This is a genomic window from Roseateles sp. P4_D2 (assembly GCF_056401875.1).
Genome location: NZ_JBFUIM010000001.1, coordinates 1 through 115,343, shown reverse-complemented (window position 1 = coordinate 115,343; position 115,343 = coordinate 1). Strand labels below are relative to the sequence as shown.

The following is a 115,343-nucleotide window of genomic DNA, read 5'->3' as shown; positions in this document are numbered from 1 at the left end:
CGGTCGAGGCGGTGGCGGCGTTCCCAACGGGTGCTGCTGGCAGTTCGCGCGGCGTGGGAAGGGTGTTCGTACTCATGTCGGTCTTTCTCAGTTCAGCAATGCGGCAAGGCGCGACAGATCCAGCGCGGCGACGGCGTCGCGCATCGGGGTCGCATAGGCGGGGTTGTTGGGGTGGGTGCTGGCGCAGACGGTCAGCAGCTGGATGCGCGTGCGGTGGCGGGCGTCCCAGGGGAAGCCCGGGTCCAGCTTGACGAGGCGCTTCAGCGGCCGTCCGGCGTCGGCAGGCCCGGGCAGGCGATGGCGGCCGCTGCCCAGGCGGTAGGGCTCGCCGAGCTGGCCGGCGTCCATTGCGGAACGGGTGGTGCGCAGGCTCTCCAGCTCGTCGACCAGGCCCTGGCGGCCACGTGCCAGTTGCGCGTGATAGCTCGCCTCGCCAGCCTTGCGCTGGCGGGCCGCCATCAGCAAGGCGTCGGCGGCCTTGGCGTTCTGCGGCCGGATCTGCTCGGCCTGGCGCTCGGCGGCGGCAAGGTCAAAGGGCTGCAGCGCGCGCTCGTTGCGGTGGTCCCAGTCCTCGATCTTGCGTTGCTGCTCGCGCTCGAAGTAGCCAAGCATCTCGCCCACCGTGACGGGCACCCAGGGCAGGCGACGCTCGGGGCCGATGACGGCGCAGCCACGAAACACCGGCCAGCCCTGCATGGCCTCGCCGCGCTCGCCTTCGAGGTAGGCGCTGAGCTGCTCGTCATGGGCCCAGCGGTTCAGTGTCGTCAGCGGCGAGTTGATGAAGAGACTGAAGCCGGCGCGCGGGCCGATGCGCTGGGCGGCCTCGGCGTGGATGCCGCAGCCTTGCTCGCCCACCCAGGTCTTGGGGCCGAAGCCCTGGGCATGGATGACGGCCTCGCGCGGGCGGCGGCTGGGCTCGTCGGAGTCCATCACCTGGCGGGTCAGGCGCAGCTTCACTTCGGGCAGGGCCAGCAGGCCGGGGTTGGGCCGGGCCTGCGCCTCGAAGTGATCCATCACCGCATGCAGTGGCTTGAACGACGCATGGCTGATGGGCAGGCCGTCGCTGCTGATCGGCTCGGCAGCGTTGACGGCCCAGCAGCCGGCCTGGGCGTTGCCAGCGGCGAGCACCACCCCTGCGAGCAGCGCGGCGGCGACCTGGGCGCTCAGCGAGGGGTTGGGACGTGTTTTCATGGATAGCTCTCCTGATTCGGCGGTTTCGGGCAAGGCTGCGCCGCGCCGCTGCCTGGTGGGCTTCGGCCGGTTGATGCCTTGGGGGATGCGTGTCTCGCGCCGGGTCTGTCCGGCATGGGCTGTACTGTGGTCGGCGAGCGCTTTTCGCACTGCTAGTTCTCCACTAAGGGTTTGTTAAGTCTTTGCTAACGGCGACGCGATGGCCTGCTTGCCTATCATTCCGACCTCGACCCAACCACCGCGCCGCACCTTGCCGCAACTCCCCCCCGACTGGGCCGCTCATCTCGAAAGCGGCGTCTCCCACCGCCTCGGCGGCAGCCATGCCGACGGCCAGCCCGAGATCTGCCGCGGCCTGGCCGCTCAAGCGCTGGCCGACGGCCGCGTCGAGGTGCTGCTGGCGGCCGACATCGCCGACCGGCTGCTGGCCGCCGTGCAGGCGAGCGGGCGCATCGCCTACGTCGCGGCGCAGCCGGGCAGCCATCGCACGCTGCACGTGAAAGGGCTGGACGCCGAGGTCTTCACGCCCACGGCCGGCCATGCACCGCTGTTCGAGCGCTGCCGTGAACGATTCATCGCCCAGGTCGAGCCCTACGGCTTCAGCCGCGAAGCCATCATGGCGATCTGGTACGACCTGGGCGTGCAGCGCCTGGCCGGCATCCGCTTCACGCCCTGCGGCGCCTGGGACCAGACGCCCGGCCCAGGTGCCGGCAACCCCGTGGAACTGCTGCGCTGATGGCCCGCCTTCCCGGCATCTGGATCGATCACCTGCAGCAGGGCGTCACGCTGCGCGTGGGCTCGAGCACGCCCGAGGGGCAGCCCGAGCTGGCCTTCGCACACGGCGCCTGGGCCCTGGCCGACGGTCGCATCGAACTGCTCGCACGCAGCGAGGCGGGCGCCGAGCTGCTCGACGCGATCCGCGCCACCGGCCGCGTCGCGGTCTCCGCCGGCCTGCCCAGCACCTGCCGCGTGCTGCATGTGAAGGGTGTGGATGCCGAGGTGCTGCCCGCCTATGCCGAGCAGGGCCAGAAGTTCGCGCGTTGCTTCGAGGCCTGGCTGCGGCAGATCGAACTCTTCGGCGCCGACCGCCGACAGGTCAACGCCGTGCTCGGCGACCTCACCCTGGCCGACCTCAGCTGCGTGCGCTTCACGCCGCTGGCCGCCTGGGACCAGACCCCCGGCCCCGGCGCCGGCCAAGCCATCGACCTGTTGCCATGACCGACACCCCCACTCCTCAAACGGAACGTCGTGCGCTCAAGCTGCGCGACGTGCGCCGCCTGCTCGAAGGCGTCATCCCGCCGGCGATGTGCTCGGTGGGCGCCGACGGCATGCCGCACGTCAACTACCTGTCGCACGCCGAGTACATCGACGATGAGCATGTCGCGCTGACCTACCAGTTCCTCAACCGCGCCCGCGTCAACATCCTGGCTACCGGCCGCGTCGCGCTCAGCGTCGAGGACCCGATCACCGGCGTGTCGGTGCTGCTGCAGCTGCGCTACGAGCGCACCGACACCGAAGGCCCGGTGTTTGAGCGCCTGCGCGCCAAGCTCGCCGGCATCGCCGCGCAGACGGGCATGGAGAAGGTCTTTCACCTGCGCGGCGCCGACGTCTACCGCGTCGAATCGCTGCGCAAGCTCGACCCGGTGCACCCGCTGCCGGCGATGGCGCCGCGTTGCGATCTCGCCACCGGTGTGCGGCGCCTGAGCGAGCAACTCGCCGAGGCGCCCGATCTGCGCAGCCTGCTGCAGGCCTTCACCACCGGCCTGCAGCGCGACCTGTGCATCGGCCACGCCATCATCTGGCTGCTGGACGAGCAGCGCCAGGGCCTCTATACGCTGGCCAGCATCGGCTACGAACAGGCCGGCAGCGGCGCCGAGCTGCCGCTGGCGGAAGCCGGCCTCGCCGGCGTCGCGCTGCGCGAGAACGTGCCCATCCGCATTGGCCACATGAGCCAGATGTACAGCTACGGCATGTCCTGGCGAGCCAAGGCCGAGCAGCTTGGCCTGCAGGCCGCCATGGCCGACACCATCCCCATGCCCGGCCTGGCCAGCCCGCGCAGCCAGCTCGCTGTGCCGCTGCGCGCCCGTGGCCGCACGGTCGGCGCGCTGCTGGTTGAAAGCGAGCACGACCAGTTCTTCAGCTATGACGACGAGGACGCACTGACGGCCGTTGGCGCTCAGCTGGCGCAAGGCCTGGCAGCTTTGCGCACGACGGAGCTCGTGGAAGAGCCCGTGGCGGCGGCCCCCGCGGCCGAACAGGCGGCCGGCGGCACGCCGCTGCGCTTGCGCCACTACCCGCGTGACCACAGCGTCTTCATCAATGACGAGTACCTCATCAAGGGCGTGGCCGGCGCCATCATCGCCAAGCTCGTGCGCGACCAGATCGACAGCGGCCGCGAGGCCTTCAGCACGCGCGAGCTGCGCCTGGCCGGCGGCGACCTGCGCCTGCCCGAGGTGCAGGACAACCTCGGCGTGCGCCTCCTGCTGCTGGAGCGCCGCCTGGCCGAGCGCGACTTCGGCCTGCACATCGAACGCGCCGGCCGCGGCCAGTACCGCCTCATTGCCGACGGCCCGCTGAGCCTGACGACCGAGGGCTGAGTTGCGCGTCTGTCGCGCCATGCGCTACCGTCGAGACACGAGCACTGGCCGGCCTGGCCGCACCTCAGCCCTGACACTGGAGACCCTCGTCGTCACGGCCGCAGTGCCGTAGCGTTGACAGGCCCTAAGACACCATCAACGAAGTGATGCCGGTCTGGCCTGGGTGGTAGAGCCGCAGGCGCACGAAGTAGCGACGACCGGCAAAGAGCTTGTAGACAATGCTGGCATTGCGGTCTTCGCCGCTGTCGTCGTCGGCCGCCAAATTGCGCGGCGTGCCGTTCACGTCCTCGAACAGGCCGAGCAGCGTGTCCGATGCGCCCTTGGTGGCGATGGTGTACCTGCGCGACTCGGTGGGCTTGAACAGATAGTCCACCTGTTGCCCGGCCGCAAGGGGCACGGCCACGGCCTTGAAGGCTTCCAGCGTCGGCGTCTGGGCCGCCTGCGCCGGGTACCACTTCAACAACCAGGCCTTGTCGGCCTTGGACAGCTTGCCGGGCGGCACCAGGCCGTCGACGTCATATTGCTCGGGCTCGTCGATCAGGCCAGGCTCGAACTCGTACTCCATGATGGAGTCGGGGTCCCAACTCGAGCCCTGCACCTGGCTGGGCTCGAGCTTCTCCAGGATGTTGTGGAAGGTCGTCTCGCGCGTCCAGCTGTTGGGCGGCTTGCCCAGCGAGGTGTAGACGGCCTCCTCATGCCACTTGATGCCGGCAAAGGGGTTCTGGTGCTCGTGCTCCATGCCCAGCACATGGCCGAGTTCGTGCAATGCGGTGCCGCGGCCATACTCCGTGGTCAGGTCCCAGCCATAGACGGTGGTCGGTTCGGTCGTCGGCACATGCAGCACGTCGCGCCCGACGGCCGACGCCGAGCTGCCATCCGGCTCGGAGTAGCCGATGCGCACCTCGGCCTCGCTCATCTGCGTGACCTCCTGGAACACCAGGCCGATGCCGACGGCTTTCCATTCGGCGAAGGCGGCGCGCACCGCATCGGCTTGCTTCTTGGCCACGGCGTAGTGGCCGCTCTTGAAGAAGCAATAGTGCAGCACCGTGCCGTTGAGCCACTTGCCTCGGGTATTCAATATGGCACGTGCGCGGCGGGGATCGTTGGCGATGACGGCCGGCAGGCTGGGCTTGATGCGCGGCGGCGTGTTGCACAGCGGCCTGGGTGCCGGGCGCGCGGCCAGTTTTGACTTGTTTGTTTTCGGCTTGCTTGCCATGGATGCCTCCATCGAGCGTCACTGCCCATTGCAGCCCGCTCAGCATGAACCCGGCGCCGCCCGGGACCAATAGCTGACTTGAGGATGACCCCTAAGTCGTCAGGACTCGTCCGCCGCGATGCACTCGATCTCGACACGCGCGCCCAAGGCCAGACCGTTGCAGCCCAGTGCACTGCGCGCCGGCAGCGGCGTGCTGCCGAAGAACTCGCGGTAGACCTCGTTGAAGGCCGGCCAGTCGGCCATGTCGGCCAGCATCACCGTGCAGCGCACCAGGTGCTGCAAGTCCAGCCCCTGGCCGCGCAGCACGGTGCGGATGTTCTCCAGCGTCTGGCGCGCCTCGGCCCGCAGGCCGCCGTCGACGAGCTTGAGCTGGCCGGGCACGTTGCCGAGCTGGCCCGAGAGGTAAAGCATGTGGCCAAAGCGCACGCCTTCGGGAAAGGGCACGGTGGCGGGCACGACCTGCCCGCTGTTGAAACGTTCGATCTTGCTCATCGGGGACTCATTCCCATCGCTTGTTCGAGAGCGGCGGGGTCAAAGACCTGGCCGCCCTTGATGGTGCGCCAGACGCGGCGGATGTCACTCATGTCCTTGAGCGGGTCGCCGTCGACCAGCATCATGTCGGCCAGCTTGCCCGGCGTGATGCTGCCGCGGTCCTTCTCGACACCGAGCACGCGCGCCGGCACCAGCGTGGCGATGCGCAGCACCTCGGCATTGGCAATGCCGGCCTGGGCGTACAGCTCCAGCTCGCGGTGCAGGCTGTAGCCGGAGAAGCCGTCGCTGCCCGGCATGATGGTCACGCCACCGTCGTGCAGGCGCTTGAGCATGCGCAGCAGGCCCGGCAGCGCCTGGGCGTAGGCGGCCTCCTTGCCGGCCGGCACGGCGACGGCGCCAGACAACTGACGGCGCTTCACGACCGTGGGAAAGCGCTGCACCACCGGCCGCAGCGCCGGCGCGGCGCGCGCGGGTTCGCCGGAGAACAGGCCCTCCAGTACGACCATGGTCGGGTCCAGGACGGTCTGGTGCTGGCGCAGGAAGGCGACGAAATCCGTGAAGCGGCCGTCATTGAAGTCGAACTGCGCGAGGCGGTCGGCCAGCACCGTGTAGCGGTCCCGCGTGCGCGTGTCCTTCACATCGGGGAAGAAGTTCAGCAGGATGAAGTTCAGGTGCTGGATCTCGTCGGCCCCGGCCTCGACGAAGGCGCGCGCGAAGGTGAAGGCCGGCACGTGGCCGCTGACACGCAGGCCACGCTCGTGGGCGCGGTCAGCCACCGTCGCCACCAGCGCCGGGCTGAAGGACGAATAGATCTTGACCTGGGCATAGCCGTGGTCGGCGTACCAGTCGACCGCAGCCCGCGCCTTCTCGGGCGTGTCGACCTTCACGTCGGTCGGGCCTGCCAGCGGACCGATGCCTTCGATGATGCCGGCCAGGGTCACGCGCGGGCCCAGCTCCGTGCCAGCGTCGAAGCGCTTCACGCGGGCCAGCATCGGCAGGTTGTCGTTGGCCATGTCGCGGGCGCTGGTCACGCCGGCAATCAGGTCAAAGACGCCGTCGACATTGCTGAAGTGCTGGTGCACATCCCACAGCCCGGGCATCAGGAAGCGGCCATTCGCGGTGATGACCTCGGCACCAGGCGGTGTCTCGAGGTCGGTATCGGGCTCGACCCGCACGATGCGCTCGCCGCGCACGAGGACGCTCATGCCAGGGCGCACGCCGCCCGTGACGGGATCGAACAGGCGTGCACCGCGGATCAGCAGCGCGCCCGGCGGCTTGTGCGTGCGCGCCCGCGCCAGCGCCGCATGCCAGGCCTGGTCGGCGGCCTGCTGGGCGCGTTGCAGTTCCGCCAGCGCCGGCAGCAGCGGGGCCTCCAGCACCTCGAACCAGTCATCGATGACGCCGGCCGTATCGCCCTTGTCGTCCAGCCAGACAGGCACCGGCGTGAACTCGATGCCGCCGATGCGATAGAGCGTCAGCTTGCGCCCCACCACGTCGACGTCGGCACCGCCTTCCAGCCAGGCCTCGCCGGCGGGCAGCAGCTTCAGCCGACGCCCCGGCGCCTTCAGCAGCGCGCGGGTCAGCACGCCCATGAATTCGGGTGGTGGATTGGCCGGCAGGTAGAAACCGGCCGAGCGCGTTTCACTGGTTTCGATGCGGTTCTTCCAGCGCGCCAGGCCGGCCGCATCGCGCTCGAAATGCTCGCTGAACTCGACCTTCCAGTAGTCGTTGCCGCTGGCCTCGTAGCGTATCGGCAGGCCATTGGCGTCGAGCCGCCAACGCGCCTGGATGACATCGCCACGGCCGCGGTCGTTGAAGCGGTAGTCAGCCGCGGTGACGCCGGGCTCAGGCTGGGTCAGCGTCTGCGTGCCGGCCGGGTTGCCGTGGATCTGGACCTGGTCGTCACGTGCGCTGACCGACGCGGCGATGAAGACAAGCGCGACGGCGAACCACTTCATTGCCAGGCCTCGCCCATCAGGCGGCGGAAGTTGCCGCCCAGGATCTTGTCGATGCGGCTCGCCGGGTGTCCACGTGCGGCCAGCAACTGGGCCAGCTCGATGAACTGCATCGGCCCGCACAGGTCGGGCAGGAAGAGGCTGACATCGGGCGTCTCGCCCGGCGCGCCGATGCCCATGCTGCGCCGCAGCTCCGTCTCGGCGGCGAGCATGGCGCGGTAGGCGTCCAGGTCGTCGATGGCCGTGGTGCCGCCGTCGGTACCGAGGCCCACATGGTCCTCGCCGCAGACGTCGATGGCGTGCTCCAGATGATTGATGAGATCCGATGCCATGGGCTGGCCGGCCAGGCGCAGATAGGGCATGAAGTACAGGCCGACGACGCCGCCCTTGTCGGCCAGCAGGCGCAGCTCGGCATCGCTCTTGTTGCGCGGGTGGTCGGCCACGGCGCGGCAGCCGCTGTGGGTGATGGCCAGCGGCCGGCGCGCGACACGCAGCGCGTCCAGGCAGGTCTGCTCGCTGCTGTGGCTGAGGTCCACCAGCACACTCTCGGCCTGCAGGCGCTCGACGACCTCGGCGCCAAAGCCGCTCAGGCCGGTGTCGTCGGGCACCGTCGCACCGCAGCCAACGGCGTTGCGGCCGTTGTAGGTCAGCTGGATGACGCGCACGCCGAGGTTGGCGAACAGCGCGATGCGCTCGGCCTTGTCGCCCAGCATCTCGGTGTTCTGGAAGCCGTAGATGACGCCGATCTGGCCGCCCGCGCGTGCCGCGTCGATGTCTGCCGCCGTATGTACCTTGCGCAGCACCGCAGGCCTGGCGCGGATGAAGGCGTCCCAACCGGCGATGTCGGCCACCGTCGCCTCGAAGGGTTCGGCGCTGCCGGCCACGTGGCCCAGCGTGATGTTGACGGCCGTGAGGCCGGCCGCGCGAGCGTCACCCAGCGAGCGCTCGTCGACGCTCTGGCCGGTGCTGGTGTAGGCCATGGCGCTGCGGTCACCGGCGCTGGGCTGGATGCGGATGTTCGGGTTGTCGAGGACACCCAGGGCGTTGATGACGAGATTCATGGAGAGAACTTCTTGATATGGAGCAGAGGCAACAACAACAGGCAGCTCAGGCCGACGAGGGCGTCCAGGCCGAGCGTCGCGGCATAACCCCAATGCTGGACGGCATAGCCCTGCCAGACGACGCTGTAGGTGATGGAGAGATTGGTCAGCGCCATGTAGGCGGCGAACTGCGTGGCCGCCACGGCCGGCTGGGTGATGCCCATGAAGAGGGCCACCCGCGCGCCGTAGATGAAGCCGAACAGCAGGTGGTAGATGACGACGGTGGCGAAGAAGGTCGTCACCAGCGCAGCGGGTGCGGCCTGGCCCGGCCCCCAGCCGTGGCGCTGCAGCTCGGCCATCAGGTACAGGCCGGGCAGGCTCAGCAGCGCCACGTAGACCGCCATCGCGCGGCGCAGGTTCACTCGGTCAGACAACCAGCCCCCGGCAATGCAGGTCACCGCAGTGGCAGCCTGCGAGACCGTCGCCAGCCAGCCAATGCGCTCGTTGGACAGGCCCAGGTCCACAGCCAGGTTGGCCTGCAGCCCACGCGACAGAGCCATGGCCGCGATGGGCAGCAGGCCGAACAGCAGGCCGGCAAAGGCCAGGCGCGAACCCAGCAGGGCCTGCAGCGCCTCGCGCAGGAAGGTGTGGACCTCGCGGCCCGCCGCGGCCAACGAGCCGCGCGCGGCGGACGCCGGCACCTCCTCGCGCATCGGCCACACCACCAGCGTCATCACCGCCAGGATCGCCAGGGCCAGCAGGACGATGCTGGTGTCGAAACCGATGCGCCCGATCAGCAACAAGGCCCCGCCGCCGCCGATCAGCACGCCCAGCGACTGCCCGCCGAACATCATGCCGCTGGCGAAAGCGCGCTCATGCTCGGGCAGCGTCGTCACGGCCAGCGCATCGACGGCCACGTCCTGCACGGCGCCAAACAGGTTGTGCACGACCAGCACTGCCGTGAAGAGGCCGAGCTGGGTGGTCAGGTCCAGCCCGGTCAGGGCCAGCAGCGTCAGCACCATCATCAGCTGCGCGCCAAGGATCCAGCCTCGGCGCGGGCCCAGGCGCCTGGACGCGATCAGGTCGACGAAGGGGCCATAGGCCCATTTGAAGGCCCAGGGCAGCAACACGAAGCCGATGAAGGCGCCGATCTCGCCCGCACTGGCGCCCTGGCGGCGCAGCTGGGTCGCAACGGTGGTCGACGCGAAACCGATGGGCAGGCCCTCGGTCAGGTACATCAGGAAGAACGCCGCGATACGCCCCCGTCGGGACGCCAGCAGATTCGGCAGTTGCATCGCCTGTCATCCTCTTCGCGTGAACGCCGAACGATTTTAGAATATTGTTCTAATGAGCAAGCCCCGTGGTTCCACCAGCCGCCTGAACCAGGTTTTCAAGCTGGCTTCGCCCGGCGAGCGCGGCGCCAGCCGGCGCGCGGTGCTCGCGCACGCCCTGCCCTGTTTCAACGCCCGCGGCATCGAGGCCGCCACCATCGAGGACCTGCGCCAGCGCAGCGGCCAGAGCGTGGGCACGATCTACCACCACTTCGGCAACAAGGAAGGCGTGGCGGCGGCCCTGTTCTTCGCCGGCTTCGATGATCAGAGCCGCGCCATCGCCACACGCACCGAGGCCGTCGCCGATGCACATGCAGTGGTAGTTGAGCTGGTGACCGCCTACGTGGACTGGGTGACCGCCCTGCCCGAGCTGGCGGCCTTTCTCTTCATGGCCCGCGAGACCGTGGCCCAGGGGCCGCATGGCGATGCCCTGCGCGAGCGGCTGGAGGCGCGCTATGCCCCCATCGATGCCCGCCTGGCCGAGAGTGTGCGCGCCGGCCTCCTCGCCGAGCTGCCGGCCGAGCTGATCCCGGCCCTGGTGCTGGGCGGTGCGGAGTCCTACTGCCGCGGCTGGCTGGCCGGGCGGCGCGAGGCCAAGCCGGCGGCCTATGCGGGGCTGCTGGCCGAGGCGGCCTGGCGGGGCATCGCGGCCTAGGAGCCCGCCGCCGCTGGCGCGTCTTCCGCCACGGGCAGGCCCTGCTTGCGGACCTCGTCGTCGATGTGGCGACGCTGTTTGCGCGCCGCCTCGAGGTCGCGCCTGGCGGCGTCCTCGTTGCCCAGGCGGCGTTGCGCCAGCGCGCGGCCGTAGAGGGCCATGGGCAGGGGCTTGATCTCGATGGCCGCATCGAAGGCCTTGAGGGCGCGCGACGCGTCGTCCAGACGCAGATAGGCCCAGCCCAGGCTGTCGCGGGCCGACACGGCGCCGCCGTCCAGGCTCACGGACTCCTTGCAATCGTCCAGGGCCAGCTTCAGGTCCAGTGCCAGGCGCACGCGCAACCAGCAGCGGTTGTTCAACACGCGGGCCATGCCGCTGTCCGAGCGATGGCTGGGCATCCACAGCTCCCACTGGCGCAGGGCCGCGGGCACCAGCTCCAGCCTGGCGTAGACGTCAGCCATGCCAGCACGCAGATGCGAGGACGGCGGCAGTGCCGCGTCCAGAGCCTGCAAGTCGGCCAGCGCGCCGTCGCGTTCGCCCTTGGACACCCGCAGTGCGGCGCGCAGGGCCAGAGCCTCGTCCAGCGCAGGGTGCAGCCGCAGGGCTTCGTCGAGGTCGGCCTGGGCCTTGGCGAACTGGCGCATGGAGAGATGCACCCGCGCCCGCGCCAGGAAGTGAGCCTCGGCAAGGGGCTCGAGTTCGCAGGCGCGGTTCAGGTCCTCCAGCGCGCGCTCATACTCACCGCGGGCCGCCGAAGCCTCGCCGCGCCGCGCCAGGGCGGCCGCGTCGTCGGGCGAGATGTCATCAGGCCGCGCCGCATAGCGCGGGTCGTACTGTCCGGGCGTGGTGCGAGCAAACACCGCACCGCCGTTCCAGGTCGCGTAGAGCTTGCGCTGCAGCTGCGACACATAGATGCGGTGCGACAGGAAATAGTCCAGGCCCAGCAGCATGTCCTGGTCGGCACCGCTGGCCTCATCGATGACGAACTGGCTGTTGTGGATCTTCTCGCCGCCGAACTCGAAGGTCTCGATCGGCCCGGTCCACGCCTTTGCCTTGCCCGAGCCGGCGCCGCCGACTCGGCCGATTTCCGTGAGGTCGGACTCCTTCACGCCGGCACGCTTGGCCGTGCGCAGCTTCAGCGAGGTGCGCGGCGCGCCGGTGTCCAGCAGCGCCCTCACCTCCCGGTCGTTGACCCGGGCGGTCACCTGGATGGACGTGTCATGGCCGCGCGAGCCCCCCTCCAGCGGCAGCACGATGATGGGTGCCTCGCCGGCCCAGTAGGCAAAGTTGGTCTTGTCGCAATCGCCCTTGGGGAACATCAGCCTCACGACGCCGTGGGCCAGGTCATATTCAGCATCGGCCATGGACAGGAAATTGCGCCCCAGGACGCCCTGGATGCCCGAACCCAGCTCGTTGCCGCCGACGATGAACTCGACGTTGTTGAGTGTGGTGCCCTGGAAAATCACCTTCTCCACGCGCGTCGCCCGCGCTTCGACGGAGCCGGTATAGCCCCAGATGCGCAGGCCGGCGGGCAGGCTCCTCAGCCGCAGATTGAGCTGGGCCGCCACCGACGGCGTCAGGAAGCTGAAGAAGGCGCCGCTGTCGATCAGCATGGGCACCTCGGTGCCGTTCAGGTTCAGCGTGCCGACCGGGCGATGGTTGACGATGCGGACCGGGATCTCCAGCTGGCTGAGCTTGCAGTCACCCCAGGCCGGCGCGGCGCTCAAGGCCGCGGCCAGCAGCGCCCATGCGGCGCGCACTTGGTTCATCTTCATCTGCTCTCCCTGGCTTCATGATCTGGCACGCCTTAGAGCGCGCGGCGCGCACTCTAAGGCAGGCCGGGCGACCTCAGCGCCAGCCGGGGTAAACCATGTGGCCCGGAATGAACTGGGTAAGCTATCTTTATTGAACCGCTGTTTCATTTTTATCCGTGAACACTTTTTCCTCGCCCGCCTCCCGGCCGGTGTCCATCGCCGCCCTGGGCGAATGCATGCTCGAACTGCAGGGCCAGGCCTTCTGCCAGCTGCGCCAGAACTTTGGCGGCGACACGCTGAATACCGCCGTCTACCTGGCCCGTTGCGGCGGGGCGAACCTGCGCGTGCACTACGCAACCGCCCTGGGGGATGACTCCCTGAGCGCCGGCCTGCTCGAGCGCTGGGCCGCCGAAGGCGTGCAGACCGGTCTCGTGCAGCGCCTGCCCGGCCGGCTGCCGGGCCTGTACCTGATCGAGCTGGACGAGGCCGGTGAGCGACGCTTCCACTATTGGCGCGGCCAGGCCGCAGCCCGCGCCTATTTCGATACCGCGACGACGGCGCTGGAGGAGCAGGCCGACGGGCTGGACGCCCTCTACCTGTCGGGCATCAGCCTGGCCATCCTGCCGCAGGCCGGACGCGAGCGTGCACTGGCGCTGATGGCGCGCATGCGTGCCGCGGGCAAGCTGGTCGCCTTCGACAACAACTTCCGCCCGCGGCTGTGGGATTCGCTGGCCGATGCGCGCTACTGGTACCAACGCGCCTTCGCGGCCGCCAGCGTCGCCCTCATCACCGCCGACGACCACCAGGCCCTGCACGGCCTGGCCGACCTGGACACCGCCGTGGCCGCAGCCCAGGCGCTGCCCGTGGCCGAGATCGCGATCAAGCGCGGCGCACTGTCGACCCGCGTCGGCCTCAACCATGTCTGGCAGGACGTGGCCACCGAAGCGGTGCCGCGCGTCGTCGACACCACCGCGGCCGGCGACTCCTTCGCGGCCGGCTACCTGAGCCAGCGCCTGCGCGGTGCCACGCCGGCAGCAGGCGCGGCATTCGGCAACCGAGTGGCGGCCCGTGTCATCCAGCATCCGGGCGCGCTGATCCCGCGCGAGGCGATGCAAGACCTGATGGGATAAAGAAGCGATATGCGAATTCTTTGGACGCTGGCCCTGGCGGCCGGGCTCTGCCATGCGCAGACCAACACGGCACCTCTGCATCCGGCCACCTATGTGCACGCCGGCTGGGCGCAGACCACCGGCGGCCAGGGCGGCAAGATCATTCGCGTGACGACACTCGCCGGCGAAGGCCCGGGCAGCCTGAAGGCGGCCCTGGATACGCCCGGGCCGCGCATCGTCGTCTTCGAGGTGGGCGGCGTCATCGACCTGGCGGGCAAGAGCTGGAAGCTGCGCGAAGGAAAGATCACCATCGCCGGCCAGACGGCGCCCGACCCCGGCATCACGCTGGTCAAGGGCGAACTGGAAGTGTTTGCCAAGGACGTCATCCTGCAGCACATCAGCATCCGCCCCGGCGCCTTCGGGCGGGCCAAGCGCAGCGGCAACGACCATGACGGCTTCTCCACCGGTGACGGCGCCGAGCGCGTCATCGTCGACCATTGCAGCTTCTCCTGGGCAACGGACGAAAACCTCTCCGTCGGCGGCCATCGCTTCGAGGGCGCCACCCCCGACGACTGGCGCGCCCACACCTCGCATGCCATCACCTACAGCCACAACCTCATCTACGAGGGGCTGAACGAGGCCGTGCACATCAAGGGCGAGCACAGCAAGGGCTCGCTGATCCACGACAACGCCACGCAGATCCTGCTGCTGGGCAACGTCTATGCGTCCAACCGCGAGCGCAACGCGCTGTTCAAGGGCGGCGTGTGGGGCGCCATGGTCAACAACCTGATCTACAACCCCGGCTGGCGGGCGGTGCACTACAACCTGATCGCCCACGAATGGGTGGGCCGGCCTTACCAGGTCGGCAAGATCACGCTGGCCGGCAACGTCTACCGCGCCGGCCCTGGCACGGCGCTCAACCTGCCCTTCTTCACACTGGGCGGCGTCGGCGACGTGCAGCTCTACGAACAGGACAACCTCGCCGTCGACCGCCAGGGCCAACCCCTGCCGATGACGGGCCGCTACACGACCAGCGCCGAGATCATTCCCGTGCGCCAGCCCTATCTGCCTGCCGGCCTGAACTGGCTGCCGCCGCGCGAGCTGGAGAAGCTGCTGCCGCTGTACGTCGGCTCGCGGCCCTGGGCGCGCGATCCGCTGGACTTCAAGCAGCTGTCCGACATCGCCGAGGACCGCGGCCAGCTCATCGACGACGAGACCCAGAACAACCCCGAGGGCCTGCCCAAGCGCAAGCCGACGCAGCGCACCTTTGTCGAGGCCGACTGGAATCTCGCCGACATGGCGCCGAAGGCGGGCTGGCAATCGCTGTTCACGCAGGTCTCGAAGTGAGCCTGGACCGCCGCGGCTTGCTGGCACTGCTGGCGGTCCCACCGGCCTGGGGCGCCGCCGACTGCTCCGACGCGCCCGGCCAGCCCTACCTGCCGCCTTGCCAGCCCTGGCCCAAGGGCATTGAGGGCCAGCGCAAGGCCGACCTGGGTGATGGTCGTTTCCTGAACCCTGTGCTGGCCGGCGACAGGCCCGACCCGACGGTGCTGAAGGACGGCAGCGACTACTACCTGACCCACTCCAGCTTCGAGGCCGTGCCGGGCCTCTTGATCTGGCATTCACGCGACCTGGTCAACTGGCGGCCGGTGGCCAACGCGCTGCACGAGGCGGTGGGCAGCGTCTGGGCGCCGGACCTGTGCAAGCACGGCGATCGCTACTACCTCTATCTGCCCGTCAAGGCCTCGCCCAACGACATCCTCGTCAGCTGGGCCGATCGCATCGAGGGGCCGTGGTCCCAGCCTGTGCCGCTCGGGCTGAGCAAGCACATCGACCCGACGCATGTCGTCGGCGAAGACGGCCGACGCTGGCTCTTTCTCAGTAGTGGCGACCGCGTGCGCCTCAGTGAGGACGGGCTCAAGCTCGCCGGCTCCATCGAGCATGTCTACGACCCCTGGCGCTATCCCGAAGACTGGGACGTCGAGAGCTTCTCACCCGAGGGGCCCAAGATGCTGCGCCATGGCGGCTGGTGGCACATGCTGCTGGCGGTGGGCGGCACGGCCGGGCCACCGACCGGGCACATGGTCATCGCCGCGCGCAGCCGCACGCTCGAAGGCCCCTGGGAGCAGGCGCCGCACAACCCGCTGATGCGCACCCGCTCATCGCGAGAGCGCTGGTGGTCGCGCGGCCATGGCAGCCTGGTCCAAGGCCCCGCGGGCGATTGGTGGATGCTGTATCACGGCTACGAGAACAGCTTCCACACGCTGGGCCGACAGATGCTGCTGGCACCGGCGCGCTTCAGTGCCGATGGCTGGTTCCATGTCGATGCCGACGACGGCGCGCCGCTGCCCAAACCCAAGGGCGGCGACGCCGTACCGCATGGCCTGGCGCTGTCGGACGATTTCTCCGGCACGGCGCTGAAAACCCACTGGCAATTCCTCAGCGGCAGCAGCCAGGCGCAGCGCGCCCGCGTTGCGGAGGGCAAGCTGCGCCTCACCGCCACCGGCAAAGGCCCGGCCGACAGCCCACCGCTGGGCTTCATCCAGGGCGACCCGGCGTTCGAGCTGGAGTTCGATCTCGACTTCGACGAAGGCGTGCAAGCCGGCCTCGTCATGTTCTACAGCCCGCGCCTGTACGCCGGCATCGGCGCCAATGCGAAGAGCTTGCAGTTGCACCGCTACGGGCAGGACATCCGGGCCGTGCCCAAGCCCGCTGGCATCTCGCGCCGCATGCAGTTGAGGTTGCGCTGCGTGCGCCATGTGCTGACGCTTTACTCGCGTGCCGACGCCGGCCAGCCCTGGGCCAAGTTCCCGGTGCAGATGGACGTCAGCGGCTACCACCACAACACAGCGGGCGGCTTCGCCAGCCTGCGCCCGGCGATCTACGCGGCGGGTCAAGGCGAAGCACGCTTCTCGAACTTGCGCTATCGCGCTCTCGACTAAGGAGACCTCATGAAGATCCAAACCACGCTGATCGCTGCGGCGCTGCTCAGCCCCGCAGCCTGGGCCCTGGAGCTGAAGTCCGCCGACGTGCACAACAGCGACGACTACCCCACCGTCGTCGCCGTCAAGCACCTGGGCCAGTTGCTCGCCAAGAGCAGCGGCGGCGCGCTGACGGTCAAGGTCTTCAACAAGGGCGCGCTCGGCAGCGAGAAGGAGACCATCGACCAGGTCAAGCTCGGCGCATTGGCGATGACACGAGTCAACCTCGCGCCGCTGACRGCCATGTGCCCCAAGACGCTGGTGCCTTCCCTGCCCTTCCTGTTCCGCGACACGGCCCACATGCGCCATGCCTTCGACGGCCCGGCCGGCGAGGAGATCCTCAAGGCCTGCGAGCACTCGGGGCTGGTGGGCCTGGCGCTGTACGACTCCGGCGCCCGCTCGGTCTATGCCCGCAAGCCCATCAAGGCACTGGCCGACATGAAGGGCCTGAAGATCCGCGTGCAGCAGACCGACCTGTGGGTGGCCGCCATGACGGCGCTGAGCGCCAACCCCTCGCCCATGCCCATCGGCGAGGTCTACACGGGGCTCAAGACCGGCCTTATCGATGCGGCCGAGAACAACGTGCCGAGCTACGAGGGCTTCCGCCACTTCGAGGCGGCCAAGTTCTACAGCCGCACCGAGCATTCGATGACGCCCGAGGGGCTGTTCATCAGCAAGCGCATCTGGGACAAGCTGACACCCGACCAGCAGAAGCAGCTGCGCGAGGCCGCCAAGGCCTCGGTCGCCGTCGAGCGCGAACGCTGGGACGCGCAGGAAGCCAAGGCCCTGGCCGCCGTGAAGGCCGCCGGCGCGCAGATCGTCGAGCCGGACCGCGAAGCCTTCCGCCAGGCCGTCCAGCCAGTCATCGCCAAGTTCGTCAACACGCCGGAACTCCAAGCCCTCGTCAAAGCGATTCAAGACACCAAATGAACGCCTACACCAAGCTCTGCGCGGCGCTGTCGCGCTGGTCACTGCGCGCGGCCGTGCTGGGGCTCGTCGTCCTCGTCGTCTGCGTGCAATGGCAGGTCGTGGGCCGCTATCTGCTGAACGACTCGCCCACCTGGACCGAGCCCTTTGCGCTGCTGCTGGTGCTCTACATCACGGCCCTGGCGGTGGCGGTGGGCGTGCGCGATGCCGGCCACCTGGGCATGGAGTCCATCGTGGTGCTGCTGCCCAAGGGCGCGCAGCGCGTGGCCGAGGCGCTCATCCACCTCTGCGTGATCGTCTTCGCCGTGCTGATGGCCGTCGCGGGTTGGGAGTGGCTGACGCTGAAATGGGCCGAGCCCAAGCCCATGCTCGGCGTCTCCGAGGGGCTGGACTATCTGCCGCTGGTCATCTCGGGCGTGCTCATCGTGCTGTTCTGCATCGAGCACCTGATCGCGCTTTGGCGCGGTCACAGCGTCGAAGAAGCCGGGGTCTGACATGGAGGGCATGGAACTTTGGATCATGTGCGGCAGCTTCGTGCTGCTGCTGCTCCTGGGCGTGCCGGTGGCCTTTGCCATCGGGCTGTCGTCCGTGGCGACGGCGCTCGCGGCCGACCTGCCCATGGCCATCGTCTTTCAGAAGATGGTGGGCGGCATGCAGGTTTTCTCTTTCCTCGCCATCCCGTTCTTCATCTTTGCCGGCGAGCTGATGTTGCACGGCGGCATCGCCGAGCGCATCGTCAACTTCGCCAACCGGCTGGTGGGCCATGTACGTGGCGGCCTGGGCATGAGCAATGTGCTGGGCTGCACGCTGTTCGGCGGCGTGGCCGGCTCGCCGCTGGCCGACGTGTCGGCGATGGGCTCGGTGATGATCCCGCTGATGAAGCGCGAGGGCTATGACGCCGACTACGCGGTCAACGTGACCACGCACGCCGCCCTGGTCGGTGCGCTGATGCCCACCTCGCACAACCTCATCATCTATGTGCTGGCCACGGCCGGCATTGCGGCGGTCAGCGTCTTCAACCTCATCCTCGCCTGCCTGATCCCGGCGGTGCTGCTGACGCTGTCCAACCTGGCCGCGGCCTATGGCGTCGCGGTGAAGCGCGGCTACCCGACGCACGGCGCCTTTCCCGGCTGGGGAGCCGTGTTCTCGGCCTTTGTCGCGGCACTGCCGGGCCTGCTGGTCATCGTCATCATCCTCGGCGGCATCCTCAGCGGCGTGTTCACGGCCACCGAGTCGGCCGCCACGGCCGTCTGCTGGGCGCTGATCGTCACTGGGTTGGCCTACAAATCCTTGAGCCGCCGCGGCTTCCTGGAGGCTTGCGCCAAGGCCTGCAAGACGACGGGCGTCGTGCTGCTCCTGATCGGCATCTCGGCCGCCTTCGGCTACTTCATGGCGTTGTATGAGGTGCCGCAGAAGACCGGTGAATGGCTGGAGCAACTCAGCGGCAACCGACCATGGGCGATCTTCCTGTGGGTGAACGTGCTGCTCTTCGTGCTCGGCACCTTCCTGGACATGGCGGCCACCATCCTGATCTGCACACCCATCTTCCTGCCCATCTGCATGAAGGCCGGCATGGACCCGACGCAGTTCGGCGTCGTCATGCTGCTGAACTGCGCGCTGGGCTTGAACACGCCGCCGGTGGGCAGCACACAGTTCGTCGGCTGCGCGATCGGTGGCGTCAGCGTCGGCCAGGTCATGCGCTCGATCGCACCCTTTTACGGCGCGCTGCTGGCCACACTGCTGGCCGTCACCTACATCCCCGCGCTGTCGATGGCGCTGCCAGGATGGGTCGGCTAATAGCCTGGGTAGCGCGCCAGCACGCGGTTCCATTCGGGCTGCTGGCGCGCCCGCTGCAGGCCCAGGTTGAGGCGCTGCATCAGGTCCGGCCGCCGCTCCAGCGTGCGCCGGCTGACGTAGACATGGACCGGGCTCACGGCCAACTCCAGCACCACCTCCACCGCCTCGCCGGGCTCACGCGCGGCGCGGTAGAGCAGCGTGGCGGGGTCGTCGATGACGTAGTCCACGCGCCGCCCGCGCAGGGCCGACAGCGTCAGGTCATTGGCATGCAGCGGCACCAGCTGGCCCGCCAGCTCCGGGTCCTCCAGCTCGCGGCGCACGGCCAGCGGAAAGGACACGCCGCGGATCATGCCGATCTTGACCGCGCGGCCCTTCAGGTCGGCCAGCCGGCGCGGCCGATTCGCTGCACCCGCCAAGCCCATCAGCGCCACGCGTTCGTTGCGATAGGCCAGCGTGAAGTCGCCAAACGCCAGCCGCTCCGGGGTGTGCGTGGCCGAAGACATCAGATCCAGTTCGCCCTGGGCGATGTCCGGGACCTGCCGCGCCCAGGGCCGGCGCGACCATTGCAGATGCTCGCCGCAAGCCTGGGCCATCAACTCCAGCAGTTCCACGTCCAGGCCCTGCGGGTTGCCGGAAGCGCCCTTGCTCTGGAAGGGCGGGTAGTCACTCCAGCCGATCCGCAGCGGCGCCCTGTCGTCGGCCCACGCCATCGCATCAGGCAGGGTCAGGAGCAGCAGACAGGCATCGCGGCGGCGCAGGTGCATCGCCCGACTCTCTCACAGCGCCGCCTGCTTGGCAGCCCCTGGCGACCATGAACCTTGCACGTCGCCAACTGTTTGCTGCACTGGCCACGTGGCCGGTGTTCGCCCGTGCAGAAGCCCTCGACGAGACGCTGGCGGGCCTGCAGCGCCGCTGGCGCCCGCGCCTGGCCTGGCGCCCCGGCCCCGGCTGGCGCGACGAAGCCCTGGCCAACGCCCGTCGGCTGATCCTGCAGCCGGGTGACAACGGAAACGACTTCGCGACTGAAGTGCTCGGCGAGCAAGACCGCGGCAGCCACACGGCCCAGGCGCTGACGCTGCGCGGCGCACTCGGCGACCGCGTACCGGCGCTCTATCTGCGCCCCAAGGGCGCCGGCCCACATCCCGCCGTCGTCGTCATGCACGACCACGGTGCGCGTTTCGACATCGGCAAGGAAAAGCTGATCCGACCGCTCCAGCCCAACCCGTCGGCCGAAGCCTGGGTACGGCGCTATTACGGCGCCAGCTTCGTCGGCGACACATTGGTTGAAGCCGGCTTTGCCGTGCTGGCCATTGACGCATTGGGCTGGGGCGACCGCAGCCGCCCCGGCCTGGCGCGCGACGACCAGCAGGCGCTGGCCAGCCACCTGATGCAGCTCGGCCACAGCTGGGCCGGCCTCATCGCCAGCGACGACCTGCGCTCGCACCGCTGGCTGCGCGAGCGGCCCGAAGTGGATGGCAAACGCGTCGCGGTGCTGGGCTTCTCGATGGGGGCGTTGCGCGCCTGGCAGCTGGCGGCCGTCTGCGATGAAGTCTCGGCCTGCGTCGCCGCGCACTGGATGTGTACGCGCGAAGGGCTGCTACGGCCGGGCGAGCACACCCTGGTGGGGCAGTCCGCCTTCAGCATGGCCCATGCGGGACTGGCGGCGGAGCTGGATCATCCGGATGTGGCAGCGCTGATTGCGCCGAGGCCGTTGATGCTGTTCGGATCGCCGGACGACAAGCTGTTTCCGTGGGATGCGGTGCAGCAGGCTTGGCGACGGTTGGGTCAGGCTTGGGGACGAGGGGCCGGCTTGCAGACGCGCGCCACGCCCGGTGGGCACCTGTTCGACGTCGAGCAGCAGCGGGCGGCGGCGACATGGCTTGCAAGTCAGCGCCATTGACGGACAGCACGGCCCGGGCGCGGCCCGACAAGACGAGTTTTCACCTCGGCAACATCCGGCCGACCCTGACTTTGTTGGCATAGTCCTTCCACCACAGCTGCGAGCATTGAATGCGTGCATCCCACAACCCCCTAATCCCGATCGCCGATCAACCCGGCGGCCTGTGGGTTCAGCGCGCCATCGGTGCCGTGACCCTGTTCCTGGGCCTCACGCTCGCGGTGCTCCTTGCCTTCAGCACATTCACGCTGGTGGCGCGCGGCGGCGCGACGCTGACCCCGGCCTTGATCTTCTGCGCGGTCATCGGAACCCTGTCGGCCTTCTTTGTCTCGGTGGGCGTTCGCATGAGCTTCAATCGGCCCAATCGACACGGCTCGCTGTTGACGCCCGGGCTGTGGTTTGTCATCGCGGCCCTGTTCTTCGCCTGCGCCGTGTTCGTGGTGGGCACGCTCGTGGCAACCCGGCAGTTCGCCAAGCTCGAAGTGGCCGGCTACGCCCTCGCCTTGGCCGTGCTCGCTGTCATGGCCGGTCGGCGCGCCATGAAGAAGCGCGACAGCGCGTCGTGAGAATTCTGGCGGTTTGCGGCAGCCTGCGCACCGCCTCCATCAACGCCGCGCTGCTGCGCACGGCCCAGCGCCTGGCGCCGCCAGATATGGAGGTCAGCGTGTGCACATTGGTGGGCGAGCTTCCGCTCTTCAACCCGGACCTGGAGGCGAACCTGCCGCCCAGCGTCGCCCAGCTGCGTGCCCAGGTCGCCGCGGCGGATGCGCTGCTGATCGCCAGCCCGGAGTACGCCCACGGCGTCACCGGCGCCATCAAGAACCTGCTGGACTGGCTGGTCAGCTTCGAGCCCTTTGTGGGCAAGCCGGTCGCCGTGCTCAATGCGTCGCCACGGGCGCATCACGCCGACGCGGCGCTGAAGGAGGCACTGAGGACGATGTCGGCCGTCATCGTCGAGGCGGCGTCAATCAGCATTTCCTTGCTCGGATCGGGCATCGACGAGGCAGCCATGGCCGAGACACCCTGGGTCGCCGAGGCCATCCACGCTTCGCTGGTGGCGCTGCAAAGCGCGCCGCACCCATCAGTGGCGCCGGCGGCCGATCTTTGAAAGCGGATCCACACAAGCGCGATGGCGAATCAGGCGCTGCGGCGCCACACTCCAGCTCAAACCTGTCCTCGGACCTGCCATGAACGAACTGCTCGCCGCCTACCGCTACACGACCAACAACTACGCCCAGATCGAGGCCAGCAAGGTCTGCGGTTGCTGCAACTGCGTCGGGATCTTCAAGCCCGATGACATCGTCGGCTGGACCGGCCTGACGGTGCAGAACATCGACGATCCCAAGGCCATCAGCGAACAGACAGCCATGTGCCCGCATTGCGGCTCCGAAGCCGTGCTGGGTGATGGCTGCGGCTTTCCGATCAATGCGCAATTCCTGGCGCGGATGAACGAAGCATGGTTCCAGCGGACGATGATCCACCGGCCGGCGCAGAAGAAGTGATGGAAAGTGTCCAGCTGACCGGCCGCTGCCTCTGTGGTGGCGTCCGTTACGAATCCACCGGCCCTGTCCTGTTCTCGGTCGTCTGCCACTGCCGCGACTGCCAGCGTGCCTCCGGCAGTGGCGGCGTGCCGGTGCTGGGTGTCCCCAAGCCGTCCTTCTCGTACACCGGCGTCGTGAAGCAGTCGCGCATCACCGGCGGCAGCGGCTTGGCCGCGGTGCGCAACTTCTGCTCGGACTGCGGCAGCCTGCTTTTCGGCACGCCAGAGTCGGCACCCGAGATGGTCACCATCTATGTCGGCAGCCTCGACGATCCCGCCCTGTTCTCGCCCACGGCCGTGCTGTTCGCCGGTCAGCGCCCGCCATGGGCCAAACTGGCGACTCCGCTTACCGAGCACGAGACCCTGCCGGAGCACTGAAGCGCATGGACATGCTGGCCGTCTTCACGACCGTGGCCAATCAAGACCAGGCCGACACACTGGCCCGTGCGGCCATCGAGCAGCGCCTCGCTGCCTGTGTGCAGACGGAAGCCGTCCGCAGCACCTACCGCTGGCATGACGAGGTCACCTGTGAGCCCGAGGTCCGACTGATGTTCAAGACCAGCCGCGCACGCTATCCGGCACTTGAGGCGCTGCTACTTGAGCAGCACCCTTACGAGCTGCCAGCGCTCTTTGCGCTGCCTGTGGTCGGCGCGACGCCCGAGTACCTGGCCTGGCTGCGCGACTCGCTGTCAGCCTGAATTCGCACGAGGCGCATACTCGCTGCCATGGCCATCCCGCATGCCACGCCCGGTCAAGCCATCGACATCCGCCCCGCCGCTGGCGACCCAGATGGGGCGCGGACGGTGGCGCTGTTCAAGTCGCTCGACCTGGAAGTCATGCGTCTCGTGCTGCCCGCCGGCAAGGCGCTGCCGCCGCACAAGGTGGCGCACGAGATCACCATCCAGTGCATCTCTGGCGCATTGGCCGTGACGACCGACGCCGGCCGCCATCAGTTGCAGGCAGGCCAGTTGCTCTACCTGGACCGAGAGGCCGTGCACGACGTGCTGGCGCTCGAGGACGCCATGGCTCTCGTGACCGTCGTGCTGCCCTGACTCACCTCTCGAGCGTGCGCGCCGTGGCCAGCTCCGGCCTGAGTTTCAACAACCCCTCCATCACCTGCTCCGAGAACAGCGCCGCGCCCTTGGGTCCCAGGTGGGTGCGATCAAAACGCGGTGGCACCTCTGCCAGCGTGTCGGCGGCCGGCTGGCCCATGGCGGCGACTGCAGCGTGGCTGATGGCGTTCAGATCGAGTACCGGCACGCCCTGCTCCGTCGCGACCTTGATGACGGCCTCTGCCCAGGGGCGCAAGTCGTTGCCAAGCTCTCCGTCCTTGAAGGTGCGGCGCGTCAGCGGCGTGACGAGCATCACCTCGGCGCCGGCCGCCTTCACGTCCTTCACATAGCCCGCCATATTGGGTTCGAACTCGGTGGCAAGGTCGGTCGAGCGGCCGGGCTTGCCGGGCTGGTCGTTGTGGCCGAACTGGATCAGCACCAGGGTCTTTTGCTTGCTGGGGCCGCCCTCGTTCAGCAGGGCCAGCACCGTGGACCACAGGCCCTCGGCACGGAAGCTCATGCTGGAGCGGCCGCCGCGCGCGAGGTTGACGCAGGCGACCTGCTGGAAACGCGCACACAGCGCATTGCCGTAGCCGCTGCGCGGTGCCATCGTCGAGTCGCCGACGAGGATGAGGCGGGGGCCGGTGGCGACATTGGCGGTGGTCTCGCCGCGCGGCGCGGAAGCCGGCGATGAAGCCGGCGTCTGCGCGGCAGCGCTGCCAGCCAGCAGCAGGGCGAGGAACAGGGGAGACAGCTTCATGGTTTTGCGAGGGCTGGCCAACCAGCCTTGGGGCTCATGTCGTCGAGGTTCCAGTCCTCGGGCTTGAAGGCGTGGCGCGTTGGCGCGTGGCGCGGGTAGCCGAGGGCGTTCTCGACTTCGGAGTCGATCAGCTTGCCTTTGCCTTGCGCCATGTCCGCCAGCAGCCGCGCATCCAGCGGGTCGCGCGCCCATGGGCGTGCACCCACGAGGGCGGGCAGCTCATGCGCCAGTGCGGTGGCAGCGCGAAGCGGCGGCAGGCCAGGCGGTAGATAGGCTTGGCTGGCCACGATCAGCTTGGCCGTCGTCGTCGCATTGCGGCCGAGCAGCGGCGCCGGCGTGCCCTGCGCGTCGTGGGCGAGGTTGTCGGCCATGTAGAGCTCAAGGTCGCCCTGGCCGAGCAGCATGAAGAAGGGCGTGCCCGCCACCGTGCTGGGGCCGTAGCGCATGGCGTTGCCCACCAGAGTCAGCTTGCCGGTCTGCCAGGGCTGGCCCTCCCACTCGTTGGCCAGCAGGTTGTAGTGCACCGCCCGATCACCGGGGTTGAAGATGTAGTTGTTGACCATCGCCCCCTGCGCCCCGCCCTTGAAGAGGGCATTGCGCTGGCGGTTGGACACGTAGACGTTGCCGTAGATCAGCACGCCGCTGGTGTTGTCGTGGATCAAGCTGCCCTTGCTGTGCTCGCCCTTCTCGTGCACCGAATTGCCCAGCCCCTCGTAGATGAGGTTGTGCGTGTAGGTGATGCGGTGGGACGTGGCCTTACGCCAGTCCTCCACCGTCCTGCCCTCGAAGCGCGGGCCGCTCGCGGACAGGTTCTCGTCGGTGGCCCAGGAGAAGCTGCAATGGTCGACGATGACGTCGTGTGCGCCGCCCAACGCCGAGATGCCGTCCTGGTCGCCGCCGCCTCTCTTGGGCCGACCGAACTCGCCGGGCCGAAAGCTCAGGTGCTGGATGACGACGTCGTGGGTCGAGATCGTCGTCTCGGCCTTGATGACGGTGACGCCAGGGTCGGGCGCCGTCTGGCCGGCCAGCGTCAGGAAGGGCTGCGTGATCTTGAGCGGCTGGCCGCCCATGTCGATGACGCCGCCGACCTCGAAGACGACGATGCGCGGGCCGCTGGCCTCGATCGCCTCCTTCAGGCTGCCGGGGCCCGCAGGCGCGAGCGTCGTGACTTTGATGACGCGGCCACCGCGGCCGCCCTGGGTCTCGGTCCAGCCGCGGGTGACGATGCCCGCCGAGGCCGGGGCCTGCGCAACGGCCGAAGGCAGCCAAGCCATGAGACCCAGGCCGCCAGCACCGGCCAGCAGGCCGCGACGGCCCGGAGAATGAAGATGCCTCATGCTCAGAAGCTGTAGTCGGCGGTGACCTTGTACGCCCGGCCCAGCACGTCGGCCATGCTGGTGATGTAGCCAACGTAGAGGCTGTTGGCCGTGATCGGCGGCGTCGCGTTGGTGATGTTGTTGACCGCCAGGCTGAGCTTGAGCCCCTTGAAGCCCGAGTAGGCCAGGCTGGCGCCGTACTGGCTGTAGGGGCTGACGCGGTTCACCGTCGAGCCGGCGCGCGGCGTGATGTCGGTCAGCGCGGTGTTGTAGCGCACCGAGACCAGGCCCGACCACGGGCCGTTGCGCAGGCCCACCGAGGCGGTGTGCTTCCAGCGCGGGTTGATCTGGGGCATGCCGGCCAGGCCCGAGTTGACGCCGGCGCCACCGTAGCGCGCGTCGTTGGTGATGATGCCGACATTGCTCAGCACCTCGCCGTTCTTCTCGGCGCTGAAGCGGTAGCTCTCGTAGTAGGTGCCGTCCAGCATGAAGCTGGCCTGGCCGATGGGCGTGGCGACGCGGTACATCATGGACAGGTCCAGCCCGCGGATGCTGGTGTCGCCGCGGTTGGCCTGGCTGGCGATGATGTAGTCGATGGTGCCGTCGGCCTTGCGGATGATGTTGGTCGCGTACTTGGCCGGCTGCTGCTGCACCTCGGCGATGGCCACGGCGCCCAGCATGTCGGTCAGCCTGATGCCCCAGTAGTCCGCCGTCATCAGCAGGCCCTTGGTCGGCTCCAGCGCCAAGCCCAGCGTCCAGCCCTTGGACTTCTCCGGCTTGAGGAAGCTGTTGTCCGGGGACTTGGTCCAGTAGCTCATGGTCTGGTTGCAGACCTGGTCGCGCGTGAAGCCGTTGACCGGGTTGCCGGTGTTGGTGATGGTGGGCGTCGCGCTCGGGCACAGCACCGGGTCGTCCATCATCTGCGTGCGAACCTCGGGCGTCGGGTTCTGGATGTCCATGATGGACGGTGCCCGGAAGCCCGTGTTGGCCGAGGCGCGCAGCACCAGCTCGTCCAGTGCCTGGTAGCGGGCCGACAGCTTGGGGTTGACCGTCGTCGTCTTCAGGTCGCTGTAGGTGTCGGAGCGCACCGCGGCGTTGAAGCTCAGCCGCCTGGTGACGGGAGCGTCCACTTCGATGACCGCCGACTTGATGTTGCGGCCGAGGTCGCGTGCCACACCCGTGGGCGTCTCGCCGACGAGGTCGTGCTTGCTGACGTTGCCGAAGGCATCGATCGCATAGCTGCCGTTGGCGTTCTTGGCCACGTAGTCCAGCGGTGCAGCCTCGACCTTGGCCGAATCGCGGCGCACTTCGCCGGTCACGGCCAGCATCAGCGGGCCACCGGCCAGGTCCATCAGCGAGCGCGTCAGCGTCACGTCCACGCTGCGGTTGTAGGCGCGGTTGACGCGGTAGCTGTAGTCGCTCGCCTCGATGCTGCGCAAGTATTCGAGGCCGGCTTCGTCCTGCAGGCCGAAGGGATTCAGGATGCCCTTGGTGAAGCCCTCCTGCGCCTTGGAGTAGAGGATGTAGCCGGCGCCGGCGCGGGTGTCGCGCAGCGACCGGCCGTAGTTCAGGCCCACGCGGTAGTCAAAGCCAGCCACCGTGCCCTCGGCGCTGAGCACCAGGCGATCGTTGGTCTGCTCGTCGTTGCGGTAGGCCGAGCCGAGCTCTGCCGGGCCCCAGACGAAGTAGATCGTCCGGTTGTTCATGTTCAGGTCGGTGACCGTGCCGGGCGTCTTGCTGGCGTCGATGAACATCGCCGGCGAGTTGGCACCGGTGTTGCTGCCCACCACCTTGACGGCCGACGTGATGCCCTTGCCAGGGTAGAAGCGGCTGGTGGCCGGCATGCTGTAGGTGGTGGCCGGGGCCGTGCCGGCGGGCACCTGCATGCCGCGGTACTTCTGCACATTGAACCTGGAGTGCAGGCCTTCCAGCGCCAGCGAGTGGTCGTTGTTGATCTTCCAGCTCAGCTTGCCGAAGACGTTGGTGATCTCGCTGCCATCGGTGACAGCGTCGTAGTAGTTGGGGTTGCGGTAGCAACCGGCGTTCGAGTAAGTGGCCGGCGTGGCGACGCTGCCGGCGCCGAGAGTCGGCAGCGAGTACGGCGCCGCGCAGCCGTTCGCAAAGGCAGGGTTGTAGTTGGAATTGGCGCCGGTGGCGAAGCCGAAGTTGGCGATCGGGCTGGGGTTCTTGTTGTCGGGCAGCAAGCCCAGGCCCATGGCCGATAGCACCGAGTAGTCATACAGCTCGGGCCGGTCGATCTTGAACAGCGCCGACTTGCGCTGATGGTCCAGCGACAGATAGGCGTTCCAGCCATCGGCGTTGAGGTCGCCCGCGCCGACGATGGCGCCGATGGCCTTGGTCTCGCCGCCGCCGGAGTGCTCGGGCTGGTTCCACTCGGCCTTCACCCGCGCACCCTTGAAGCTGTTGAAGGTGTAGAAGTTCTGCACGCCGCCGATGGCGTCGGAGCCGTAGATGGACGAGGCACCGTCACGCAGCGTCTCGGCGCGGTCCAGGGCCATGCGCGGGATGACGTTGACGGAGACGTACTGGTCCTGCAGCGGCTCGTTGGCCATGCGCCGGCCGTTCAGCAGGGTCAGCGTGCGCATCGGCCCCAGGCCGCGCAGATTGAGCATCGGGCCTGCGGCACCGCTGTTGGTGCCCAGGGACAGCGACTGCGGCATCTCCAGCACCAGGTCCTTGAGCTCGGTGTGGCCGCGGGCCTCGAGCTCCTCGGACTTGATCACCGAGACCGGCAGCGCCGTCTCGCCGGCCAGGCGCTTGATGGAGGAGCCGGTGATCTGTATGCGCTCCAGCGTCGCGGGGGCATCGGCGGCCTGCGCATGGGCCGTGGCCATCAGGCTCAACACGGCGCTGGCGCACAGGGTCAGGCGGGCGTGCGGGTTCTTCATGTTCATCGTGTCTCCGTGGTGCTTCTTTTCTGGAAGAGTCAAGGTGCCGGCACCCAGCCGCCGGGCGCGCCGGTGGCGATGGTCGAGTTCTGGAAGATCTCGGCGCGGGTCGTCAGGCCCGTGGCCGAGCCGAGCGGCTTGGCCAGCACGACATTGGTCGGCACATTGGCGACCTTGACCGAGGCCACGCCGAGCCGCGCGCTGACGTCCAGCGGCGCGCCGTTGAGGTCCATGCTGCCGAACTCGCGCCAGCCCACCGTGTCGGTGGTGCCGCCGTCGGCCGTGCCTGCCCAGGACGGTGGGTTGCTGCCGCAATTGCCCGTGCCCACGCCCGTCTTGCTGGTGCCTGTACCCACACACCAGCCGGCGGGCAGGATGTGCGAGCCCATCTTGGTGTTCACGAAGGCGATGTGATCGATATAGGTCGTCGCCGCCGTGCCGCCGCTGCGGGCGAGGTAGGCCTGGCTCACTGCAGGCTCGGCCGTCAGCCGGCTGTTCAGGAATACAAAGCCCTTGTCGCCGGCGGTGGCGCGCGACTGCAGGATGAAGCCGGCTGAGCCGCTGGACGTGTCGGCCACCGAGCGGATCTCGCAGTCCTCGAACAGGCTGGCCATCACGCTGCCCCAGATGAAGTCGACGTTGCCGGCGACCAGGGACTGGTAGATCCAGTTGTAGCCCTTGAGCTGCAGCGTGTCCTGCTGGCTCAGGAAGTTCATCTGCTTGGCCACGAAGCGCGCGGCCGCAGCCGTCGTGCTGGTGTTGAAGTAGATGGCCTCGGCCTGGTTGTCCCAGCTCGTGCTGCGCACATGCGGGTTCTGCAGGGTGAAGTTCTGCAGCGTCAGCAGGTCTGACGTCTCGACGAGCAGGGCCGCACGGCCGCCGCCGAGCACGCGGTGGCCCAGGGTCTTGCCAGAGGTGCTGAGTGCGGTGCCAGCGGTTGCGGAACTCGCGCCACTGCCCGAGTTCAGCGACTCGAAGTTGACGTCGCCCACCACCACACCATCACGGCTCTCGCCGACGATGCTGAGGTTGGACACCTTGCGCAGGATGTTGAGTTCGGGGTAGCTGCCGTTGGCCAGGTGGATGGTCTTGGGCGTGGCAACGGTGTTGCAGCCATTGGCGGCCGGGCTGTTGGTCGAGCAGTTCTTCATGACCCAGTTCAGCGCGCCCTGCAGCGTGCGGAAGTCGGCCGTCGTGCCGCCGTCGTCGACGTTGAGGCTGGTGAAGCTGGCCGGCGCAGCGCGCGTCGTGAACTTCCAGTTGTCGGCCTTGGCTATCCCGGCGAAGGCAGCGCCCTTGATGGTGCCGGACAGCACCGAGGCGTCCATCGTCACGTAGTAGGTCGTGGCGAAATCCAGCTTGTTGCTGTGCAGCTTGACCGAGGCCTTGGCTCCGCTGACGCTGACGGGCCGGTACCAGACATAGCGCGCGAACGTGGCGCCATCAGGCATGGCGCCCAGGCCCAGCGCGTCGATCTCCAGGTTGTTGCGGGCCAGCACCGTCTGCGTGTCGCTGGCCGAGGGCGCGCTGCTCAGGTCGATGCTATCCACCAGCACGTCGTCGCTCGTGCGGTAGACATTGACCTTGCCCGCCGTGCCGATGGCGGGCGGCGCATCGAAGGACAGGGACAGGCGGGTGTCGGTGTGGACGTTGGTCTCGTTCGCGGCAGGCGCCTTCGTGCCGCCCACCTCGCTGACGTTGCCGCTGCCGCTGATCTGCGTCGAGATCTTCCAGGCGCCCGCCAGGGCCAGGTTGTTGGCCTTGACCAGGACCGCGGGCCGCGGCTTGTAGGCATAGCCGGGCACGAAGGCAGCGCCGGCCTGGACGCTGCAGGCGCCTAAAGCGGCACCGTTGATGGTGGAGCCGCTGTCCTGGAACACGCCCGTGTGGTCGGAGCTGGCGTAGACGACGACGCTGTCACAGCCGGTCGCGCCGTCGATGGCGAACACATTGCCGTGCGACAGGATGTTGCTCGCCTTGCCCACGCCGACGCTGTAGCTGTGCGGATAGGGATTGGCCGTCTTGCTGCCGACAAAGTAGTTGTTGAAGACGTGGACCTGGCCGAAGCGCACGCGTGGCACGCGCTGCACCACGCCGTTGAAGACGTTGTTGGCGATGGTGACGCGCAGCTTGCCGGCGTCGCTGGTCAGGCTGTCGGAGCCGCCGATCAGCATGCTCTTGTCATGCGCCGTGACGAGGTTGTAGGAGACCGTGATCAGGTCGGCGCCCTTGGTGATGTCGATGGCGCCGTCGTGGCACTGCTTGGTCTTGCCGTTCTCGACGGGCAAGGTGTCGTCGGTGACGGGCGCGTCGGTGATGGTGTTGCGGTCGATCCAGACCTGCGTGGCCGTGACGATGCCAATGGCGTCGTAGGCGGAGTTCCAGTTGCCCAGCGCGCCGTCGGTGGGGTCCCAGATCGGGCCGACGTCACAGGGCGCCACCAGGTGCAGGTTGCGCACGATGACCTGGCTGACGCTGGTGATGTCTATCCAGGCATTGACGAAGCCGGCGCCCGGGCCCTCACCGATCAGCGTGGTGTTGCTGGTCAGGCGCACGCGCGCCCTCACCTTCTGGTCGGCGGTGCTGGCGAAGGGCGTGCCCTCGGTCATGTCGATGGTGCCGGCCACTTTGATGATCTTGGCCGCGTTGCCGCCATTGGCCAGCGCGTTCAGCAGTTCGGCGCGGTTGTGCACGGTGTAGATGTGCTCGGGGGTGGCGGCGCTGCCGCCGACGGTGCCGGCCCCCCAGCCATCGCTGGGTGCGGTCTGTTGCGCGGCATCAACGGCATGGGCCGGCAGGCTCAGGGCCAGCAGCGCGGCAATGCCCAGGTGCTTGAGGGCTTTCATGCGACGACCCTCCTGCGCAGGGCCACGACACCGAGGCCTGCGGCCAGCAGCGCCAGGCTGCCAGGCTCCGGCACGGCGCTGACGGCGATCTGTGTCGTGAAGCTGCCGAACTCGCTCGTGAAGTTGACGTTGTTCAGCGTCAGGCTGACGGTGTGCGGGTCAACCAGCTGCAGGCTGACGTTGCCGCCGGCAACACCCGTCATGTCCAGCGGCGTGAAGCCGGTGATGGGCGCGCTCAAGCCCGCGAAGCTGAAGGTGAAGCTGTAGCTGCCGGTCAGGCCGGTGGCGCCGGTGTTGTTCCAGACCTGTACATGGCCGTCGCTGAAGAAGTCAATACCCACCGCCGCGTCGCCAGTCAGGAACTCGAGGTCGGTGGCAGCCAGCGCCGTGATGTTGCTGCCCGCCTCCTCGGTGAAGCCGTGGTCCAGGCCCAGCACCATCGTGCTGGCGCCACTGACCTGGCCGGTGATGAGGGTGCCGGCGGGCAGGCTGTTGGCGGCCTGGGCGACGGTGGCGATCAGCCATGCAGCGGCTGCGACCACCAGGGTCCTGTGGGTCTTCATGATTTGTCTCCGTGTGGTCGGGCTCGCCGCGGGGCGATCGACACGTCTTCGGGATCAGGAGACCTGCAGGGTCCCGCAAGCGAAAAAGGGCACAGACGTAGGTCTGCGCCCTTTGCTTTCTCTAGGCCATGTCCGCCTTAGAACTTGTAGCGGCCACCGACGATGAACTCGCGGCCGGTGTAGTTGTTGACGACGACGTTGTTCATCGCGCGGGAGATGAACTGGTCGTTGGGCTGGTTGGTCAGGTTGGTCGCTTCAAACGTCAGCTGCAGCTGCTTGTTGAACTGATAGCCCATCGACAGGTCGACGTTGAAGGTCTTGTTCTTGCCTGCCACGTCCTGGTTGTTGCCGGCCGGGATGGTGGTCAGGAAGGCCGAGCGGGCCGAGGTCGACACGCGGCCGCTGAAGGTGCCGTCGTCGTAGTAGACGGACAGGTTCCAGGAGCGCGGCGACAGGTTGACCAGGTCTTCCGAGACGGTGGCCGCCCCGACCGAGGCGGAGAGCACATAGTCCATCTTGGACTTGACCTGCGTGTAGTTGGCCAGCACGCCGAAGTTCTTGCCCCAGCCCGGCAGGAAAGTGAAGGGCTGCTGCACGTTGATCTCGAAGCCGGTGAGCTTGCCGCCCGGGCTGTTGACCGGCGCGCTGACCAGGAAGAGTTCGTCGCCGGTGAAGTTGCTCGGCAGCAGCGACATCGGCAGGCCGGTGTCCTTGTACGCCACGTTGCGACCCACCGTCAGCACATAGCTCTTGATGTCCTTCTGGAACACACCCAGGCCGATGAAACCGTTCTTGGAGTGGTACCACTCGCCGCTGAGGTCGAAGGTCGTGGCGCGGAAGGGCTCCAGCGCCGGATTGCCGCCGGTGTAGCTCAGCGTGCCTGTCGTGCTCAGCGTGCCGCCCGGGTTCAGGTTCTGCAGCGGCGGGCGCGACATGACCTTGGCGGCCGCGGCGCGCAGGATCAGGTCCTTGGTCAAGTTGACCGCGATGTTGGCTGAGGGCAGCCAGTCCGTGTAATCGCGGGTGGCGGTGACGGGGCTGCCGCCGCCCGTGGCCAGGTAGCCGCTGGCGACGATGGCCGTCTTGACGTAGCGCGTGCCGAGATTGCCGCGCACGGCCATGCCGCCCAGGCGGGTCTCGAAATCGGCCATGAACCAGGTGCCGGTGTCGGTCTCCGAGATGGCCCGGTTGCCGCCACGGGCGCTGCCGTTGGTGATGGAGGTCAGCGTGTAGTCGCCCGGGCCGCCGGCGGGGCCGGTCTTCAGGCAGTTGCAGTAAATGTCATAGGCCTGGGCGATGGCGTCCAGGTTGGGGATGACCCAGGAGGTGATCGAGCCATTGGGCAGGTTCTGGCCCTTGCCAAAGCCCGTCAGCGTCGTCACGAGGCTGGCCGGGATCACGTTGGCCGGCAGCGTGTTCATCGTCTCGACGGTGCGGCGGATGTCGTAGCTGGTGAACTTGAACTGCTTGTAGCTGGCGCCGCCCTTGAGCGTCAGCACGTCGGGAATGACTTCCCAGGCCACGTCCGCGGTCAGCACGTCCTGGCGGTTGGTCACGCCGTTGGGGCGGATGCGGATTTCGCTGGGCGTGAAGTTGGCGATGCTGGTCGAGCCGACGGGCACGCCGTAGATCTTCAGGCCACCGTTGGCGTCGCTGGGGTTGAGGTTGCCGTAGCCGAGCAGCGGCGCGCGGTCGTCGCCGCGGGCGTCGAACACATAGCCGTTCACGTTGGGCGCATCCAACGTCGTCGTGGTCTGGATGGGGTTACGGAAGCGGGACGTGGCACGACCGCCGCGCAGAGTCAGCTTGAGGGTGTCGGTGATGTCCTGCTCGACGGTCAGCGAGGGCTGCGTGAACTCGGTGCTGAGCTTGTCGAAGCGCGACTCGGCGCGCACGTCGACGCCGTTGAACTTGCCGTAGAGCATCTGGCCGCTGGGCGCGTACTGCGCCTCGACGACGCTGGTCTGCTGCTTGCCGCCGGCCGACAGCGCGCGGCTGAAGGAGATGGCCTCCAGGAAGTCTTCCTGGCGGGTTGCCTCCAACTTGCTGTACAGCATGTCGAAGGTGATCAACATGCTTTCGGCCGGGCGCAGCTGGATGGCGCCGGTCATGCCCAGACGCTCCTGGTCGTGCGTGAGGCGGCCGTAGCGCGGCAGGCGCGGGTGGAAACTGGTCGCCTTGCTGGCCTCGTTGTAGGCGGCCAGGTTTTCCGGCGTGTTGGGCAGGCGGGCCACGCCCTGGGCGGCGGGGCCGCAGGTGGTGGCGGTGGAGCCGGTCGGCAGGTTGGCCGTCACGCCCTGGGGCGGGCACCAGCCGCTGAAGGCGTTGCCGCTGGACGGGCCGTTGTCCCAGCGCACGGTGCTGAAACCCTCTTCATAGACCTTGCGCTTGGAATAGGCGCCCGACAGCAGCACGCCGATCTTCTTGTCGGCAAAGGTGTTGGAAATCAGGAAGGAGGCCTTGGGCGTGGCCTTGCCGGACAGATCGTTGTAGGTGCCCTTGACGGACACGGCGGCCGCGAACTTGTTCAGGTCGAAGGGGCGAGCCGTCTGCAGGTCGATGGTGGCGCCAAGTGACCCTTCATCGACGTCGGCCGAACTGCTCTTGCGCACGGTCAGCGAGTTGAAGAGGTCGGCGGCGAAGACGTTGAAGTCGAAAGCGCGGGTGCGGTTGGCGCCGCCGGAGCTGTCGGTGCCGCCGGTGGTGGCCAGGGCCTCGATGCCGTTGATGCGGGTGCGGGCGAAGTCGCCGCCCAGGCCGCGCACGGTGATGTTGCGGCCTTCGCCGGCGTCACGGTCGATGACGACGCCCGGGATGCGCTGCAGCGATTCGGCCAGGTTGGTGTCCGGGAACTTGCCCATGTCCTCGGCCTTGATGACATCGACGATGCCCTTGTCCTGGCGCTTGGCGTTCAGCGCGCTCTCCAGCGAGGCGCGGATGCCGGTGACGGTGACCGTCTCCAGTTGCGCAGAGGCGGCCGGCGCGGTCTGGGCCCAGACGGGCGCGGCGATGAAAGTGACGGCCAGGGCCACCGGGCGCAAGGCCAGGCGCTGGGACGGACGACGGAAAGGGCGAACGGCGGGCATGTGGTGTCTCCTGGTGCAGGCCGCCTGGGCGCTGTGTCGCGCGGGCGGCTCTCGGGTTATGCAAGGCTTGGGGAACCCGGGCGCGCGCAGGGCACCCGTTGATTTCTAAGGCCGGCGACGCTGCAGTGCGAGCGCCGGTTCTTTCGTCGTGACTACAAGTCGTTGTCGCGGCGAGGGCAAAACTTGTCGATCAGCGCGGGCCCGTCATGGGTAAACAGGGGCTCATTGCTGGGGTCTTCGAGGTTCGTTGTGGACGATGATAGGTGGAAGATGCGAAAATCGGAACATCGGTTCACTAATTAGAAACCATGATTCCGCAACACTTGCGCGCTGCCTAAAGTCGTGGCATCGGAAAAAGTGGAACTGCGTTTCAACAAGCTGAACCACCTTGGCCACGACCCTCGCGCTGAACGGACGCAACAAAACATGGTGCTCAACAACTTCAACCTGGCCGGCAAGACGGCCATCGTCACCGGCTGCAATACCGGCCTGGGCCAGGGCATGGCGCTGGCGCTCGCCCAAGCCGGCGCCGACATCGTCGGCGTCAACGTCTCCGACCCGGATGAGACCAAGGCAGGCGTGGAAAAGCTCGGGCGCCGCTTCCTGGACATGCGTGCCAACCTGTCCGACGTGAGCGCCATTTCCGACCTGGTCGCCCAGGCCAGGACCTTCACGGGCGCGGTGCACATCCTGGTCAACAACGCCGGCATCATTCGCCGCGAAGACGCCATCAAGTTCTCGGAGGCCGACTGGGACGACGTGATGGACTTGAACCTGAAGTCGGTGTTCTTCCTGTCGCAGGCGGTGGCCAAGGTCTACCTGGCCCAGGGCAGCGGTGGCAAGATCATCAACATCGCCTCGATGCTGAGCTTCCAGGGCGGCGTGCGTGTGCCCTCGTACACGGCCAGCAAGAGTGGCGTCATGGGCATCACGCGGCTGATGGCCAACGAGTGGGCCTCGCACGGCATCAATGTGAACGCCATCGCGCCGGGCTACATGGCCACCAACAACACCGCCGCGCTGCGCGCCGACGAGCAGCGCAACAGCGCCATCCTCGACCGCATCCCGGCCGGCCGCTGGGGCAAGCCGGAGGATCTGGCCGGCCCGGTCGTGTTCCTGGCTTCGCAGGCTTCGGACTATGTCAACGGCTACACCATTGCCGTGGACGGCGGCTGGCTGGCGAGATAAAACGCCCCTCGCCCAGCCTCGCATCGCTGCACGCGAGCGAGTCTGGTCTGGGACCGCGCTGCGTCTAGCGCCGCAGCGCTTCGGCAGGCACAACAAGTCCACTGGACTTGCCGTGTCCGGCCTCAGCCCCCGAGGGGACGGCGATGCTTGCCGGCTCGACCGGCAAGCACATCGCCAGAGGGGCCGGCTCGGGAGCGGCCCAGCGCTCGGCCCAGAAAGGATCACGCCATGAAATCCACCGAACGCAAGTTTGAATTCCTCACCCGCGAGGACCCGGACACCGGTGCGCGCGTCACGCGGCTGACGCCGCCGGACGTGACCTGCCATCGCAACTACTTCTATCAGAAGTGCTTCACGAACGACGGCCGCCAGCTGATCTTCGGCGGCGAGTTCGGCCCCAACCCGAGTCCGAACTGGAACTACCACCTGCTGGATCTCGACACCCAGCGCTGCGTCCAGCTCACCGACGGCATGGGCGAGAACACCTTCGGCGGCTTCCTGAGCCCCGATGACAAGCACCTCTACTTCGTGCGTGACAAGCGCCAGTTCATCCGCCTGGAGCTCGCCACGTTGGAAGAGGAGGTCCTGTACGTCGTGCCCGACGCCTGGGTGGGCTATGGCACCTGGGTCAGCAACAGCGCCTGCACAAAGATCGTCGGCATCGAGATATCAGCTGACGACTGGTTCCCGTTGAACACCTGGCAGAAATTCAACGAGATGTTCCACAAGCGGCCGCTGTGCCGGCTGTTCAGCGTCGACCTGGCGACCGGTAAACGCACCGTCATCCTTGAGCAGCGCGGCTGGCTGGGCCACCCGCAATACCGCCCGTTCGATGACAACACCGTCGCCTACTGCCACGAAGGCCCGCACGACCTCATCGACGCGCGCATGTGGTTCATCGACGAGAACGGCACGAACCGCCGCTGCGGCAAGGAACATCTCGACGGCGAGAGCTGCACGCACGAGTTCTGGGTGCCGGACGGCAGCGCCATGATCTACGTCAGCTACAACGAGAAGTCGCCCGAGCGCTGGATCTACAGCCTCGACCCCGTCACTCTCGAGAACAAGCTGCTGACGGCCATGCCGCAGTGCTCGCACCTGATGAGCAACTACGACGGCACGCTGATCGTCGGCGACGGCGTGGGCAAGGTCAGCCATGACAGCACGGCCAGCAATGCGATGCTGGTGGGCGACCCGTATCTGCACCTGTTCGACCTGAAAGCCGGCACGACCCGCCCCATCGCGCGGCACGACAGCGGCTGGGACGTCTACAAGGACGACCGCCAGGTCACGCATCCGCACCCGAGCTTCACGCCGGACAACAAGCAGGTGCTGTTCAGCTGCGACAAGGAGCGCGCCAGCGGCGTCGAGCCGGCCCTCTACCTGGCCGACCTGTGAAGCTCGCGCTGGCCTTGGCCGCATCGCTTGCCGTAACGGCAGCTCAGGGGCAAGCACGCCCTCAGCTGCCGGCCGAGCAGGCCGCCGCGCACACCGCGGCGGCCTACCTCGGCGATTGGAAGCCGGGGCCGCTGGCCGACCTCACCGCGACGGCGCCTGACTTCGTCGTCAAGCCGGGTGAATCGGTGCAAGCCGCCATCGACAAGGTGCCCGCCGAGGGCGGCAAGCGCTGGGTCATCCACATCCAGCCCGGCACCTACCGCGGTCCCGTCTGCATCAAGGACAAGGCGCCGCTGGCCCTCGTCGGCTCGGCGCTTGAGGCCAGCGCCGTCGTACTCGTCGACAGCCGCTTCTCCGGTAAGCCCAAGGGCGAGAACGAGCCCGCCCACCCCTGCTGGCCTGAACTCGGCAAGGCCACCGTCGGCACCAGCGGCAGCACCAGCATGCTGGTGCAGAGCAACGACGTTCAGCTCATCTCGCTGACCATTGCCAACGACGCGATGGACGGCGTGCGCCGCGGCGAGGCCTACCCGCCGGGCGTGGGCGAAAGCGGCGGTGCGCAGGCCGTGGCGCTGACGCTGATGGGCGACCGCATCCAGCTCGAAGCCGTGCGCCTGCTGGGCCACCAGGACACGCTCTACGCCAAGCGCCGCACGCCTGACGCGCCAGCCCGCCAGCTGATCCGCCACAGCTTGATCGCCGGCGACGTGGACTTCATCTTCGGCAACGCCGTGCTCGTCATCGAACACAGCACCATCCTCAGCCGCGCCAACCGCCGCACGCCTGGGCACGGCGGCATCGTCCTGGCGCCCAGCACGGCGCCCGACGTGGCCCAGGGGTTTCTGATCACGCACAGCCGCTTGGTCGGCGAGCCCGGCATCGCGCCCGGCGCCACATCCATCGGCCGTGCCTGGGATGCGGGTGTCAAGGCTGGCACCTGGGTGGCCGGCACCAGCCCCAATGGCGCGGCCGTCGTGCGCGACAGCGAGATCGGCACCCACATCGGCCCTTGGTCGGCCAGCACCTCGCGCCGACCCTTCGACGCCGCCGGCAACCGTCTTTTCGAGTTCAAAAATCAATGAGCTTCCAACGTCGCCACCTGCTGGCTCTTGCCGGTCTCTCTGCCCTGGGCGGTTGCGCCACCGCGCCCCATGCACCCGTTGAAGCGCCTCTGGGTTGGGCGGGCACCGGCGGCACGACCGGCGGGGCCAGGGCCATTCCCGAGCATGTCTTCGACGTTCACGATCGCGCCGGCCTGGATGCCGCGCTTCGCCTGGGCGACAAGCCCAAGATCATCCGCATCCACAAGCTCATCGACCTCTGCCCCGGCGGCGTCGAAGCCTTCCGCGATCCCGAGTTCAACTTCGACGCCTTCGACCGCGCGTTCGACCCCGCCACCTGGGGCCGCGACGACCCCAGGGGGCCGCTGGAAGATGCCCGCAAGCGCTCCGAGAAGCGCCAGGCCGACGTCTCCATCGTGCGCCTGCCGTCCAACACGACGCTGCTGGGCGCCGCACCTGGCGCCGGCTTCCAGCACGGCATGGTGCTGCTGGACAAGGTCAGCAACATCATCATCCGCGACCTGCGCTTCTCCGACGCGTACGACCACTTCCCCGCCTGGGAGCCGCGCGACAACGTGCACGGCGAGTGGAACTCGGAGTACGACGCGCTGTCGCTGCGCGGCGCTGAGCGCGTGTGGGTGGACCACTGCCTGTTCGACGACGGCAACCACCCCGACAAGCTCGAGCCCATCCGCCTCGGCCAGCGTGTGCAGCATCACGACGGCTTGCTGGACATCACCAACGGCAGCGACCTCGTCACCGTGTCCTGGTGCCGCTTCCAGGCCCATGACAAGACCATGCTGATCGGCAACAGCGACGGCCGCATCACGGATGACGGCCTGCTGCGCGTCACACTGCATCACAACCACTTCCACGCCTGCAAGGAGCGCACGCCGCGGGTTCGCTTTGGCCGCGTGCATGTCGTCGCCAACCTCTTCAGCGCCGAGCGCGCCGAGGACTTTGGCTACTCCCTGGGCGTGGGCATCCGCTCGCGCCTGTACAGCGAGCACAACCGCTGGGAGTTGCCGCCCGAGATCAAGGCCGACCGATTGATCCGCCGCCTCAAGGGCAGCGCCTTCACCGACCGTGAAAGCCGGCTCAACGGCCAACCGGTGGACATCCTGGCCGCTTGGGCAGCCACGCACCCCGGCGAAACCTTGTCCGCCGACGTCGGCTGGCGCCCCGACGAGTCCTACGACGCGGCGGCCTTGCGCCCGGCCCGTCCCGATCAATTGGTTGAGCAAATCCGCGCAGGCGTCGGGCCGCGCCGCGCCTGAGTCAGAATCCGGCTACTGAAACACGCACCCGAAAGAATCGAAACGATGGACGACGACATTGCTGATTCCAAGCAGCCGGAGTCGGTTGCCGCGGTACTCAAGGTGTTCGCGATCCTGAACGCCCTGGGTGAGCGCAGTGACATCGGTATCACCGACCTGTCGGTGCGCCTGGCCATGCCCAAGGCCACGGTCTACCGTTTCCTGCAGACGATGAAGGGCCTGGGCTATGTGCGCCAGGAGGCCGACAGCGAGCGCTACGGCCTGGCCATGCGCATGTTCGAGATCGGCGCCAAGGCCCTGCCCTCGCCCGAACTCGTGGACCTGTCCAAGCACCACATGCAGATGCTGGCCGACGCCACTGGCGAGACCGTCCACCTGGGCAGCCTCATCGACAGCGAGATCATCTACATCCACAAGGTCGATTCGCGCCACATGCTGGGCATGTACTCGCGCATCGGCCGCCGCGCGCCGCTGCACTGCACGGCCATCGGCAAGGTGCTGATGGCCTGGGAACACCCCGAGCGCCGCGACCGCATCCTCGACGGTGCCGAGTTCAAGCGCTTTCGCGACAAGACCATCACGGAACGCCCGGCCTTCCTGGCCGAGCTGGAGCAGGTCAAGAAGCAGGGGTTCGGCGAAGACCGCGAAGAGTTCGACGATCACATCCGCTGCCTGGGCGTGCCCATCTTCGACCGCCTCGGCCAGCCCATCGCCGGCATGAGCGTGTCCTTCCCGACCTTCCGCTTCGATGTCGAAAAGGCGCCCGAGGTCGTCAGGATGCTGCAGACGGCCAGCAAGGACATCTCCGAAAAGCTGGGTTGCACCAGCTACCCGATCACGATCGCACCGTGAGTCGACCGCTCTAAAGCGTTGTCGCGCCTGGGACGCAGGGGCCTCCCCCGGGGTGCTTCAATGGCGGCTGTCGTGTGAACCAGCAGCCCCATGAGCCCCATCAACCGCCAGATCGTCCTCGCCTCCCGCCCCAAGGGCGAGGTCACGCCCGCCAACTTCCGCCTCGTCGAAGCGCCGCTCACCGCGCTGACCGAGGGCCAGGTGCGCGTGCGCAACCACTTCCTCAGCCTCGATCCCTACATGCGCGGGCGCATGAACGAGAGCAAGAGCTATGCGGCCTCGCAGCCGCTCGATGAAGTCATGATCGGCGGCACCGTCGGCGAAGTGGTCGAGTCGAAAAACGCCAATTTCGCCGTCGGCGACAAGGTCGTCGGCATGGGCGGTTGGCAGGAATTCCAGACCGTCGACGCCACCCAGCGCGGCGTGCTGAACAAGGTCGACACCGCCCACATCCCCCTGTCCGCCTACCTGGGCTCGGTCGGCATGCCCGGCGTGACGGCCTGGTATGGCCTGACGAAGATCATCAACGTGAAGGCCGGTGAAACCGTCGTCGTCAGCGCCGCCAGCGGTGCGGTCGGCAGTGTGGTCGGCCAGCTCGCCAAGGCGCGCGGCGCCCGCGCGGTGGGCCTCGCCGGCGGCGCCGACAAGTGCCGCTATGTCGTCGAGGAACTGGGCTTTGATGCCTGCATCGACTACAAGCAGCACCCCGACGTGCGCTCGCTGTCTGCCGCGCTGAAGGCCGAGTGCCCGAACGGCATCGACGGCTATTTCGAGAATGTTGGCGGCATGATCCTGGACGCCGTCCTGCTGCGCGCCAACGCCTTCAGCCGCATCGCGATGTGCGGCATGATTTCCGGCTACGACGGCCAGCCCATCCCGATGGCGGCGCCCCAGCTCATCCTCGTCAACCGCATGAAAGTCGAAGGCTTCATCGTGTCCGAGCACATGGAAGTCTGGCCCGAGGCGCTGAAGGAACTGGGCACGATGGTCGCCACGGGCAAGCTCAAGTTCCGCGAGTCGATTGCCGAAGGCATCGCCAGCGCGCCCGAGGCTTTCATCGGCCTGCTCAAGGGCAAGAACTTCGGCAAGCAGCTCGTCAAGTTGATCTGATGCGCTGGACCTGCCTGCGCTTTGACGAACTGAGCGTGCAGCAGCTCTACAGTGTGCTGGCCCTGCGCTCCGAGGTCTTTGTCGTCGAGCAGAACTGCGTGTTCCTTGACATCGACGGCCTCGACGCCAAGACCTGGCATCTGCTTGGTCACGGCGATGACGGCCAGCTCAAGGCCTATGCGCGGCTGATCCCACCGGGACTGAAGGCGCCCGACGCCCTCATCGGCCGCGTCGTCACATCGCCCGCGGCACGCAGTGGTGGCGTGGGCCGCGCGCTGATGGCCGAAGCCGTCGCGCAGTGCGAGCAGCTGTGGCCCGGCCAGTCGATCACGCTGCATGCGCAGGCGCACCTGGAGCGCTTCTACGCAAGCTTCGGCTTCTCGCCCGTTGGCGAGCAATACATGGAAGACGGCATCGCTCACCAAGAGATGCAGAAACGTAGCCCCCAATCGGCGCAAGCGCCTCAGCCCCCCGAGGGGGTTAAGAAGCCTCGGGGCGGCCCTTCGCCTTCTCAGGAGACCTGAACATGACCAAGAAAACCGCAGTCATCACCGGCGCCGGTTCCGGCTTCGGCCTGGAAACCGCCCGCCTCGCCGCCCGGCGCGGCATGAACCTCGTCCTCGTCGACGTGCAGGCCGATGCGCTGGACAAGGCCCAAGCTGAATTCAGCGAGTTCAAGGACGTCGAAGTGCTGGCCCGGGTCGTCGACGTGGCCAAGGCCGATCAGATGGAAGCACTGGCTGCGGCCGTGCAGGAACGCTTCGGCGCACCCCACTTCGTCTTCAACAACGCCGGCGTCGGCTCGGGCGGCCTGATCTGGGAGAACTCCCTGGCCGACTGGGAATGGGTCATGGGTGTCAACGTGATGGGCGTCGTGCATGGCGTGCGCCTGTTCACGCCCATGATGCTGGCTGCGGCCAAGGCCGACCCGGGCTACTCGGGCCACATCGTCAACACCGCCTCCATGGCTGGGATGCTGAACCCGCCGAACATGGGTGTCTACAACGTGTCCAAGCACGCCGTCGTGTCGCTGTCCGAGACGCTGTACCAGGACCTGTCCCTGGTGACCGACCAGGTCCATGCCTCGGTGCTCTGCCCCTTCTTCGTGCCCACCGGCATCAGCCAGAGCCACCGCAACCGCCCCGGCGAGTTCGCGGCGAGCAAGCCGACCAAGAGCCAGATGATTTCCCAGGCCCAGAGCGACAAGGCTGTGTCCTCGGGCAAGCTGACCGCGGCCGATGTGGCGGCCATGGTGTTCGACGCCATCGACCACAACAAGTTCTACATCTTCAGCCACCCGCAGGCCCTGGCCGGCGTACAGACGCGGCTGGAGGACGTCATGCTGCTGCGCAACCCGACCGATCCCTTCCTGGACCGGCCCGAGATCGGCGCCGGCCTGCGCGCCAAGCTGCGCGCCGATTGAGCCCGCTCAGCGGGGCCTGACCGTCGCGTCGGCCTCGCGGGCCCCCTTGCGCAGCGACTGCAGCTGCACTGAGCCCTGCCGGCCCCAGCCGGCAGGGCTCAGTGCATGGGGAACGAGAAGTTCAGGCCACCTGCGACCGGTTCAGCCCAGGGTTGACGGCAGGTCCCAAAGCATCTGTAAATGGGATACTTGCTTCACGGAACGACAGGCCACAAAAAATGAAACTGTCTTCCAGTTAAATGAGAGACAGCAAGTCATGAGCAAAACGATCTCGATGAGGCACACGCTGAGCTACGGCGGCGCCAACCTGCTGGGCAGCGGTGCCCTGGCCATTGCGGCCGCATGGCTGCTCTATTTCTACACGACCTTCTGCGGTCTGACGGTCGTCGAGGCGGCCACGATCTTCTCCCTGGCCAGCATCCTGGACGCCATCAGCAACCCCGTGATGGGGTATATCAGCGACAACTTCTACAACACGCGATTGGGCCGAAAGTTCGGGCGCCGGCGTTTTTTCATCTTGACGGGCATACCCCTGGTGCTGCTCTATCCACTGATGTGGATCGAGGGTTTCGGGTTCTGGTACTACCTGAGCATGTATGCCCTCTTCGAGCTGGTCTATACCTCCATCATGGTGCCGTATGAAACCCTGGCGACCGAGATGACCACGGATTTTTCGGCTCGCTCCAAACTCACCGGCGCCAAGGCCATGTTCGGCAAGGCGGCCAACTTCCTGGCCGCCTTCATCCCGGCCCAGCTCTTCCTGGTCTACAGCAAGGAATCGGCCACGCCCTTCCTGCTGACCGGCATCATCTACGCCCTTATCATGTGCGGCGCCATGACCGCCCTCTACCTCTCCTCTTGGGAGCGGCCCGTGCATGAAGTGGCGCAGGAGCGTGCCGGCAGCCTGGGCCAAGCACTCAAGAAACTCGGCATGGACATGCTGTCCACCTTCCATCTCAAGATCTTTCGCAAGCACCTCGGCATGTATCTGCTGGGGTTTGGGGCGGAATGGCTGTTTGCTTCGATATTTACTTACTTCATCGTCTTCTGCATGGGGCAGGACAAGTCGGTTGTCGGCTATCTGAACAGCTTCAGCTCGGTGATGCAGCTGATATCCACCATGCTATTCATCGGCCTGTGCATCAAATTCGGTTTCGCGCGCCCCTACCGTATTGCCCTGCTCATCGTTTGCGGCAGCGTGCTGGCCTATACCGCGCTGTTCTACCTGGGTTGGAGCAAGCAGACCACGGCCATCGCCCTCTTCGCCGTCACGGCCGTGTTCGGCCTGGGCACCGGCGGGGTCTACTACATCCCCTGGACGGTCTACACCTTCCTGGCCGATGTCGACGAGGTGCTGACCGGGCGGCGGCGTGAAGGCATCTATGCCGGCGCCATGACCTTCGCGGGCAAGATCACGCGCTCGGCTGTCGTCTTTGTCATGGGCTGGATCCTCGGCCAGTTCGGCTTCCTTTCCGGCCAGGCCACACAGCCGGAGAGCGCGATCAACGCCATCGTCGGCATCTTCACGCTGGGCGTCATCGGCCTGGCGCTGGGCGGCATCTACTACACCACCCAGATGAAGCTCGACCGCAAGAACCACGCCGTCCTGCTGGAAGAAATCGCCCGCATCAAGGCCGGTGGCCGCATCGCCGACGCCCCTGCGCAGGCCCGCGCCGTGGCCGAGGAACTGACCGGATGGAAGTACGAGCAGTGCTGGGGCAACAACGCCCTGGCGCCGGCCGGGGCGAAACCGCCGGTACGGGCCTGAGAGGCGGAAAGCACAGCCCAAACACAGCGCCGCGAGTACGGGTTCCTAGAATCCGGCATGCATCCCAAAGATCTCACGGCCGATATCGCCATCATCGGCGGCGGCCCTGCCGGGCTGATGGCGGCCGAAGTGCTGGCCGCCGCCGGCCTGGCGGTCACCGTCTTCGACGCCAAGCCCAGCGTGGGCCGCAAATTCCTGCTCGCCGGCAAGGGCGGGCTCAACCTGACCCATTCCGAGCCTTTCGAGCCCTTCGTCGGCCGCTTCGGTGAGCGCGCCGCGCAGATCGAGCCGCTGTTGCGCGCCTTTGACGGCGACGCGCTGCGCGATTGGGCCTCGGGACTGGGCGTCGAGACCTTCGTCGGCACCTCGGGCCGCGTGTTTCCGAAAGACCTGAAGGCTGCGCCGCTGCTGCGCGCCTGGCTGCACCGCCTGCGCGCGGCCGGCGTGAAGTTCGCGATGCGGCACCGCTGGACGGGCTGGGCTGACGATGGCGCGCTGCGCTTGGACACGCCCGACGGTGAACGCCTGGTGACACCACGCGCCACGCTGCTCGCGCTGGGTGGCGCCTCCTGGCCCCAACTCGGCTCGGACGGCGCCTGGGTCGAGCGGCTCGCTGCGCGGGGCGTGGACATCGCGCCGCTGCATCCCGCCAATTGCGGCTTCGACGTGGGGCCCACCGCGGCCCACGCCGACGGCCCCGGCTGGAGCGAACGCTTTGCCACCGAGTTCGCCGGCCAACCGATCAAGCCGGTCGCACTCGAGACCGAAGGCTTCGCGAATCGCGCCGGCGAGTTCGTCTTCACGGCCACAGGCATCGAGGGCTCGTTGGTGTATGCAGCGAGCAGCAGCTTGCGCGAGCAGATCGCGCGTGACGGTGTCGCCACGCTGCACCTGGACCTGCTGCCCCAGCTGGCGCCCGAGCGCGTGCTCGCCGAGGTCAGGCACCCGCGCGGCAGCCGGTCCCTGTCCTCGCACCTGAAGAGCCGCCTGCACCTGAACCCACTCAAGCTCGGCCTGCTGCACGAGTTGCTGACGCGCGAGCAAATGCTGGACGCCACTACGCTGGCTGCCGCGCTGAAGCATCTGCCGCTGACGCTGCACGCGCCCCGCCCCGTGGCCGAAGCCATCAGCACGGCCGGCGGCGTGCGCTTTGAGGCGCTGACCGGTGGCCTGATGCTGACCGCCCTGCCCGGCGTTTTCGTCGCCGGCGAGATGCTGGATTGGGAGGCGCCCACCGGCGGCTATCTGCTGACGGCCAGCATGGCAAGCGGGCGCGCGGCAGCCGCCGGGCTTGCGGCTTGGCTGACGTCCTGACAGTCACAGCTGGTTGCAATCCGACCGGCAGGCATCCCTAGCCCTTGGGTGCCACGGGGACGGAGTGAGCCGAAGCGACTCCTAGACTCCGCCGTCCCTGCTAACGCCACATCTCATGACGTCCCTGCGCCTCGCCAACCTGGCCCTGAGCCTGACTGCCGCGTTCGCCCACCTCCCGGCATCGGCCGACGCGACCTTGCCGCCCATTTCCCTGGGCATGCCCAATGCGTCCAACCTGTACGGGCTGGAACTGAACCAGTGGTTTGTCGCCACCAACGAGGCCACGGCCGGCACGATCATCGACGGCACGCTCAGCCAGGACGGCGCCTGGTTGAACTTTCCGTCCGCTGCCCAGCTGAGCCGCAGCGCGACTGACTCGCAAGCCGTCAATGACAAGCTGGCCTCGGCCTTCGCCCGCGTCGGACCGACCAGCCTCGGTGCGTCGGCCTCCGCGCTGGCGCCGTTGAATCCGACCGCCATCAGCAGCGTTGCAGTCGGCCATTCCTTCGTGGGCTACTGGGCCATGCTGGACCAGGACACGACCGTTCAGTTTGACCTGAAGCTCGATGGTCACCTGGCGACGACGGGTGACCGCGCCCTGGGCGCCGACCGCTCGGGCGCTGCCGTCACCGCCTTCGTCGTCGGCTCGCAAGCCAACTTCACGGCCGAAAGCCAGTACGCCTTGTTCAAGGCCGCGGGGCTCGATGCCTTCGAAGTCGGGGGCGATCCCCTGCTGCAGCAACTCATTGCCGCCCACCCCAGCACGCAGACCCATCTCGACGTGTTCGGTGTGCAAAGCGACACCATGAGCCGCTCGCTGGACGTCGACACCACCCTCCACGTGAGCGCCAATGGCACGCGGATCGACTGCCAGACTCCCATCTCGCCCGCCTGCGGCCGCTACTTCTACATGGTGGGCGCCTTCCTGTTCACGGGTGCGCAGAACGGCGGCGCCGCCGATTTCTCGCACACGCTCGACGTCACGAGCATCCGCATCGGCAACGACGCGCCACAGCCCTTCAACGCAGTCTCAGCCGTGCCCGAGCCGGCATCGGCTGCGATGCTTGTGGCCGGCCTCATCGGCCTGGGTCTTGCCACGCGCCGCCGCCTGCGCTGCTGACACTCAGGGCCCGCCGGTCCGCGGCAGCGGGCGGCGCCCTGCGCGACGGAAAACCTGGAGAAGTCGCGCGACGGGTTTCAGGTATCCCGTTGCAGGAAACCCGTGTGGGAAAATCGCAGGCTTTTCGCCCGATTTCCAGAGCCCGTTTTGGACAACAAGCTGATCGTTTCCCAGATTGCCGCCGAGCTGAAGGTGAGGCCCGCCCAGGTGCAGGCCGCCGTCGAGCTGCTGGACGGCGGGGCCACCGTGCCCTTCATCGCCCGCTACCGCAAGGAGGCCACCGACGGCCTCGACGACATCCAGCTGCGTGAGCTCGACGCGCGCCTGGCGTACTTGCGTGAACTGGCCGAGCGCCGCGAGGCCGTGCTCAAGTCCATCGCCGAGCAGGGCAAGCTGACGCCGGAGCTCGAAGCCGCCATCCGCATGGCACCGACCAAGCAGGAGCTGGAAGACCTCTACCTGCCTTACAAGGTCAAGCGTCGCACCAAGGGCCTGATCGCCCGTGAGGCGGGGCTGGAGCCGTTGGCGGACAAGCTCTTCGCAGACCCATCACTGACGCCGCTCGATGAAGCCGCGAGCTTCATCAACGCCGAGGCCGGTTTTGCCGATGCCCACGCGGTGCTGGATGGCGTGCGCGATCTGCTTGCCGAGCGCTGGGCCGAGGATGCCGTGCTGGTGGGCAAGCTGCGCGAGTGGCTGTGGGACGTCGGGCTCTTCCAGTCCAGGCTGATGGACGGCAAGAGCCCGGACACACCGGACAACGCCAAGTTCCGCGACTACTTCGACTACGCCGAAACCATCAAGACGGTGCCGTCGCACCGCGCGCTCGCCGTCTTTCGCGGGCGCACGCTAGAACTGTTGGATGCCAAGCTGGTGCTGGACGAAGAAGTCGTCGCCGGCCAGCCCACCCTCGCTGAAGGCCGCATCGCGAGCCACCTCGGCTGGCGCCATGCCAACCGCCCCGGTGACACGCTGATCCGCAAGACCGTGGGCTGGACCTGGAAGGTCAAGCTGTCGCTGAGCCTGGAGCGCGACCTGTTCGCCCGACTGCGCGAGGCGGCGGAAGCGACCGCCATCAAGGTCTTCGCCGAGAACCTGCGCGACCTGCTGCTGGCCGCACCCGCCGGCAAGCGCGTCGTCATGGGGCTGGACCCGGGCATCCGCACCGGCGTGAAGGTGGCGGTCGTCTCCGACACCGGCCGCGTGCTGGACACCTCCACCGTCTACCCGCATGAGCCCCGCCGCGACTGGGATGGCAGCCTGCACACGCTGGCCAAGCTTTGCGCCACGCACGGCGTCAACCTGATCGCCATCGGCAATGGCACGGCCAGCCGCGAGACCGACAAGCTGGCCGGCGAGCTGATCAAGAAGCTACAGGCGCTGGACGCCTCGGTGCAGATCGAGCGCGTCGTCGTCAGCGAGGCGGGCGCTTCGGTCTACTCGGCGTCGGAGTTCGCTTCCAAGGAGCTGCCCGACCTGGACGTGAGCCTGCGCGGCGCCGTATCCATCGCGCGCCGCCTGCAGGACCCGCTGGCCGAACTGGTCAAGATCGACCCCAAGAGCATCGGCGTCGGTCAGTACCAGCACGACGTGAACCAGAGCGAGATGGCGCGCACGCTGGATGCCGTCGTCGAGGACTGCGTGAACAAGGTCGGTGTGGACCTGAACACCGCCTCGCAGGCCCTGCTGGCCCGCGTGTCGGGCCTGTCGGCGTCGGTCGCCAGCAGCATCGTGCGCTGGCGCGACGCGAATGGCGCCTTCAAAAGCCGCCAGCAATTGCTGGACGTCAGCGGCCTCGGCCCCAAGACCTTCGAGCAGGCGGCAGGCTTTTTGCGCATCCGTGGCGGCGACAACCCATTGGACTTCAGCGGCGTCCACCCCGAGACCTATCCGCTGGTCGAGAAGGCGCTCAGCATCCTGAAGCGCCCGGCCGCTGACGTCGTCGGCCGCAGCGAGGTGCTGCGTACGCTCAAGCCCGAACTGCTGGCCGACGAGAAGTTCGGCCTCATCACCGTCAAGGACGTGCTGGCCGAGCTGGAAAAGCCCGGCCGCGACCCGCGCCCAGACTTCAAGGTGGCGCGCTTCAATGACGGCGTCGAAGACGTTAAGGATCTGCAGCCCGGCATGCTGCTCGAAGGTACGGTCAGCAACGTCGCGCAGTTCGGCGCCTTCGTCGACCTGGGCGTGCACCAGGACGGCCTGATCCATGTCAGCCAGCTGTCCAACAAGTTCGTCAGCGACGCGCGCGAGGTGGTCAAGACCGGCGACATCGTCAAGGTCAAGGTGCTGGAAGTGGACCTGGCGCGCCAACGCATTTCCCTGACGATGAAGCTGGACGCCCAGGCACCGCGAGGCCCGAAGCCGGACAACAACTTCCGCCCCGCGGCGCGCAACGAACGTGGCCCGCGCCAGTCTCAGGACTCCCAGGCCCCTGCCGGCGGTGCGATGGCCGCGGCCTTTGCCAAGCTCAAGCGCTGACCTTCGTCATTGCCACAGCGAGCTGCCATGATCGCGGCCCGCACCGCGGGGCGTCGATTGGTGCCCCTGAACCCGCAACTGGTCGCAGCACCGCCGCGCCATGACAGCGCTGCCGCTATGGTGCGCGCCGCGCGCTGAATCGCATCTCTCGGAGTCCGTCTTGAAAACCCCCGCCCTCGCCTTGCTGCTTCTGCTCAGCCCAGCCCTGGTCCTGGCCCAGCAGGAGGTCGACCGCGCCTCGAACAACTCACCCACGCCCAGCAACAACCAGCTCGAGCGCGTCTCGGTGACGCGCCAGCAGACCGACACCGACCTGCGCCGCCGCGAGCCCGTGGCCAAGCAGCTCTATGGCCGCGACGAGCTGGACAAATACGGCGACACCCAGCTCAGCGATGTGCTCAAGCGCCTGCCGGGCATCAACGTCTCCGGCGGCCAGCTGCGCATGCGCGGCCTGGGCGGCGCCTACACGCAGATCCTCGTCAACGGCGAGCCGGCGCCCCCGGGCTTCAGCCTGGACAACCTGAACCCCGCCCAGGTCGAGCGGCTGGAGGTCAGCAAGGCCCCGACGGCCGACCAGAGCGCCCAGGCCATTGCCGGCACGCTCAACATCATCCTGAAGGACGCCCCGCGCGTCGTGCAGAAGGACCTGCGGCTGGGAATGGCCTATGCGTCGGAAAAGCCCGTCATCAACGCCGGCTTCACCTATGGCGACCGCGTCATCGGCGGCCTGGGTTTCGTGCTGCCGATCAATGTCCAACAGTGGAATTTCGTCAACGAGAACGAGGGCGACCGCGTGCGTGACCGCGGCCTCACCGGCCTGCGCAACAGCGGGCGCGACCGCTCGTTCGGCCAGGGCTTCAACATGGCGCCGCGCCTGAACTGGAAGCTCGGCGACGACGAGACGCTGAGCGTGCAGGGCTTCTTCATCCAGAACCGCTTCCGCAGCGAAGGCGCCAACACCACCGAGGTGCTGTTCGCAGACCCGGCCACGCCGAGCAAGAGCGTGCTGCCGCCCAGCCTGCTCGACACCACCCGCAACCGTGGCACCTTCTCGGCCCAGCGGGTCAATCTGCAATACAACAACCGCTTCGGCGAGGATCGCCGCATCGAGTTGCGCGCCGGTGCGGGCAGTGGCGGCGCGGACTTCAACTCCGGCTTCTTCGGCCGCAACAAGGACGGCACGCCGGCGATCGACCGCCTCACTACCGGCGAAAACCGCAATCGCAACACGACGCTGTCGGGCAAATACAGCCAGTACGCTGGCGATGCCCACACCGTGACCACCGGCGCCGAACTGGAACGTCGCACGCGTGACGAAAGCCGTCGCACCCAGCAGTTCGACTACCGCAAGGCCAACCCCAAATGGGAGGACCTGCTGACCGGCGTCGAAGGCCAGCCCTTCGACGCGACGATCACGCGCTCGGCCCTGTATGTGCAGGACGAGTGGGAGATCAACCCGCAATGGTCGGCCTATGCCGGCGTTCGCCACGAGCAGATCAAGATGGCCAGCGAAGGCGCAAGCAGCCAGTTCGCCAGCACCAGCAAGGTCACCACGCCATTGCTGCACCTGAACTTCAAGCCCGACCCCAAGGGCCGCGACCTGGTGCGCGCCAGCCTCACGCGCAGCTACAAGGCTGCCGACGTCCAGCAGCTCATCGCCCGGCCGACCGTCAACACCGATTACGAGGTGCGCGGTCCCAATGCCCACATCAACACCGAGCTTGGTCCCGACCGCATCGGCAACCCGCAGCTCAAGCCTGAACTGGCCACGGGGCTGGACGTGGCCTACGAGAAGTACCTTCCGGCCGGGGGGCTGATCTCCGTTGGCGTTTTCCATCGCCGCATCACCAACCTGATCCGCACCGACCGCCCGCGGTTGATGACCGTCGACTATGCCGACACGCAGCGCTACGTCATCACCCAGATCAATCTCAGCAAGGCCACGACCCAGGGCTTGGAGCTGGAGGTCAAGGGCCGTGCCGGCGAACTCTTCCCCAGCCTCTTCGAGCCCAGCACCAACCTCAATCTGCGTGCGTCGCTGAACCTGTACCGGTCCACGGTCGCCGACATCCCCGGCCCCGACAACCGTCTGGAAGGCCAGCAGCCATGGCAATTCAACTTCGGTGCGGACTATCGGTTCAAGACTCTGCCCATCAACATGGGATTCAGCGCACAGATCGCACCGGAGTTCGACGTACGCCAGAGCGTGCTGCAGAGCCAGACTTCGCTGGCCTCGCGCTCGCTGGACGCCTTCGCGGCGATGCAGGTCAGCAAGCAGGACAGCGTGCGCGTCAGCGTCAACGGCCTGTTCCAGCCCCAGCAGGGCACGCGGGTCGTCATCATCGGCACGCCCGACTACAACCTGAACCGTCGCGATCCGGTGCCATGGTGGGCAGTGAACTGGGAACACAAGTTCTGATCCGGGCTATCTTCAGCGCATGAGCTCGGGCGCCCTGCAGGTCTTTGCCGGCCCGGCCGCGAAAGCGCGGCTGGCCGAGCGCGGGCTGCGCGCCGAGGATATTGGCTTGATTCCCGCTGCCGCCGGCGGTCCCAAGGGGCTGATCCTCAACGGGTTGGACCGTTTCGTCTTCGGTGAATGGCTGCCGCAAAGCCAGCATCCGGTGCATCTCGTCGGCGCCAGCATCGGTGCCTGGCGCATGGCCACGGCTGCGCTGGCGCACCGCGACGTGCCGGATGCGTTCAACACCATGGCCGAGGCCTATGTGACACAGGAGTACGACGTGTTGCCCGGCGAGAAGCGCCCGCGGCCCGAGGGTGTCAGCAAGCGCTTCGGCGAGATCCTGGGCGATATCTTCGAGGGCCGCGAGGCCGAAGTGCTGGCCCACCCGCGGCTGCGCCTGCACGTGGTCACGTCGCGAGGCCGCGCTGGCTTGCTGGCGCGAGAAGGCAAGCTGCGCACGCCTCTGGGCTACCTCGGCGCGTTCGCGGCGAACGCCATGTCACGCCCGCTGCTGGGCCGCTTCCTGGAGCGCGTCGTCTTCTCCGACCCGCGCGACCGCCTGCCGCTGAAGCTCAACGACTTCACGAGCCGCGAGGTGCATCTGTCGCGCGCCAACCTGCGCGGCGCGCTGCTGGCAAGCTGCTCCATCCCCTTCTGGCTGCAGGCCCAGCACGACCTGCCCGGCGCCCCGCGCGGCGCCTACTGGGACGGCGGCATCACCGACTACCACCTGCACCTGGACTACCGCGCACTGCAGTCGTCCACCGCGCCGCTGGTGCTTTACCCGCATTTCCAGCGCCAGGTGGTGCCCGGCTGGCTGGACAAGGCGTTGAAACACCGCCACCGCTCGACGGACTTCCTCGACAACGTCGTGCTGCTGTGCCCGTCGCCCGATTTCATCGCCAGGCTGCCCGGCGCCAAGCTGCCCGACCGCAATGACTTCATGGCGCTGGACGCCGCCGAGCGCCGCCGCCGCTGGCGCGTCGCCGTGACGGAAAGCCAGCGCCTGGCCGATGAATTCGCTGCGTTGGCCCAGCGCGACTCCATTTCCGCCCTACCGCTTTAGAATCTCGCCTTCCTCCCCTCACAAGAGCGAGAAAGGCACCCTGGTTATGACACCGCGAACTACGTTCCCGTTTACCGGTAGTTAGTCGGCCGCGGCTCGTCACGTCTTCTCGCCTTCGGGCACAAACAAAGCGCGGCAAGTGGCCGCGCTTTTTTGTTTGTCGCCTCTTCGGAGCACCCATGATTTCGATTCAACTCCCCGACGGCTCGCGCCGTGAATACCCCGCCGCGCTGTCGGTCGGCGACGTCGCCGCCAGCATCGGTGCCGGCCTGGCCAAGGCCGCCCTCGGCGGCAAGGTCGACGGCAAGGTCGTCGACCTCAGCCACGTCATCGACCACGACGTGCAGCTCGCCATCGTCACCGAGAAGGATGCCGATGGCCTGGAGCTGATCCGCCACTCGACGGCCCACCTGCTGGCCTACGCGGTCAAGTCGCTCTACCCCGACGCCCAGGTCACCATCGGCCCGGTCATCGAGAACGGCTTCTATTACGACTTTGCCTACAAGCGCCCGTTCACGCCCGACGATCTGGCCGCCATCGAGGCCAAGATGACCGAGCTGGCCAAGAAGGACGAGAAGGTCTCGCGCCGCGTGCTGCCGCGCGACGAGGCGGTGGCGCACTTCAAGGCCATGGGCGAGGCCTACAAGGCTGAGATCATCGAAAGCATCCCGGCCGACCAGGATGTGTCGCTGTATGCCGAAGGTGCCTTCGAAGACCTGTGCCGCGGCCCCCACGTGCCCAGCACGGGCAAGCTCAAGCACTTCAAGCTGATGAAGGTGGCCGGCGCCTACTGGCGTGGCGATCATCGCAACGAGATGCTGCAACGCATCTACGGCACGGCCTGGGCGACCAAGGACGACCTCCAGAAGTACCTGGTGATGCTGGAGGAAGCCGAGAAGCGCGACCACCGCCGCCTCGGCAGGGAGCTGGACCTCTTCCACATCGACGAGCACGCCCCCGGCGTCGTCTTCTGGCATCCCAAGGGCTGGACGGTCTGGCTGGAGGTGGAGCAGTACATGCGCCGCGTCTACCGCGACAACGGCTACCAGGAGGTCAAGGGCCCGCAGCTGCTCGACAAGACGCTGTGGGAGGCCACGGGCCACTGGGACAAGTACCGCGAAAACATGTTCACGACGGAGTCGGAGAAGCGCGATTACGCGCTCAAGCCGATGAACTGCCCGGGCCACATCCTGATCTTCAAGCACGGCGTCAAGAGCTACCGCGACCTGCCGCTGCGCTTCGGCGAGTTCGGCCAGTGCCATCGCAACGAGCCCACCGGCGGCCTGCACGGCATCATGCGCGTGCGCGGCTTCACGCAGGACGATGGCCACATCTTCTGCACGGAAGACCAGATCCTGGCCGAGTGCGTGGCCTACACGGCCCTGCTGCAGAAGGTCTACACGGACTTCGGCTTCACGGACATCATCTACAAAGTCGCGACGCGCCCTGACGCCCGCATCGGCTCCGACGAGGTCTGGGACAAGGCCGAGCACGCGCTGATGGAATCGCTGCGTGCCTCGGGCGTGGACTTCATCATCTCCCCCGGAGACGGCGCCTTCTACGGCCCCAAGATCGAGTACACGCTCAAGGACGCCCTCGGCCGCCAATGGCAGTGCGGCACGATGCAGGTCGATTTCTCGATGCCGGGGCGCCTGGGCGCCGAGTTCGTCGACGAGGACGGCCAGCACAAGACACCCGTCATGCTGCACCGCGCAATCGTCGGCAGCCTGGAGCGTTTCATCGGCATCCTGATCGAGCAGCATGCCGGCGCGCTGCCCGTCTGGCTGGCGCCAACGCAGGTGGTGGTGGCCAATATCACCGACGCGCAGGCCGATTACGTGTCTGAAATTGTGAAATCGCTGCAAAAACAAGGGCTTAGGGCCTCAGCAGATTTGCGCAACGAGAAGATCACCTATAAAATCCGCCAGCATTCCATGCAAAAGCTGCCGTACATCCTCGTCGTAGGCGACAAGGAAAAGGCGAATGGCAGCGTTGCGGTACGCGCCCGTGGCAACCAGGACCTCGGCGTGATGCCCCTGCAGGACTTCCTCTCTCGGATCTCCGCAGACATCACCACCAAGGTCTGAAGCCTTTCGGGCGCGATTTGTTTTGTTTGGGCCTCTCGCCTGGGGGCCCGTTGAAAGGTCTACACCATCGCTACGTTTGCTGACCGTCGTGCGATTCCGGAGCGCAAGCACCGGTTGAACCGCGAAATCATGGCTCCCGAAGTCCGTCTGAACGGCCCCGAGAACGAACCCATCGGCGTCGTCAGCATCCAGGAAGCCCTGCGTATGGCGGGCGACATGGATGTGGATCTGGTCGAGATCTCTGCCACCGCCAATCCGCCGGTCTGCCGGCTGATGGACTACGGCAAGTTCAAGTACCAGGAGCAAAAGCGCGCTGCCGAAGCCAAGTCCAAGCAGAAGATCATCGAGATCAAGGAAGTCAAGTTCCGCCCGGGCACGGACGAAGGCGACTACCAGATCAAGATGCGCAATCTGCGCCGCTTCATTGCCGAAGACGGCGACAAGGGCAAGGTCACGCTGCGCTACCGGGGCCGTGAAATCACCCACCAGGACATCGGTATGCGCCTGCTGGAGCGGATTCGCGACGAACTGGCCGACGTGGCGATCGTCGAGAACATGCCGAAGCTCGAAGGTCGGCAGATGATCATGGTCCTGGCGCCCAAAAAGCGCTAAAGACCGAAGAGTTCAACCCGCCGGTTTGGTCGCCGACGGGTTCATTAGTCTCCTGAGGCCAACAAGTGCGCCGGGCTCACCGGCGCCGCCCCAGGGACGCACTTAGAAGGAGCATCAACATGCCCAAAATGAAGACCAAGAGCAGCGCGAAAAAGCGTTTTCGCGTTCGTCCGGGTGGCACCGTCAAGCGCGGTCAGGCGTTCAAGCGCCACATCCTGACCAAGAAGACCACGAAGAACAAGCGTCAGCTCCGCGGCGCCGTCACCGTGCACGAAACCAACATGGGTCACATCGCTCAGATGCTGCCCTTTGCTGGCCTGTAATTCATCACTGACTCAAGGAGAAACACATGCCTCGCGTCAAACGTGGTGTAACCGCTCGTGCCCGTCACAAGAAGGTCTTGGCTCTGGCCAAGGGCTTCCGGGGTCGTCGTAAGAACGTCTTCCGCATCGCCAAGCAGGCGGTGATGAAGGCGGGCCAATACGCCTACCGTGACCGTCGTACCAAGAAGCGCGTCTTCCGCCAGCTCTGGATTGCCCGTATCAACGCTGCATCGCGTGGTCTGGGTCTGTCCTACAGCAAGTTCGTGGCGGGTCTGAAGAAGGCCCAGATCGAGATCGACCGCAAGGTCCTCGCCGATCTGGCCGTGAACGACCCGGCTGGTTTTGCCAGCATCTTCGCCAAGGTGAAGGCCGCGCTCGCCTGATTGCGATTCGCCCTGGCTCGCGTCGGGGCACGCAAACTTTCAGGGCCGGCCCACCAGGGTCGGCCCTTTTTCATTCCGAATTCCGAATGTCTGATCTCGACGCTCTTCTTGAAGCGGCACGCAGCGACTTTGCCGCCGCGCCAACGCCCGCTGAACTCGAAAACGCCAAGGCGCGCTTCCTCGGCAAGTCCGGCCGTGTGACCGAACTGATGAAGGGCTTGGGCGCCCTCAGCATCGAGGAAAAGAAGACTCGCGGCGCCGAGATCAACCAGCTCAAGGTCGGCATCGAAACCGCCCTGACTGCACGCCGCGACGCGCTCGCCGCCGCAGAGCTCGAGAAGCAACTCAAGGCCGAGGCCCTCGACGTGACGCTTCCCGGCCGCAGCCGCGGCACCGGCGGCCTGCACCCGATCACGCGCGCGATGGAGCGCATCGAGGCCATCTTCGCCTCCATGGGCTTCGACGTCGCGGACGGCCCCGAGATCGAGACCGACTGGTACAGCTTCTCGGCGCTGAACAACCCCGAGAACCACCCGGCCCGCTCCATGCAGGACACGTTCTACGTCGACATGAAGGACGAGAACGGTGCCTGGCTGAACCTGCGTCCGCACACCAGCCCGATGCAGATCCGCTACGCGCAGGCCCACGCCAAGCGCTACGCGGGCCAGGACACCATGCCCGAAATCCGCGTCATCGCGCCGGGCCGCACCTACCGCGTCGACAGCGACGCCACCCACTCGCCCATGTTCCACCAGGTCGAAGGCCTGTGGGTGGGCGAGAACATTTCGTTCAAGGACCTGAAGGCGGTCTACCTCAACTTCATCACCGCCTTCTTCGAGACCGACCAGCTGCAGCTGCGCTTTCGCCCCAGCTACTTCCCCTTCACCGAGCCCAGCGCCGAGATCGACATCATGTTCGAGAGCGGCCCGCTGAAGGGCCGCTGGCTGGAGGTGTCGGGCTCCGGCCAGGTGCACCCGCAAGTGATCCGCAACATGGGCCTGGACCCCGAGCGCTACATCGGCTTCGCGTTCGGCTCGGGCATCGACCGCCTGGCCATGCTGCGCTATGGCGTCAACGACCTGCGCGCCTTCTTCGACGGCGACCTTCGCTTCCTCGCACAGTTCAAGTAATCAGCACGTTATGCAATTCCCCGAGTCCTGGCTGCGCGAGTTCTGCAATCCGCCGCTGTCCACTGAAAAACTGGCCGAACTGCTGACCATGTCCGGCATGGAGGTTGAAGAGCTGCGCCCCGTGGCGCCGCCTTTCCACGGCATCGTCGTCGCCGAAATCCTCGAAGCCGAGCAGCATCCCAATGCCGACAAGCTGCGTGTCTGCAAGGTCAACGCTGGTGGCGCGGAGCCACTGCAGATTGTCTGCGGTGCACCCAACGCCCGCGTCGGCATCAAGGTGCCGCTGGCCACCGTCGGCGCCGAGCTGCCCACCGATGACGCAGCCAAGCCCTTCAAGATCGGTGTCGGCAAGCTGCGCGGCGTCGAGAGCTTCGGCATGCTGTGTTCGGCCCGCGAGCTCAAGCTCAGCGAAGACCACGGCGGCCTGCTGGAACTGCCCGCCGATGCCGTCATTGGCGAAGACATCCGCAAACACCTGAATCTCGACGACACCCTCTTCACGCTGAAGCTCACGCCCAACCTGGGCCATGGGCTGAGCGTCTTCGGTGTGGCCCGTGAGGTGGCTGCGCTGACCGGCGTGCCGCTGCTCAAGGCCGAGTTTCCGCCGGTGAAGCCCGGCATCGACGACAAGCTGCCCATCCGTATCGAGGCGCCCGACCTGTGCGGCCGCTTCTCCGGCCGCATCGTCAAGGGCATCGACACCAAGGCCAAGACGCCTGCCTGGATGGTCCAGCGCCTGGAGCGCTGCGGCCAACGCTCGGTGACTGCCCTTGTCGACATCTCCAACTACGTGATGTTCGAGTACGGCCGCCCGTCGCACATCTTCGACCTCGACAAGATCAGCGGCGAGCTGGTCGTGCGCTGGGGCAAGGCCGGCGAGCAGCTCAAGCTGCTGAATGGCAACACCATCACGGTGGATGAGAAGGTCGGCGTCATCTCGGATGCACGCGAGGTCGAGTCCCTCGCCGGCATCATGGGCGGCGACCACACCGCAGTCTCCGACGACACGCGCAACGTCTACGTCGAAGCCGCGTTCTGGTGGCCCGAGGCCGTCATGGGTCGCGGGCGCCGCTACAACTTCTCCACCGACGCCGGCCACCGCTTCGAGCGCGGCGTCGATGCCTCGCAGACCGTCGAGCACATCGAACGCGTCACGCAGCTCATCATCGACATCTGCGGCACGCCTGGCACCCAGGTCGGCCCGATGGACGACCAGTCGCCCAACGTGCCCGCGCGCAAGCCCGTCGCAATGCGCGTGGCCCGTGCGGCCAAGGTCATCGGCATGCCACTGACGCAGACGCAATGCGAAGGCGTGTTCACGCGCCTGGGCCTGCCATTCACGGCCGCTGACGGCGTGATCACGGTGACCCCGCCAAGCTGGCGCTTCGACATCCTGATCGAGGAAGACCTCATCGAGGAAGTCATCCGCGTGCTGGGCTATCCCACGTTGCCATCGACCGCGCCGCTGGCGCCCATCGTGGGCCGCACGGGCTCGGAATCGCGCCAGAGCACGCACGCGCTGCGCCGCGCCGTCGCCGCACGCGACTACTTCGAGACGATCAACTTCAGCTTCGTCGAGGAACGCTGGGAGCGCGAGCTGGCCGGTGTCACCGACCCCATCAAGCTGTTGAACCCCATTGCCGCGCCGCTGTCGGTGATGCGCACCAGCCTGATCGGCAGCCTCGTGCAGGTGCTGCGCCACAACCAGTCCCGCCGCGCGACGCGCGTGCGCGTGTTCGAGCTGGGCCGCGTGTTCAAGCGGGATGCTGGCGTGGCCAACGGGCCGCTGTCCGTGGCCGGCATCGATCAGCCGCTGCGCCTGGGTGGCTTGGCCTGGGGCCCCGCCGACCAGCAGCAGTGGAGCCAGCGTGACCGCGCCGTCGACTTCTTCGACGTCAAGGGCGACCTCGAAGCCCTATTCGCGCCGCAGACACTGAGCTTCGAAACCGCCGAGCACCCTGCCCTGCACCCCGGCCGCAGCGCAAGCGTCAAGCTGAACGGCGTCGCCATCGGCATCGTCGGCGAACTGCACCCGCGTTGGCGCCAGGCCTATGAGATCAGCGGCAGCGCCCCCGTCGTCTTTGAGCTCAATCTCGACGCCGCGCTGACTCGCACGCTGCCGCAAGGCCAGCCGCTGCCGCGCCAGCAGGCCGTGCAGCGCGACCTGGCCCTGGTCGTCAAGGACAGCACGCCCCACGATGCACTGATGGCCACCATCACGGCCGCTGGCGGCGCGCTGCTGCGTTCAGCCAAGCTCTTCGACGTCTTCAAACCCGCTGCTGGCGCCAGCACGGATCTGCAACCCGACGAGCGCTCCCTGGCCGTGCGCCTGGAACTGCTCGACGACGAAGCCACATTGACCGATGAGCGCATCGATGCGGCCGTGGCCGCCATCGTGGCCGCTGTCGGCGACCAGCTCGGCGGCCGCCTGCGCGGCTGACCCCAGGAACAGGAACACGAATGGACGCGAACGACGCCAAGAAATCCGAATCCGCTGCGGTCGTCATCGGCAGCCTGGAAACGCCCACCCTGACCAAGGCCGAGCTGGCCGAGCTGCTGTTCGACAAGCTCGGGTTGAACAAGCGCGAGTCCAAGGACATGGTCGAGGCCTTCTTCGACATGCTGCACGACAGCCTCGTCAAGGGCCAGGACGTCAAGCTCTCGGGCTTCGGCAACTTCAACATCCGCCGCAAGGCGCCGCGCCCGGGTCGCAACCCGCGCACCGGCGAGTCCATCCCGATCAAGGCCCGCAACGTCGTGACTTTTCACGCCTCCCACAAGCTCAAGGGGTTGGTGCAAGGCGATACGCCCAGCGGCGAAGACTTCGAGTAGAGTCTGACGCCTTGCCTCAGCTTTCGCTCCGAAGCCCTTGATTTCAATGGACAAAGCGCTGCCTTCCATTCCCGCCAAACGCTACTTCACCATTGGTGAGGTCAGCGAGCTGTGCGGTGTGAAGCCGTATGTCCTGCGCTATTGGGAGCAGGAGTTCACCCAGCTCAAGCCCATGAAGCGGCGCGGCAACCGGCGCTATTACCAGCACCACGAGGTGCTGCTGATCCGCCGCATCCGCGACCTGCTCTACGACCAGGGCTTCACCATCAGCGGCGCGCGCAACCAGCTCAGCGAAGGCCTGCCATCGGCGGCCGCGGCGCAGAACTTCCGAGATGAAGCCGAGGCCGCGCAGGCGCTCGAAGCCATGGATGGGGAACTCGACGGTGACGACGACGCCAACGCGCCGGTCGAACTGGCGCATCTGCCCGCCGTCCGGTTGGCATCGCATGCACATGCCCAGCCGCTGAAGGCCTCCGGGGCATCCTTGACACTGCCGGTGCTCGCCGTGGACCCGCTGACCTCTCTGGAGCAGGTTCGAGCCGAACTTCTTGCGATCCGAGCCAGCCTTCTGGGCTGAAAGCGCAATTCCTCGGTTATACTTTTTGGCTCAGTCGGGGCGTAGCGCAGCCTGGTAGCGCACTTGCATGGGGTGCAAGGGGTCGCGAGTTCGAATCCCGCCGTCCCGACCAAAAATAAGAAGAGAAATCAAGGACTTAGAAGCGAAAGCCTCTAGGTCCTTTTTCCTTTGTGGCCTCGGAAGGGGTCCACCGGAAAAAAGCTGCGAGGCCGGGTCCACGGCCAACAGGACGATTCGGCGGGCCGACCCGCATGACAGGCTTTGAGGAGCACCAGCCTGCCGTTTTGCGCTGCCTACCGGGGAAAGAACGGATTTCGCCGCGGCCGTTGGTCAGTGCGGCTTGAAAAACAATGCTTCGGGAATAGCCCGGAAGGGCGCCGTCCAGAGGGGGTTGTCGAGTTCAAAGACTGACGCAGGTAGCCGTCTGCGGCCGTCGAGCAGGGGGCCGATGCGAGCATCCCGAGCCAGGATTTCTCTCGCGCGGCCCGTGACGAAAAGTCTGCTCAGGCCTTCGTTCAAAGCATCAGCCAGCGCCGGTTCGTCTCGACGCACAGCGAAGACGCGCGCGAACCGGTAGTGAACACACCAATCTTCGAACAACACTACCGATGGCGCCAGGTGGCCGAACATGTCCAGCAACATGCCAGCCTCATCGGCTCCCAGCGGGAAGGCATCGAATCGACCCGCCTCCAGCATACGGAACAGGTGCAAGAACTCTGCCTCCTGCACCTTGAGCCCAGCGGCTCGCAGAATGCTGGAGTCCACCCAATCAGGCCCCTGACCGAAAACCAATTGCCGAAGGTCATCGTGTTCACGCACGGCCCTCAGGCGGTCGAGTCGATCGCGACGTACCAGCATGAGGCGGTAGCCGCTCAGTCCTAGATCCAGTGGAAAGGGGAGGATCCGAGTACGCTCAGCCACCTTTGGCGATGCACCCGTGTCCATGACATTGACACCGCCACCTTTGAGTTCCAAAAAAGCCCTCATCGACGGCAGCGGCGCCTCGCTCACTCGAAGAGTGTGGGGACGTCCAGAAGCCTCCAACGCGGCTGTCAGCAATTTGAACGGCGTACCGTCGGTGGGCCGTTCGTGCGTACGTGGATACACGACTTCAAGAAGCTGGCCTGCGATGGACGGGGCAGCGAGGGTGGCACCCAAGCCCAGCATCGCGGCACGACGGCTGATCAACCGACGATGAACAATTGAAGGCCCCAGGTCCATCTGAATCATTTTGAGCGCGCCACAGCGGAGTCGCAATCCTGGTCATCGCCCGGCACCAGGCGCTAGAGAAGGTCTGCAAACCTCTCGTCAATCCGACTGGCGCGCGAGGTGAGGTTTCATTGGACGATGTTCACGTCAGGGCCAAATCGCTTCCAGCAGTCGAGCACCCCCGCAGGGTCAGGCAGCGCTCTGCCCTGGCAGAGGCAGGACGAACGTTTGCTAGGCATTCGCCGCAGCTGGGCACATTGATTGCCGCCGCTGTCCATGCAGGCAAAGAGCTCCTCCGTGCTGAAACATCCATCGCCGTCCACCGACTTCATCCGCATCGTCGGTGCCCGAGAGAACAATCTGCGCAACGTCAGCGTCGATATCCCGAAGAAGCACATCACCGTGTTCACAGGAGTCTCGGGCTCGGGCAAGTCTTCACTCGTTTTCGACACCATTGCAGCCGAGTCGCAGCGGCAGCTGAACGACACTTTTTCCACCTTCGTGAGGCACCGCCTGCCGCACCACGCCCAGCCCGATGCCGACGTGCTGCAGAACCTCTGTGCGGCCATCGTCATCGATCAACGCCGCCTGGGTGGCAATGCGCGCTCCACGGTCGGCACGGCCACCGACATCCTCGCGCTGATCCGCCTGCTGTTCTCGCGGGTGGGGCAGCCCTTCGTCGGCTACTCCAACATCTTCTCGTTCAACCACCCTGACGGCATGTGCCCGCGATGCGAGGGCCTGGGGAAGGTCGACACCATCGACATCGACCGGCTGTTCGACAGGCAGCGCTCGCTCAACCAGGGAGCAATCCGCTTCAGCGCGTTCGCCGTCGGCGGCTACCGCTGGAAGCGCTATGTCCACAGCGGCCTGTTCGACAACGACAAGCCGCTGAAGGACTACACCGACGAGGAGTGGGAGACGCTGCTCCACGCGCAGGACGTACCCATCCTGAACCCCGGGCCAGGCTGGCCACCGACCAGCCGCTACGAGGGCGTGCTGCCGCGCATCCGCCGCAACTTCCTGACCCGCAACATCAGCGAGGTCAAAGGGCTGGACCGCGCCGAATGGGATCGGTTGGTGACGGCCGGCCCTTGCCCGCGGTGCCACGGGGCGCGCCTCAACGAGAAGGTGTTGAGTTGCCGCATTGACGGCAGGAACATCGCCGACTGGTGCGAGATGGAGGTGGGTGAGTTGCTGGCCGTCATCGGCCAGGTCGATGCGCCGCTTGCCGCCAGCATGGTGCCGGCGCTGGCCTACCGGGTCCAGCATCTGGTTGACATCGGTTTGGGCTACCTGAGCCTCGGCCGAGAAACGACGAGCCTGTCGGGCGGGGAATCCCAACGCGTGAAGATGGTTCGCCACCTGGGCAGCGGCCTCAGCGACATGAGCTACATCTTCGACGAACCCAGCGTGGGCTTGCACCCGCGCGACGTTGCGCGCCTGAACAAGCTGTTGCGCCACCTGTGCGACAAGGGCAACACGGTGCTGGTGGTGGAACACGACCCTGACGTCATCGTGGCGGCGGACCACGTCATCGACATTGGCCCGGGCGCTGGAGACGCAGGCGGCACCGTGGTCTTCGAGGGCGATGTGCAGGCCCTGCGGCAGGCCGACACGCCCACGGGGCGCAGCCTGTCTCGCCCGACGCGCATCAACACCACACCGCGCACTCCATCGGGCTGGCTGCCGATCACGCACGCCACTCAGCACAACCTGAAGGACGTGAGCGTTTCGATCCCGATGGGCGTCCTGACGGTCGTGACAGGCGTGGCCGGTTCGGGCAAGAGCAGCCTGATCAACGCCGCCTTCGCCCGCACCTACCCCGAGGTCGTGTGCATCGACCAGGGTGCCATCACAGGTTCGCGTCGCTCGAACACGGCGACCTACACGGGCATCCTCGATCCCATCCGGAGCCTTTTTGCCCAGGCGAACGCGGCCAGCGCGTCGCTGTTCAGCGCCAACTCGGGCGGCGCCTGTCCCGCGTGCAAAGGCCTTGGCACTACGGAGACAGACCTCGCATTCATGGAGCCCATCGTCAGCATCTGTGAGCGCTGCCGAGGGCGCCGGTTCACTGACGAAGCTCTTCAGTACCGCCTGCGCGGCAAGAACATCGCCGAAGTGCTGGCGATGCGCGTGGCTGAAGCAAGCGCCTTCTTTGCCGAACCGGAGATCGCGCCTGCGCTGGCCCGCCTCGATGAAGTCGGGCTCGCCTACCTGTCGCTCGGCCAACCTTTGTCCAGCCTGTCGGGCGGGGAACGGCAACGCCTGAAGCTGGCCACGGAGCTGGGCCAGTCGGGCCGAATCTATGTGTTCGACGAACCCACCTCAGGCCTGCATCTTTCGGACATCGATCGATTGTTTCGATTGCTCGACCAACTCATCGAACGCGGCGCCACCGTTGTCGTGATCGAACATCAGCTGGACATGATCGCCCAGGCAGACTGGCTGATCGACATGGGGCCGGAAGCTGGCCGATTCGGCGGTCGCGTGGTGTTCGAGGGCCCCGTGGCGGAGATGGCCGCGACGGGCTCAGGTGAGACGGCCACGCATCTGAGAAGGTATGCAAATTCGCAGGGTTCTGGCAGCGCTCAATGATTTCGGGTAACCATCGAGCGCGACGCCATGTCGGCCCGCCAGCTACTCGGCGACTGCCCCGTCAGCCGCTGGAAGAAGCGCGTGAAGTAGGCCGGGTCCGCAAAGCCCAGGCCATCGGCGATCTGGCGCACCTGCAACGTCGTATAGCTCAGTTCACGCTTGGCCTCCAGCAACAGGCGCTGGTGCAGTACGTCCAGCGGCGAGCAGTTCAGATGCTGGCGGCACAGGCGGGTGAGCTGCGTCGTCGTGATGCCCAGCGGCGCCGCCAGCGTGTCCAGGGTCGGGTGGCTGCGGTAGTGGCGCTCGACCTGCTCGCGGTAGCGGGCCAGATGCTGCATGGCCCGGCCTTCGGGCTCGGCAGTTTCCGCCGCTTCCGCAGCAAGCGCAGGCAGCCGGGCTATGAGGGCGGCTGCCATCAGCACAGCGCCGTCAAGCACCTGGGCGCGCCAGGGTGACGTGCCAGCGTAATCGGCACGCAGCACGCGGGCAATCGCAAGTAGCGTCTGCGCGTGGGGTGAGCCGGCTTCCAATGCCACGCCGCGCGAGGCTCCCAAGCCTTCCCAGAGGCCGCGCGAGCCGCCGATCAGACTCCTGATCCGCGCCTGGTCCAGCGTGATGACGTGCCCCTCAGTTTCCGGCGAGAACGCGAAGCCATGCACCACCAGCATCGGTACCCAGACGACGGCGGGCGCACGTAGCTCCAGCAGCTGCCCGTCGATCTGCACGCGCGCCGTGCCGGACTCGATCAGCAGCAGCTGCACCAGCGCCGCATGCCGGTGCGGCTGGATTTCCCAATTGTGCAATCGGCTGCGGTCGGCGATGGACTCCATGTGGAGACCATCCAGCGCTTCATCCCGCCCCAGCTCGCCATAAAGCTCATACAGAGGTGGTGAGGAACGGGCTTGAGACCTTGACATAGGTTCGAATTGTGCAAGCGCACGTTCCTGTCGTCCATTGTTCCTACACCCCCACCGGCCTACGCTCACAGGTATCTGACAAGAACGGAGCGAGACATGAAGACATTGCGCACCCAGGTGCTCATCGTCGGCGCGGGGCCGTCGGGTTTGCTGCTCGGCCAATTGCTGCACAAGGCCGGCGTGGCCAACCTGATCGTCGAACGCCAGACGGGCGACTATGTGCTCGGCCGCATCCGCGCCGGCGTGCTGGAGCAAACCACCGTCGACCTGCTGGACGAAGCCGGTGTCGGCGCGCGCATGCATGCCGAAGGTCTGGTGCACCACGGCTTCGAGCTGATGTTCGACGGCCAGCGCCATCACATCGACCTGAGCCGGCTGACCGGCGGCAAGTCGGTCATGGTCTATGGCCAGACCGAGGTGACGCGCGACCTGATGGAAGCCCGCGCCGCGGTGGGCGAACAGACGCTGTATTCAGCCTCCGATGTGGAGCTGTTCGGCTTCGACGGCGATGCACCCGGTGCGCGCTGCACGGTGAATGGTGAGCGCATCGAGATCCTGTGCGACTACATCGCCGGCTGCGACGGCTATCACGGCGTCAGCCGCGCCAGCGTGCCGGCGGACGCCATCCAGACGCACGAGAAGGTCTACCCCTTTGGCTGGCTGGGCATGCTGAGCGACACACCGCCGGTCTCGCACGAGCTGATCTACGGCCGCCACGAGCGCGGCTTCACGCTGTGCAGCATGCGCTCAAGCACACGCAGCCGCTACTACCTGCAGGTGCCGCTGACCGAGCAGGTGGGCGACTGGAGCGACGAACGCTTCTGGAACGAGCTGCGCGCGCGCATGGACCCTGCGGCGGCGGCGGCCCTCGTCACCGGCCCTTCACTGGAAAAGAGCATCGCGCCGCTGCGCAGCTTCGTTGCCGAGCCGATGCGTTTTGGCCGCCTCTTCCTGGCCGGCGACGCCGCCCACATCGTGCCGCCCACCGGTGCCAAGGGGCTGAACCTGGCGGCATCCGACGTGCGCTATCTGTCCCAGGCGCTGATCGAGCACTACCGCGAGAAGAGCGAAGCCGGCATCGAGCACTACTCCTCCCGCTGCCTGTCGCGCATCTGGAAGGCCGAGCGCTTCTCCTGGTGGTTCACCAGCCTGATGCACAACCTGCCGAACGAGCCCGAGATCGATGCCAAGCTGCATCGCGCCGAACTGGAATACGTCGTCAGCTCCGAGGCCGCGATGGCGTCGATGGCGGAGAACTACGTCGGCCTGCCCTGGTAGGGCTCACGCACCAGCTTCATCAGCAGCGCCGCCGTCCGCTGCGTCAGCGGCGTCGAGCGCTTCAGCGCCGGCGTGACCAGACACAGTGTCGTCTTCACATCGCTGGCCTTGAAGCGGGTGACGGCCAGGCGCTCCGGGTGCTCGAAAGCGCGCAGCACGTCCTCGCCCAGCGCCGCATGCCCGAGACCGGCAGCGACCAGGTCGAGGATGGCCGGCACGCTGGACACCTCCCAGTCCACGCGCAACTGCACGCCGGCCATCGCTGCGGCCTCCTCCATGCGCTTGCGGAACACATGGCCCCGCTGCGGCATGATCAACGGCAGGCGCGACAGCTCCTCCAGCGTCAGTGGCCCGCTCGGTGCCGCCTCGGGCGGGCTCAGCAGTAGCAGCGACTCCTCGCGCAGCGGCAGGATCTCCAGCGACGGCAGCGGCTCGGGGTTGTAGACCAGCGCCAGGTCCGCCCGCCCCGACACCAGCCACTCGGTGAGGTGGGTCGAAAAGCCTTCCATGATGACCAGGCGCGCCCGCGGGCAGCTGGCGGTAAAACCCCTGATCAACGGCAGCGTGTGCATGCGCGCCTGTGTCGGCGGCATGGCCACGACGATCTGGCCGACCGGCTCGTTGCGGTGCTCGCTGAGGTCCTCGCGTGCCTGCGTTACCAGGTGCAGGATGCCCTGACCATGCTCCAGCAGCCGGCGCCCGGCTTCGGTCAGCGTCACGCCGCGACCATTGCGCAGGAAGAGGGTTTCGTGCAGCTCCGTCTCCAGCGCCCGCACCTGCCGGCTCAGCGCCGGCTGCGCCACGTTCAACACCAGCGCGGCCTTGCTGAAGCTGCCGTGCTCCGCGACCTGGATGAAGTACTCGATCTGGTTCAACGTCATGCGCGCATCTTGGCAGAGCCCATGCCGGATCGCTATAGCTGATAGCAGCAGCCAGACCTAGCGTGACAGAGCTTCACTGCGAAGAATCGCGCCCCATGAGCACCGCCCTCACCCTGATCTCGTCCATGGCCACGCGCCATCTGCTGACGGCACTCGCGCAGGCGCATGCGCAGACCGGCGCGCCCGCCGTGCATCTGGAGTCTGTCGGCGGCGTGGATGCCGCGCGTCGCGTGCACGACGGCGAGGCCTTCGACGTGGTTGTGCTGGCCAGCGATGCCATCGCCAAGCTGGACGCCGCCGGTCGATTGCTGCCCGGCAGCGTGCGCGCCATCGCCGACTCCAGCGTCGCCATTGCCGTGCGTGCCGGTTCGGCCCAACCGGATATCAGCACGGAAACCGCCTTGCGCGCCGCCGTGCTGCAAGCCCGCACCATCGGCTACTCGACCGGCCCCAGCGGCACGGCCTTGATGAAGCTCTTCGAGCGCTGGGGCCTGGCCGACAGCTTGAAGGCCCGCCTCGTGCAGGCCCGCCCCGGCGTGCCGGTCGGCAGCCTGGTGGCCAGCGGCGAGGTCGAGTTGGGCTTCCAGCAGTACAGCGAGCTGATGGATGTTTCCGGCATCACGCTGCTCGGCGGCATGCCGCCGGGGGTCGACATCGTCAGCCGCTTCAGCGGCGCCATCACGGCCCATGCGACCCAGCCCGAAGCGGCACTGGCCCTGCTGGACTTCATGGCCAGCCCCGCCACCGAGGCGATCAAACGGCAACACGGCATGCGCGCGACTTCGGACGCGCGCTGACCCCAACGACAACAGGAGACAAGCTTGCAGACCTCACCGATCCCCACTCCCGGCGCCCGCGCCGTGGACGTGCAGCGCCTCATCGACGACCACCCGCTGTCCCGCTGGCAATGGGTGGTCTTCGCGCTGTGCTTCTTCGTCGTGCTGCTGGACGGCTTCGACACCGCGGCCATCGGCTACATCGCGCCGTCGCTGATCAAGGACTGGGGCGTCACCAAGCCCATGCTGGCGCCGGTGCTGAGCGCCGCCCTCTTCGGCCTGGCCGCCGGCGCGCTGTTGTCCGGCCCCATCGCCGACCGACTGGGCCGCAAGCGTGTGCTGACGGTGACGGTGCTGCTCTTCGGCGTCGCCACGCTGGCCTCGGCCTTCGCCACCAACCTGACGGAACTCAGCGTGCTGCGCTTCATCACCGGCCTGGGCCTGGGCTCGGCCATGCCCAGCGCCGTCACGCTGATGAGCGAGTACTGTCCCACGGCGCGCCGTTCCACGCTGACCAACCTGATGTTCTGCGGCTTCCCGCTGGGCGCGGCCTTCGGTGGTTTCCTGGCCGCGTGGATGATCCCGCAATGGGGCTGGCAGAGCGTGCTGGTGCTGGGTGGCATCGCGCCGCTGCTGCTGACGATCGGCCTGCTGACGCTGCTGCCCGAGTCGGTGCGCTTCATGGTCACCCGCCGCCAACCGGTCGAGCGCATCCGCGCTGCGCTGGCCCGCATCGCCGGCCCGCAGGTGCACCAGATCGAGCGCTTCACGCTCAGCGAGACGCGCGTCGTTACCAACGAACGCGGCGGCCTGGCGCAGGTGCTGGCCCGCTCCTACCGCCTCGGCACATTGATGCTTTGGGTGGCCTACTTCATGGGCCTGGTGATCTTCTACGCGCTGATCAACTGGATGCCGCTGCTGTTCAAGGAGGCCGGCATCGAGCCGCGCACCGCGACGCTGATCTCGGCCCTCTTCCCGCTGGGCGGCGTCGGCGCCGTGTTCTTCGGCTGGCTGATGGACCGCGTCGAGCCCAACCGCATCGTTGCCCTGGGCTTTGCGCTGACCTCGGTGGCCATCTGGTCCATCGGCCAGATGACGGGCAACGTGGCCGCGCTGGTCGTCTGCGTCTTCCTGGCCGGCGTGTTGATGAACACCGCGCAGTCGTCGCTGCCGGCGCTGGCGGCGGCCTTCTACCCGACCAATGCGCGCGCCACCGGCGTGTCCTGGATGCTGGGCATCGGCCGCTTCGGCGGCATTCTGGGCTCGCTGCTGGTGGCGCAAATGGCCGCCATGCATGCCAGCATCGGTACCGTGTTCCTGGTGCTGGCCGTACCCGGCGCCCTTGCCGCCGCGGCGCTGTGGATCAAGCGTGATGCCGATGGCTTTGCCGACGACCGCGATGCCCGCACGGCACTCGCGCACTGACAACAAGGAGAAGCTCTGATGATCATCGACGTCCACGGCCACTACACGACCGCGCCGGCGGCCCTCGGCGCCTGGCGCGACCTGCAGATCGCCGCTTTGAAGGACCCGACGCGCGCGCCCAAGGCCAGCGAGCTGAAGATCAGCGACGACGAGCTGCGCGAGTCCATCGAGACCAACCAGCTCAAGCTGATGAAGCAGCGCGGCTCGGACTTGACCATCTTCAGCCCGCGTGCCAGCTTCATGGCCCACCACATCGGCGACTTCAACACGTCCGCCACCTGGGCCGCCATCTGCAACGAGCTCTGCTACCGCGTGGCCCAGCTCTTCCCAGATCACTTTGTGCCCGCGGCCATGCTGCCGCAGTCCCCCGGCGTGGACCCGGCCACCTGCATCCCCGAACTGGTCAAGTGCGTGGAGGAGTACGGCAACGTCGGCATCAACCTGAACCCGGACCCCTCCGGCGGCCACTGGACGTCGCCGCCGCTGTCGGACCGGCACTGGTACCCCATCTACGAACAGATGGTCGAGTACGACATCCCGGCCATGGTGCATGTGTCGACCAGCTGCAATGCCTGCTTCCACACCACCGGCGCGCACTACCTGAACGCCGACACGACGGCCTTCATGCAGTGCCTGACCAGCGATCTGTTCAAGGACTTCCCGACGCTGAAGTTCCTGATCCCGCACGGTGGCGGCGCGGTGCCCTACCACTGGGGGCGCTTTCGCGGTCTGGCGCAGGAGCTCAAGAAGCCGCTGCTGAGCGAGCACCTGCTGAACAACATCTTCTTCGACACCTGCGTCTATCACCAGCCGGGCATCGACCTGTTGACCAAGGTGATCCCGGTCAAGAACATCCTGTTCGCGTCCGAGATGATCGGCGCCGTGCGCGGCATCGACCCCGAGACCGGCCACTACTACGACGACACCAAGCGCTACGTCGAGGCCACGGCCAACCTCAGTGAAGAGGACCGCCACGCCGTCTACGAGGGCAATGCCCGCCGCGTCTTCCCGCGCCTGGATGCGCAACTGAAAGCCAAGGGGCTCTGACCATGTACGAACTGGGCGTCGTCTACCGCAACATCCAGCGCGCCGACCGCACGGCCGCCGACGGCCTGGCCGCGCTGGGCTCGGCCACCGTGCACGAGGCCATGGGCCGTGTGGGCCTGCTCAAGCCGTATATGCGGCCCATCTACGCCGGCGTGCAGGTGTCGGGCACGGCCGTGACCGTGCTGCTGCAACCCGGCGACAACTGGATGATGCATGTCGCCGCCGAGCAGATCCAGCCCGGCGACATCGTCGTCGCGGCGGTCACCGCCGACTGCACCGATGGCTATTTCGGTGACCTGCTCGCCACCTCCTTCCAGGCCCGCGGCGCGCGGGCTCTCGTCATCGACGCCGGCGTGCGCGACGTGAAGACGCTGCAGCAGATGGGCTTCCCGGTGTGGAGCAAGTGCATCAGCAGCAAGGGCACCATCAAGGCCACGCTGGGCTCGGTCAACATCCCCGTCGTCTGCGCCGGCATGTGGGTCACGCCGGGCGATGTCATCGTGGCGGACGACGATGGCGTCGTCTGCGTGCCGTCCGCACGTGCGGTCGACACGCTGGAAGCCGCCCTCAAGCGCGAGAGCTTCGAAGGCGAGAAGCGCGCCAAGCTGGCTTCCGGCGTGCTTGGCCTCGACATGTACAAGATGCGTGAGCCGCTGGAAAAAGCCGGCCTGCGCTACATCGACTGAAACCATGGACTTCACCAAGACCCCCGGCTGGCTGGACTGGTACGCCGCTCCTTCCAAACCGCGTTTCCAAGTCCCGGCCGGCGCCGTCGACGCGCACTGCCATGTCTTCGGCCCCGGCGCGCAGTTCCCGTTCGCGCCGGAGCGCAAGTACACGCCCTGCGACGCCAGCAAGGAACAGTTGTTCGCACTGCGCGACCACCTCGGCTTTGCGCGCAACGTCATCGTGCAGGCGACCTGCCATGGCGCCGACAACAGCGCGCTGATCGACGCGCTGCAAAGCTCGGGCGGCAAGGCCCGCGGCGTTGTCACCATCAAGCGCGGCATCAGCGATGCCGAGCTGCAACGCATGCACGAGGCTGGCGTGCGCGGCGTGCGCTTCAACTTCGTCAAGCGGCTGGTGGACTTCACGCCCAAGGACGAGCTGCAGGAGATCGCCGCCCGCATCGCTAGGCTGGGCTGGCATGTCGTCATCTACTTCGAGGCGGCCGACCTGCCCGAGCTTTGGGACTTCTTCACCGCCCTGCCCACCACCGTCGTCGTCGACCACATGGGCCGGCCGGATGTGAGCAAACCAGTGGACGGCCCCGAGTTCGAACTCTTCCTGAAGTTCATGCGCGAGAACGACAACGTGTGGAGCAAGCTCAGCTGCCCCGAGCGCCTGTCCGTCACCGGCCCGCGCGCGTTGGACGGCGAGCAGAACGCCTATCGCGACGTCCTGCCCTTTGCCCGCCGCGTCATGGACGAGTTCCCTGACCGCGTGCTGTGGGGCACGGACTGGCCCCACCCCAACCTCAAGGACCACATGCCCGACGACGGCCTGCTGGTCGACTTCATCCCCCACATCGCCCCGACGCCTGAGCTACAACGCCGGCTGCTGGTGGACAACCCCATGCGCCTGTACTGGCCGGAGGAAAGCTGATGCCGCTCGACAAGTCCTACACCGACATCCCCGGCACCACCATCTTCGACGCCGAACAATCCCGCAAGGGCTACTGGCTGAACCAGTTCTGCATGTCGCTGATGAAGGCCGACAACCGCGCCCGCTTCAAGGCCGACGAGCGCGCCTATCTCGACGAGTGGCCGATGACCGATGCGCAGAAGGCGGCCGTGCTGGCGCGCGACCTGAACGAGTGCATCCGCCTGGGCGGCAACATCTATTTCCTGGCCAAGATCGGCGCGACCGACGGCAAGAGCTTCCAGCAGATGGCAGGCAGCATGACGGGCATGACCGAAGAGGAGTACCGCAACATGATGATCTCCGGCGGCCGCTCCGTGGAAGGCAACCGCCGCGTTGGCGAGGACGGCGACGCGCAGGCGCACCGCCAGCCGCAAGGCAAAGCAGGGAACAAATAACCGTGGCCCGCATCACCGCATCCGTCTACACCTCGCACGTGCCCGCCATCGGCGCGGCGCTGGACCTGGGCAAGACCACCGAGCCTTACTGGCAGCCCGTCTTTGCGGGCTATGAACCTTCCAAGCGCTGGTTCGACAACAACCGCCCGGATGTCGTCTTCCTGGTCTACAACGACCACGCGACGGCCTTCAGCCTCGACCTGATTCCCACCTTCGCCATCGGCACCGCGGCCCGCTTCGAGCCGGCCGACGAGGGCTGGGGCCCGCGCCCGGTGCCGACCGTCATCGGCCACCCGGAGCTGGCCGCGCACATCGCGCACAGCGTCATCCAGGACGACTTCGACCTGACCATCGCCAACAAGATGGACGTGGACCACGGCCTCACCGTGCCGCTGTCGCTGATGTGTGGCCAGCCCGACCCGGTCAAGGGCGCCTGGCCCTGCACCGTCATCCCGTTCGCGGTCAATGTCGTGCACTACCCGGTGCCGTCGGGGCGGCGCTGCTTCATGCTGGGCCAGGCCATCCGCCGCGCGGTCGAGTCGTTCGGGCCGGACCTGAATGTGCAGATCTGGGGCACCGGCGGCATGAGCCACCAGTTGCAAGGGCCGCGCGCCGGCCTCATCAACCGTGAGTGGGACAACCGCTTCCTGGACCGCCTGATCGCCGAGCCTGACGCCCTGTCACGTGTACCGCACGACGAGTACGTGCGCGAAGCCGGCTCGGAAGGCATCGAGCTCGTCATGTGGCTGATCGCCCGCGGCGCGATGGCCGACGTCAACGGTGGCTCGGCACCGCGCGTCGCGCATCGCTTCTATCACGTGCCTGCCTCGAACACGGCGGTCGGCCATCTGATTCTGGAGAACACATGACTCAACCAATTCGTGTTGCGCTGGCCGGCGCCGGCGCCTTCGGCATCAAGCACCTGGACGGCATCAAGAACATAGCCGGCGTCGAAGTCGTCTCGCTGATCAGCCGTGACCTGGACAAGACCCGCGAGGTGGCGAACAAATACGGCATCGGTCACGTCACCACCGACTTGGCCGATGCGCTGGCTCTGCCCGAAGTCGACGCCGTCATCCTCTGCACGCCCACGCAGATGCACGCCAGCCAGACCCTGGCCTGCCTGAAGGCGGGCAAGCATGTGCAGGTGGAGATCCCGCTGTGCGACGTGCTGGCCGATGGCGAGGAGGTCATCAGCATCGCGCAGAAGTCCGGCCTGGTCGCCATGTGCGGTCACACGCGGCGCTTCAACCCCAGCCACCAGTGGGTGCACAAGAAGATCACGGCCGGCGAGTTCAACGTCCAGCAGATGGACGTGCAGACCTACTTCTTCCGCCGCACCAACATGAATGCGCTCGGCCAGGCACGCAGCTGGACCGACCACCTGCTGTGGCACCACGCGGCGCACACGGTGGACCTGTTCGCATATCAGGTGCAGAGCCCGGTCGTGCAGGCCCATGCGCTGCAAGGCCCTATCCACCCAACGCTGGGCATTGCGATGGATATGAGCATCCAGCTCAAGGCCGCCAACGGCGCCATCTGCACGCTGAGCCTGTCCTTCAACAACGACGGCCCGCTGGGGACGTTCTTCCGCTACATCGGCGACACCGGCACCTACCTGGCGCGCTACGACGACCTGTTCGACGGCAAGGAGAACAAGATCGACGTGTCGGCGGTGGACGTGTCCATGAACGGCATCGAGCTGCAGGACCGCGAGTTCTTCGCCGCCATCCGCGAGGGCCGCGAACCCAACAGCAGCGTGGCGCAGGTGCTGCCCTGCTACCGCGTGCTGCACCAACTGGAACAACAACTCAACGCCGCCGCATGAAGACACGCCGCATCGGTCCCTTTCACGTCTCGGCCGTGGGGCTGGGCTGCATGAACCTGAGCCATGCCTACGGCACGCCGCCACCGCGGGACGTGGCCGCGGCCGTGCTGGACGGCGCGCTCAACGGCGGCATCACGCTGTTCGACACAGCGGCGCTCTACGGCTTCGGCGCCAACGAGGAACTGCTCGGCGGCCTGCTGGCACAGCACCGCGAGCGCATCGTGCTGACGAGCAAATGCGGCATGCAGGGCGTGGATGGCCAGCGCGTCATCGACGGCCGGCCAGACACCATCCGCGCCAGCGTCGAGGCCAGCCTGAAGCGGCTGCGCACCGACGTCATCGACGTGCTCTACCTGCACCGGCTGGACGCCAAGGTGCCGGTGGAGGACAGCGTCGGCGCGATGGCCGACCTGGTGCAGGCGGGCAAGGTTCGCGCGCTGGGCCTGTCCGAGGTCTCTGCCGCCACCTTGAAGCGCGCCCATGCGGTGCACCCGATTGCCGCGCTGCAGACCGAGTACTCGCTGTGGACTCGCAACGCCGAGATCGCCGTGTTGAAAGCCTGCCGTGAGCTGGGCACCGCCTTCGTCGCCTTCAGCCCGCTGGCGCGCGGCTTTCTCGGCGGCGAGCTGCGCGACATCAGCAAGCTGGAGCCCAGGGACATCCGCCGCGCCATGCCGCGCTTCTCGCCCGAGAACTACAGCGCCAACTTGCGCCTGCTGGACGCTTTCGAAGCAGAAGCGGCCCGGCTGGGCTGCGCGCCGGCCACGTTGGCGCTGGCCTGGTTGCTGCACCAGGGTGACGACATCGTCCCCATCCCCGGCACCTCGCGCCCCGATCACCTGGGCGACCTGCTCGCGGCGCCGCAGCTGGCGCTCGACGCCGCCACACTCGCCCGGCTCGACGCCCTGATCAACCGCCACACGGTCAGCGGCGCGCGCTACAGCGCCGCCACACAGGCCGAGATCGACACCGAGGAGTTTTGACAACCACGGCGGCCAGCAGGCCATGGTTATCCTGCGAACCCATGAGCCCGACCCGCGAGAAGTCCCCTCCCCTCGATCAGTCCCGCCTGGCCCACACGCTGGGCTACGCCATCGCGCGCGCGGCCGTCACCACCAACCAGCTGTTCAGCCAGGGCGTGGGCGAGCCGCTTGGCCTGCGGCCGGTGGAGTTCACGCTGCTGCAGCTGATCCTCTCGAATCGCAACACCACGCAGAAGCGCCTGTGCGACTTGCTGCGCGTGCCGGCACCGCAGATGACGCTCATCCTCGACCGCCTGCAGGAGCGCGGCTGGGTCGAGCGCGAACGCGACGCCAACGATCGCCGCGCGCTGCACCTGCGGCTCACGCCCGAAGGCGAGCGCCTGGCCGGGGAAAGCCTCGCGGCGCTGCAGGTCGCCGAGCAGGCGCTGGACCGTGTGCTGTCCAGCGGCGAGCGCCTTCTGCTGCAGGAGCTGCTCGCCAAGGTCGCCCGCTGAGCTGTCAGCTGAGCCGGTAGAGCCCGGCGCCATGCGACGGCAGCTGCTGGGCGAAGCGGCCCGATGCCGCATCGAGAGGCTTGCGCGCCCACAGATCGCGCACCTGGCGCACGCCGTCCAGACCCAGGTCCCGCAGCGCGATGCCGACCTCGCGGGCCTTGTCCGTCGGGTTGAACAGCGCGACGTAGCGGCCCTTGCCGTCGGCGGGCCGGGCTGACCAGATGCGCACGAAGTCCTCGACGAAATGCGGCCGGTTGTCGGCGCTCGCCTGGTCCACGGCCAGCACCTCGGGGTTGGTGAGTAACGCGAGCGTCGGCTCGTCCAGGTGGCGCAGATCGCCGCCCATGATCAACGGCGAGCGGGTGATGGCCCACAGCGTCATCAGCGTGCGCTGCTCATCGGCAGTGAACTTGGTATCGCGCTCACCCAGGGCCAGGCGGCCCAGCGGCAGCATGTCCGGGTCCGGCCAGGCGCCGGGCCGGCGCCAGGGGTTCCAGTTCTCCAGCCGCGTGAACTGGGCGTCCAGCGCATGCCAGTCGTCCCAGAAGTCGTCGGAGATGCGCCACATCTGCGCATGCTGGCGTACGTGCTCGGCGCGGCTCACGGGCGTCTCGCCGGGCGACAGGCTGAGCGCCATCGGCCGCTTCGTGCGCTGGATGGCACGGTGGGCGGCCTCGATCTCCGGCGCATGGGCGTCGTAGGGGCGGCTCATGTCGTCCATCTTGATGAAGTCCACGCCCCAGGAGGCGTAGAGCGCGAAGACGCTGTCGTAGTAGGCCTGCGCGCCGGGCTTGCGCATGTCCACGCCGTACATGTCGGGGTTCCACGTGCAGACGCTGGTGGTGTCGGCGATGTCAGCGGCGCAGTAGGTCGTGCCCAGGATGGGCAGGTTTCGCTTCACGGCCAGGCGCGGGATGCCGCGCATCAGGTGGATGCCGAACTTCAGCCCCATGGCATGGACATCCGCCGCCAGCGGCGCGAAGCCGCGGCCTTCGGCACTGGACGGGAACCGGTTCACGGCGGGGATCAGCCGGCCGTGACCGTCCATCGCCGGCTCGGGGTTGGCGCTGTAGCTGTAGCTCGACGCCGTGGGCTCGTACCACTGGATGTCGATGGTGAAGATGTTGTAGCCGGCCGGCAGCAGCTTGTCGGCCATGATGCGGGCCGTCTCGCGGGCCTGGGCTTCGTTGATGGTGGTGGCGAAGCTGTTCCAGCTGTTCCAACCCATCGGCGGCGTGGGGGCCAGCAGGCCTTTGGCCGGCGTTGCAGCGGTGGTGGCGGCCTGGGCGGGCAACGTGGACGCGGCGATGCCGGTGAGGCCGGCGCTGATCAAGCCCCTGCGATTCAATGCCATGGGATGTCTCTTGTCTCGTTTGTCGTGGCTGCCGGGTGTACGGCATTCCGCGACAACAATCCAATGGCGATTTCCTCTCAAGCCATGCCAGTTTCGATATGGCTTGGATCACCCCAGCAAGGCCTGCCGCAGCGCACTCGCCATCTGCCCCAGCGCCAGCCGCGCCGCCGGGACGGCGCCGGCCATGCTGATGAAGCCGTGCGCCAGGCCGTGGTACTCGATGACGGTGACGGCATTGCCAGCCGCGCCGAGCGCCTCGCCGTAGGCCATGCCCTCGTCACGCAGCGCGTCATGGGCCGCCAGCAGCAGCAGCGTGGGCGGCAGGCCGGCGAGGCTGGGCGCGAGCAGCGGCGCGCCGCGCCAGTCGGGCGCCTTGCCGGTGGCGCCAAAGTAGTGGCGGCTGAAATAGTCCATGGTCCGCTTCGTCAGCGTGGGGCCGGCAGCATGCTGCTCGCGCGACGGGTAGTCGCCGTCGTGGCCGCCGGCCGCCGGCGGATAGACGAGGAGCTGGAAGGCAATAGACGGCCCGCCCGCATCGCGCGCCAGCAAGGCGGCGCTGGCGGCCAGTGCGGCACCGGCGCTGTCGCCCATCACGGCCAGGCGGGTCGGGTCGCCGCCAAAGCTGCGGATGGCTTCGGCCACCCAGCCGAGTGCGGCGTAGCTGTCCTCGATGGCCGCCGGATAGGGATGCTCAGGTGCCAGGCGGTAGGCGGCGCTGACGATCATCGCGCCGCTGTCAGCGCAGAGCTGGCGGCAGACGGCGTCATAGCTTTCGAGATCGCCGAGCACGAAGCCGCCGCCGTGGAAGTACAGCGCCACGGGCAAGGCGCCAGCGGCGTTGCGGGGCTTGTAGATGCGCACGCGCACGTCCTGGCCGCCGAAGCGGGCCTCATGCGGCGTCACGTCGACGTCGGCGGGCGGCACGGTCGCCAACGTGCAGATCTGCCGGTACAGGCCGCGAGAGGCCTCGGGCGGCAGGTCGCAGAGGTCGGGGGCGCCGGCCGCCTGGGCGAGGACGTGTTGCAGATGCAGATCAAGCATGGAAGGTCTCCTTTGAGGGGGTGGATAAGTTCATCGACGCAGGCGCCCGTCGCGGCCACGCAGGCCGATCTCGACGTGCTCGGAGCCGCGGTGCTGGCGGGGGCCGAAGCGCACGCTGAAGCCGCCGAGGTCGAGCGCGGCCAGGTTCTCCAGCGCACTCGCCAGCCCAGGCCCGTCGACACGGTTGCCGGCGCGGCGCAGCGCCTCGACGCAGACGCGCAGATGCAGATAGGCCGCCAGGCCCTCCAGGCTGATGGCCTCGGGGCCAACGTGGCTTTCCGCATCGCGCTCGAACTCGCGCACCAGCGGCAGCTGCGAGATCTCGGGGTTGGGCACGACGCTGGTGAAGCCGATCAGCCGGTCACGCAGCAGCCGCGTCAGCTGCGTGAGCCCGGGCGACGACAGTGCCGCCACGGTGAGCGGCACCGCGGCGCGCCAGGCGGCCTCGTGCCGGGTCAGCAGGTCCAGCGACTCGGGGCCGAGATTGAGCACCAGGGCCTGCGGCGCAACGGCGGCCAGCTCGCGCAACGTGGCGGCGGGGTCGGCCTGCATCGCCAGAGGATGGGCGCGGATACCCGCCGCTTGCAGAGCCGCAGACAAGGCGCGCTCGCGGGCCGGTTCGTCGCCGTCGCCGAGCAGTGCGACCTGCTCGATGCCGATGGCCCGCAGTTGCCCCGCCAGGGCCTCGGCCTCGCGGCGGTCATCGGGCCGCAGGCTGAACACCATGGCCTGGGCCGGCTGGTGCAACGCGGCGGCGCCGGAGAACGGGCCGACCAGCGGCACGTTCAGCTCGCGTGCGAGGGCGGCGGTCTGCAGGCAGGCGCGCTCGCCCAGGCAGTTGACGAAGGCGACGGCATGATGCTCGCGGGCGAGCTTGCGCAGGTTGGCCGCGCGGCGCTGGGGGTCGCCGCCATCGTCCAGGGTCACCAACTCCAGCAAGCGTCCGCCGATGCCGCCGCCGGCATTGACGCGATCCACCAGCGCCTTGGCACCGGCCTGCACGCGATTGCTGATGGGGAAGGCGGCGCCGGTCAGCGGCAGCGACTGGCCCAGCACCAGCGGCGCCTGCTCGGCCGCCGATGCAACCGACAAACAAAATTCCAGCAGGAGGGGTGCCAGCAGCACCACCCAACGCTGGATCCACCGCCGTGCCATCTCAAGCGATCCTGGCGGGCTTCAGCAGCCAGTGCGCGAGCGCCGGCACCAGCACCAGCGCTCCCACCATGTTCCACACGAACATGAAGGCCAGCAGGATGCCCATGTCGGCCTGGAACTTGATCGGCGACAGCGCCCAGGTGCCCACGGCGAGCGCCAGCGTGACGCCGGTCAGCATCACCACGCGGCCGGTGAACTGCAGCGCGTGCAGGTAGGCCGCCGACAGGCTTTCGCCCGCGCGCAGCCGGGCCAGCATGACGCTGAGCACGTAGAGCGCGTAGTCCACGCCGATGCCCACGCCCAGCGCGATGACGGGCAGCGTGGCCACCTTGACGCCCATGCCCAGGCCCACCATCAGTGCCTCGCACAGGATGGAGGTCAGCACCAGCGGCAGCACGGCCACGACGACGGCCCGCCAGGAGCGGAAGGTCACCCAGCACAGCACGACGACGGCGCCGTAGACCCACCACAGCATCTGGTTCATCGCCTGCTTGACGACGATGTTGGTCGCCGCGGCGATGCCAGCCGAGCCGGCCGCGAGCATGAAGCGCTCGTCCTTCGTCGAGTTCTTGGCGATGAAGTCCTCGACCGTGGCGACGACGGTTCCCAGCGTCTCGGCCTTGTGGTCCTTCAGATAGACGTAGAGAGACAGGAAGGAGCAGCCCTGATTGAAGAGCTCACGCGGCGCGCGGGTCTGCACGCCACCCAGGGCGCTGTCGTTGGGGATCAGCTCGTACCACTTCAGCTGGCCCTCGTTGTAGCCCACCATCGCCAGCTTGGACAGCGCGGCCATGGAGTTGGTGGACTCGACGCCGGGGAGCTGCTCCAGCTGCCAGGCCAGCTGGTCGACCTTGGCCAAGGTGCCGTAGCGGGTGCACTGGTCTTCCGGCGTGGAGACCATGACGACGAGGATGTCGCTGGACGCGGCGTAGTGCTGGGTGACGTAGTCGTTGTCGCGGTTGTAGCGGGAGTCGGCGCGCAGCTCAGGCGCGCCGGGATCAAGGTCGCCAACGTGCAGCCGGGTGCTGACGGCATAGCCCGCCACGGCCAGCGCCGCAGCCGCGCCGAGGGCCACCAGCGCCGGGCCGCGCTGCGTGAAGCGGTCGAGCTGGCGCCACATCCAGGAGCTGCCGGCCTTGGGGTTGAACTCGGGGTCGTCACGCAGGCTGCGCTTCGCCGCCGCCGGGCTCACGCCCACATACGACAGCAGGATGGGCAGCAGCACGAGGTTGGTGAAGATCAGCACCGCCACGCCGATGCTGGCGACGAGGGCCAGGTCCTGGATGGCCTGGATCTTGATCAGGGCCAGCACCGCGAAGCCGACGGCGTCGCACAGCAGCGCCGTGAGGCCGGCGACGAAGAGGCGGCGGAAGGTGTAGCGCGCGGCGACCACGCGGTGGGTGCCGCGGCCCACGTCCTGCATGATGCCGTTCATCTTCTGCGCGCCATGGCTCATGCCGATGGCGAAGACGAGGAAGGGCACCAGCACCGAGTACGGGTCCAGCGCGTAGCCGAGCAAGGCCAGCAGGCCGAACTGCCAGACCACGGCGATGAGCGAGCAGGCAACCACCAGCGCCGTGCTGCGCACGCAGCGGGTGTAGCCCCACAGCACGCCAGCGCAGATGACCAGGGCCACGGCGAAGAACACCAGCACCTGCTGCAGGCCCTCGATCAGGTCACCCATGACCTTGGCGAAGCCGGTGACGTGCAGCGCGACGGCGTCGCTGTCGTACTTGCTGCGCAGCGCCTCGACCTGGCGGCCGAGTTCGCCGTAGTCCAGCGCCTGGCCGGTCTTGGGATTCACGTCGAGCAGCGGCACGAAGACGATGCTGGACTTGGCGTCACCGGCGACGATCTGGCCGATCTCGCCGGAGCGCTCGACGTTGGCGCGCACCTCGGCCAGCGCGGCGGGCGAGCCGTCGTAGCTGTCGCCCATGACGGTGTTGCCGTCCAGGCCCTCCTCGGTCACGGCGACCCAGCGCGTGTTGGCCGTCCACAGCGACTTCATGAAGGGCCGGTCCACGCCTGGCATCAGGTAGATCTCGTCGCTGATCTTCTGCAGCGTGTCGAGGTAGTGTTTGTCGTAGATCGTGCCCTTCCTGGCCTCGACGACGATGCGCAGCGCATTGCCCTGGCCGCCCAGGTCGCCCTTGTGCGCCAGGTAGTTGGCGATGTAAGGGTGTGACGTCGGGATGGTCTTCTCGAAGCTGGCGTTGAGCGTCAGCTTGAAGGCCTGCTGGCCCAGCCACAGCGTGGCCAGCAGGCACAGCAGCATCACCCAGGGCCGATGGTTGAAGAGCAGCCGCTCGGCCCAGGAGCCGGAGCGGGTGTCGAAGTCGTCGAGCTGGGTCACCACGGGTTGGGTGCCCAGCGTGTCGGTGGCGGCGTGCATCGTCGAGGTCAGGGAGTGGGTGACGCGCGGCGGGTGCCGCGCAGGCTGGCGATGACCCAGGCGCCGTCTGGTGCGGCGGCCAGGCCGGCGGCGGGCAAGGGTCCGGCGGGAGGCGGCTGGCGCGTAAACGTGCGGCCGTCGTCGGTGCTGGTGAAGAGCTCGCCGGTCTGGGTCAGCAGCGTCAGCCCGCCGCGCCGTTCGATGCCGGCCTGCAGGCTCAGCGGCGTGCCGAGCTCGACCTTGTCCCAGTTGGCGCCCGCATCACCGGAGCGGTAGACGCTGCCGCGCAGGCCGTAGGCCAGCAGCGTGCCGGAATGCGAGACCAGCAGGCCGAAGAAGCTGCCCTTGTAGGGCGAGGCCAGGGCCGTGAATGTGGCGCCGCCGTCGCTGGAGCGCAGCAGCAGGCCTTGTTCGCCGGCGATGAACCATTGCCCGTCGACGACGCGAACGCCGTAGAGATGCAGGCCGCGCGGGTTGGCGGCGCGGGTGGGCAGCGGCTGCCAGCTGGCGCCACCGTCACGCGTGACCATGGCCAGGCCATAGGCGCCGACGGCGATGGCCTGGCGGGCGTCTATGGCCTCAAGGTCGAACCAGGGCTTGTCGGCGCCCTCCTCCACCATGCGCTGCGCGGCGCGGCGGCCGGCGTCGTCGGTGGCTGCGGCCAACAGGGCCTGCGCGGCCTGCAGGCCGTCCAGCTGCTTGTGCCAGGTCTTGCCGCCATCGCTCGTCTTGAGGATGACGCCGAGATGCCCGGCGGCCCAGCCGTTGTTGGCATCGACGAAGCGCAGCGCCGTGAGGCCCGAGCGCACCGGCACCGCAGCCTGCTGCCAGGCCTTGCCGCCGTCATCCGACCACAGCACCGTGCCGCGTTCACCCGCTGCGACGAGCCGCCCACCCGCGCGGGCCACGGCCAGCGTCGCCGCGCCAAGCGCCTTCGGGCTGATGAGTGCCGGTTCAGCCAACGCGGCCGGCGCCGGTGCGGCAGCCTGGGCGGACACCGCACAGGCCAGCGCGAGGAACGCCAGCCTGCGCATCACCTGGCTCCTTCGTTGGCGAGCTCTTCAGGGCTGAAGAAGCTGCGCGGCAGCGGTGCGACGATCTTGTACTGGCTGGCCAGTTCGTTGCTGGCCATGTTCAGGTAGTAGGCGCCGGTCTGCAGGTCATAGCCGCCCCAGAACATGCTGCCGATGACGGCCGGGATGTCCGGCGCCAGCAGCGTCAGCGTGTAGTTGGTGCGCCAGAGCTCGCCCTTGGCGTCCCAGCCGTCGAACAGGATGATCTGCCAGCTGTCCTCGTCGATGTAGTACTTGCGCTTCGGGACCACATGGCGCTTGCCCTCGGCCAGCGTGGCCTCGACCTCCCAGACCCGGTGCAGCTCCCAGCGCACGACACTGGGGTTCAGCGTGTTGGGCGTGACGAGGTCCGCCACCTTGGCAGACGCCGCGCGGTTGTTGTTGTAGGGGATGAAGAGCTCGCGCTTGCCGACCAGCTTGAGGTTGTGCTTGTCGCTGGGGCCGAAGAGCATGAAGGCTTCGTCGAAGAGGCCGATGCCCGAGGTCACCGAGTCGGGCGTGTCGTAGGCCACCGACGGCGCCTTGCGCACGCGGCGCTGGCCCACCAGGTATTGCCACAGGCCGCGCGGGTTGCCGGCATTGAGGTTGTCGTGAGCGAGGATGGCCTCGCCCGCCTTGGAGCCGGGCTCGCTGACGACGAACTTGCCCAGGCCCGCATAGCCGTCGAACTTCTCCAGGCTGCCCTCAGGGTCGTAGAACTGCCTGCGAAAGCTCTGCGTGCCGCCGGAGGCCATCGCGCGCTTGCCGTCGGCCGTCACGACCCAGACTCGCACCGGCGCCTGCGCATAGGTGCCGACCCAGGCAAGGCGGTGGTTCTGGAACACCTCATAGCCGTCCTTCGGGATCGGGAACGGCGTGCCTCCATAGGCGCCTTCGGTGCCCTGGCCGTTGTCGACGAGCTTGGCGCGCGTGGCGTTCTTGAAGGTGTTGTCATAGACCCATTGCGGCGCGGCGGCCGTGCGGTGGCTGGGGTAGACGTCGATGCGGAAGTCGGGGTACTTCTTCATCAGCGCCTTGACGCCATCGCTGAGCTTGGCGTCGTACTGCGCCATGTTCTTGGCGTTGATGCTGTACAGCGGCTTCTCGGCGGCGAAGGGGTCGGGTCTTGCATCCCCGGGCTTGAAGCCGGCGGCCGCCTTGGTCAGGCCGCCGTCCCACGCGGGGATCGTGCCGTCCTTGTTGGCGGCGCGCTCGGCGCCCAGCGGGGTCAGCGTGGTCTTGAGCTTGGCGGCTTCGTCGGCCGACACGGCGGCGAGGGCCGGGCCGGCCAGCAGCAGGGCGGTGGCCAGCAATGTGGCCTTGAGATGAGTGCGGTTCATGTGAAGTGCTCCGTGGGGCTTCAGAAGGTGCGCGAGACGGTGAAGCTGACGTTGGCGCGGTCGCGCAGCGACTGGCCGAACGTGAGCTGGCGCGGCGAGCCGCTGCCGGCCACCAGGGTCTCGGTGAAGGTCTTGGCGGTGCCGAAGAAGTCGCTGTAGGTCAGCGCGAAGTTCCAGTCGTTCTGGTACTTGCCCTTCAGGCCGATGCTGTAGTCGCCCGCGCTGGAGGCGCCGCCCGCGAAGTTGGCGATGGACGAAGACCGGCCGCCAAAGTTGTAGCCCAGGCCGATGGGCACGGACAGGTCCAGCCCCGCCAGCACCTGGAAGTACTGCGGCTCGAACAGCATGCGGAAGGCAAAGGCACCCTTGGTGGTGTTCGGGTCCAGGCCGCCAATGCCCATGCTGGCGCCGGTCGGCGTCGCGAAGATGTCCTTCGTGATGCTGAGCCGGTGGTTGTAGGCCAGCTCGGCCACCACCGCGCCGCCCTGCCACAGCGCGCCGGGTTGCAGCACGTAGATGCCCGAGGCTTGCAGATGGGCCGTGCGGCCGACGGCGAAGCAGGGGTTGGCGCTGCCGCCGCAGGCCAGCACGGGGCCCAGGCCCAGCACGGCGGGGTCGCTGTTCAGCGGCGCGTTCCAGCGCACCGAGCCTTCGACGGCCCAGTTCAGCTGGCCCACCGACGACGTGACGCTGGCGCCGACCGTCTTGATGTTGTCGCCATAGGCCAGGTGCACGTTGCCGTTGACGAAGTCGAACACCGGCACGGCGGGCGTCTTGTCGTGGTACTGCGCCGCGTAGAGGCCGAACTCGTAGTCGCCGCCCGTCGGGCTGAGGCGCAGCTGAACGCCGCCCTGCCCCGAGTTGCGCGGCTTGAGGTCCTTGCTCTTGTCGTAGCTCAGCAGGATGGGCGCGCCCTGCGGCGTCAGGCCGAAGTTGACGGTGCCCGTGCCGACGTAGTCCTGGTTGGAGAAGAAGCTGCCGACGCCCGGGATCTTGCTCGGCCGCCACTTGAGCTGGTAGTAGGCGCCCAGCGAGACGCCTTCGGCGATCTGCAGCGAGCCCGACACCTGCTCGACCGGCAGCAGCACTTCCTTGAACTGCCAGCCGGGCACGGAGACGATCTTGGCGACGTCGACCGGCCCTTGCGCGTTGGCAATGCCGTTCTGGCCGAAGAACAGGCTCTCGCCCCACTGCAGCGTGTGGCGGCCGATGCGCACCGTGCTCTTCATGCCGCCGACCTCGCCCTTCACGTAGACGAAGGCGTCGAGGAACTCGCCGCTCTGGCCATGCTGGCGGCGGGTGTCGGGCAGGAAGTCGTTGGCGGCCTGGCCGCCAAAGGTGTTGGACGTCGGGATGACGGGGCCGAGGGCATTGCCGCCGGCATACAGCGCGGTGCCGGCATAGCTGTTCTGGCGCAGATAGACCGAGTCGCGCCAGGCGTTGCCGCTCACTCGGGCACCCCAGCCGGGGCCGGCGAGGTCGATCTCGGCCAGCAGGTCGAAACGGTTGGAGATCTGGCCGCGCTTGAAGTTGTGGTCGCCGTCGTCTTCATTGACGGTGCCGGGGTCGACGGCCACGTCCAGCCGCGTCAGCGCGTCGGACGGGTTCTTCAGCCGCACGGCGGTGCTGTACTTGGGCGTCAAGTCCAGGCGCAGCTTGTAGTCGCTGCTGGGCAGCTCGATGTCGAAGGCGTGGGAAGCGGTGGGCAGGGCGAGCGCTGCCGCTACCGCCAGCGCATGGCGGGTATGTCTTGTCATGTTGTCTCCGGTGTTGTAGAAATCTCGGGCTCACCGGCCCGTGCGGTTATTCAGAGTGACGTCGAGGTCAGCCCGCCCTCCACGGGCAGGCCCGCTCGTTGCTGGCGACACGGCGCGGTTTCCAGCAGGAACAGCGACGCGATGGCCCCGCAGACGAAGCCTGCGAGGGCAACGTGCAGCGTGGCGGGCAGGCCGTGGTGCTGAGCCACATAACCCGCGAGCACCGGTGCCAGCCCGCCGCCGAAGATCTCGCCCGCGCCCGACACGAAGCCGACCGACGAAGCGATGAGTCCGGCGGGAGCCGCCTCGGTGGCGATGGGGCCCGAGAGCAGGCCAAGCAGGCCCAGCGCGCACACCGACAGGCCGAACAGCAGGATGAACAACATCTGCGGGTTGGCGCCTGTGTGCGCGAAGGCATACAGCAGCACGGCCGAGCCAACGAAGGCGCTGATCGCAACAGGCTTGCGGCCGACGCGGTCCGACAGGGCCGACAGGCCGAAGGAACCGGCAAAGCCGCCGAAGCCAATGGCCGAGACGATGAAGCCCATCTCCTGCGTGCTCAGCTTGAGCACATGCTCCAGGTAGATCGGCACCATCGCGCTGATGACGAAGATGCCGGCCATGGCGCACAGCACGGCCAGCATGGCCACCACCACGTTGCGCGAGCGGAAAAGCGTGCTCCAGCGCGGCGCCGGGGCTGCGGAAGTGCGCACTGCCGGCGCATCGCTGCGCAGGGTGCGTGCGATCAGCACCGCCACGGCCAGCCCCGGCAGCGCCGACACCATGAACACCCAGTGCCATGACGGCAGCACCTGCAGCAGCTGCGTGGCAATGATGGGCGCGAAGCCCAGGCCGAGCAGCGAGAACATGCTCAGTTGCAGCCCCTGGTTGAGGCCGCGCCGTGCGGGCAGCGAGGCTTCGCCGGTGGCGGCAATGCTGGCCGGCGTGAACGCGCCTTCGGCCACGCCCATCACGGCACGGATCAACATCAGGCTGGCGAAGCCGCTGGCCAGGCCCGACAGGCCCGACAGCAGCGAGAACGCCACCATCGTCGTCACCAGGATCCGCTTGCGACCGATGCTGTCCGACAGCCTTCCCATGAGGATGGACCACGCCCCCCAGGTGAGGCTGAGGACACCGATCAACGTGCCCAGTTGCTGGTAGTCCAGCCCCAGGTCTTTCATGATGTGCGGGAACAGCGGCGCAATCATCCAGCGGTCCAGCCCGACCAGGCCGAAGCCCAGTCCCATCAGCACGAGCGTCTTGCGCTCGTAGCCCGTGTCGTGCGGGGCGTGTTGCATGTGTGTCTCCTCGGTGCGCGGGAAGATCAGTAGTAGGTGGAGGCCAGGCCGCCGTCGACGGGCAGGTTGACGCCGCTGACCCAGCGCGACTCGTCGGCGCACAGGAAGGCCACCACCGGCGCGACCTCGTCGGCCAGCGCGGGGCGCTTGATGCGGTGCGAGTCCTTCTGCACGCGCTCCTCGCCGAGCATCTGCACGAAGTCGCCGAGGATGGGCGTCAGCACCGGGCCGGGCGCGACGCAGTTCATGCGCACGCCGCTGCCCAGGAACCATTTCTGCGACTGGGTCAGGGTCCAGACGATCAGCGCTTCCTTGAAGTACTGGTAGCAGGTCTCCTGCGGCACTGGCTTCTTCGCGAGGAAGGCCAGGCCTGCCTCGAAGTTCGGCGTCTCGGCCAGGGCCTTGTGGATGTCGAGGCGCGCCGGCCACTCTGCGCCCAGGATGGAGGCGATGTTGACGATGGCGCCGCCCTGGGGCAGGCGCTCCATCGCGCGGGTGCAGAGGTGGCGCAGGCCGAGGTAGTTGACGCGGGCCACCAGGTCCACCGGCGCGGTGCCGGGCACGCCGGCGATGTTGCACAGCGCGTCGAAACGCTCGGGCAGCTGCTTGAAGGCGGCGTCGACGGCGGCCTGCTCGGACAGGTCGGCCTTGACGAAGCCGTCCAGCGTCAGCAGCGGCTCGTTGCGGTCCACGCCGATGACGCGGGCGCCCTTGAGGCGCAGGAAGCGCGCCGTCTCGGCGCCGATGCCGGAGCTGACGCCGGTGATGACGATGGTTTTGCCTTGGAAGTTCATGGCTTGTCTCCTGAGGGTTTGTTTTCGCGTCAGAACGGGAATTGAGGAGGCGTGTCTTTCACGGTCAGCCACTGCCAGGTGCTGAACTGCTCCCAGTCGCCGGGCCCGCCGTGCGAGTTGCCGTTGCCGGCGATGCCGGGGCCGCCGAAGGGGTTGACCGCGTCGTCATTGACCGTCTGGTCGTTGATGTGGACCATGCCGGCGCGCAGCTGGTTGCCCACCGCCAGGGCGCGGCCCACCGACTTGGAGATCACGCCCGCCGCCAGGCCGCCATGGCCGGTGTTGGCCAGCGCCACGGCCTCCTCGTCGGTCTTGAAGGTGACGAGATTGACGACCGGGCCGAAGGTCTCGTCGTCGAAGGCCGGCATGCCGGGCTTGACGCCGGCCAGCACCGTGGGCTTGTAGAAGAGGCGGTCGTAGCTGCCACCGGCCAGCAGCTGGGCGCCGGCCTTGACGCTGGCCTGCACGGCGGCATGCACGCGGTCGCGCTGGCGCTCGTCGATCAGCGGCCCAAGGGCAACCTGGCCGGTCGCGCCGTCGCCCACGGGCAGGTGCTGGGCCTTGGCGACGAGGCGCTCGGTGATGGCCGGGGCGATGGACTCATGCACCAGCACGCGGTTGCTGGCCATGCAGATCTGGCCCTGGTGCAGCCAGGCGCCCCAGGCGATGTTGCTGGCGGCGAGGTCGAGGTCGGCGTCGTCGAACACGATGAGGGCATTGCTGCCACCGAGTTCAAGTGAGACCTTTTTCAGGTGCCGGCCCGCCAGCTCGCCGATGCGCCGACCCACGCCGGCCGAGCCGGTGAAGGAGATCATCGCGACGGCCGGGTCGGTCACCAGCGCCTCGCCCACGTCGGCACCGCCGGGCAGCACATGCAGCAGGCCGGCGGGCAGGCCGGCGGCCTCGAAGACCTGGGCGATCATGAAACCGCCGCTGACCGGCGTGCGCGGATCGGGCTTGATGATGACGGCGTTGCCTGCGGCCAGCGCCGGGGCGACGACGCGCAGCGTCAGGATGAGCGGGAAGTTGAACGGCGAGATGACGCCCACGACACCCAGCGGCACGCGCCGGGCGATGGACATGCGGCCCGGCGTGCTGGGCAAGACCTGGCCCTGCGACTGCAGCGGCATGGCGGCGGCGATCTGGCAGAAGGCAATGGCCTCGCGGAGTTCGTGCTGGCCCTTGGGCAGGATGGCGCCACTCTCGCGGGTGACGAAGAGCGCCAGCTCGTCGAAGTGCTGCTGGAACAGCTGGGCGGCGCGCAGGAACACGGCAGCGCGCTCGCGCGGCGGCAGCGCAGCCCAGGCGGCTTGGGCGGCGGTGGCAGCAGCGGTGGCGGGCGCCACGTCGGCGGCCACGGCGCGGCCGGTGCGGGCCAGCACGGCGCCCGTCGCGGGCTCGATCAGGTCGGCGGCCTGGGACGCGGCGCGCCAGCCGCTGCTGTACAGGTGTTCACGCCACAGCGTGGGGTCGAGTAGGGGCTGAGGGGTCATGGCGGGGCTGCTGAGGTGGGTTGCGAAAAGCGCGAACTCGGTGCTCGCTTGCCCACTTGCAGTGCAACGCGTGTGCCACGCCGTGCCAGCGCGCCGCGCCACCGAGGTGCACCACTGCGCCACGACAGATCGTTTTCAGAGTGAAAACATCGACCTCCCTCGGGACTTTCCCTGGCCCCGGAAAAAATGCACCAAACGCGGGTTATCCCCCGACATTGATATTTATCAAATGAAAACAATTCGAGGGAGTGACAAGCCGCCGACCTGCTCAATTCATCACCTCATGACCAAGCTACCTCGCATCTCCCTGGCCGAAGTGGCCCGCCAGACCGGCACCATGCTGAAGCGGGGCGACAGCAAGCACTTCGTCGAGGACCAGGCGCCGACGATGGGCGACCTGACCGAGTCGCTGTTCTTCTCGCCCGGCGATGGCCGCATCTGGCTGAACGACCAGCGCATGCTGTTGCTGCACAGCTCCTCCGTCGGTCACCTGCGCCGCGAGCTGATCGACACCCTCGGCATGGAGCGAGCGCGCGGCCTGCTGACGCGGGCCGGCTATGTGTCCGGCGCCCGCGACGCCCAGCTCGTGCGCGAGCGCTGGCCCAATGCCGACGCGGCCAACGTCTTCATGGCCGGCACGCGGCTGCATGCACTCGAAGGCGTGGTCAAGGTGACGCCGCTCGCCTTCGACTTCGACATCCACCGCGGCACCTACGAGGGCGAGTTCCTGTGGGAGCACTCCAGCGAAGACGATGAGCACATCAGCGCCTACGGTGTCGGCACCGAGGCCGCCTGCTGGTCGCAGGTGGGCTATGCCACCGGCTACGTGACCAGCCTGTTCGGCCAGCTCGTGATCTTTCGCGAGATCGAGTGCCGTTCGATGGGCGCCAGCGCCTGCCGCGTGATCGGCCGCCACGCTGCGGCCTGGGGTGACATCAGCGAAGACCTGCGCTATCTCGAAGCCAAGGAATTCCATCGCCTGAACGCCGCCGAGTCCGCGCCCGCCGAGGCGCCGGCGGCCGCCACTCCCGCAGGCTCGGATGAACGGCCCAGCGCCGAGCGCCACGACATCGTCGGCGCGTCGTCGGCCTTCACGTCCGCCTGCCATCAACTGGCCCGCGTGGCCGGCACGCGCGCCACGGTGCTGTTCACCGGCGAGTCGGGTGTCGGCAAGGAGGCCTTCGCGCACCGGCTGCACCGCATCAGCGCGCGCGCCGCCCAGCCCTTCGTGGCCGTGAACTGCGCCGCCATTCCCGAGACGCTGATCGAGAGCGAGCTCTTCGGCGTCGAGCGCGGCGCGTTCACCGGCGCCAGCCAGTCACGCCCGGGGCGCTTCGAGCGGGCGGACGGCGGCACGCTGTTCCTCGACGAGATCGCCACGCTCAGCCTGGTCAGCCAGGGGAAGCTTTTGCGCGCGCTGCAGGAGGGCGAGGTCGAACGGGTGGGTGGCACGCGCACGTTGCAACTGGACGTGCGCGTCGTCGCCGCAACCAACGTGGACCTGCAGGCCGAGGTGCGCGCCGGGCGCTTCCGCGAGGATCTTTTCTACCGCCTGAACGTCTACCCCATCCACCTGCCGCCGCTGCGCGAGCGGCGCGACGACATCCCGCTGCTGATGACGCATTTCCTGCGTCGCGAAGCGCAACGCCACGGTCGCCACCCGACCGGCTTCACGCCACGCGCCGTGCGGGCCATGCTGCACTACGCCTTCCCGGGCAACATCCGCGAGCTGCAGAACCTGGTGGAGCGCGGCGTCATCTCGGCCGAGGACGACCAGGCCATCGACGTGGCCCACATGTTCCGCCGCGAGCAGCTCAGCGACGAGGCGCTGCTGACCATCGGCGCCCATGGCACCTTGCAGAAAGCCGCTGCGCCGCCGCCGCGCCTGCTCGACCTGCTCGGCGAGGCCCTGCAAACCGGCGGGGCCGGCCATGTCGAGCTGGACGCCATCGAGCGCCAGCTGCTGCAGGAAGCCACCGAGGCCGAGAACGGCAACCTGGCTGCGGCTGCCCGTCGGCTGGGCATCACGCGGGCGCAACTGGCCTATCGGCTGCAACGCGCCGCCCAGCCGCCTTCACCTGGTTGAAGTGCGCAGATCAGTTGTTTTAACAAATCAATTGCCAGCACCGCGACGAGTGAAGACTCGGCCCGCCGCGAGCGAACGGCTGCACTTATAAGGTTGATCTCGTCGATTCAAGGATCAAGTTGTCGGTGCAAACCCTAGATGCAGTCCTGATGATTTAGTTAATACTGTTAATCATCAACAGCCTCGAAGCTGGCCTGCGCCAGCCGCACCCATGTCCGACTTCTCCGCCCGATTCGACGACCACTGGCTGCTCGGTGGCGCGCGCACGCCCTGGGTCGATTACTGCGGCGCGCTCGCCGAGATCTCACCCATCGACCTCGGCATCAAGGCGGCCCGCGCGGCGCTGGAGCGCACCGGCGTGCCGGGCAGCGCCATCGACTCGGTGGTCACGGCCTCCATGGCCCAGGCGTCCTTCGATGCCTTTGTGCTGCCGCGCCACATCGGCCTGTATGCCGGCGTGCCTATCGAGGTGCCGGCCATCGGGGTGCAGCGCATCTGCGGCAGCGGCTTCGAGATCATTCGCCAGGCGGCCGACCAGATCACGCTGGGCTACGCCAGCCTGGCCCTCGTCGTCGGCGCGGAGTCGATGTCGCGCAACCCCATCTGCGCCTACACGCATCGCGGCGGCTTCAAGCTCGGCGCACCGGTCGAGTTCAAGGACTTCCTCTGGGAGGCCCTCGACGACCCCGCCGCCAAGGTCTCGATGATCCAGACGGCCGAGAACCTGGCCAAGAAGTACGGCATCACCCGCACCGAAGTCGACGCCTACGCCGCCGCCTCTTTCGAGCGCGCGCTGCGTGCCCAGGCCGACGGCTTCTTCACCGATGAGATCGCGCCGGTGACCAGCGAGCGCTTCGAGCTGGATGGCTACGAAGCGCGCGGCATCAAGCTGCCACGCAAGGTGGCCGCGGCGGACCGTGACACCCATCCCCGCCCCTCGTCGCCCGAAGCGCTGGCGGCCCTGCGCACGGTTTACGAAGGCGGCGTGCAGACAGCCGGCAACTCAGCGGCCCTGGTCGACGGCGCGGCGGCCGTCGTCGTGGCCTCGGGCGCGCAGGTGCGTGACCGCGGGCTGAAGCCGCTCGCCCGGCTGCGCGGCGCGGCGGCAGCCGGCGTGCCGCCGGAGATCATGGGCATTGGCCCGGCACCGGCCATCCGCGCGCTGTTGAAGCGCTGCGAGCTGAAGCTGTCGGACATCGACCTCTTCGAGATCAACGAGGCCCAGGGCGCCCAGACCCTGGCCTGCGTGAAGGAGCTCGGCCTGGACCTGACCAAGCTCAACGTCAACGGCGGCTCCATCGCCCTTGGCCACCCGCTCGCCGCCACCGGCGTGCGCCTCACCCTCACCGCTGCCCGCGAGCTGCAGCGCCGTGGCGGCCGCTACGCCGTCGTCTCCGCCTGCGTCGGCGGCGGCCAGGGCATGGCCTTGCTCATCGAGAACACACAAGCATGAAGATCATCACTGCCGACCAGGTCGGCCCCCTCGTCAAAGACGGCGCCACCCTCTTCCTCGGCGGCCTGGCCATGATGGGCCTGGCCGAAGAGGCGTTGCAGGGACTGGAGCGCCACTTCCTGGCCACCGGCCATCCGCGCCAGCTCACCACCTGGGCCTGCGGCGCCATCGGCAACGCCGGCAGTGGCGGCATGGCCCACCTGGCCCACGCGGGCATGGTCAAGCGCGTCGTCGCCGGGCACTTCGGGCAGACCGGCAAGGCCATGATGGCCATGGTGCATGCCGGCGAGGTCGAGGCCTACAACTTCCCGCAGGGCTCGCTGTCCAGCCTCACGCGCCACATCGCCAGCCGCTCGCCGGGCCTGCTGACCAAGGTGGGCCTGGGCACCTTCGTGGACCCACGACTGGAGGGCGGCAAGCTCAACACCGCCGCGCAGGAAGACCTGGTGCGCCTGGTCGAATTCGAGGGCGAGGAATGGCTCTTCCATCCCTCGCCGCGCATCGACGTCGCCTTCATCCGTGCCACCTACGCCGACGAGCGCGGCAACCTCAGCATGGACAAGGAAGGCGTGCTGCTGGAGCAGCTGTCCATCGCCCAGGCCGCGCGCGCCTGCGGCGGCATCGTCATCGCGCAGGTCGAGGCCGTGGTGGCCGCCGGCAGCCTGCATCCCAAGAGCGTCAAGGTGCCGGGCCTGGTGGTGGACTACGTCGTCGTCGCCAAGCCCGAGAACCATCTGCAGACCATCACGACGGCCTTCAACCCGGCCTTCAGCGGCGATGTGCGCGTGCCGCTGGGCAGCATGCCGGCCATGCCGCTGGACGAGCGCAAGGTCATCGCCCGCCGTGCCGCCATGGAGCTGCAGCCGGGTGCCGTCACCAACCTGGGCATCGGCATCCCGGCCGGCGTCCCTTCGGTGGCCGCCGAGGAGGGCGTGTCCGACCTGCTCAACCTCAGCGTGGAGTGCGGCGTCAACGGCGGCGTGCCGGCCCAAGGCGGCGACTTCGGCATGGCCTACAACCCCGAATCCATCATCGAACAGTCCTCGCAGTTCGACTTCTACGACGGCGGCGGGCTGGACTGCAGCTTCCTCGGCCTGGCCCAGACTGACCGCCACGGCAACGTCAACGTCAGCAAGTTCAACGGCCGGCCCGTCGGCTGCGGCGGCTTCATCAACATCACGGCCTCCACGCCGCGCCTCGTGTTCTGCGGCAGCTTCACCGCTGGCGGAGTGGACCTCGCCGTGGCCGATGGCCAGCTGCACATCCGCCAGGAAGGCCGCGCGCGCAAGTTCGTCGAGCAGGTCGAGCAGATCACCTTCAACGGCCGCGATGCCGCACGGCGTGGCCAGGAGGTGCTGTTCGTCACCGAGCGCGCCGTGTTCGCGCTGCGCCCTGAAGGCCTGGAGCTGACCGAGATCGCACCCGGCATCGACCTCGAGCGCGATGTGCTGGCCCACATGGAATTCCGCCCGCTGATGCGCGACGTGAAGACCATGGACGCCGGCCTCTTCCGCGACAACTGGGGCGGCCTGGCCGCCGCTCTCTCCAAGCAGACCCACGCATGAACGCCGCCACCGACTTCCTCCCCGCCAGCGGCCTGCTGGCCCAGCTCGACCTGCTGCGCATCGAGCATGCCGGCGCCGTCACGCACCTGTGCCTGAACCGCCCGGCCAAGCGCAACGCCATCAACGAAGAGCTGATGCGCCAGCTGCACACCGCCCTGCTCAACCTGCCGGTGTCGACCAAGGCCCTGGTCATCAGCGGCGAGGGCAGCCACTTCTGCGCCGGCCTGGACCTGTCGGACCTCAGCGAGCGCAGCGTCGCCGAGGGCGTGCTGCATTCGCGCGGCTGGCATGTCGTCATGGATGCCATCCAGTTCTGCCGCGCGCCGGTCGTCGCTGCGGTGCATGGCGCCGTGGTGGGTGGTGGGCTGGAGTTGGCGGCCGCCGCGCACATCCGCGTGGCCGACGAGACCGCCTACTTCGGCCTGCCCGAAGGCCAGCGCGGCATCTTCGTCGGCGGCGGCGGCTCGGCCCGCATCCCGCGCCTGGCCGGCGTGGCCTGCATGACCGACATGATGCTGACCGGCCGCGTGCTGGACGCCAACGAAGGCGAGCGGCGCGGCCTGGTGCAGTACGTCGTGCCGGCCGGCCAGGCTGTTGCCAAGGCCATCGAACTGGCCGGGCGCATCGCGCAGAACGCGCCGCTGTCCAACTTCGCCGTGACGCAGGCGCTGCCGCGCATTGCCGACCTGTCGCAGGCCGACGGCCTCTTCATGGAGTCGCTGATGGCGGCCATCGCCCAGGGCGACGACGTGGCCAAGCAGCGCCTGCAGGACTTCCTGCAGAAGCGCACGCCCAAGGTCGTCAAGTCATGAAGCCGCGCTACCGCCCGGTCGCCATCGGTGGCTGCCTGGACAACGCCAGCGTCGAGCACCGCACCGACGGCGGCTTCGTGCTGCGCTCAACCGAGCCGCTGGCGGCCTACCCGGGACATATGGGCGAGCGTCTGTTGCACTGGGCACAGGTGGCGCCGGACCGGCTGCTGGCGGCCCAACGCGAGGCGAACGGCGGCTGGCGCTGCATCAGCTACGCCGAGATGGTCGAGCGGGCACGCTCCCTCGGCCAGGCCTTGCTGGACCGGGGCCTGGGCGTCGAAAAACCCCTGGTCATCCTGTCCGACAACGACCTGGAGCACCTCAGCCTGATGCTGGGCGCCATGTGGGCCGGCATCCCCAGCGTCAGCATCTCGCCGGCCTATTCGCTGGTCTCGACCGACCACGGCCGCCTGCGCCACATCCTCGCCAAGGCCACGCCGGGCGCGGTCTACGCGGCGGACGCGGGCTATGCCCGCGCAATCGAGGCCACGGTCACGGCGGACACCCGCGTCATCCTCGGCGAGGGCCGGCTCGAAGGCCGGGCCACCGAGCGCTTTGCCGACCTGCTCGACACGCCACCCGGCCCCACGCTCGACGCCGCCCACGCGCAGATCGGCCCCGACACCATCGCCAAGCTGATGTTCACCTCGGGCTCGACCAAGGCACCCAAGGGCGTGGTCATGACCCAGCGCATGTGGTGCGCCAACCAGCAGATGACGCTGCAGGCCATGCCCTTCCTGGCCGAGCAGCCGCCCGTGGTGCTGGACTGGCTGCCGTGGAACCACACCTTCGGCGGCAACCACAACCTGGGGCTGGTGCTCTACAACGGCGGCAGCCTCTACATCGACGAGGGCCGGCCCGTGCCGGGCCGTTTCGAGGCCACGCTGCGCAACCTGCGCGAGGTGGCGCCGACGATCTTCTTCAACGTGCCCAAGGGCTTCGACGAACTCATCTCGGCGCTGCAGGCCGACACCGCGCTGCGCGACCACTTCTTCAGCCGGCTGCAGCTCGTGGAATGCGGTGGCGCGGGACTGTCGCCGAAGACGCTGGACGCCTTCAACCAGTTGGCCGAAGCCGCCATCGGCGAGCGCATCCGCATCGCGGCGGGCCTGGGCATGACCGAGACCGCACCCACATGCACCTTCGCCATCCCTGAGGAGGCCCGCGCCGGCTTCATCGGCTGGCCCGTGCCCGGTGTCGACGTGAAGCTCGTCCCCATGGGCGACAAGGCCGAGGTGCGCTTTCGCGGCCCCAATGTCATGCCCGGCTATTGGCGCGAGCCCGAGCTGACGCAGGAAGCCTTCGACGATGAGGGCTACTACTGCACCGGCGACGCCGCCCGGCCCTGCGACCCCACCGACCCCACGCAGGGCCTGATGTTCGACGGCCGCATCGCCGAGGACTTCAAGCTCTCCACCGGCACCTTCGTCAGCGTCGGCCCGCTGCGCGCCCGCGTCATCGCACTGGGCTTCCCCTGCGTGCATGACGCCGTCGTCACGGGCCTCGGGCGCGATGAGATCGGCCTGCTGATCGTGCCGCGCGTGAACGAAGCCCGCCGCCTGGCCGAGCTGCCCGACAGCGCCCCTACCGCCGACGTGCTGAACCACTCGACCGTGCGTGCCTTCTTCGAGTCGCTGGCCAACCAGCTCTGGGCTCAAGGCACCGGCAGCGCCACCCGCCCGGCCCGGCTGCTGCTGCTGGCCGAGCCGCCGTCCATCGACGGTGGCGAGATCACCGACAAGGGCTCGATCAACCAGCGCGCCGTGCTGAGCCGCCGCGCGGCCCTGGTCGAACTGCTGCACGAGGCCCCCGTTGGCCACCCCGACGTCATCACCCCGCACCGCTGAACACCATGAACATCTCTGGACAAACCGCCCTCGTCACCGGCGCCGGCTCCGGCCTCGGCGAAGCCGTGGCACGCGCCCTCGCGGCCCAAGGCGCCCGCGTCGCCCTGCTCGACATCAACGAAGCCGGCGCCCAGCGCGTGGCCGCCGACATCGGCGCCGACCGCGCGCTGGCGCTGCGCTGCGACATCACCGACGCGGCATCCGTCACCGCCGCGCTGGATGCCGCCGCCGCTGCCTTCGGCCCGGCCCGCATCCTGATGAACATCGCCGGCATCGGCAGCGCCAAACGCATCGTGCAGCGCGACGGCTCGCCCGCGCCGCTGGAGGACTTCGAGCGCGTCGTGCGCATCAACCTCATCGGCACCTACAACGTGACGCGCCTGGCCGTGAGCCGCATCGTGGCCCTCGCACCGTTGGCCGATGGCGAGCGCGGTGTCATCGTCAACACCGCCTCGGTCGCCGCCTTCGACGGCCAGGTCGGCCAGGAGGCCTACTCGGCGTCCAAGGGCGGCATCGTCGGCATGACCCTGCCCATGGCCCGCGACCTCGCGCAGTTCGGCGTGCGCGTCTGCACCATCGCACCGGGCCTGTTCGCCACGCCGCTGATGAAGGAGCTGCCGGAAGAAGTGCAGCAGTCGCTCGCCGCATCCATCCCCTTCCCCAAACGCCTGGGCCTGCCCGAGGAGTTCGCCGCGCTGGCCGCCCACATCGTCGCCAACGGCCATCTCAACGGCGAGGTGATTCGCCTCGACGGCGCCCTGCGCATGGGCCCACGCTGAACCGGCCAGGAGCCCTCCCATGTTCATCACCAACACCTGGTACGTGGCCGCCCGCAGCGACGAGATCGGCAGCGAGAAGCCGCTGGGCCGCAAGGTCTGCAACCACGCGATGGCCTTCTTCCGCAACAGCGTCGGTAACGTCAGCGCGGTGGAGGACTTCTGCCCCCACCGCGGCGCGCCGCTGTCGCTGGGCAGCGTGCAGGGCGACACGCTCGTCTGCGGCTATCACGGCCTGGCCATGGGCGGCGACGGCAAGACCGTCGCCATGCCCTGCCAGCGCGTGCGTGGCTTCCCGGCCATCCGCAGCTTCCCGGTGCATGAGGCGCACGGCTTCATCTGGGTCTGGCCGGGCGACGCGGCGCAAGCCGACGTGGCCAAGCTGCCCGCCTTCGAATGGCTGGGCAACCCGGCCTTCGGCTATGGCGGCGGGCTGTACACAATAGCCTGCGGCTACAAGCTGATGGTCGACAACCTGATGGACCTGACGCACGAGACCTATGTGCACGCGGGCAGCATCGGCCAGAAGGAGATCGACGAGATTCCCTGCACGACCCGCGTCGATGGCGACCACGTCATCACCGAGCGCCACATGCGGGGCATCGAGGCGCCGCCGTTCTGGAAGATGGCGCTGCGCATGAACGGCCTGCCCGACGACCAGCCCGTGGACCGCTGGCAGATCTGCCACTTCACACCGCCCAGCCACATCATGATCGAGGTGGGCGTGGCGCTGGCCGGCCAGGGCGGCTACGAGGCACCCGACGCCGTCAAGGCGGCGAGCTGGGTGGTGGACTTCATCACCCCCGAGACCGACACCTCCATCCACTACTTCTGGGGCATGGCGCGCAAGTTCAAGCCGCAGGACGAGGCGCTGACGGCCCAGATCCGCGAGGGCCAGGGCAAGATCTTTGCGGAGGACCAGGAGATGCTGGAACGCCAGCAGCTCAACCTGCTCGCCTGGCCACAGCGCCAGTTGCTGATGCTCAACATCGACGGCGGCGGCGTGCAGTCACGCAAGGTCATCGAACGAGTGCTGGCGGCGCAGGCATGATCACGGTCCGCATCGAGGCCAAGACCGCGGTCGCGCAGAACGTCTGCGCCCTCACCCTCGTGGCTGCCGATGGTGGCGCCCTGCCCGCCTTCACGGCCGGCGCCCACCTCGACGTGCACCTGCCCGGCGGCATCGTGCGCCAGTACTCGATCAGCAACGACCCCGCGGAGGCCCACCGCTACGTGCTCGGCGTGCTGCTCGAAGCGTCATCACGCGGCGGTTCGCAGGCGGTGCACGAGGTGTTGAGCCCGGGGCAGACGCTGCAGATCAGCGCGCCGAAGAACCACTTCCAGCTTGCCGCGCAAGCCCGCCGCAGCCTGCTGATCGCCGGCGGCATCGGCATCACGCCCATCCTGGCGATGGCTCGCCAGCTCGCGGCTGATGGCGCGGACTTCGCACTCCACTACGCGGCGAGCAGCGCCGAGCGCATGGCCTTTCGAGCGGAGATCGAGGCGAGCGCCTGGGCTGGCGCTGCGCGTTTTCACGTGGCTGGCGACCGCCTCGACGTGCAAGCACTGCTGGCTACTCGCGATGCCGACACCCACGTCTACGTCTGTGGCCCCAAGCGGCTGATCGATGCGGTAGCCGACGCCGCGAAACGCCACGATTGGCCAGAGGGTCGGGTCCACCATGAGTTCTTCGCGGGCGCGCCGGCGGCCTCGACCGGTCAGGACGGCCCATTCGAAATCGAGCTTGCGCGCAGCGGCCGCGTGATCCTTGTTGGCGCCCATCAGACCGCCGCCCAGGCCCTCATCGCCGCGGGCGCACCCCTGCTGACCTCCTGCGAGCAAGGCGTCTGCGGCACCTGCCTGACGCGGGTGATTGGCGGGGAACCCGAGCATCGCGACCTGTACCTCACGCCCGAGGAGCAGGCCGCAAACGACCAGTTCACGCCTTGCTGCTCACGGGCGCGCAGCAGTCGCCTGGTGCTCGATTTGGGTTGAGCCGCCACGGCGTTGGATTGACGACTTCTTCAGCGCCGGGCGCTGGCCATCCACGTCCAGCCCCCATTCGCGCAGCGCCCCCTCGCTGACCTGCGCCGTGATGGCCTGATGGCCCACCCTGCGGCTGGCCGTGCCACGTGCCGCGACACTGTCGTCGGCGCCCACGACCGACCGTGAAGGCCGCACTGGCGCTCGGTCAGCATTGAGCAACCAACGATTGCTTTTTTGCTTTACTTTGTGCGTCGCTCAAATTAATATTTGGTCTGACCGCATTTGATAGAAAATAAAGCCCGGTCCGACCAAGCAAACGGAGGAGACAAACACGTGCTGGCCGAAGCGACGGGGAGCCAACAGCTGCTGAAGACCGATCTCACACCTCTGCTGCTTATTGGCGCAGAGGTTGGCATTGAGTCCGTGCGCACTGTCGCCACTTCGCTGGCGGGCGAGATTCAAGGTTGCGTGACCGCTCGCTACGGGGCCAGTCCGACCGCCGAGGCCTGCGTGGCCAGTCTCGCAAGCGCGCTACAGGACTTGCACAGGCAGGTCCGCCCTGGCCAGCAAGTCCTCGGCATCGGCATCGGGTTGCCGGGTAGCATCGACGAGGCGCAAGGCATCGTGAACTTCGCCCCCCATCTGGGCTGGCGTGACGTGCCCATCGCCGCACTATTGAGTGAGAAGCTTCGCGGCACCTCGCTCGCCGATGCCCCGCTGTTTGTGCAGAACGAAGCCGACATGGCCGCGCTGGGAGAACTGGAGTTCAACCCCACCCCTGACTCGGACCCGCTCTTGTATGTCTCCATCAACCAAGGCATCGCCGCTGGTGTCATCGTGGGAGGTCGTCTGCTGACTGGAAGCCGGGGATACGCAGAGGAGGTAGGTCATATGGTCCTGCAGTTCAATGGGCCTCTGTGTTCCTGCGGGCGGCGCGGTTGCGCTGAAGCCATGATCGCGACACGGGCCGTCCAGCGCGGCAGCGCCGGCACCGCCGTTCGACGCTCGCTCGGCGAGGTGCGCGAACACCTTGCCTCAAAGGATCGCGAAACACTGAAAGCGGTCACCTCCGCTGGCCACCATCTGGGCATGCTGCTGCTGAATCTGGCGACCGCCTATGACCCGGGCTGCATCGTCCTTGGCGGCTCCGTCACCGAACTGGGCGCGCCATTCCTGCAGCCGGCGCTGGATGTACTGGACGCTCACAACACTTTCGGCAGTTCCGCCAGTCCGACGGTCCGCACCTCCCGGTTTGGCCTGAATGCCGTTGCCATTGGCGCGGCTGCACTGGTTCGCTACCGCCTGACGCACCCCGCCCTGCCTTCGGCAAACGGCGGCAGTGCCGTCACGGTCTCTTAGAAGGTCACTGATGTATCTCGGTATCGATCTCAGCCGCACCCAATCACCGTGACTGCCCTCTTCTCTCCCGACCCCGAACGCCATGCCCGCCTGGCCCCCCGCCTGGCGCGTTTCCGTGACCTCTACCGCCGCCTGCGCGGTGCCTGACCCCCGAGTTATGACGAGCTATTTCCACGCCATCGCCCCGATCCGTTTCGAGGGCGCCGACAGCCMSAATGACCTGGCCTTCAAGCACTACGACAAGGACCGCATCGTCCTGGGCCAGCGCATGGAGGACCACCTGCGCTTTGCCGTGTGCTACTGGCACAACTTCGTCTGGACCGGCCTGGACCCGTTCGGCGGTGCCACCTTCGAGCGCCCCTGGTTCCAGGGCGGCAGCCCGATGGAGCTGGCCAAGCTCAAGGCCGACGCGGCCTTCGAGTTCTTTGCCAAGCTCGGCGCGCCCTACTACTGCTTCCATGACCGCGACGTCGCCCCGGAAGGCGCCACGCCGCGCGAGAGTCACGAGAACTTCCTGCGCATGGTCGACGTGCTGGGCGAGAAGCAGCAGGCCACGGGCTTGAAGCTCTTGTGGGGCACGGCCAACCTGTTCAGCCACCGCCGCTTCATGAGCGGTGCGGCCAGCAACCCCAACCCCGAGCTGTTCGCCATGGCCGCGCTGCAGGTGCGCGACGCGATGGACGCGACGCTGAAGCTCGGCGGCGAGAACTACGTGCTGTGGGGCGGCCGCGAGGGCTACGAGACGCTGCTGAACACGCGCCTGGGTCAGGAGCTGGACCAGCTCGGCCGCTTCCTGAACATGGTGGTTGAGTACAAGCACAAGATCGGTTTCAAGGGCGCCATCCTCATCGAGCCCAAGCCGCGCGAGCCGTCCAAGCACCAGTACGACTTCGATACCGCCACCGTCTACGGCTTCCTCGTCCGCTACGGCCTGGAGAAGGAAGTCAAGGTCAACATCGAGGCCAACCACGCCACGCTGTCGGGCCACAGCTTCGAGCACGAGATCGCCACGGCCGGCGCCCTGGGCATCCTGGGCAGCCTGGACATGAACCGGGGTGATCCGCAGCTGGGCTGGGACACCGACCAGTTCCCCAACAACGTGCCGGAGACGGCGATCGCGCTGTACCACGTCATCCAGGCCGGTGGCCTGGGCAGTGGTGGCCTCAATTTCGACGCCAAGGTGCGCCGCCAGTCGATCGACGCCGAGGACCTGTTCCACGGCCACATCGGCGGCATGGACGTGTGCGCGCAGGCGCTGCTGATCGCCGAGAAGATGATCAACGACGGCCGCCTGAAGGCTGCCGTGGACAGCCGCTACGCCGGCTGGGACGCGCCCGCCGGCCAGGACATCCTCAACGGCCGGCGCTCGCTGACCGAGCTCGCCGACCAGGTGCTCGCCGCCAACACCGACGTGGCGCCCGTGTCGGGCCGCCAGGAAGTCTTCGAGAATCTCGTCAACCGCTTTTGCGGCTGAACGCCTCGCTGGGCGTTGGAGAAACCCTTATCACTCGCCCAGCGCATCTTTCGCTGAGCAAATGACCGCCCCCCAAACACACACGGAGACATCATGCGTCGCACCACTTTTCTCGCACTGAGCGCTTTGTTGACGCTCGCACCCTGCGCACCGCTGCTGGCACAGGGCAAGGGCACCGTTGGCATCTCGATGCCGACCAAGGGCTCACAGCGCTGGATCGCCGACGGCGACAACATGGTCAAGAGCTTCAAGGCGCTCGGCTACCAGGTCGACCTGCAATATGCCGATGACGAGATCCCCAACCAACTCGCCCAGCTCGAGAACATGGTCACCAAGGGCGTCAAGGCCCTGGTCATCGCCTCCATCGACGGGTCCACGCTGTCCGGCGTGCTGCAGAAGGCCGCCGAGAAGGGCGTCAAGGTCGTCGCCTATGACCGCCTGATCCGCGGATCCAAGAACGTCGACTACTACACCACCTTCGACAACTTCCAGGTCGGCGTGCTGCAGGCCGAGTCCATCGTCAACCGGCTCGGCCTGAAGCAGGGCAAGGGGCCCTTCAACCTGGAGGTGTTCGCGGGCTCGCCCGACGACAACAATTCGGGCTTCTTCTACGACGGCGCCATGAGCGTGCTCAAGCCCTACCTGGACAGCGGCAAGCTCGTCGTGCGCAGCAAGCAGCTGGGTGCGATGAAGGTCGGCATCCTGCGCTGGGACACCGCCACCGCCCAGGCGCGCATGGACAACCTGATGTCGGCCTTCTACGGCAAGGAGAAGCTGCATGCCGTCCTGTCCCCCGCGGACATCCTGTCGATCGGCATCATTTCTTCCTTGAAAGGCGTCGGCTACGGCAGCGCGAGCCAGCCCATGCCGGTCATCACCGGGCAGGACGCCGACCTGCCGTCGGTCAAGGCCATCCTGAGGGGTGACCAGGCTTCCACCGTCTTCAAGGACACCCGCCAGCTGGCCAAGGTCACGGCCGACCTCGTCGATGCGGTGCTCAGCGGCCGCGCGCCGCAGGTGAACGACACCAAGACCTACAACAACGGCACCAAGGTCGTGCCGTCCTATCTGCTCAAGCCTGTTGCAGTCGACGCCACGAACTGGAAGCCCGTGCTCGTGGACAGCGGCTATTACAAGGAAAGCCAGCTGCGCTGAAAATGATGAGCGAAATGCAAGCCCCTGGCTCTGACGCGCTGCTGGAGATGCGCGGAATCGGCAAGAAGTTCCATGGCGTGGTCGCCCTGAAGCATGTCGACCTGGCCGTCCAGCGTGGGCAAATCCACGCCGTGGTCGGCGAGAACGGCGCCGGCAAGTCCACGCTGATGAAGATCCTCTCGGGTGTCTACCCGCACCCGGACTACGAAGGCGAGATCCGGTTCGGCGGCCAGCCGCAGCGCTTCTCCGGCATACGCCAGAGCGAAGCGCTCGGCATCGTCATCATCCACCAGGAGTTGGCGCTGATTCCGCAGCTCTCCATCGCCGAGAACCTCTTCCTCGGGCACGAGCGCGCCCAGCGCGGCGTGATCGACTGGACGCGCACGCACGAGCAGGCCGTCGAGCTGCTCCGCCAGGTCGGGCTTCAGGAGTCACCGAATACGCTGGTGGGGGACATCGGCGTCGGCAAGCAGCAGCTCGTGGAGATTGCCAAAGCGCTCGCGAAGGACGTGAAGCTGCTGATCCTCGACGAGCCCACAGCCAGCCTCAACGAGGATGACAGCGCCGCGCTGCTTGAATTGCTGAAACGGCTACGCGGCCGCGGCGTCAGCTGTGTGCTGATCTCCCACAAGCTCAACGAGATTGCCGAAGTGGCCGACGCCGTCACGGTGCTGCGCGATGGCTCGACCATCACCACCATGGACTGCAGCGCCGCGCCGCCGTCGGAGGCGGCCATCGTTCGCGCCATGGTGGGGCGCGACATGCAGGACCGCTATCCGAAGCGGCAGCCCAACCCGGGTGAAGTCCTGTTCGAGCTGCGCGACTGGTGGGTCGAGCACCCGCTTCACGTGGGCCGCGAAGCCATCAAGGGCGTCAATCTGAATGTTCGCCGCGGCGAGATCGTCGGCATCGCGGGCCTGATGGGTGCAGGACGAACCGAGCTCGCGATGAGCGTGTTCGGCCGCTCCTGGGGGCGCCGCATCCGCGGCTCCGCCTGGATGGATGGGCAGGAGGTCGACGTCTCGACCGTCCGGCGGGCCATCAAGTCAGGGCTGGCCTATGTCACCGAGGACCGCAAGGCCCTGGGGCTGGTGCTGCGGGAAAGCATTGCCCGCAATACCAGCCTGTGCCGGCTGGAAGGCGTCTCCCGCTTCGGCGTCATCGACGAGGTCCGGGAGAGCACGGTGGCAAATGACTTCAGGCAGCGGCTGGCCACCCGCTGCGCCAACGTCCAGCAGCCCGTCGGCGACCTGTCCGGCGGCAACCAGCAGAAGGTGGTCCTGGCCAAGTGGCTGTTCACCGACCCCCAGCTGCTCATCCTCGACGAACCCACCCGCGGCATCGACGTCGGCGCCAAGTTCGAGATCTACAGCCTGATTGCGAGCCTGGCCGCCCAGGGTCGGGCAATCCTGATGATTTCGTCGGAGCTGCCCGAGCTGCTGGGCCTTTGCGACCGCCTTTACATGATGAACGAGGGCGAACTGGTGGCTGAAATGCCGGCTGCCGGCGCCACCCAGGAAACCGTCATGCACGCCCTCTTGGGCACCCATTGAAACCCATCCTCATGTCTTCCTCTTCCCTGCGCAATTTCCTGGCATCGCACCTGCGCGACTACGGCATGCTGCTGTCGCTGGTCTGCATCATGGGGTTCTTCCAGGTGCTCACCGACGGCACGCTGCTGCAGCCGTTGAACCTGACCAACCTGTTCCTCCAGAACAGCTACATCGTGGTCATGGCCCTCGGGATGCTGCTCGTGATCGTCGCGGGCCACATCGACCTGTCGGTCGGGTCCATCTGCGGCTTCATCGGCGCCCTGGCAGCCATTCTGATGGTCGAGCAGGGTTGGCCCGTGCTGCCGGCCGCAGCCGTGTGCCTGGTCGCCGGCGCCCTCATTGGCTGCCTGCAGGGGTGGTTCGTCGCCTACCTGAAGATCCCCTCGTTCATCGTCACCCTCGCGGGCATGCTGGTGTTCAAGGGGCTGGCGCTTGCCCTGCTCGGCGGCCAGTCCATCGGCCCCTTCCCGGAATCCTTCCAGCTACTCAGCAGCGGCTTCCTGCCCGACTGGCCGGCGGGCGAGGAGCGTCATCTCAGCTCCCTCGTCATCGGCTTCGGCCTGGTGGCATGGCTGGCCTGGCGGGAGCTGGCCACGCGCCGCAAGGCCGCAGCGCTCGGCGCGGCGTCCGAGCCGGCAGCGCTCTTCGGCCTGCGGCTGCTGACCCAGTCGGGCGCACTGGCCGGGCTGGTCTGGTTGCTGGCCTCGTACAAGGGCCTGCCCAATGTGCTGCTGCTGATGGGCATCCTGATCGCCGCCTACGTCTTTGTGACCCGCCGCACGACGCTCGGCCGGCGCATCTACGCCCTCGGCGGCAACGAACGTGCCGCCCGGCTGTCCGGCGTCCCCACCGAGAAGCTGACGTTGCTGTGCTTCGCCAACATGGGCGTCATGGCGGCACTTGCAGGCCTGGTTTTCGCGGCCCGCCTCAACACGGCCACGCCCAAGGCAGGCCTGGGCTTCGAGCTCGATGTGATCGCCGCCTGCTTCATCGGCGGGGCCTCGGCGTCAGGCGGCGTCGGCAAGGTGCTCGGCGCGGTGATCGGCGCCTTCATCATGGGGGTGATGAACAACGGCATGTCCATCCTCGGCGTGGGCATCGAATGGCAGCAGGTCATCAAGGGCGTCGTGCTGCTGGCTGCCGTGGTTTTCGACGTGTACAACCGCCGAAAAGGTGGGTGACGTTCCGGCCGCTGGTCGATGACCGGCGCCAGTTACCCCCGCGGTGTCCGCTGCGGGCTGGCACAGCCCAGCGAAGGGCATCAGGCGGCGCCGGTGCCCTCGCCGACCCAGCGGCCCAGAGAGGCCAGCAGATGAGAGCACATGGCTGCAGCTGCCGCCTGCGGGTTGCGGGCTTCCAGCGCGTGATAGATCGCCTCGTGCTCCGCGAGTGCGGCCTGCCAGGTGTGCGTGGACTCGGCCTGGCCGCTCATGCGTGACGCGATGGGGCTGTGCCGGCCGTCGAAGAGCGTTCCCACCACGCCGACCAGGACGGAGTTGCCAGCCATCTCGGCAATGCTCAGATGAAAGCGCCGGTCCGACTCGACGGGCTTGCGGCCACTGGCATGGTCCTCACGCATGGCGTTCAATGCGTCCTCGACGCGTTGCAAGGATGCCTTGCTCACCCGCGCTGCCGCGAGCGTGATGATCGCGCTCTCCAGCACGACACGCGCCTGCGCCAACTCGGCAGGGCTTTCGCCCAGCGATGAGGTTGCGACTTCGCCATTCATGGGCGGCGCGCTGACGTACACACCCGAACCGCCGCGGATCTCCACGCGGCCGTCGATCTCCAGCGCGATCAGCGCCTCGCGCAGCGACGGCCGCGAAACGCCGAGTTGCAGCGCCAATTCCCGCTCCGCTGGAAGCCGCCCCCCCGTGGAGATTCCCTCCGCGTCGATCAGCGCACGGATCTTGTCGGCGACCAGCTGATATTGCCGACGCACTTCGCCGACGCGGTGTTGGTTGGGCATTGGAACCAGCGCTCGTTGTTAATTGGACAGACCAAATGGTATCGCAATCAATCTCGCGCGCCGCACCGCTCATCGCCGACACCAGTGAAACGATATTGGGGAATACACCGGTAAGACCAATCCAATCATGTATGGCAAAGTGGCTTGACCAAATTGGTTTGACCAGCCATCGTGCCAAAGTGACGAACCGAGGGCAATGACAGCGTTGCCAACACGGAGGACGCTCGAAGCGCCAAGGCAGGAAGGCGGACCGTTGGACAGGGAAGAGCAAGCCGGGCCGCAGAGCCCCCGAGAGCAACCACCAGAGACAAGATGAACACGCACCGATCAAAACGGACGCCGACGAAGTGGTCGACTCCATCGTCGCCGAAGACATCGGCAAGCTGCCCGACAAGGCGATCGGTGAAATGCTGCAGCGGCTCGCTGACATGAGCGTCGATCGCACGATGTCCAGCGTCAGGTCGCTCAACGTCATCGTCGGCAGCCGTTGAAGTCCCTTCCTTGCGAATGAGCATGAACAGCACCCCCACGTCCCGCCGCCGGTTCGTCACCTCGGCCGCGCTGCTGCCGATGCTCAGTGCCCTGCCCCACTGGGTGCAGGCCGGCGCGGCCGGCATCGGCGCCGATGCACTCAGCCTGTGGTACGACCAACCCGCCGGCCCGTGGATCGAGGCCCTGCCGGTCGGCAACGGGCGCCTGGGCACGATGGTCTTCGGCCGCCCGGCCCAGGAGCGGCTGCAGTTCAACATCGACACGCTGCACGGCGGCGGGCCCTACGTCCAGGACAACCCGAAGTTTCGCGAGGCCCTGCCGCAAGTGCGCGCCCTCATCGACCAGGAACGCTGGAAGGAGGCCAACGACCTCGTCTCCGAGGCGCTGATGGGCAAGCCCATCAAGCAGATGCCCTTCGGCGCCGCCGGCGACCTGCTGCTCGACTTCCCCGGCGTGAAGGCCGCAGCGCGCTATCGGCGCAGCCTGGATCTCGACAGCGCCATCGCCACCACCAGCTTCATCGACGGCAGCGGCCGCCACCGGCGCGAGACCTTCTGCAGCGTGCCGGACCAGGTGACGGTGATCCGGCTGGAGATCGAAGGCGACGGCACGATCGACCTCGACCTCGGCTATCGCCATCCCGACTACCAGCCCTATGGCGGCTTCGGCGACACCAAGTACGACAAGGATGGCGTCGTCTTCGTCGGCGCGCCATGGGACCACCGTGAATCTCTCTTTGCAGAGAAGCGGCCCGGGTCGCTGGCCGTCCGCGCCGACGGCAGCGACGCGCTGCTGATCGAGGGCCGCAATGTGCAGGCCTTCGGCATCCCGGGCCAGCTGCGCTATGCGCTGCGCGTGCAGGCGGTGGGCGATGGCCACATCGAGGCCAGCGGCGACCGGCTGCGCGTGCGCGGCGCGCGCCAGCTGACGCTACTTGTATCCGGCGAGACCAGCTATGTGAACTGGCAGGACACCAGCGGCGACCCCGTGGCCGCCGTGCGCCAGCGCACCGCCGCTGCCGCGCGCAAGCCGTTCACCAAGCTGCGCGACGACCATCTCAAGGCCCACCGCGCCTTGTTCCGCCGCCTGCACATCGACCTCGGCGGCCACGAGGCCAATGCCCGCTCCACCGACGCCCGCATCAAGGGCGTGCCCCGGCAGCCCGACGCCGCGCTCGCCGCGATGTACGTCCAGTACGCGCGCTACCTGCTGCTGTCGTCCTCGCGCCCGGGCAGCCAGCCGGCCAACCTGCAGGGTGTGTGGAACGAAGTGCTGCACCCGCCCTGGGAAGGCAAGTACACGATCAACATCAACACCGAGATGAACTACTGGCCCGCCGGGCCGGCGAACCTGGGCGAGTGTGTCGAGCCGCTGCTGAAGATGGTGGAGGACCTCGCCGTCACCGGCGCGCGCACGGCCCGCAACAGCTACGGCGCGCGCGGCTGGGTCGCGCACCACAACACCGACCTCTGGCGCGCCACCGCGCCCATCGATGGCCCGCTGTGGGGCATGTGGCCCACGGGCGGCGCGTGGCTTTGCACGACGCTGTGGCAGCACTACCAGTACAACCCGAGCTCGGCCGTGCTGCGCCGGCTCGTGCCGCTGTTCAAGGGCGCCTCGCTGTTCTTCCTCGACACGCTGGTCGAAGACCCCAAGGGCCGCGGCCTCGTCACGTCGCCCTCGCAGTCGCCGGAGAACAACCACCATACCGACATCGCACTGTGCGCCGGGCCGGCAATGGACCGCCAGATCCTGCGCGACCTGTTCGACGCGGCCATTGCGGCACAGGCCCAGCTTGGCGAGGACGACCCGGCATTCACTGCTGCCGTCCGCAAGGCGCGAGCCCGCCTGCCGGCTGATCGCATCGGCGCGCAGGGCCAACTGCAGGAATGGCTGGAGGACTGGGATGCGTCGGCCACCGACCAACAGCACCGCCATGTCTCGCACCTGTACGCCGTCTACCCCAGCGAGCAAATCAACGTGCGCGACACACCCGCGCTGGCTCAGGCCGCCCGCAAGACGCTGAACACCCGCGGCGACGAAAGCACCGGCTGGGCCACCGCCTGGCGGCTGGCGCTGTGGACGCGCCTGGGCGACGGCGAGCGGGCCTACAAGGTCCTGCAGGGCCTGCTGGGGCCGGCGCGCACCTACCCCAACATGTTCGACGCCCATCCGCCCTTCCAGATCGACGGCAACTTCGGCGGCGCCGCCGCCATCCTGGAAATGATCGTGCAGTCCTGGGGCGGCGAGGTGCATCTGCTGGCTGCCCTGCCCAAGGCCTGGCCAGCAGGCAGCCTGCACGGCGTGCGTGCGCACGGCGCCCTGACGCTGGACGTGGATTGGAAGGACGGGCAACTCAGCCGCCTGCAGCTGCGCGGCCCTGCGCGCGCCAAGGTCGCGCTGCGCTACCGCGGCCAGCACCTCGAACTCCGCCTGAACAGCCAAGGCCGCGCCCGCGTGGGCGCGGCCGACTTCGAACACCCCGAGGTCGAGCCCAAGCACTGAGCCGGCCTCTCCATAACGCTCGTGACCGGAGGAGACAACCGGCCGAGCACCTTCACCAGAAAGGTAGAACCATGAGACTGAAGTTGGGAACCCTGATGCTCGCCTTGGGAGCCGTTGCCGGCTCGCCAGCCCTGGCGCAGACATGCACACCGACGGCCATCACGCCCTATGTCAAGGTCAACGGCACGTGGACCCAGACGGCGTCGGCCACCATCAAGACCGGCGCCTCGGCCATCCTCGGCCCACAGCCGACATCCGGCGGCATGTGGAGCTGGAGCGGCTGCGGCACCGCCGGTGCGTCGCGAGAGCAGACCATCCAGCCGCCCGCGGCTTGCACGGCCACCGCCACCTACACCAACAGCTGTGGCGCCAAGACCCAGCAGGCTTTCTCCATCAAGGTCGGCACCTGGGCAAGCGCGAAGTTCGGCGGCGGCGGCTACGTCAGCGGCCTCGTCTTCCACCCGACCACCGCCAACCTGCTGTACGCGCGCACCGACGTCGGCGGCGCCTACCGCTGGAACCAGGGCACGTCGTCCTGGGTGCCCATCACCGACGGCCTGGGTTTCGGTGCAGCAGAGGCCCGGTACCACGGCGTCGAAAGCATGGCCGTCGATCCGAACAACGACCAGCTCGTCTACATGGCCACCGGCATGTACGTGTCTGAAGGCAACGGCCGCCTGTACATGTCCAGTAACCGCGGCGACACCTGGACCTCCGCCGCCCTGCCCTTCCCGCTGGGTGGCAACAACCCCGGCCGGGCCATCGGCGAACGCCTGATGGTCGATCCCAACAAGCCTTCGACGCTGTTCTACGGCTCGCGCACGGCCGGCCTGTGGAAGAGCACCGACTCGGGCCTCACCTGGGCGCAGGTCACGTCGTTGTCGACCCTCAAGATGACCGCGGACCAGATCAACGCCAACGGCGGCACGGCCATGGGCGTCGAGACGGTCGTCTACGACACCAGCACCAAGGGCAGCGGCTCGGCCACGCAGACGATCTACGCGGCCGTCGCCCCGGACTACGCCAATGCAGCGGGCCTGGGCTCAAGCCTGTACAAGTCGACCAATGGCGGCGCCTCTTGGACGCCGGTCACTGTCCCGGTCGCCGGTTACCACATCCCTCACATGGCACGCGCTGCGGACGGCATGTTCTACATCGCCTTCACCAAGGACGCCGGGCCAGGCGCCGGCGGCCCAGGCCGGTTCTACAAGTTCGACGGCAGCAACTGGACCCTGCTCAAGAGCGTCGACCCGATCGGCGGAACCAACTTCGGCTTCGGCGGCGTGTCGGTCTACGGCAGCGGCGCGACCACCCGCATCGCGCTGGGCGTGACCAACTCCTGGGGCAATTGGAGCGGCCAGCAGGTCGTGCAGCTGTCCAACGATGGCGGCAAGACCTGGCGCGAGATCGCGGCCACCATGCCGCATTCACCCGATGAGGGGTTCGCCGGCTGGGTCGACGACGTCGAGATCAATCCGCTCAACCCCGACCACGTGCTGCATGTCACTGGTGGCGGCATCTGGGAAACCCGCAACGCCTCCTCGGCCACGCCGAGCTGGACCGAGCCGATCAACGGCATCGAGGAGACCGCCGTCCTGGCCCTGGCCACGCCGCCGGCCGGCGCAACCTACACCGTGATCAACAGTACGGGCGATGTCGGCACCTGGGTGCACACGGATCTCGCGACCAAGCCGACGCTGACGCCGGGCACCAGCTGGAGCAATGGCTTCTCCTCCGACATGGCGTGGTCCGACCCGCAGTACATGGCCACCATCGGCGCGGTCCTCGGCAGCAACATCAGCTACGGCTACTGGTCCGGCGACGGCGGCAAGACCTGGGCCAAGTTCGCCACCTACGCGCCCGGCGCCGCAGCAAACACGAACCAGGAAGCGAGCATCGCAGTCACCGCGCGCAACAAGGCGGTCTGGGCACCCGGTAACTCGGTGCCGTCGTACACCACGGACAACGGCGCGACCTGGGTCCCGACCAATCTGCCGGCGATCAACAGCATCTACCCCCGCGGCTACCACTTGGCCGCAGATCGAAAGAACCCGAACAAGGTCTATGCCTACGATTCCGGCGGCAATTGGTGGGGCACGCCGGGCAAGGTCTACGTCTCGACGGACGGCGGCCACACGTTCACGCTGAGCCAGGGTTCGGTGAACGCGGGACTGGCCCCGAACTACTTCGCGAACACCTCGCTGGCGGTCAACCCCAACGTCGAGGGCGAGCTCTGGCTGGCCGACGGCAACACGGTGTACCGCTCGACAGATTCGGGCGCGACCTGGGCCAAGCTCAGCAACTTCGCGTCGATCTTCAATGGCAACCAATGGGCCCAGGTGCAGGGCGCCAGCGTCATCGCGCTGGGCAAGGCCAAAGCCGGCGCGCCGTACTCGGCCGCGGTCTACGTCGTGGGCGTGATCAACGGCGTGTGGGGCGTGCATCGCTCTGAAGACGCCGGCGCCACCTGGACGCGCTTCAACGACGACGCCCACCAGTTCGGTGGCATCGGCGTGATCGCGGCCGACCAGAACATCTACGGACGGATCTACTTCAGCGGCACCGGCCGGGGCATGCTTTACAGCAACTGAAGCCATGGCTCGGCAGGCTCGCATCCATCTCCAGGCTGGGGCCTGCCGCCCCTATCCCTCACTGTCGTGGAGTCGTGCCCTGGCCCTGGGCCGGCTTCCCACAACGTTCGCATCCGGCGGAGACGACCGGTCGAGCACTTTCATTCTGAAAGGTAGAACATGAGAACTTTGATACCCGCACTGCTGCTCGCCTTCGGGGCGAGCGCGGCCCCGCTAGCGCTGGCGCAGAGCTGCGGCAGCGGCGGCGGCGCCACCGTCTGCCTGACGGCCACCGGCACAGCCAACAACGTCCAGCTGGGTTGGACCGTCAGCGGCACCGTCACGTCGCTGGAGATCTTCCGCGACACCGACGCCGACCCCAACGGCCGCACCCGCATCGCCGTGCCGGGCGCCAGCGCCAGGAGCTACACCGACGCCGCGGGCAACATCGGCACGCGCTACTGGTACTGGGTCAAGTTCACGACCAACGCCGGCAGCTACAACTCCGGCTCGGCCAACGCCACGCTTGGCGCCGCCTGCAAGCCGACGGCCATCACGCCCTACATCAACGCCAACGGCGCGTGGACGCAAACGGCATCGGCCACCATCAAGACCGGCGCGTCGGCCATCCTAGGCCCGCAGCCGACATCCGGCGGCATGTGGAGCTGGAGCGGCTGCGGCACCGCCGGTGCGGCGCGCGAGCAGACCATCCAGCCGCCTGCGGCCTGCACGGCCACCGCCACTTACACCAATAGCTGCGGCGCCAAGACCCAGCAGACGTTCTCCATCAAGGTGGGAACCTGGAACAGCGCGAAATGGGGCGGTGGCGGCTACGTCACCGGCCTGGTCTTCCACCCGACCACCGCCAACCTGCTGTACGCGCGCACCGACATCGGTGGCGCCTACCGCTGGAACCAACCCACGTCGTCCTGGGTGCCCATCACCGACGGCCTGGGCTTCGGTGGCGGCGAGGCAAGTTTCCACGGCGTTGAGAGCATCGCTGTCGATCCGAACAACGACCAGCGCGTCTACATGGGCGCCGGCATGTACACGTCCGGGGGCAACGGCCGCCTGTATATCTCCAGCAACCGCGGTGACCAGTGGACCTATGTCGCC

At 67.6% G+C, this 115,343-nt stretch carries 96 protein-coding genes, 1 tRNA gene and 1 pseudogene (1 of these 98 running past the window's edge); 69 read left to right on the top strand and 29 right to left on the bottom strand.

Features of this window, described 5'->3' with window-relative positions; genetic code table 11:
• On the bottom strand, nt 1-76 hold the 5' portion of the coding sequence (locus AC1DW0_RS00490) for a thiamine pyrophosphate-dependent dehydrogenase E1 component subunit alpha (RefSeq protein WP_477944404.1). It extends 899 nt beyond the left edge of the window; 76 of the gene's 975 nt are visible here — the first part of the coding sequence; the start codon lies at nt 74-76; its stop codon lies off the left edge, out of view.
• A gap of 11 nt (nt 77-87) precedes the next feature.
• Nucleotides 88-1,191 carry a hypothetical protein gene (locus AC1DW0_RS00485; protein WP_477944402.1) on the bottom strand — a complete coding sequence of 368 codons (1,104 nt, stop codon included), beginning with the start codon at nt 1,189-1,191 and terminating at the stop codon, nt 88-90.
• 250 nt (nt 1,192-1,441) lie between these two features.
• Here AC1DW0_RS00485 and AC1DW0_RS00480 point away from each other — a divergent pair, with 250 nt between their 5' ends.
• The 3 genes from AC1DW0_RS00480 to AC1DW0_RS00470 are packed head-to-tail and all read left to right on the top strand — an operon-like array spanning nt 1,442 to nt 3,785.
• Nucleotides 1,442-1,924: a hypothetical protein gene (locus tag AC1DW0_RS00480; protein WP_457321914.1), complete on the top strand. Its 483-nt coding sequence runs from the start codon at nt 1,442-1,444 to the stop codon at nt 1,922-1,924.
• Nucleotides 1,924-2,406 carry a hypothetical protein gene (locus tag AC1DW0_RS00475; protein ID WP_477944400.1) on the top strand — a complete coding sequence of 161 codons (483 nt, stop codon included), beginning with the start codon at nt 1,924-1,926 and terminating at the stop codon, nt 2,404-2,406. Before AC1DW0_RS00480 ends, AC1DW0_RS00475 begins: the two co-directional genes overlap by 1 nt.
• Nucleotides 2,403-3,785: a GAF domain-containing protein gene (locus AC1DW0_RS00470; protein WP_056197332.1), complete on the top strand. Its 1,383-nt coding sequence runs from the start codon at nt 2,403-2,405 to the stop codon at nt 3,783-3,785. The genes AC1DW0_RS00475 and AC1DW0_RS00470 overlap by 4 nt, the downstream gene beginning before the upstream one ends.
• Before the next feature lie 124 nt (nt 3,786-3,909).
• Here AC1DW0_RS00470 and AC1DW0_RS00465 read toward each other — a convergent pair whose 3' ends face one another.
• The 5 genes from AC1DW0_RS00465 to AC1DW0_RS00445 form a co-directional block, all read right to left on the bottom strand.
• On the bottom strand, nt 3,910-5,001 hold the full coding sequence (locus AC1DW0_RS00465; RefSeq protein ID WP_056199502.1) for a zinc metalloprotease: 1,092 nt from the start codon (nt 4,999-5,001) through the stop codon (nt 3,910-3,912).
• Between the two features lie 99 nt (nt 5,002-5,100).
• Entirely contained in the window at nt 5,101-5,493 is a 393-nt protein-coding gene (locus AC1DW0_RS00460) for a RidA family protein (protein WP_477944397.1), read from the bottom strand.
• Complete coding sequence (locus AC1DW0_RS00455) at nt 5,490-7,451, bottom strand: amidohydrolase family protein (protein ID WP_477944395.1); 1,962 nt, start codon at nt 7,449-7,451, stop codon at nt 5,490-5,492. Before AC1DW0_RS00455 ends, AC1DW0_RS00460 begins: the two co-directional genes overlap by 4 nt.
• Complete coding sequence (locus tag AC1DW0_RS00450; protein ID WP_477944394.1) at nt 7,448-8,509, bottom strand: dipeptidase; 1,062 nt, start codon at nt 8,507-8,509, stop codon at nt 7,448-7,450. The genes AC1DW0_RS00455 and AC1DW0_RS00450 overlap by 4 nt, the downstream gene beginning before the upstream one ends.
• Nucleotides 8,506-9,783, bottom strand: a complete 1,278-nt coding sequence (locus AC1DW0_RS00445; RefSeq protein ID WP_457391177.1) for an MFS transporter — start codon at nt 9,781-9,783, stop codon at nt 8,506-8,508. Before AC1DW0_RS00445 ends, AC1DW0_RS00450 begins: the two co-directional genes overlap by 4 nt.
• Nucleotides 9,784-9,835: 52 nt before the next feature.
• On the opposite strand from AC1DW0_RS00445, the gene AC1DW0_RS00440 reads away from it, so the two are divergent.
• A complete protein-coding gene (locus AC1DW0_RS00440; protein WP_477944391.1) occupies nt 9,836-10,474 on the top strand; it encodes a TetR/AcrR family transcriptional regulator in 639 nt (212 codons plus the stop codon).
• Here AC1DW0_RS00440 and AC1DW0_RS00435 read toward each other — a convergent pair.
• Nucleotides 10,471-12,249, bottom strand: coding sequence for an aspartyl protease family protein (locus AC1DW0_RS00435; RefSeq protein ID WP_477944389.1), 1,779 nt, complete (start codon nt 12,247-12,249; stop codon nt 10,471-10,473). The two genes, AC1DW0_RS00440 and AC1DW0_RS00435, sit on opposite strands and share 4 nt — an antisense overlap.
• A 155-nt stretch (nt 12,250-12,404) precedes the next feature.
• Here AC1DW0_RS00435 and AC1DW0_RS00430 point away from each other — a divergent pair, with 155 nt between their 5' ends.
• The 6 genes from AC1DW0_RS00430 to AC1DW0_RS00405 are packed head-to-tail and all read left to right on the top strand — an operon-like array spanning nt 12,405 to nt 19,042.
• Nucleotides 12,405-13,358 (top strand): sugar kinase, encoded by a 954-nt coding sequence (locus AC1DW0_RS00430; RefSeq protein WP_457354632.1) that lies wholly within the window; start codon nt 12,405-12,407, stop codon nt 13,356-13,358.
• Between the two features lie 9 nt (nt 13,359-13,367).
• The gene (locus AC1DW0_RS00425; RefSeq protein WP_457354634.1) at nt 13,368-14,684 is read left to right on the top strand and encodes a pectate lyase family protein; all 1,317 of its coding nucleotides are present in this window, start codon (nt 13,368-13,370) and stop codon (nt 14,682-14,684) included.
• Nucleotides 14,681-16,279 carry a family 43 glycosylhydrolase gene (locus AC1DW0_RS00420; protein ID WP_457354636.1) on the top strand — a complete coding sequence of 533 codons (1,599 nt, stop codon included), beginning with the start codon at nt 14,681-14,683 and terminating at the stop codon, nt 16,277-16,279. Before AC1DW0_RS00425 ends, AC1DW0_RS00420 begins: the two co-directional genes overlap by 4 nt.
• A 9-nt stretch (nt 16,280-16,288) precedes the next feature.
• Nucleotides 16,289-17,248, top strand: coding sequence for a TRAP transporter substrate-binding protein (locus tag AC1DW0_RS00415; RefSeq protein ID WP_056197347.1), 960 nt, complete (start codon nt 16,289-16,291; stop codon nt 17,246-17,248).
• Nucleotides 17,245-17,739: a TRAP transporter small permease gene (locus tag AC1DW0_RS00410; protein ID WP_457354638.1), complete on the top strand. Its 495-nt coding sequence runs from the start codon at nt 17,245-17,247 to the stop codon at nt 17,737-17,739. Before AC1DW0_RS00415 ends, AC1DW0_RS00410 begins: the two co-directional genes overlap by 4 nt.
• A 10-nt stretch (nt 17,740-17,749) precedes the next feature.
• Complete coding sequence (locus tag AC1DW0_RS00405; RefSeq protein ID WP_457354640.1) at nt 17,750-19,042, top strand: TRAP transporter large permease; 1,293 nt, start codon at nt 17,750-17,752, stop codon at nt 19,040-19,042.
• Here AC1DW0_RS00405 and AC1DW0_RS00400 read toward each other — a convergent pair.
• Nucleotides 19,039-19,806, bottom strand: coding sequence for a substrate-binding periplasmic protein (locus AC1DW0_RS00400; protein WP_457325595.1), 768 nt, complete (start codon nt 19,804-19,806; stop codon nt 19,039-19,041). The two genes, AC1DW0_RS00405 and AC1DW0_RS00400, sit on opposite strands and share 4 nt — an antisense overlap.
• Nucleotides 19,807-19,853: 47 nt before the next feature.
• Here AC1DW0_RS00400 and AC1DW0_RS00395 point away from each other — a divergent pair, with 47 nt between their 5' ends.
• The 7 genes from AC1DW0_RS00395 (at nt 19,854) to AC1DW0_RS00365 (ending at nt 23,531) form a co-directional block, all read left to right on the top strand.
• The gene (locus AC1DW0_RS00395; protein WP_457354642.1) at nt 19,854-20,942 is read left to right on the top strand and encodes a dienelactone hydrolase family protein; all 1,089 of its coding nucleotides are present in this window, start codon (nt 19,854-19,856) and stop codon (nt 20,940-20,942) included.
• 188 nt (nt 20,943-21,130) lie between these two features.
• Complete coding sequence (locus AC1DW0_RS00390) at nt 21,131-21,505, top strand: hypothetical protein (RefSeq protein WP_477944385.1); 375 nt, start codon at nt 21,131-21,133, stop codon at nt 21,503-21,505.
• Nucleotides 21,502-22,047, top strand: a complete 546-nt coding sequence (locus AC1DW0_RS00385; RefSeq protein ID WP_457354646.1) for an NADPH-dependent FMN reductase — start codon at nt 21,502-21,504, stop codon at nt 22,045-22,047. Before AC1DW0_RS00390 ends, AC1DW0_RS00385 begins: the two co-directional genes overlap by 4 nt.
• Nucleotides 22,048-22,126: 79 nt before the next feature.
• Nucleotides 22,127-22,441, top strand: a complete 315-nt coding sequence (locus AC1DW0_RS00380) for a hypothetical protein (protein WP_457354648.1) — start codon at nt 22,127-22,129, stop codon at nt 22,439-22,441.
• Complete coding sequence (locus AC1DW0_RS00375) at nt 22,441-22,857, top strand: GFA family protein (protein WP_457354650.1); 417 nt, start codon at nt 22,441-22,443, stop codon at nt 22,855-22,857. The genes AC1DW0_RS00380 and AC1DW0_RS00375 overlap by 1 nt, the downstream gene beginning before the upstream one ends.
• Before the next feature lie 5 nt (nt 22,858-22,862).
• Nucleotides 22,863-23,177 (top strand): divalent-cation tolerance protein CutA, encoded by a 315-nt coding sequence (cutA, locus tag AC1DW0_RS00370; RefSeq protein WP_457354652.1) that lies wholly within the window; start codon nt 22,863-22,865, stop codon nt 23,175-23,177.
• Between the two features lie 27 nt (nt 23,178-23,204).
• Nucleotides 23,205-23,531, top strand: coding sequence for a cupin domain-containing protein (locus AC1DW0_RS00365; RefSeq protein WP_457354654.1), 327 nt, complete (start codon nt 23,205-23,207; stop codon nt 23,529-23,531).
• A 1-nt stretch (nt 23,532) separates the two neighbouring features.
• Here the strand turns inward: AC1DW0_RS00365 and AC1DW0_RS00360 are convergent, their stop codons facing one another.
• The 6 genes from AC1DW0_RS00360 to AC1DW0_RS00335 form a co-directional block, all read right to left on the bottom strand.
• Nucleotides 23,533-24,291, bottom strand: coding sequence for a rhamnogalacturonan acetylesterase (locus AC1DW0_RS00360; RefSeq protein WP_477944381.1), 759 nt, complete (start codon nt 24,289-24,291; stop codon nt 23,533-23,535).
• Nucleotides 24,288-25,628, bottom strand: coding sequence for a pectate lyase family protein (locus AC1DW0_RS00355; RefSeq protein ID WP_477944379.1), 1,341 nt, complete (start codon nt 25,626-25,628; stop codon nt 24,288-24,290). Before AC1DW0_RS00355 ends, AC1DW0_RS00360 begins: the two co-directional genes overlap by 4 nt.
• 2 nt (nt 25,629-25,630) lie before the next feature.
• Nucleotides 25,631-28,522, bottom strand: a complete 2,892-nt coding sequence (locus AC1DW0_RS00350) for a TonB-dependent receptor domain-containing protein (RefSeq protein ID WP_477944377.1) — start codon at nt 28,520-28,522, stop codon at nt 25,631-25,633.
• 32 nt (nt 28,523-28,554) lie between these two features.
• The gene (locus AC1DW0_RS00345; protein ID WP_477944375.1) at nt 28,555-31,362 is read right to left on the bottom strand and encodes a pectinesterase family protein; all 2,808 of its coding nucleotides are present in this window, start codon (nt 31,360-31,362) and stop codon (nt 28,555-28,557) included.
• A complete protein-coding gene (locus AC1DW0_RS00340; RefSeq protein WP_477944373.1) occupies nt 31,359-31,925 on the bottom strand; it encodes a PEP-CTERM sorting domain-containing protein in 567 nt (188 codons plus the stop codon). Before AC1DW0_RS00340 ends, AC1DW0_RS00345 begins: the two co-directional genes overlap by 4 nt.
• A 137-nt stretch (nt 31,926-32,062) precedes the next feature.
• Nucleotides 32,063-35,011, bottom strand: coding sequence for a TonB-dependent receptor (locus AC1DW0_RS00335; protein WP_477944371.1), 2,949 nt, complete (start codon nt 35,009-35,011; stop codon nt 32,063-32,065).
• A 426-nt stretch (nt 35,012-35,437) separates the two neighbouring features.
• On the opposite strand from AC1DW0_RS00335, the gene kduD reads away from it, so the two are divergent.
• From kduD to AC1DW0_RS00220, 23 genes are all read left to right on the top strand, one after another.
• Nucleotides 35,438-36,199, top strand: a complete 762-nt coding sequence (gene kduD / locus AC1DW0_RS00330; RefSeq protein ID WP_057300515.1) for a 2-dehydro-3-deoxy-D-gluconate 5-dehydrogenase KduD — start codon at nt 35,438-35,440, stop codon at nt 36,197-36,199.
• 228 nt (nt 36,200-36,427) lie between these two features.
• The gene (locus AC1DW0_RS00325) at nt 36,428-37,597 is read left to right on the top strand and encodes an oligogalacturonate lyase family protein (protein ID WP_457446606.1); all 1,170 of its coding nucleotides are present in this window, start codon (nt 36,428-36,430) and stop codon (nt 37,595-37,597) included.
• Nucleotides 37,594-38,679: a pectinesterase family protein gene (locus tag AC1DW0_RS00320; RefSeq protein ID WP_477944369.1), complete on the top strand. Its 1,086-nt coding sequence runs from the start codon at nt 37,594-37,596 to the stop codon at nt 38,677-38,679. Before AC1DW0_RS00325 ends, AC1DW0_RS00320 begins: the two co-directional genes overlap by 4 nt.
• A complete protein-coding gene (locus tag AC1DW0_RS00315) occupies nt 38,676-39,935 on the top strand; it encodes a pectate lyase family protein (protein WP_477944367.1) in 1,260 nt (419 codons plus the stop codon). The genes AC1DW0_RS00320 and AC1DW0_RS00315 overlap by 4 nt, the downstream gene beginning before the upstream one ends.
• A 45-nt stretch (nt 39,936-39,980) precedes the next feature.
• Nucleotides 39,981-40,787, top strand: a complete 807-nt coding sequence (gene kdgR, locus AC1DW0_RS00310) for a DNA-binding transcriptional regulator KdgR (protein WP_457321418.1) — start codon at nt 39,981-39,983, stop codon at nt 40,785-40,787.
• A gap of 90 nt (nt 40,788-40,877) precedes the next feature.
• On the top strand, nt 40,878-41,897 hold the full coding sequence (locus tag AC1DW0_RS00305; RefSeq protein WP_457446612.1) for an NADP-dependent oxidoreductase: 1,020 nt from the start codon (nt 40,878-40,880) through the stop codon (nt 41,895-41,897).
• Nucleotides 41,897-42,421, top strand: a complete 525-nt coding sequence (locus AC1DW0_RS00300) for a GNAT family N-acetyltransferase (protein WP_477944365.1) — start codon at nt 41,897-41,899, stop codon at nt 42,419-42,421. The genes AC1DW0_RS00305 and AC1DW0_RS00300 overlap by 1 nt, the downstream gene beginning before the upstream one ends.
• Before the next feature lie 2 nt (nt 42,422-42,423).
• Nucleotides 42,424-43,320 (top strand): SDR family oxidoreductase, encoded by an 897-nt coding sequence (locus tag AC1DW0_RS00295; protein ID WP_477944363.1) that lies wholly within the window; start codon nt 42,424-42,426, stop codon nt 43,318-43,320.
• 256 nt (nt 43,321-43,576) lie between these two features.
• Nucleotides 43,577-45,088, top strand: a complete 1,512-nt coding sequence (locus AC1DW0_RS00290; RefSeq protein ID WP_477944361.1) for an MFS transporter — start codon at nt 43,577-43,579, stop codon at nt 45,086-45,088.
• Nucleotides 45,089-45,145: 57 nt separating this feature from the next.
• Complete coding sequence (locus tag AC1DW0_RS00285; RefSeq protein ID WP_477944359.1) at nt 45,146-46,402, top strand: TIGR03862 family flavoprotein; 1,257 nt, start codon at nt 45,146-45,148, stop codon at nt 46,400-46,402.
• Nucleotides 46,403-46,517: 115 nt separating this feature from the next.
• The gene (locus AC1DW0_RS00280; protein WP_477944357.1) at nt 46,518-47,522 is read left to right on the top strand and encodes a PEP-CTERM sorting domain-containing protein; all 1,005 of its coding nucleotides are present in this window, start codon (nt 46,518-46,520) and stop codon (nt 47,520-47,522) included.
• Between the two features lie 147 nt (nt 47,523-47,669).
• Nucleotides 47,670-50,000: a Tex family protein gene (locus AC1DW0_RS00275; RefSeq protein WP_477944355.1), complete on the top strand. Its 2,331-nt coding sequence runs from the start codon at nt 47,670-47,672 to the stop codon at nt 49,998-50,000.
• Between the two features lie 160 nt (nt 50,001-50,160).
• A complete protein-coding gene (locus tag AC1DW0_RS00270; protein WP_457354690.1) occupies nt 50,161-52,419 on the top strand; it encodes a TonB-dependent receptor plug domain-containing protein in 2,259 nt (752 codons plus the stop codon).
• Between the two features lie 19 nt (nt 52,420-52,438).
• A complete protein-coding gene (locus AC1DW0_RS00265; RefSeq protein ID WP_457354692.1) occupies nt 52,439-53,527 on the top strand; it encodes a patatin-like phospholipase family protein in 1,089 nt (362 codons plus the stop codon).
• Nucleotides 53,528-53,706: 179 nt separating this feature from the next.
• Nucleotides 53,707-55,614, top strand: a complete 1,908-nt coding sequence (thrS, locus tag AC1DW0_RS00260; protein WP_477944354.1) for a threonine--tRNA ligase — start codon at nt 53,707-53,709, stop codon at nt 55,612-55,614.
• A gap of 66 nt (nt 55,615-55,680) precedes the next feature.
• On the top strand, nt 55,681-56,226 hold the full coding sequence (infC, locus tag AC1DW0_RS00255; RefSeq protein WP_082532663.1) for a translation initiation factor IF-3: 546 nt from the start codon (nt 55,681-55,683) through the stop codon (nt 56,224-56,226).
• 119 nt (nt 56,227-56,345) lie between these two features.
• The gene (gene rpmI, locus AC1DW0_RS00250) at nt 56,346-56,549 is read left to right on the top strand and encodes a 50S ribosomal protein L35 (protein ID WP_056197410.1); all 204 of its coding nucleotides are present in this window, start codon (nt 56,346-56,348) and stop codon (nt 56,547-56,549) included.
• Between the two features lie 26 nt (nt 56,550-56,575).
• Nucleotides 56,576-56,932, top strand: a complete 357-nt coding sequence (rplT, locus tag AC1DW0_RS00245) for a 50S ribosomal protein L20 (protein WP_025564000.1) — start codon at nt 56,576-56,578, stop codon at nt 56,930-56,932.
• Nucleotides 56,933-57,018: 86 nt separating this feature from the next.
• Complete coding sequence (pheS, locus tag AC1DW0_RS00240; RefSeq protein ID WP_477944352.1) at nt 57,019-58,062, top strand: phenylalanine--tRNA ligase subunit alpha; 1,044 nt, start codon at nt 57,019-57,021, stop codon at nt 58,060-58,062.
• Between the two features lie 10 nt (nt 58,063-58,072).
• Nucleotides 58,073-60,502, top strand: a complete 2,430-nt coding sequence (pheT, locus tag AC1DW0_RS00235) for a phenylalanine--tRNA ligase subunit beta (RefSeq protein WP_477944350.1) — start codon at nt 58,073-58,075, stop codon at nt 60,500-60,502.
• 20 nt (nt 60,503-60,522) lie between these two features.
• Nucleotides 60,523-60,894 carry an integration host factor subunit alpha gene (locus AC1DW0_RS00230; protein ID WP_056197414.1) on the top strand — a complete coding sequence of 124 codons (372 nt, stop codon included), beginning with the start codon at nt 60,523-60,525 and terminating at the stop codon, nt 60,892-60,894.
• Between the two features lie 46 nt (nt 60,895-60,940).
• Nucleotides 60,941-61,471, top strand: a complete 531-nt coding sequence (locus AC1DW0_RS00225; RefSeq protein WP_457323310.1) for a MerR family transcriptional regulator — start codon at nt 60,941-60,943, stop codon at nt 61,469-61,471.
• Nucleotides 61,472-61,506: 35 nt separating this feature from the next.
• A tRNA-Pro gene (locus AC1DW0_RS00220) sits at nt 61,507-61,583 on the top strand.
• 218 nt (nt 61,584-61,801) lie between these two features.
• Here AC1DW0_RS00220 and AC1DW0_RS00215 read toward each other — a convergent pair.
• A complete protein-coding gene (locus AC1DW0_RS00215; RefSeq protein ID WP_477944347.1) occupies nt 61,802-62,701 on the bottom strand; it encodes a hypothetical protein in 900 nt (299 codons plus the stop codon).
• A gap of 276 nt (nt 62,702-62,977) precedes the next feature.
• Here AC1DW0_RS00215 and AC1DW0_RS00210 point away from each other — a divergent pair, with 276 nt between their 5' ends.
• Complete coding sequence (locus AC1DW0_RS00210; RefSeq protein ID WP_477944345.1) at nt 62,978-65,278, top strand: ATP-binding cassette domain-containing protein; 2,301 nt, start codon at nt 62,978-62,980, stop codon at nt 65,276-65,278.
• Here AC1DW0_RS00210 and AC1DW0_RS00205 read toward each other — a convergent pair.
• Entirely contained in the window at nt 65,272-66,108 is an 837-nt protein-coding gene (locus tag AC1DW0_RS00205; RefSeq protein WP_477944343.1) for a helix-turn-helix domain-containing protein, read from the bottom strand. The two genes, AC1DW0_RS00210 and AC1DW0_RS00205, sit on opposite strands and share 7 nt — an antisense overlap.
• A 192-nt stretch (nt 66,109-66,300) precedes the next feature.
• Here AC1DW0_RS00205 and pobA point away from each other — a divergent pair, with 192 nt between their 5' ends.
• Nucleotides 66,301-67,473, top strand: coding sequence for a 4-hydroxybenzoate 3-monooxygenase (gene pobA, locus AC1DW0_RS00200; RefSeq protein ID WP_457392642.1), 1,173 nt, complete (start codon nt 66,301-66,303; stop codon nt 67,471-67,473).
• On the opposite strand, the gene AC1DW0_RS00195 is transcribed toward pobA, so the two are convergent.
• Nucleotides 67,452-68,354, bottom strand: a complete 903-nt coding sequence (locus tag AC1DW0_RS00195) for a LysR family transcriptional regulator (RefSeq protein ID WP_056197427.1) — start codon at nt 68,352-68,354, stop codon at nt 67,452-67,454. The two genes, pobA and AC1DW0_RS00195, sit on opposite strands and share 22 nt — an antisense overlap.
• A gap of 95 nt (nt 68,355-68,449) precedes the next feature.
• On the opposite strand from AC1DW0_RS00195, the gene AC1DW0_RS00190 reads away from it, so the two are divergent.
• Genes AC1DW0_RS00190 through AC1DW0_RS00145 form a run of 10 tightly spaced genes read left to right on the top strand, consistent with a single transcriptional unit; the run spans nt 68,450 to nt 76,946 of the window.
• On the top strand, nt 68,450-69,151 hold the full coding sequence (locus tag AC1DW0_RS00190; RefSeq protein ID WP_477856596.1) for a substrate-binding domain-containing protein: 702 nt from the start codon (nt 68,450-68,452) through the stop codon (nt 69,149-69,151).
• Between the two features lie 24 nt (nt 69,152-69,175).
• Nucleotides 69,176-70,555 carry an MFS transporter gene (locus tag AC1DW0_RS00185; RefSeq protein WP_477944341.1) on the top strand — a complete coding sequence of 460 codons (1,380 nt, stop codon included), beginning with the start codon at nt 69,176-69,178 and terminating at the stop codon, nt 70,553-70,555.
• A gap of 18 nt (nt 70,556-70,573) precedes the next feature.
• A complete protein-coding gene (locus AC1DW0_RS00180) occupies nt 70,574-71,602 on the top strand; it encodes an amidohydrolase family protein (protein WP_477856598.1) in 1,029 nt (342 codons plus the stop codon).
• A gap of 2 nt (nt 71,603-71,604) precedes the next feature.
• Nucleotides 71,605-72,288, top strand: a complete 684-nt coding sequence (gene ligK / locus AC1DW0_RS00175; protein ID WP_477856600.1) for a 4-carboxy-4-hydroxy-2-oxoadipate aldolase/oxaloacetate decarboxylase — start codon at nt 71,605-71,607, stop codon at nt 72,286-72,288.
• Between the two features lie 4 nt (nt 72,289-72,292).
• Nucleotides 72,293-73,207: an amidohydrolase family protein gene (locus AC1DW0_RS00170; protein ID WP_477856602.1), complete on the top strand. Its 915-nt coding sequence runs from the start codon at nt 72,293-72,295 to the stop codon at nt 73,205-73,207.
• Nucleotides 73,207-73,641: a protocatechuate 4,5-dioxygenase subunit alpha gene (gene ligA, locus AC1DW0_RS00165; protein WP_056197434.1), complete on the top strand. Its 435-nt coding sequence runs from the start codon at nt 73,207-73,209 to the stop codon at nt 73,639-73,641. The genes AC1DW0_RS00170 and ligA overlap by 1 nt, the downstream gene beginning before the upstream one ends.
• A 2-nt stretch (nt 73,642-73,643) precedes the next feature.
• The gene (locus AC1DW0_RS00160; protein WP_477944339.1) at nt 73,644-74,510 is read left to right on the top strand and encodes a class III extradiol dioxygenase subunit beta; all 867 of its coding nucleotides are present in this window, start codon (nt 73,644-73,646) and stop codon (nt 74,508-74,510) included.
• The gene (locus tag AC1DW0_RS00155) at nt 74,507-75,469 is read left to right on the top strand and encodes a Gfo/Idh/MocA family oxidoreductase (protein WP_477944337.1); all 963 of its coding nucleotides are present in this window, start codon (nt 74,507-74,509) and stop codon (nt 75,467-75,469) included. The genes AC1DW0_RS00160 and AC1DW0_RS00155 overlap by 4 nt, the downstream gene beginning before the upstream one ends.
• Complete coding sequence (locus tag AC1DW0_RS00150; protein WP_477944335.1) at nt 75,466-76,452, top strand: aldo/keto reductase; 987 nt, start codon at nt 75,466-75,468, stop codon at nt 76,450-76,452. Before AC1DW0_RS00155 ends, AC1DW0_RS00150 begins: the two co-directional genes overlap by 4 nt.
• Nucleotides 76,453-76,493: 41 nt before the next feature.
• On the top strand, nt 76,494-76,946 hold the full coding sequence (locus AC1DW0_RS00145; RefSeq protein WP_477944333.1) for a MarR family winged helix-turn-helix transcriptional regulator: 453 nt from the start codon (nt 76,494-76,496) through the stop codon (nt 76,944-76,946).
• Between the two features lie 4 nt (nt 76,947-76,950).
• Here the strand turns inward: AC1DW0_RS00145 and AC1DW0_RS00140 are convergent, their stop codons facing one another.
• The 10 genes from AC1DW0_RS00140 to AC1DW0_RS00095 all read right to left on the bottom strand — a co-directional run bounded on the left by AC1DW0_RS00140 (nt 76,951) and on the right by AC1DW0_RS00095 (nt 90,625).
• A complete protein-coding gene (locus tag AC1DW0_RS00140) occupies nt 76,951-78,300 on the bottom strand; it encodes a glycoside hydrolase family 27 protein (RefSeq protein ID WP_477944331.1) in 1,350 nt (449 codons plus the stop codon).
• A gap of 108 nt (nt 78,301-78,408) precedes the next feature.
• A complete protein-coding gene (locus AC1DW0_RS00135) occupies nt 78,409-79,341 on the bottom strand; it encodes an alpha/beta hydrolase (protein ID WP_477944329.1) in 933 nt (310 codons plus the stop codon).
• A gap of 30 nt (nt 79,342-79,371) precedes the next feature.
• A complete protein-coding gene (locus AC1DW0_RS00130) occupies nt 79,372-80,496 on the bottom strand; it encodes an ABC transporter substrate-binding protein (RefSeq protein WP_477944327.1) in 1,125 nt (374 codons plus the stop codon).
• A 1-nt stretch (nt 80,497) separates the two neighbouring features.
• Entirely contained in the window at nt 80,498-82,888 is a 2,391-nt protein-coding gene (locus AC1DW0_RS00125) for an efflux RND transporter permease subunit (RefSeq protein ID WP_477944325.1), read from the bottom strand.
• Between the two features lie 8 nt (nt 82,889-82,896).
• The gene (locus AC1DW0_RS00120; RefSeq protein ID WP_477944323.1) at nt 82,897-83,922 is read right to left on the bottom strand and encodes a WD40/YVTN/BNR-like repeat-containing protein; all 1,026 of its coding nucleotides are present in this window, start codon (nt 83,920-83,922) and stop codon (nt 82,897-82,899) included.
• A complete protein-coding gene (locus AC1DW0_RS00115; RefSeq protein ID WP_477944321.1) occupies nt 83,922-85,280 on the bottom strand; it encodes a DUF1329 domain-containing protein in 1,359 nt (452 codons plus the stop codon). Before AC1DW0_RS00115 ends, AC1DW0_RS00120 begins: the two co-directional genes overlap by 1 nt.
• Nucleotides 85,281-85,300: 20 nt before the next feature.
• Entirely contained in the window at nt 85,301-87,037 is a 1,737-nt protein-coding gene (locus AC1DW0_RS00110) for a DUF1302 domain-containing protein (protein WP_477944319.1), read from the bottom strand.
• Nucleotides 87,038-87,087: 50 nt separating this feature from the next.
• Nucleotides 87,088-88,338, bottom strand: coding sequence for an MFS transporter (locus tag AC1DW0_RS00105; protein ID WP_477944317.1), 1,251 nt, complete (start codon nt 88,336-88,338; stop codon nt 87,088-87,090).
• Between the two features lie 26 nt (nt 88,339-88,364).
• Nucleotides 88,365-89,132, bottom strand: coding sequence for a coniferyl-alcohol dehydrogenase (locus tag AC1DW0_RS00100; RefSeq protein WP_477944315.1), 768 nt, complete (start codon nt 89,130-89,132; stop codon nt 88,365-88,367).
• A gap of 29 nt (nt 89,133-89,161) precedes the next feature.
• Complete coding sequence (locus AC1DW0_RS00095) at nt 89,162-90,625, bottom strand: benzaldehyde dehydrogenase (RefSeq protein WP_477944314.1); 1,464 nt, start codon at nt 90,623-90,625, stop codon at nt 89,162-89,164.
• A gap of 283 nt (nt 90,626-90,908) precedes the next feature.
• Here AC1DW0_RS00095 and AC1DW0_RS00090 point away from each other — a divergent pair, with 283 nt between their 5' ends.
• The 13 genes from AC1DW0_RS00090 (at nt 90,909) to mmsB (ending at nt 107,872) form a co-directional block, all read left to right on the top strand.
• On the top strand, nt 90,909-92,711 hold the full coding sequence (locus tag AC1DW0_RS00090) for a sigma-54-dependent Fis family transcriptional regulator (RefSeq protein WP_056197466.1): 1,803 nt from the start codon (nt 90,909-90,911) through the stop codon (nt 92,709-92,711).
• A gap of 211 nt (nt 92,712-92,922) precedes the next feature.
• Nucleotides 92,923-94,164 carry a thiolase family protein gene (locus tag AC1DW0_RS00085; RefSeq protein WP_477944311.1) on the top strand — a complete coding sequence of 414 codons (1,242 nt, stop codon included), beginning with the start codon at nt 92,923-92,925 and terminating at the stop codon, nt 94,162-94,164.
• Nucleotides 94,161-95,729: an acyl CoA:acetate/3-ketoacid CoA transferase gene (locus AC1DW0_RS00080; protein ID WP_477944309.1), complete on the top strand. Its 1,569-nt coding sequence runs from the start codon at nt 94,161-94,163 to the stop codon at nt 95,727-95,729. Before AC1DW0_RS00085 ends, AC1DW0_RS00080 begins: the two co-directional genes overlap by 4 nt.
• Nucleotides 95,726-96,541 (top strand): crotonase/enoyl-CoA hydratase family protein, encoded by an 816-nt coding sequence (locus tag AC1DW0_RS00075; RefSeq protein WP_457354750.1) that lies wholly within the window; start codon nt 95,726-95,728, stop codon nt 96,539-96,541. Before AC1DW0_RS00080 ends, AC1DW0_RS00075 begins: the two co-directional genes overlap by 4 nt.
• Nucleotides 96,538-98,388 (top strand): feruloyl-CoA synthase, encoded by a 1,851-nt coding sequence (locus AC1DW0_RS00070; protein WP_477944307.1) that lies wholly within the window; start codon nt 96,538-96,540, stop codon nt 98,386-98,388. The genes AC1DW0_RS00075 and AC1DW0_RS00070 overlap by 4 nt, the downstream gene beginning before the upstream one ends.
• Before the next feature lie 5 nt (nt 98,389-98,393).
• Nucleotides 98,394-99,167, top strand: coding sequence for an SDR family NAD(P)-dependent oxidoreductase (locus tag AC1DW0_RS00065; RefSeq protein WP_477944305.1), 774 nt, complete (start codon nt 98,394-98,396; stop codon nt 99,165-99,167).
• A gap of 19 nt (nt 99,168-99,186) precedes the next feature.
• Complete coding sequence (locus AC1DW0_RS00060) at nt 99,187-100,215, top strand: Rieske 2Fe-2S domain-containing protein (protein ID WP_477944303.1); 1,029 nt, start codon at nt 99,187-99,189, stop codon at nt 100,213-100,215.
• Complete coding sequence (locus tag AC1DW0_RS00055; protein ID WP_477944301.1) at nt 100,212-101,159, top strand: PDR/VanB family oxidoreductase; 948 nt, start codon at nt 100,212-100,214, stop codon at nt 101,157-101,159. The genes AC1DW0_RS00060 and AC1DW0_RS00055 overlap by 4 nt, the downstream gene beginning before the upstream one ends.
• Before the next feature lie 324 nt (nt 101,160-101,483).
• Nucleotides 101,484-102,509, top strand: a complete 1,026-nt coding sequence (locus AC1DW0_RS00050; RefSeq protein WP_477944300.1) for an ROK family protein — start codon at nt 101,484-101,486, stop codon at nt 102,507-102,509.
• A 157-nt stretch (nt 102,510-102,666) separates the two neighbouring features.
• The gene (gene xylA / locus AC1DW0_RS00045) at nt 102,667-103,983 is read left to right on the top strand and encodes a xylose isomerase (protein ID WP_477944298.1); all 1,317 of its coding nucleotides are present in this window, start codon (nt 102,667-102,669) and stop codon (nt 103,981-103,983) included.
• Nucleotides 103,984-104,076: 93 nt separating this feature from the next.
• Nucleotides 104,077-105,138, top strand: a complete 1,062-nt coding sequence (chvE, locus tag AC1DW0_RS00040) for a multiple monosaccharide ABC transporter substrate-binding protein (protein ID WP_477944296.1) — start codon at nt 104,077-104,079, stop codon at nt 105,136-105,138.
• Between the two features lie 14 nt (nt 105,139-105,152).
• Nucleotides 105,153-106,691, top strand: coding sequence for a multiple monosaccharide ABC transporter ATP-binding protein (gene mmsA, locus AC1DW0_RS00035; protein WP_477944294.1), 1,539 nt, complete (start codon nt 105,153-105,155; stop codon nt 106,689-106,691).
• Nucleotides 106,692-106,702: 11 nt separating this feature from the next.
• Complete coding sequence (mmsB, locus tag AC1DW0_RS00030) at nt 106,703-107,872, top strand: multiple monosaccharide ABC transporter permease (protein ID WP_477944292.1); 1,170 nt, start codon at nt 106,703-106,705, stop codon at nt 107,870-107,872.
• 80 nt (nt 107,873-107,952) lie between these two features.
• Here the strand turns inward: mmsB and AC1DW0_RS00025 are convergent, their stop codons facing one another.
• Complete coding sequence (locus tag AC1DW0_RS00025) at nt 107,953-108,660, bottom strand: FadR/GntR family transcriptional regulator (protein WP_457324122.1); 708 nt, start codon at nt 108,658-108,660, stop codon at nt 107,953-107,955.
• Nucleotides 108,661-109,007: 347 nt separating this feature from the next.
• Here AC1DW0_RS00025 and AC1DW0_RS00020 point away from each other — a divergent pair, with 347 nt between their 5' ends.
• From AC1DW0_RS00020 to AC1DW0_RS00005, 4 genes and pseudogenes are all read left to right on the top strand, one after another.
• Nucleotides 109,008-109,151 carry a hypothetical protein gene (locus tag AC1DW0_RS00020; RefSeq protein ID WP_457447966.1) on the top strand — a complete coding sequence of 48 codons (144 nt, stop codon included), beginning with the start codon at nt 109,008-109,010 and terminating at the stop codon, nt 109,149-109,151.
• A gap of 22 nt (nt 109,152-109,173) precedes the next feature.
• Nucleotides 109,174-111,657 carry a glycoside hydrolase family 95 protein gene (locus tag AC1DW0_RS00015; RefSeq protein ID WP_477944289.1) on the top strand — a complete coding sequence of 828 codons (2,484 nt, stop codon included), beginning with the start codon at nt 109,174-109,176 and terminating at the stop codon, nt 111,655-111,657.
• A 71-nt stretch (nt 111,658-111,728) separates the two neighbouring features.
• On the top strand, nt 111,729-114,248 hold the full coding sequence (locus AC1DW0_RS00010) for a WD40/YVTN/BNR-like repeat-containing protein (protein ID WP_477944287.1): 2,520 nt from the start codon (nt 111,729-111,731) through the stop codon (nt 114,246-114,248).
• A gap of 159 nt (nt 114,249-114,407) precedes the next feature.
• Nucleotides 114,408-115,343 (top strand): annotated as a pseudogene (locus AC1DW0_RS00005) (hypothetical protein); the annotation flags it as partial.

Excerpts from the sequence above, each read along its gene's own strand:
- AC1DW0_RS00485 (WP_477944402.1), bottom strand. The coding sequence starts at position 1,191 with ATGAAAACACGTCCCAACCCCTCGCTGAGCGCCCAGGTCGCCGCCGCG.
- AC1DW0_RS00475 (WP_477944400.1), top strand. The coding sequence starts at position 1,924 with ATGGCCCGCCTTCCCGGCATCTGGATCGATCACCTGCAGCAGGGCGTC.
- AC1DW0_RS00470 (WP_056197332.1), top strand. The coding sequence starts at position 2,403 with ATGACCGACACCCCCACTCCTCAAACGGAACGTCGTGCGCTCAAGCTG.
- AC1DW0_RS00465 (WP_056199502.1), bottom strand. The coding sequence starts at position 5,001 with ATGGCAAGCAAGCCGAAAACAAACAAGTCAAAACTGGCCGCGCGCCCG.
- AC1DW0_RS00460 (WP_477944397.1), bottom strand. The coding sequence starts at position 5,493 with ATGAGCAAGATCGAACGTTTCAACAGCGGGCAGGTCGTGCCCGCCACC.
- AC1DW0_RS00455 (WP_477944395.1), bottom strand. The coding sequence starts at position 7,451 with ATGAAGTGGTTCGCCGTCGCGCTTGTCTTCATCGCCGCGTCGGTCAGC.
- AC1DW0_RS00450 (WP_477944394.1), bottom strand. The coding sequence starts at position 8,509 with ATGAATCTCGTCATCAACGCCCTGGGTGTCCTCGACAACCCGAACATC.
- AC1DW0_RS00445 (WP_457391177.1), bottom strand. The coding sequence starts at position 9,783 with ATGCAACTGCCGAATCTGCTGGCGTCCCGACGGGGGCGTATCGCGGCG.
- AC1DW0_RS00440 (WP_477944391.1), top strand. The coding sequence starts at position 9,836 with ATGAGCAAGCCCCGTGGTTCCACCAGCCGCCTGAACCAGGTTTTCAAG.
- AC1DW0_RS00435 (WP_477944389.1), bottom strand. The coding sequence starts at position 12,249 with ATGAAGATGAACCAAGTGCGCGCCGCATGGGCGCTGCTGGCCGCGGCC.
- AC1DW0_RS00425 (WP_457354634.1), top strand. The coding sequence starts at position 13,368 with ATGCGAATTCTTTGGACGCTGGCCCTGGCGGCCGGGCTCTGCCATGCG.
- AC1DW0_RS00410 (WP_457354638.1), top strand. The coding sequence starts at position 17,245 with ATGAACGCCTACACCAAGCTCTGCGCGGCGCTGTCGCGCTGGTCACTG.
- AC1DW0_RS00405 (WP_457354640.1), top strand. The coding sequence starts at position 17,750 with ATGGAACTTTGGATCATGTGCGGCAGCTTCGTGCTGCTGCTGCTCCTG.
- AC1DW0_RS00400 (WP_457325595.1), bottom strand. The coding sequence starts at position 19,806 with ATGCACCTGCGCCGCCGCGATGCCTGTCTGCTGCTCCTGACCCTGCCT.
- AC1DW0_RS00395 (WP_457354642.1), top strand. The coding sequence starts at position 19,854 with ATGAACCTTGCACGTCGCCAACTGTTTGCTGCACTGGCCACGTGGCCG.
- AC1DW0_RS00380 (WP_457354648.1), top strand. The coding sequence starts at position 22,127 with ATGAACGAACTGCTCGCCGCCTACCGCTACACGACCAACAACTACGCC.
- AC1DW0_RS00375 (WP_457354650.1), top strand. The coding sequence starts at position 22,441 with ATGGAAAGTGTCCAGCTGACCGGCCGCTGCCTCTGTGGTGGCGTCCGT.
- cutA (WP_457354652.1), top strand. The coding sequence starts at position 22,863 with ATGGACATGCTGGCCGTCTTCACGACCGTGGCCAATCAAGACCAGGCC.
- AC1DW0_RS00365 (WP_457354654.1), top strand. The coding sequence starts at position 23,205 with ATGGCCATCCCGCATGCCACGCCCGGTCAAGCCATCGACATCCGCCCC.
- AC1DW0_RS00360 (WP_477944381.1), bottom strand. The coding sequence starts at position 24,291 with ATGAAGCTGTCTCCCCTGTTCCTCGCCCTGCTGCTGGCTGGCAGCGCT.
- AC1DW0_RS00355 (WP_477944379.1), bottom strand. The coding sequence starts at position 25,628 with ATGAGGCATCTTCATTCTCCGGGCCGTCGCGGCCTGCTGGCCGGTGCT.
- AC1DW0_RS00350 (WP_477944377.1), bottom strand. The coding sequence starts at position 28,522 with ATGAACATGAAGAACCCGCACGCCCGCCTGACCCTGTGCGCCAGCGCC.
- AC1DW0_RS00345 (WP_477944375.1), bottom strand. The coding sequence starts at position 31,362 with ATGAAAGCCCTCAAGCACCTGGGCATTGCCGCGCTGCTGGCCCTGAGC.
- AC1DW0_RS00340 (WP_477944373.1), bottom strand. The coding sequence starts at position 31,925 with ATGAAGACCCACAGGACCCTGGTGGTCGCAGCCGCTGCATGGCTGATC.
- AC1DW0_RS00335 (WP_477944371.1), bottom strand. The coding sequence starts at position 35,011 with ATGCCCGCCGTTCGCCCTTTCCGTCGTCCGTCCCAGCGCCTGGCCTTG.
- kduD (WP_057300515.1), top strand. The coding sequence starts at position 35,438 with ATGGTGCTCAACAACTTCAACCTGGCCGGCAAGACGGCCATCGTCACC.
- AC1DW0_RS00325 (WP_457446606.1), top strand. The coding sequence starts at position 36,428 with ATGAAATCCACCGAACGCAAGTTTGAATTCCTCACCCGCGAGGACCCG.
- AC1DW0_RS00315 (WP_477944367.1), top strand. The coding sequence starts at position 38,676 with ATGAGCTTCCAACGTCGCCACCTGCTGGCTCTTGCCGGTCTCTCTGCC.
- kdgR (WP_457321418.1), top strand. The coding sequence starts at position 39,981 with ATGGACGACGACATTGCTGATTCCAAGCAGCCGGAGTCGGTTGCCGCG.
- AC1DW0_RS00305 (WP_457446612.1), top strand. The coding sequence starts at position 40,878 with ATGAGCCCCATCAACCGCCAGATCGTCCTCGCCTCCCGCCCCAAGGGC.
- AC1DW0_RS00300 (WP_477944365.1), top strand. The coding sequence starts at position 41,897 with ATGCGCTGGACCTGCCTGCGCTTTGACGAACTGAGCGTGCAGCAGCTC.
- AC1DW0_RS00295 (WP_477944363.1), top strand. The coding sequence starts at position 42,424 with ATGACCAAGAAAACCGCAGTCATCACCGGCGCCGGTTCCGGCTTCGGC.
- AC1DW0_RS00290 (WP_477944361.1), top strand. The coding sequence starts at position 43,577 with ATGAGCAAAACGATCTCGATGAGGCACACGCTGAGCTACGGCGGCGCC.
- AC1DW0_RS00285 (WP_477944359.1), top strand. The coding sequence starts at position 45,146 with ATGCATCCCAAAGATCTCACGGCCGATATCGCCATCATCGGCGGCGGC.
- AC1DW0_RS00280 (WP_477944357.1), top strand. The coding sequence starts at position 46,518 with ATGACGTCCCTGCGCCTCGCCAACCTGGCCCTGAGCCTGACTGCCGCG.
- AC1DW0_RS00265 (WP_457354692.1), top strand. The coding sequence starts at position 52,439 with ATGAGCTCGGGCGCCCTGCAGGTCTTTGCCGGCCCGGCCGCGAAAGCG.
- thrS (WP_477944354.1), top strand. The coding sequence starts at position 53,707 with ATGATTTCGATTCAACTCCCCGACGGCTCGCGCCGTGAATACCCCGCC.
- rpmI (WP_056197410.1), top strand. The coding sequence starts at position 56,346 with ATGCCCAAAATGAAGACCAAGAGCAGCGCGAAAAAGCGTTTTCGCGTT.
- rplT (WP_025564000.1), top strand. The coding sequence starts at position 56,576 with ATGCCTCGCGTCAAACGTGGTGTAACCGCTCGTGCCCGTCACAAGAAG.
- pheS (WP_477944352.1), top strand. The coding sequence starts at position 57,019 with ATGTCTGATCTCGACGCTCTTCTTGAAGCGGCACGCAGCGACTTTGCC.
- pheT (WP_477944350.1), top strand. The coding sequence starts at position 58,073 with ATGCAATTCCCCGAGTCCTGGCTGCGCGAGTTCTGCAATCCGCCGCTG.
- AC1DW0_RS00230 (WP_056197414.1), top strand. The coding sequence starts at position 60,523 with ATGGACGCGAACGACGCCAAGAAATCCGAATCCGCTGCGGTCGTCATC.
- AC1DW0_RS00225 (WP_457323310.1), top strand. The coding sequence starts at position 60,941 with ATGGACAAAGCGCTGCCTTCCATTCCCGCCAAACGCTACTTCACCATT.
- AC1DW0_RS00215 (WP_477944347.1), bottom strand. The coding sequence starts at position 62,701 with ATGATTCAGATGGACCTGGGGCCTTCAATTGTTCATCGTCGGTTGATC.
- AC1DW0_RS00205 (WP_477944343.1), bottom strand. The coding sequence starts at position 66,108 with ATGGAGTCCATCGCCGACCGCAGCCGATTGCACAATTGGGAAATCCAG.
- AC1DW0_RS00195 (WP_056197427.1), bottom strand. The coding sequence starts at position 68,354 with ATGACGTTGAACCAGATCGAGTACTTCATCCAGGTCGCGGAGCACGGC.
- AC1DW0_RS00190 (WP_477856596.1), top strand. The coding sequence starts at position 68,450 with ATGAGCACCGCCCTCACCCTGATCTCGTCCATGGCCACGCGCCATCTG.
- AC1DW0_RS00180 (WP_477856598.1), top strand. The coding sequence starts at position 70,574 with ATGATCATCGACGTCCACGGCCACTACACGACCGCGCCGGCGGCCCTC.
- ligK (WP_477856600.1), top strand. The coding sequence starts at position 71,605 with ATGTACGAACTGGGCGTCGTCTACCGCAACATCCAGCGCGCCGACCGC.
- AC1DW0_RS00170 (WP_477856602.1), top strand. The coding sequence starts at position 72,293 with ATGGACTTCACCAAGACCCCCGGCTGGCTGGACTGGTACGCCGCTCCT.
- ligA (WP_056197434.1), top strand. The coding sequence starts at position 73,207 with ATGCCGCTCGACAAGTCCTACACCGACATCCCCGGCACCACCATCTTC.
- AC1DW0_RS00155 (WP_477944337.1), top strand. The coding sequence starts at position 74,507 with ATGACTCAACCAATTCGTGTTGCGCTGGCCGGCGCCGGCGCCTTCGGC.
- AC1DW0_RS00150 (WP_477944335.1), top strand. The coding sequence starts at position 75,466 with ATGAAGACACGCCGCATCGGTCCCTTTCACGTCTCGGCCGTGGGGCTG.
- AC1DW0_RS00145 (WP_477944333.1), top strand. The coding sequence starts at position 76,494 with ATGAGCCCGACCCGCGAGAAGTCCCCTCCCCTCGATCAGTCCCGCCTG.
- AC1DW0_RS00140 (WP_477944331.1), bottom strand. The coding sequence starts at position 78,300 with ATGGCATTGAATCGCAGGGGCTTGATCAGCGCCGGCCTCACCGGCATC.
- AC1DW0_RS00135 (WP_477944329.1), bottom strand. The coding sequence starts at position 79,341 with ATGCTTGATCTGCATCTGCAACACGTCCTCGCCCAGGCGGCCGGCGCC.
- AC1DW0_RS00130 (WP_477944327.1), bottom strand. The coding sequence starts at position 80,496 with ATGGCACGGCGGTGGATCCAGCGTTGGGTGGTGCTGCTGGCACCCCTC.
- AC1DW0_RS00125 (WP_477944325.1), bottom strand. The coding sequence starts at position 82,888 with ATGCACGCCGCCACCGACACGCTGGGCACCCAACCCGTGGTGACCCAG.
- AC1DW0_RS00120 (WP_477944323.1), bottom strand. The coding sequence starts at position 83,922 with ATGCGCAGGCTGGCGTTCCTCGCGCTGGCCTGTGCGGTGTCCGCCCAG.
- AC1DW0_RS00115 (WP_477944321.1), bottom strand. The coding sequence starts at position 85,280 with ATGAACCGCACTCATCTCAAGGCCACATTGCTGGCCACCGCCCTGCTG.
- AC1DW0_RS00110 (WP_477944319.1), bottom strand. The coding sequence starts at position 87,037 with ATGACAAGACATACCCGCCATGCGCTGGCGGTAGCGGCAGCGCTCGCC.
- AC1DW0_RS00105 (WP_477944317.1), bottom strand. The coding sequence starts at position 88,338 with ATGCAACACGCCCCGCACGACACGGGCTACGAGCGCAAGACGCTCGTG.
- AC1DW0_RS00100 (WP_477944315.1), bottom strand. The coding sequence starts at position 89,132 with ATGAACTTCCAAGGCAAAACCATCGTCATCACCGGCGTCAGCTCCGGC.
- AC1DW0_RS00095 (WP_477944314.1), bottom strand. The coding sequence starts at position 90,625 with ATGACCCCTCAGCCCCTACTCGACCCCACGCTGTGGCGTGAACACCTG.
- AC1DW0_RS00090 (WP_056197466.1), top strand. The coding sequence starts at position 90,909 with ATGACCAAGCTACCTCGCATCTCCCTGGCCGAAGTGGCCCGCCAGACC.
- AC1DW0_RS00085 (WP_477944311.1), top strand. The coding sequence starts at position 92,923 with ATGTCCGACTTCTCCGCCCGATTCGACGACCACTGGCTGCTCGGTGGC.
- AC1DW0_RS00080 (WP_477944309.1), top strand. The coding sequence starts at position 94,161 with ATGAAGATCATCACTGCCGACCAGGTCGGCCCCCTCGTCAAAGACGGC.
- AC1DW0_RS00075 (WP_457354750.1), top strand. The coding sequence starts at position 95,726 with ATGAACGCCGCCACCGACTTCCTCCCCGCCAGCGGCCTGCTGGCCCAG.
- AC1DW0_RS00070 (WP_477944307.1), top strand. The coding sequence starts at position 96,538 with ATGAAGCCGCGCTACCGCCCGGTCGCCATCGGTGGCTGCCTGGACAAC.
- AC1DW0_RS00065 (WP_477944305.1), top strand. The coding sequence starts at position 98,394 with ATGAACATCTCTGGACAAACCGCCCTCGTCACCGGCGCCGGCTCCGGC.
- AC1DW0_RS00060 (WP_477944303.1), top strand. The coding sequence starts at position 99,187 with ATGTTCATCACCAACACCTGGTACGTGGCCGCCCGCAGCGACGAGATC.
- AC1DW0_RS00055 (WP_477944301.1), top strand. The coding sequence starts at position 100,212 with ATGATCACGGTCCGCATCGAGGCCAAGACCGCGGTCGCGCAGAACGTC.
- chvE (WP_477944296.1), top strand. The coding sequence starts at position 104,077 with ATGCGTCGCACCACTTTTCTCGCACTGAGCGCTTTGTTGACGCTCGCA.
- mmsA (WP_477944294.1), top strand. The coding sequence starts at position 105,153 with ATGCAAGCCCCTGGCTCTGACGCGCTGCTGGAGATGCGCGGAATCGGC.
- mmsB (WP_477944292.1), top strand. The coding sequence starts at position 106,703 with ATGTCTTCCTCTTCCCTGCGCAATTTCCTGGCATCGCACCTGCGCGAC.
- AC1DW0_RS00025 (WP_457324122.1), bottom strand. The coding sequence starts at position 108,660 with ATGCCCAACCAACACCGCGTCGGCGAAGTGCGTCGGCAATATCAGCTG.
- AC1DW0_RS00015 (WP_477944289.1), top strand. The coding sequence starts at position 109,174 with ATGAACAGCACCCCCACGTCCCGCCGCCGGTTCGTCACCTCGGCCGCG.
- AC1DW0_RS00010 (WP_477944287.1), top strand. The coding sequence starts at position 111,729 with ATGAGACTGAAGTTGGGAACCCTGATGCTCGCCTTGGGAGCCGTTGCC.